General features: G+C 69.0%; 90 protein-coding genes, 1 tRNA gene and 2 pseudogenes (1 of these 93 cut by a window edge). 44 read left to right on the plus strand and 49 right to left on the minus strand.

The window, feature by feature from the left end:
- From NKG98_RS18505 to NKG98_RS18515, 3 genes and pseudogenes are all read left to right on the plus strand, one after another.
- Positions 1–597, plus strand: a pseudogene (locus NKG98_RS18505) (RNA-guided endonuclease InsQ/TnpB family protein) (it extends 701 nt beyond the left edge of the window).
- Positions 598–679: 82 nt separating this feature from the next.
- Positions 680–1,237, plus strand: coding sequence for an NAD(P)/FAD-dependent oxidoreductase (locus NKG98_RS18510; RefSeq protein ID WP_254767603.1), 558 nt, complete (start codon positions 680–682; stop codon positions 1,235–1,237).
- Positions 1,238–1,299: 62 nt separating this feature from the next.
- Complete coding sequence (locus NKG98_RS18515; protein ID WP_254767604.1) at positions 1,300–2,247, plus strand: DMT family transporter; 948 nt, start codon at positions 1,300–1,302, stop codon at positions 2,245–2,247.
- 4 nt (positions 2,248–2,251) lie between these two features.
- Here the strand turns inward: NKG98_RS18515 and queC are convergent, their stop codons facing one another.
- The 4 genes from queC to NKG98_RS18535 are packed head-to-tail and all read right to left on the minus strand — an operon-like array spanning position 2,252 to position 4,635.
- Complete coding sequence (gene queC, locus NKG98_RS18520) at positions 2,252–2,983, minus strand: 7-cyano-7-deazaguanine synthase QueC (protein ID WP_254767605.1); 732 nt, start codon at positions 2,981–2,983, stop codon at positions 2,252–2,254.
- A gap of 9 nt (positions 2,984–2,992) precedes the next feature.
- The gene (locus NKG98_RS18525) at positions 2,993–3,778 is read right to left on the minus strand and encodes a 7-carboxy-7-deazaguanine synthase QueE (RefSeq protein ID WP_254767606.1); all 786 of its coding nucleotides are present in this window, start codon (positions 3,776–3,778) and stop codon (positions 2,993–2,995) included.
- A 1-nt stretch (position 3,779) separates the two neighbouring features.
- Positions 3,780–4,232 carry a 6-pyruvoyl trahydropterin synthase family protein gene (locus NKG98_RS18530; RefSeq protein ID WP_254767607.1) on the minus strand — a complete coding sequence of 151 codons (453 nt, stop codon included), beginning with the start codon at positions 4,230–4,232 and terminating at the stop codon, positions 3,780–3,782.
- Between the two features lie 49 nt (positions 4,233–4,281).
- Positions 4,282–4,635 (minus strand): winged helix-turn-helix domain-containing protein, encoded by a 354-nt coding sequence (locus tag NKG98_RS18535; protein WP_254767608.1) that lies wholly within the window; start codon positions 4,633–4,635, stop codon positions 4,282–4,284.
- A 118-nt stretch (positions 4,636–4,753) separates the two neighbouring features.
- Between NKG98_RS18535 and NKG98_RS18540 the strand changes: the two genes are divergently transcribed.
- Positions 4,754–5,449 (plus strand): competence/damage-inducible protein A, encoded by a 696-nt coding sequence (locus NKG98_RS18540; protein ID WP_254767609.1) that lies wholly within the window; start codon positions 4,754–4,756, stop codon positions 5,447–5,449.
- On the opposite strand, the gene NKG98_RS19040 is transcribed toward NKG98_RS18540, so the two are convergent.
- The gene (locus NKG98_RS19040) at positions 5,440–5,562 is read right to left on the minus strand and encodes a hypothetical protein (RefSeq protein ID WP_256558443.1); all 123 of its coding nucleotides are present in this window, start codon (positions 5,560–5,562) and stop codon (positions 5,440–5,442) included. The genes NKG98_RS18540 and NKG98_RS19040 overlap by 10 nt on opposite strands.
- A 99-nt stretch (positions 5,563–5,661) precedes the next feature.
- Here NKG98_RS19040 and NKG98_RS18545 point away from each other — a divergent pair, with 99 nt between their 5' ends.
- Both NKG98_RS18545 and NKG98_RS18550 read left to right on the plus strand, forming a co-directional pair.
- Positions 5,662–6,741 carry an ATP-NAD kinase family protein gene (locus NKG98_RS18545; protein ID WP_254767610.1) on the plus strand — a complete coding sequence of 360 codons (1,080 nt, stop codon included), beginning with the start codon at positions 5,662–5,664 and terminating at the stop codon, positions 6,739–6,741.
- A gap of 84 nt (positions 6,742–6,825) precedes the next feature.
- Positions 6,826–7,857, plus strand: a complete 1,032-nt coding sequence (locus NKG98_RS18550; RefSeq protein ID WP_254767611.1) for a phosphate signaling complex PhoU family protein — start codon at positions 6,826–6,828, stop codon at positions 7,855–7,857.
- A 12-nt stretch (positions 7,858–7,869) separates the two neighbouring features.
- On the opposite strand, the gene NKG98_RS19155 is transcribed toward NKG98_RS18550, so the two are convergent.
- On the minus strand, positions 7,870–8,214 hold the full coding sequence (locus tag NKG98_RS19155) for a DUF7528 family protein (protein ID WP_425504419.1): 345 nt from the start codon (positions 8,212–8,214) through the stop codon (positions 7,870–7,872).
- A gap of 101 nt (positions 8,215–8,315) precedes the next feature.
- The gene (locus tag NKG98_RS18560) at positions 8,316–9,332 is read right to left on the minus strand and encodes an LEA/WHy family protein (RefSeq protein ID WP_254767613.1); all 1,017 of its coding nucleotides are present in this window, start codon (positions 9,330–9,332) and stop codon (positions 8,316–8,318) included.
- 95 nt (positions 9,333–9,427) lie between these two features.
- Here NKG98_RS18560 and NKG98_RS18565 point away from each other — a divergent pair, with 95 nt between their 5' ends.
- The 4 genes from NKG98_RS18565 (at position 9,428) to NKG98_RS18580 (ending at position 11,186) form a co-directional block, all read left to right on the plus strand.
- Positions 9,428–9,616, plus strand: a complete 189-nt coding sequence (locus NKG98_RS18565; protein WP_254767614.1) for a DUF7525 family protein — start codon at positions 9,428–9,430, stop codon at positions 9,614–9,616.
- 63 nt (positions 9,617–9,679) lie between these two features.
- Positions 9,680–9,904 (plus strand): DUF7123 family protein, encoded by a 225-nt coding sequence (locus tag NKG98_RS18570; RefSeq protein ID WP_254767615.1) that lies wholly within the window; start codon positions 9,680–9,682, stop codon positions 9,902–9,904.
- A 50-nt stretch (positions 9,905–9,954) separates the two neighbouring features.
- Positions 9,955–10,380 carry an SRPBCC family protein gene (locus NKG98_RS18575; RefSeq protein ID WP_254767616.1) on the plus strand — a complete coding sequence of 142 codons (426 nt, stop codon included), beginning with the start codon at positions 9,955–9,957 and terminating at the stop codon, positions 10,378–10,380.
- Positions 10,377–11,186 (plus strand): nitrilase-related carbon-nitrogen hydrolase, encoded by an 810-nt coding sequence (locus tag NKG98_RS18580; RefSeq protein ID WP_254767617.1) that lies wholly within the window; start codon positions 10,377–10,379, stop codon positions 11,184–11,186. Before NKG98_RS18575 ends, NKG98_RS18580 begins: the two co-directional genes overlap by 4 nt.
- Before the next feature lie 254 nt (positions 11,187–11,440).
- Here NKG98_RS18580 and NKG98_RS18585 read toward each other — a convergent pair whose 3' ends face one another.
- Both NKG98_RS18585 and NKG98_RS18590 read right to left on the minus strand, forming a co-directional pair.
- The gene (locus NKG98_RS18585; RefSeq protein ID WP_254767618.1) at positions 11,441–12,976 is read right to left on the minus strand and encodes an aldehyde dehydrogenase family protein; all 1,536 of its coding nucleotides are present in this window, start codon (positions 12,974–12,976) and stop codon (positions 11,441–11,443) included.
- A 68-nt stretch (positions 12,977–13,044) separates the two neighbouring features.
- Positions 13,045–13,854: an RIO1 family regulatory kinase/ATPase domain-containing protein gene (locus NKG98_RS18590; RefSeq protein WP_254767619.1), complete on the minus strand. Its 810-nt coding sequence runs from the start codon at positions 13,852–13,854 to the stop codon at positions 13,045–13,047.
- 149 nt (positions 13,855–14,003) lie between these two features.
- On the opposite strand from NKG98_RS18590, the gene NKG98_RS18595 reads away from it, so the two are divergent.
- Positions 14,004–15,137, plus strand: a complete 1,134-nt coding sequence (locus NKG98_RS18595) for a DUF7544 domain-containing protein (RefSeq protein WP_254767620.1) — start codon at positions 14,004–14,006, stop codon at positions 15,135–15,137.
- 72 nt (positions 15,138–15,209) lie between these two features.
- On the plus strand, positions 15,210–16,352 hold the full coding sequence (locus tag NKG98_RS18600; protein ID WP_254767621.1) for an acyl-CoA dehydrogenase family protein: 1,143 nt from the start codon (positions 15,210–15,212) through the stop codon (positions 16,350–16,352).
- A gap of 45 nt (positions 16,353–16,397) precedes the next feature.
- Here the strand turns inward: NKG98_RS18600 and NKG98_RS18605 are convergent, their stop codons facing one another.
- The 3 genes from NKG98_RS18605 to NKG98_RS18615 all read right to left on the minus strand — a co-directional run bounded on the left by NKG98_RS18605 (position 16,398) and on the right by NKG98_RS18615 (position 19,221).
- Positions 16,398–16,910 (minus strand): DUF2062 domain-containing protein, encoded by a 513-nt coding sequence (locus NKG98_RS18605; RefSeq protein ID WP_254767622.1) that lies wholly within the window; start codon positions 16,908–16,910, stop codon positions 16,398–16,400.
- Between the two features lie 92 nt (positions 16,911–17,002).
- Positions 17,003–18,259, minus strand: coding sequence for a Glu/Leu/Phe/Val family dehydrogenase (locus tag NKG98_RS18610; RefSeq protein ID WP_254767623.1), 1,257 nt, complete (start codon positions 18,257–18,259; stop codon positions 17,003–17,005).
- Between the two features lie 104 nt (positions 18,260–18,363).
- Entirely contained in the window at positions 18,364–19,221 is an 858-nt protein-coding gene (locus NKG98_RS18615) for an HpcH/HpaI aldolase/citrate lyase family protein (protein WP_254767624.1), read from the minus strand.
- 117 nt (positions 19,222–19,338) lie between these two features.
- Here NKG98_RS18615 and NKG98_RS18620 point away from each other — a divergent pair, with 117 nt between their 5' ends.
- The gene (locus NKG98_RS18620) at positions 19,339–20,334 is read left to right on the plus strand and encodes an E3 ubiquitin ligase family protein (protein ID WP_254767625.1); all 996 of its coding nucleotides are present in this window, start codon (positions 19,339–19,341) and stop codon (positions 20,332–20,334) included.
- A gap of 76 nt (positions 20,335–20,410) precedes the next feature.
- Here the strand turns inward: NKG98_RS18620 and gdhB are convergent, their stop codons facing one another.
- Positions 20,411–21,685 (minus strand): glutamate dehydrogenase GdhB, encoded by a 1,275-nt coding sequence (gdhB, locus tag NKG98_RS18625; protein ID WP_254767626.1) that lies wholly within the window; start codon positions 21,683–21,685, stop codon positions 20,411–20,413.
- A 220-nt stretch (positions 21,686–21,905) separates the two neighbouring features.
- Between gdhB and NKG98_RS18630 the strand changes: the two genes are divergently transcribed.
- The 5 genes from NKG98_RS18630 (at position 21,906) to NKG98_RS18650 (ending at position 25,914) form a co-directional block, all read left to right on the plus strand.
- Positions 21,906–23,306 carry an NAD-dependent succinate-semialdehyde dehydrogenase gene (locus tag NKG98_RS18630; protein ID WP_254767627.1) on the plus strand — a complete coding sequence of 467 codons (1,401 nt, stop codon included), beginning with the start codon at positions 21,906–21,908 and terminating at the stop codon, positions 23,304–23,306.
- Between the two features lie 249 nt (positions 23,307–23,555).
- The gene (locus NKG98_RS18635) at positions 23,556–24,029 is read left to right on the plus strand and encodes a MaoC family dehydratase (protein WP_254767628.1); all 474 of its coding nucleotides are present in this window, start codon (positions 23,556–23,558) and stop codon (positions 24,027–24,029) included.
- Positions 24,026–24,625 (plus strand): PH domain-containing protein, encoded by a 600-nt coding sequence (locus NKG98_RS18640; RefSeq protein WP_254767629.1) that lies wholly within the window; start codon positions 24,026–24,028, stop codon positions 24,623–24,625. Before NKG98_RS18635 ends, NKG98_RS18640 begins: the two co-directional genes overlap by 4 nt.
- Positions 24,622–25,215 carry a PH domain-containing protein gene (locus NKG98_RS18645; RefSeq protein WP_254767630.1) on the plus strand — a complete coding sequence of 198 codons (594 nt, stop codon included), beginning with the start codon at positions 24,622–24,624 and terminating at the stop codon, positions 25,213–25,215. Before NKG98_RS18640 ends, NKG98_RS18645 begins: the two co-directional genes overlap by 4 nt.
- Positions 25,216–25,281: 66 nt before the next feature.
- Positions 25,282–25,914 carry a GNAT family N-acetyltransferase gene (locus tag NKG98_RS18650; protein WP_254767631.1) on the plus strand — a complete coding sequence of 211 codons (633 nt, stop codon included), beginning with the start codon at positions 25,282–25,284 and terminating at the stop codon, positions 25,912–25,914.
- Positions 25,915–25,997: 83 nt separating this feature from the next.
- Here the strand turns inward: NKG98_RS18650 and NKG98_RS18655 are convergent, their stop codons facing one another.
- Together NKG98_RS18655 and NKG98_RS18660 are read right to left on the minus strand one after the other, a co-directional pair.
- Complete coding sequence (locus NKG98_RS18655) at positions 25,998–26,297, minus strand: DUF5658 family protein (protein ID WP_254769502.1); 300 nt, start codon at positions 26,295–26,297, stop codon at positions 25,998–26,000.
- Positions 26,298–26,593: 296 nt separating this feature from the next.
- Complete coding sequence (locus tag NKG98_RS18660; RefSeq protein WP_254767632.1) at positions 26,594–28,348, minus strand: acyl-CoA carboxylase subunit beta; 1,755 nt, start codon at positions 28,346–28,348, stop codon at positions 26,594–26,596.
- 209 nt (positions 28,349–28,557) lie between these two features.
- Between NKG98_RS18660 and NKG98_RS18665 the strand changes: the two genes are divergently transcribed.
- Together NKG98_RS18665 and NKG98_RS18670 are read left to right on the plus strand one after the other, a co-directional pair.
- A complete protein-coding gene (locus NKG98_RS18665; protein ID WP_254767633.1) occupies positions 28,558–29,739 on the plus strand; it encodes a hypothetical protein in 1,182 nt (393 codons plus the stop codon).
- A 2-nt stretch (positions 29,740–29,741) separates the two neighbouring features.
- Complete coding sequence (locus NKG98_RS18670) at positions 29,742–29,957, plus strand: DUF8119 family protein (RefSeq protein ID WP_254767634.1); 216 nt, start codon at positions 29,742–29,744, stop codon at positions 29,955–29,957.
- 1 nt (position 29,958) lies between these two features.
- On the opposite strand, the gene NKG98_RS18675 is transcribed toward NKG98_RS18670, so the two are convergent.
- From NKG98_RS18675 to NKG98_RS18685, 3 genes and pseudogenes are all read right to left on the minus strand, one after another.
- Positions 29,959–30,840, minus strand: coding sequence for a class 1 fructose-bisphosphatase (locus NKG98_RS18675; protein ID WP_254767635.1), 882 nt, complete (start codon positions 30,838–30,840; stop codon positions 29,959–29,961).
- 2 nt (positions 30,841–30,842) lie between these two features.
- Entirely contained in the window at positions 30,843–31,631 is a 789-nt protein-coding gene (locus NKG98_RS18680) for a class I fructose-bisphosphate aldolase (protein ID WP_254767636.1), read from the minus strand.
- A 169-nt stretch (positions 31,632–31,800) separates the two neighbouring features.
- Positions 31,801–32,310: pseudogene (locus NKG98_RS18685) on the minus strand (DUF7409 domain-containing protein); the annotation flags it as partial.
- A gap of 208 nt (positions 32,311–32,518) precedes the next feature.
- Here NKG98_RS18685 and NKG98_RS18690 point away from each other — a divergent pair.
- Entirely contained in the window at positions 32,519–33,370 is an 852-nt protein-coding gene (locus NKG98_RS18690; protein WP_254767637.1) for a 3-hydroxyacyl-CoA dehydrogenase family protein, read from the plus strand.
- Between the two features lie 34 nt (positions 33,371–33,404).
- Here the strand turns inward: NKG98_RS18690 and NKG98_RS18695 are convergent, their stop codons facing one another.
- Entirely contained in the window at positions 33,405–34,457 is a 1,053-nt protein-coding gene (locus NKG98_RS18695) for a phytoene/squalene synthase family protein (protein WP_254767638.1), read from the minus strand.
- A gap of 117 nt (positions 34,458–34,574) precedes the next feature.
- Here NKG98_RS18695 and NKG98_RS18700 point away from each other — a divergent pair, with 117 nt between their 5' ends.
- The 4 genes from NKG98_RS18700 to NKG98_RS18715 all read left to right on the plus strand — a co-directional run bounded on the left by NKG98_RS18700 (position 34,575) and on the right by NKG98_RS18715 (position 38,728).
- Positions 34,575–35,717, plus strand: coding sequence for an acyl-CoA dehydrogenase (locus tag NKG98_RS18700; protein WP_254767639.1), 1,143 nt, complete (start codon positions 34,575–34,577; stop codon positions 35,715–35,717).
- A 10-nt stretch (positions 35,718–35,727) separates the two neighbouring features.
- Positions 35,728–36,090, plus strand: a complete 363-nt coding sequence (locus NKG98_RS18705) for a hypothetical protein (RefSeq protein ID WP_254767640.1) — start codon at positions 35,728–35,730, stop codon at positions 36,088–36,090.
- A 3-nt stretch (positions 36,091–36,093) separates the two neighbouring features.
- Positions 36,094–37,818, plus strand: coding sequence for a hypothetical protein (locus NKG98_RS18710; RefSeq protein WP_254767641.1), 1,725 nt, complete (start codon positions 36,094–36,096; stop codon positions 37,816–37,818).
- An 85-nt stretch (positions 37,819–37,903) separates the two neighbouring features.
- Positions 37,904–38,728: a hypothetical protein gene (locus NKG98_RS18715; protein WP_254767642.1), complete on the plus strand. Its 825-nt coding sequence runs from the start codon at positions 37,904–37,906 to the stop codon at positions 38,726–38,728.
- A gap of 15 nt (positions 38,729–38,743) precedes the next feature.
- Here NKG98_RS18715 and NKG98_RS18720 read toward each other — a convergent pair whose 3' ends face one another.
- A complete protein-coding gene (locus NKG98_RS18720; protein ID WP_254767643.1) occupies positions 38,744–39,025 on the minus strand; it encodes a PadR family transcriptional regulator in 282 nt (93 codons plus the stop codon).
- Between the two features lie 33 nt (positions 39,026–39,058).
- Complete coding sequence (locus NKG98_RS18725) at positions 39,059–39,967, minus strand: DUF3267 domain-containing protein (RefSeq protein ID WP_254767644.1); 909 nt, start codon at positions 39,965–39,967, stop codon at positions 39,059–39,061.
- Positions 39,968–40,070: 103 nt separating this feature from the next.
- Here NKG98_RS18725 and NKG98_RS18730 point away from each other — a divergent pair, with 103 nt between their 5' ends.
- Positions 40,071–40,631, plus strand: coding sequence for a uracil-DNA glycosylase (locus NKG98_RS18730; protein ID WP_254767645.1), 561 nt, complete (start codon positions 40,071–40,073; stop codon positions 40,629–40,631).
- A gap of 50 nt (positions 40,632–40,681) precedes the next feature.
- Positions 40,682–40,960 carry a DUF7111 family protein gene (locus NKG98_RS18735; RefSeq protein ID WP_254767646.1) on the plus strand — a complete coding sequence of 93 codons (279 nt, stop codon included), beginning with the start codon at positions 40,682–40,684 and terminating at the stop codon, positions 40,958–40,960.
- Position 40,961: 1 nt separating this feature from the next.
- On the opposite strand, the gene NKG98_RS18740 is transcribed toward NKG98_RS18735, so the two are convergent.
- The gene (locus tag NKG98_RS18740; RefSeq protein WP_254767647.1) at positions 40,962–41,255 is read right to left on the minus strand and encodes a DUF7410 domain-containing protein; all 294 of its coding nucleotides are present in this window, start codon (positions 41,253–41,255) and stop codon (positions 40,962–40,964) included.
- A 129-nt stretch (positions 41,256–41,384) separates the two neighbouring features.
- Here NKG98_RS18740 and NKG98_RS18745 point away from each other — a divergent pair, with 129 nt between their 5' ends.
- A complete protein-coding gene (locus tag NKG98_RS18745) occupies positions 41,385–42,824 on the plus strand; it encodes a heme o synthase (protein WP_254767648.1) in 1,440 nt (479 codons plus the stop codon).
- Positions 42,825–42,976: 152 nt separating this feature from the next.
- Positions 42,977–43,456 carry an SPW repeat domain-containing protein gene (locus tag NKG98_RS18750; protein ID WP_254767649.1) on the plus strand — a complete coding sequence of 160 codons (480 nt, stop codon included), beginning with the start codon at positions 42,977–42,979 and terminating at the stop codon, positions 43,454–43,456.
- Between the two features lie 17 nt (positions 43,457–43,473).
- On the opposite strand, the gene NKG98_RS18755 is transcribed toward NKG98_RS18750, so the two are convergent.
- A complete protein-coding gene (locus tag NKG98_RS18755) occupies positions 43,474–44,478 on the minus strand; it encodes an aldo/keto reductase (RefSeq protein WP_254767650.1) in 1,005 nt (334 codons plus the stop codon).
- Positions 44,479–44,585: 107 nt separating this feature from the next.
- On the opposite strand from NKG98_RS18755, the gene NKG98_RS18760 reads away from it, so the two are divergent.
- Positions 44,586–45,647, plus strand: coding sequence for a phosphotransferase family protein (locus tag NKG98_RS18760; RefSeq protein ID WP_254767651.1), 1,062 nt, complete (start codon positions 44,586–44,588; stop codon positions 45,645–45,647).
- Positions 45,648–45,660: 13 nt separating this feature from the next.
- Here the strand turns inward: NKG98_RS18760 and NKG98_RS18765 are convergent, their stop codons facing one another.
- From NKG98_RS18765 to NKG98_RS18780, 4 genes are all read right to left on the minus strand, one after another.
- Positions 45,661–46,617 carry a TIGR03557 family F420-dependent LLM class oxidoreductase gene (locus tag NKG98_RS18765; protein WP_254767652.1) on the minus strand — a complete coding sequence of 319 codons (957 nt, stop codon included), beginning with the start codon at positions 46,615–46,617 and terminating at the stop codon, positions 45,661–45,663.
- 65 nt (positions 46,618–46,682) lie between these two features.
- Complete coding sequence (locus NKG98_RS18770) at positions 46,683–47,765, minus strand: sugar ABC transporter permease (RefSeq protein WP_254767653.1); 1,083 nt, start codon at positions 47,763–47,765, stop codon at positions 46,683–46,685.
- Entirely contained in the window at positions 47,762–48,811 is a 1,050-nt protein-coding gene (locus NKG98_RS18775) for a carbohydrate ABC transporter permease (RefSeq protein ID WP_254767654.1), read from the minus strand. The genes NKG98_RS18770 and NKG98_RS18775 overlap by 4 nt, the downstream gene beginning before the upstream one ends.
- Before the next feature lie 9 nt (positions 48,812–48,820).
- Positions 48,821–50,125 carry an extracellular solute-binding protein gene (locus NKG98_RS18780; RefSeq protein ID WP_254767655.1) on the minus strand — a complete coding sequence of 435 codons (1,305 nt, stop codon included), beginning with the start codon at positions 50,123–50,125 and terminating at the stop codon, positions 48,821–48,823.
- Between the two features lie 159 nt (positions 50,126–50,284).
- Here NKG98_RS18780 and NKG98_RS18785 point away from each other — a divergent pair, with 159 nt between their 5' ends.
- On the plus strand, positions 50,285–51,415 hold the full coding sequence (locus NKG98_RS18785; RefSeq protein WP_254767656.1) for an ABC transporter ATP-binding protein: 1,131 nt from the start codon (positions 50,285–50,287) through the stop codon (positions 51,413–51,415).
- Between the two features lie 28 nt (positions 51,416–51,443).
- Here NKG98_RS18785 and NKG98_RS18790 read toward each other — a convergent pair whose 3' ends face one another.
- The gene (locus NKG98_RS18790; protein WP_254767657.1) at positions 51,444–53,435 is read right to left on the minus strand and encodes a DUF7997 domain-containing protein; all 1,992 of its coding nucleotides are present in this window, start codon (positions 53,433–53,435) and stop codon (positions 51,444–51,446) included.
- A 91-nt stretch (positions 53,436–53,526) separates the two neighbouring features.
- Between NKG98_RS18790 and NKG98_RS18795 the strand changes: the two genes are divergently transcribed.
- The 5 genes from NKG98_RS18795 (at position 53,527) to NKG98_RS18815 (ending at position 59,924) form a co-directional block, all read left to right on the plus strand.
- A complete protein-coding gene (locus NKG98_RS18795; RefSeq protein ID WP_254767658.1) occupies positions 53,527–55,629 on the plus strand; it encodes an alpha-amylase family glycosyl hydrolase in 2,103 nt (700 codons plus the stop codon).
- A gap of 43 nt (positions 55,630–55,672) precedes the next feature.
- Positions 55,673–56,740 carry a TrmB family transcriptional regulator gene (locus NKG98_RS18800; RefSeq protein ID WP_254767659.1) on the plus strand — a complete coding sequence of 356 codons (1,068 nt, stop codon included), beginning with the start codon at positions 55,673–55,675 and terminating at the stop codon, positions 56,738–56,740.
- A gap of 39 nt (positions 56,741–56,779) precedes the next feature.
- The gene (locus tag NKG98_RS18805; protein ID WP_254767660.1) at positions 56,780–57,742 is read left to right on the plus strand and encodes an ABC transporter ATP-binding protein; all 963 of its coding nucleotides are present in this window, start codon (positions 56,780–56,782) and stop codon (positions 57,740–57,742) included.
- Positions 57,739–58,512, plus strand: a complete 774-nt coding sequence (locus tag NKG98_RS18810; protein WP_254767661.1) for an ABC transporter permease — start codon at positions 57,739–57,741, stop codon at positions 58,510–58,512. Before NKG98_RS18805 ends, NKG98_RS18810 begins: the two co-directional genes overlap by 4 nt.
- Positions 58,513–58,679: 167 nt before the next feature.
- Positions 58,680–59,924 carry an LVIVD repeat-containing protein gene (locus NKG98_RS18815; RefSeq protein ID WP_254767662.1) on the plus strand — a complete coding sequence of 415 codons (1,245 nt, stop codon included), beginning with the start codon at positions 58,680–58,682 and terminating at the stop codon, positions 59,922–59,924.
- 101 nt (positions 59,925–60,025) lie between these two features.
- Here NKG98_RS18815 and NKG98_RS18820 read toward each other — a convergent pair whose 3' ends face one another.
- Both NKG98_RS18820 and NKG98_RS18825 read right to left on the minus strand, forming a co-directional pair.
- Positions 60,026–60,472 carry a pyridoxamine 5'-phosphate oxidase family protein gene (locus tag NKG98_RS18820; protein WP_254767663.1) on the minus strand — a complete coding sequence of 149 codons (447 nt, stop codon included), beginning with the start codon at positions 60,470–60,472 and terminating at the stop codon, positions 60,026–60,028.
- 50 nt (positions 60,473–60,522) lie between these two features.
- Positions 60,523–61,545: a Gfo/Idh/MocA family protein gene (locus NKG98_RS18825; RefSeq protein WP_254767664.1), complete on the minus strand. Its 1,023-nt coding sequence runs from the start codon at positions 61,543–61,545 to the stop codon at positions 60,523–60,525.
- A gap of 147 nt (positions 61,546–61,692) precedes the next feature.
- Here NKG98_RS18825 and NKG98_RS18830 point away from each other — a divergent pair, with 147 nt between their 5' ends.
- Positions 61,693–61,848 carry a hypothetical protein gene (locus NKG98_RS18830; RefSeq protein WP_254767665.1) on the plus strand — a complete coding sequence of 52 codons (156 nt, stop codon included), beginning with the start codon at positions 61,693–61,695 and terminating at the stop codon, positions 61,846–61,848.
- Positions 61,849–61,864: 16 nt separating this feature from the next.
- Here NKG98_RS18830 and NKG98_RS18835 read toward each other — a convergent pair whose 3' ends face one another.
- From NKG98_RS18835 to NKG98_RS18860, 6 genes are all read right to left on the minus strand, one after another.
- Positions 61,865–62,476 (minus strand): DUF420 domain-containing protein, encoded by a 612-nt coding sequence (locus NKG98_RS18835; RefSeq protein WP_254767666.1) that lies wholly within the window; start codon positions 62,474–62,476, stop codon positions 61,865–61,867.
- Between the two features lie 54 nt (positions 62,477–62,530).
- Complete coding sequence (gene ddfA / locus NKG98_RS18840; protein WP_254767667.1) at positions 62,531–62,809, minus strand: DdfA family disk-determining factor; 279 nt, start codon at positions 62,807–62,809, stop codon at positions 62,531–62,533.
- Between the two features lie 485 nt (positions 62,810–63,294).
- Positions 63,295–64,173, minus strand: coding sequence for a hypothetical protein (locus tag NKG98_RS18845; RefSeq protein WP_254767668.1), 879 nt, complete (start codon positions 64,171–64,173; stop codon positions 63,295–63,297).
- 213 nt (positions 64,174–64,386) lie between these two features.
- Positions 64,387–64,608, minus strand: coding sequence for a hypothetical protein (locus NKG98_RS18850; protein ID WP_254767669.1), 222 nt, complete (start codon positions 64,606–64,608; stop codon positions 64,387–64,389).
- A 429-nt stretch (positions 64,609–65,037) separates the two neighbouring features.
- Entirely contained in the window at positions 65,038–65,946 is a 909-nt protein-coding gene (locus NKG98_RS18855) for a universal stress protein (RefSeq protein WP_254767670.1), read from the minus strand.
- A gap of 99 nt (positions 65,947–66,045) precedes the next feature.
- Complete coding sequence (locus NKG98_RS18860; protein WP_254767671.1) at positions 66,046–67,122, minus strand: CNNM domain-containing protein; 1,077 nt, start codon at positions 67,120–67,122, stop codon at positions 66,046–66,048.
- A 140-nt stretch (positions 67,123–67,262) separates the two neighbouring features.
- Here NKG98_RS18860 and NKG98_RS18865 point away from each other — a divergent pair, with 140 nt between their 5' ends.
- The gene (locus NKG98_RS18865) at positions 67,263–67,823 is read left to right on the plus strand and encodes a YqaA family protein (RefSeq protein ID WP_425504368.1); all 561 of its coding nucleotides are present in this window, start codon (positions 67,263–67,265) and stop codon (positions 67,821–67,823) included.
- A 353-nt stretch (positions 67,824–68,176) separates the two neighbouring features.
- Here the strand turns inward: NKG98_RS18865 and NKG98_RS18870 are convergent.
- Positions 68,177–68,249, minus strand: a tRNA-Gln gene (locus tag NKG98_RS18870).
- Positions 68,250–68,439: 190 nt separating this feature from the next.
- On the opposite strand from NKG98_RS18870, the gene NKG98_RS18875 reads away from it, so the two are divergent.
- The gene (locus NKG98_RS18875) at positions 68,440–68,706 is read left to right on the plus strand and encodes a hypothetical protein (protein ID WP_254767672.1); all 267 of its coding nucleotides are present in this window, start codon (positions 68,440–68,442) and stop codon (positions 68,704–68,706) included.
- A 155-nt stretch (positions 68,707–68,861) separates the two neighbouring features.
- Positions 68,862–69,032 (plus strand): FmdB family zinc ribbon protein, encoded by a 171-nt coding sequence (locus NKG98_RS18880; protein WP_254767673.1) that lies wholly within the window; start codon positions 68,862–68,864, stop codon positions 69,030–69,032.
- 27 nt (positions 69,033–69,059) lie between these two features.
- Here the strand turns inward: NKG98_RS18880 and NKG98_RS18885 are convergent, their stop codons facing one another.
- From NKG98_RS18885 to NKG98_RS18920, 8 genes are all read right to left on the minus strand, one after another.
- Entirely contained in the window at positions 69,060–69,491 is a 432-nt protein-coding gene (locus NKG98_RS18885) for a metal-dependent transcriptional regulator (protein ID WP_254767674.1), read from the minus strand.
- Between the two features lie 82 nt (positions 69,492–69,573).
- A complete protein-coding gene (locus NKG98_RS18890; protein WP_254767675.1) occupies positions 69,574–70,068 on the minus strand; it encodes a ferritin-like domain-containing protein in 495 nt (164 codons plus the stop codon).
- 145 nt (positions 70,069–70,213) lie between these two features.
- Positions 70,214–71,497, minus strand: coding sequence for an outer membrane protein assembly factor BamB family protein (locus NKG98_RS18895; RefSeq protein ID WP_254767676.1), 1,284 nt, complete (start codon positions 71,495–71,497; stop codon positions 70,214–70,216).
- A 173-nt stretch (positions 71,498–71,670) separates the two neighbouring features.
- Positions 71,671–72,654 carry a hypothetical protein gene (locus NKG98_RS18900; protein ID WP_254767677.1) on the minus strand — a complete coding sequence of 328 codons (984 nt, stop codon included), beginning with the start codon at positions 72,652–72,654 and terminating at the stop codon, positions 71,671–71,673.
- Between the two features lie 108 nt (positions 72,655–72,762).
- The gene (sufD, locus tag NKG98_RS18905) at positions 72,763–73,974 is read right to left on the minus strand and encodes a Fe-S cluster assembly protein SufD (protein ID WP_254767678.1); all 1,212 of its coding nucleotides are present in this window, start codon (positions 73,972–73,974) and stop codon (positions 72,763–72,765) included.
- Between the two features lie 16 nt (positions 73,975–73,990).
- Positions 73,991–75,421 carry a Fe-S cluster assembly protein SufB gene (gene sufB, locus NKG98_RS18910; protein ID WP_254767679.1) on the minus strand — a complete coding sequence of 477 codons (1,431 nt, stop codon included), beginning with the start codon at positions 75,419–75,421 and terminating at the stop codon, positions 73,991–73,993.
- Between the two features lie 73 nt (positions 75,422–75,494).
- Positions 75,495–76,406, minus strand: a complete 912-nt coding sequence (locus NKG98_RS18915) for an ABC transporter ATP-binding protein (RefSeq protein WP_254767680.1) — start codon at positions 76,404–76,406, stop codon at positions 75,495–75,497.
- 212 nt (positions 76,407–76,618) lie between these two features.
- A complete protein-coding gene (locus NKG98_RS18920) occupies positions 76,619–79,339 on the minus strand; it encodes a DNA-directed DNA polymerase (protein WP_254767681.1) in 2,721 nt (906 codons plus the stop codon).
- Between the two features lie 151 nt (positions 79,340–79,490).
- On the opposite strand from NKG98_RS18920, the gene NKG98_RS18925 reads away from it, so the two are divergent.
- From NKG98_RS18925 to NKG98_RS18935, 3 genes are read left to right on the plus strand one after another with little or no spacing between them, the layout of a single operon-like run.
- Positions 79,491–79,673, plus strand: coding sequence for a DUF7331 family protein (locus tag NKG98_RS18925; RefSeq protein ID WP_254767682.1), 183 nt, complete (start codon positions 79,491–79,493; stop codon positions 79,671–79,673).
- A gap of 58 nt (positions 79,674–79,731) precedes the next feature.
- Positions 79,732–80,139: a DUF7322 domain-containing protein gene (locus NKG98_RS18930; protein ID WP_254767683.1), complete on the plus strand. Its 408-nt coding sequence runs from the start codon at positions 79,732–79,734 to the stop codon at positions 80,137–80,139.
- Positions 80,136–80,570: a DUF7346 family protein gene (locus NKG98_RS18935; protein WP_254767684.1), complete on the plus strand. Its 435-nt coding sequence runs from the start codon at positions 80,136–80,138 to the stop codon at positions 80,568–80,570. The genes NKG98_RS18930 and NKG98_RS18935 overlap by 4 nt, the downstream gene beginning before the upstream one ends.
- 6 nt (positions 80,571–80,576) lie before the next feature.
- Here NKG98_RS18935 and NKG98_RS18940 read toward each other — a convergent pair whose 3' ends face one another.
- The 3 genes from NKG98_RS18940 to mre11 are packed head-to-tail and all read right to left on the minus strand — an operon-like array spanning position 80,577 to position 84,840.
- On the minus strand, positions 80,577–80,765 hold the full coding sequence (locus NKG98_RS18940; RefSeq protein ID WP_254767685.1) for a hypothetical protein: 189 nt from the start codon (positions 80,763–80,765) through the stop codon (positions 80,577–80,579).
- A 41-nt stretch (positions 80,766–80,806) separates the two neighbouring features.
- Entirely contained in the window at positions 80,807–83,494 is a 2,688-nt protein-coding gene (rad50, locus tag NKG98_RS18945; RefSeq protein ID WP_254767686.1) for a DNA double-strand break repair ATPase Rad50, read from the minus strand.
- A complete protein-coding gene (gene mre11, locus NKG98_RS18950; protein ID WP_254767687.1) occupies positions 83,491–84,840 on the minus strand; it encodes a DNA double-strand break repair protein Mre11 in 1,350 nt (449 codons plus the stop codon). Before mre11 ends, rad50 begins: the two co-directional genes overlap by 4 nt.
- A 132-nt stretch (positions 84,841–84,972) precedes the next feature.
- On the opposite strand from mre11, the gene NKG98_RS18955 reads away from it, so the two are divergent.
- Positions 84,973–85,827, plus strand: a complete 855-nt coding sequence (locus NKG98_RS18955) for a coenzyme F420-0:L-glutamate ligase (protein WP_254767688.1) — start codon at positions 84,973–84,975, stop codon at positions 85,825–85,827.
- A gap of 84 nt (positions 85,828–85,911) precedes the next feature.
- Here NKG98_RS18955 and NKG98_RS18960 read toward each other — a convergent pair whose 3' ends face one another.
- Positions 85,912–86,181 carry a MarR family transcriptional regulator gene (locus tag NKG98_RS18960; RefSeq protein WP_254767689.1) on the minus strand — a complete coding sequence of 90 codons (270 nt, stop codon included), beginning with the start codon at positions 86,179–86,181 and terminating at the stop codon, positions 85,912–85,914.
- Positions 86,182–86,244 lie beyond the last annotated feature (63 nt).

Here is an 86,244-nt window from a genome sequence, read left to right on the forward strand (position 1 = left end):
CCGCTTGCAGTCGAAACTCCGCGAGGGCCGGTACAGCAGTCGCCGGATTCGACGGTTGTACCGCAAACGGACGCGACGGCGCGACCACGCACAGGACGCACGTCCGGGACTTGATGGAACGACTGTACGACGAGGGCGTTGCCACCGTGTATGTGAGCGACCTCGCCGATGTGCTGTCGGAACATTGGTCACCGCGAGTGAACGAGAAAACGCACCAGTTCTGGGCGTATCGCTCGTTCATCGACCGTCTCGCCACGACCGCCGAGGAGTACGGCATCACGGTCGAAGTTGAGTCAGAAGCATACACGACGGCGGAGTGCCGTGTGTGGCGAGCGCGACGATACAGAGCGGGACGGCGACTTGTTCCGGTGTTCGTGTGGCTACGAGGGACACGCCGACCTCGATGCTTCGCGGACGTTCCTCGAACGACAGGCTGGCGAATCCGAAGTCGGGTCGATGGCACGGCCCGTGCGCCTCAAGTGGGACGACCACAACTGGTCGGAGATACCACACTCTCCCGAGAGGGCAAGTCCCAACGAGGAGCGCACAAACCAGAGTACCGGCGACGGGAAACTTGCCTCCGTGGGTACGGCATAGCCAACATCCCCACCGGAGGAATCCCACCCCTTTAGGGGTGGGAGGATGTCAATTTATCAGTCGGGCCGTTGGAGCCGTCGACATGACGCACGTGGCAATCGTCGGCGGCGGCCCCGCCGGCCTGAGCGCGGCGCTGTTCGCCGCGAAGAACGGCCTCGAGGCGACCGTCTTCGACACCGACGACACCTGGATGCACAGGGCGCACCTGTACAACTACCTCGGCATCGAGAGCGAGGACGGGACGGCGTTCGTGGCGGACGCCCGCGAGCAGGTCGAGGCGTTCGGCGCCGAGCGGCGACAGGGCGAGGCGGTGACGGACATCGAGCGGGCCAGGGACGGTTTCCTCCTCGAAACCGACGACGGCGAGTACGAGGCCGACTACGTCGTCGTCGCGACGGGGACGGACCGGGACCTCCTCGAAGGGCTCGGCTGCGATACGACCGCGGAGGGAACGATCGCCGTCGACATCGACATGGAGACGAGCGTCGACGGCGTCTACGCCGTGGGAGCGGTCGCCCGCGCCCAGAAGTGGCAGGCGGTCATCTCCGCGGGCGACGGCGCCGCGGCCGCCCTCGACGTGCTGAGCAAGGAGAAAGGCGAGCGGTTCCACGACTTCGATACGCCCGACGCCGCGGAGTGAGCCGCGGGTCACGGCTGCCGGTTCCGTCACCCCTTTAGGGCGGCTGGAACGTGGTGACCGACGTGCACGCGCGCTCGCGATCGGACTCGGACCTCGAAGTGACGCCCGCGGTGGCGCTCGCGTTCGCCGTCTTCGCCGCGAGCACGAGCGCCGTCCTCGTCCGCTGGAGCGAGGCGCCGAGTTCCGTCGCCGCCTTCTACCGGGTGCTGTTCACGACGGCCATCGTCGCGCCGGTCGCGTTCGTCCGCCACCCCGGCGAGTTCGCCCGCCTCGAACGCCGCGACCTCGGCGTCGCCGTCGTCGCGGGCGTCGCGCTCGCGGTCCACTTCGCCGCGTGGTTCGAGAGCCTCAACCACACGAGCGTCGCCGCGAGCGTGACCATCGTCCAGACCCAGCCCATCTTCGTCGCGCTGGGGGCGGCGCTCGTGCTCGGCGAGCGCGTGAGCCGCGAGACCGTCGTCGGACTGGTCGTCGCCATCGCGGGCGCCGCCGCGATGTCGCTCGGCGACGCCGGCGAGGCGCCGCTCTCGGACGCGACGCCGTACGGCAACTCGCTCGCGCTTTTGGGCGCGATCACCGTCGCGGGCTACGTCCTCGCGGGGCGGTCGATCCGCCAGCGGGTCTCGCTGTTCCCGTACGTGACCGTCGTCTACTCGGCCTGTGCGCTCGCGCTGTTCGTCCTCGTCGGCGCGGGGGACCACGCCTACCTCGCCTACCCGCCGCGGGAGTGGGTGCTCTTCCTCGCGATGGCCGTCGGCCCCGGCGTCTTCGGTCACACCGTCGTCAACTGGACGCTGAAGTACCTCGAATCGGTGGTCGTGAGCGTCGCGTGGCTGGGCGAACCCGTCGGCGCGACGCTGCTCGCGCTCGTCCTGCTGGCGGAGGTCCCGGACGCGATCACGGTCGTCGGCGGGGTCGTCGTCCTCGCGGGCATCTACGTGACGACGGTCGAGCGCGAGCGCCGGCAGCCGGACGTCGAGGTCGAGGCGGACCCGCCGGAGGACGCCTGAGCCGCTACTCGCGTCCCCCGTACGACGGCCGCTCGGCGTACGCGATCGGGTCCCGGACGCCGATATTCTGGAACGCCTCCAGCCGGAACGCACAGGAGTCGCAGGTGCCGCAGGCGGGTTCCTCGGCGCGGTAGCACGACCAGGTGTGCTCGAACGGCACGCCGAGGTCGACGCCGCGGGCGGCGATGTCGGTCTTCGAGGCCTCGACGAACGGCGCCTCGATCGAAATCCCGGTCTCGGGGCGCGTCCCCACCTCGACGACGCGCTCGAAGGCCTCGAAGAACGCCGGGCGGCAGTCGGGGTAGCCCGCGAAGTCCTCGCTGTGGGCGCCGACGAAGACGGCCGAACAGCCGCTGGCCTCGGCGTAGGAGACCGCCATCGACAGCAGGTTCGCGTTCCTGAACGGGACGTACGTGTCTGGAATCCCCTCGCCGTCGGGGTCGGCGTCGGCGACCGGCGTCCCCTCGTCGGTGAGGCTGGAACCGCCGACGGCGGCGAGGTGGCCGGTCTCGATGCGGAGGAAGTCGGCGGCGTCGAGGTCGTCGGCGAGCAGGCGGGCACACTCGCGTTCGCGGTCCTCGGTGCGCTGGCCGTAGGAGGTGTGCAGGGCGTGGATCTCGTAGCCCCGCTCGCGGGCCTCGTAGGCGGTCGTCGCGCTGTCCATGCCGCCGGAGAGGAGGACGACGGCGCTGCGGTCGTCGGTCGGTACGTCGGATGCGAAGTTTGCGTCGGTCATGATCGCTCGTCAGGTTTCGGGTGCGTCGTTCCAGAGGTCGACGTGCAGGCGGGGCGTGTACCGGAAGCCGTGCTCCAGGGCGAGGTCTGCGACCCGGCCGCGCGTTTCGGCCAGTCGCTCGCGGGTCGCCCCCTCGGGCATCAGGAGGACGTCCTCGTCGCGGATCGGGGCCGTGGCGGCCTCCCGGAGGCGCGCGAGCAGGTCGCGGATCTCCGGCACATCGTCGGCGTCGGTCACGACGAACTTCAGCTGGAACGGGTAGTCCTCGATTAGCGCGGCGAGGGCGTCGAGGTCGATCCGCGCCGCCTCGTGGCGCCGCTGCCACCGCCGCGCCGCGTCCTCGTGCTCGCCGCCGGGGACGCGCTCGGGCGTCGGCGTCGAACTCGCGAGCTTCGGGCTGATCGAGGCGAGGTCGATCGGCGCCTCGCGGTGGATCGTGCCGTTGGTCTCGACGGTGACGTGGTAGCCGCGGGCGTCGAGGCGTTCGAGGAGGGCGACGCTGGCCTCGTGGACCAGCGGCTCGCCGCCCGTGAGGACGACGTGGTCGGGGTCGCGCGAGCGGACCTCGTCGACGACGTCGTCGACGGCGAGCCACGCGTGGGTCGGTTCCCACGAGGTGTGAGCGGAGTCGCAGAACCAACACCGGAGGTTACAGCCGCTCGTGCGGACGAACGTCGAGGGGACGCCCGCGAGTTTCCCCTCGCCTTGCAGCGAGGCGAACAGTTCGTTGATCGGCAGGGCGTCGCCCTCGGGGCTATCCGTGCCCGCCACGCCGGGGGTCTCGGAGGCCGGCATCTCAGAGCCGGCCGCCCCCGCAGAGTTCGCTCGTCTCGCGTACCTGCACGGCGACCGCGGCGACGTTCTCGCCGAGGGCGTCGGCGAGCTTTCGTTCGAGGACGGCGCTCATCACCTCCGCCGTCGGCGGGGCGTCGAGGACGACCACGGCGTCGTCGTCGCCGCTGGCCTCGAAGGCGTCGATCAGCGGGTCGCCGGCCTCGAGCAGGAACCGGTGGTCCCACTCGGCGATCACGTCGGTAATATCTCCCTTGTCGACGACCCACCCCTTCTCGGAGAGGGTGCCCTCGACGGCGACGCTGATCTCGTAGTTGTGGCCGTGGGGACGGGCGCACTTGCCGTCGTGGTGTCGGATACGGTGGCCGGCGCTGATCCGGATCGGACGGTCGCGGCCGACGTGGAGGACGCGTCGGGCCCCGACGAACGCGTCGCCGCCGGTTGTTCGCTGAACCATACTCGGGTATTACTGGGAGAATACTTAACGCCCCCGGCCCGCCGCGCGCTCAGCTCTCGAGTTTGTCCTCGAGGCGGTTTTTCGCCTCGGTGCGCGGCTTGCGGGAGAACTCGGGCGTCTCCGCGGAGAAGTCGACCTCGATCTCGTCGACCGTTCGCCGGTAGATGTTGGTGCGGCGTCCTTCCTCCGAGAGCCGTCGCCCCTCACACTCGAGCAGGCCGGCGTCGACGAGTTCCTCGATCCGCCGATAGCAGGTCGCGATCGGGATCTCGATGTCCTCGCTCAACGCCTGCGCGGACTTCGGCGTTCCGGCGGCACAGAGGATCTCGGCGCTGTACTTGCTCCCGAGCGCCGAGAGGACCGCACTCGAATCGGGTTCGTGCTTCCAACCACCACGTGACATCGATACGGTGTTTCCAATTATCAAAATTGAATCTTCCGGTTACCCCGAGTGTCAGCCTGCACGACCTGTCGGGCAGCGACGACGAGACGCATTTGGGGCGTCGGTCCGAACGGGGGGTATGGACGTAGCGGTCGTGACAGTCGGGGACGAACTGCTCGCCGGGCGGACGACGAACACGAACGCCACGTGGCTCTGCGAGCGACTGGCCGAGCGCGGCGTGGGCGTCGAGCGCGTGACGACGGTGCCCGACCGGGTCGCCGACATCGCCCGCGTCGTCAACGAGTACCGCGCGGAGTACGACGCGGTGGTCGTCACCGGGGGCGTCGGCCCGACCCACGACGACGTCACCATGGACGGCGTCGCGGCCGCGCTCGGTCGCTCGCTCGAACGCCACGAGGGGGCTCTGGAGTGGCTCGAAGAGGAAGGCGGCTACGCCCGCGAGGACCTGACCGAGGGGACCGCGGACCTCCCGCGGGGCGCGCGGGCGCTGCACAACGAGGTCGGGGTGGCACCGGGCGCCGCCCTCGACGGCGTCTACGTCCTCCCGGGCGTCCCGACGGAGATGCGGGCGATGTTCGAGTCGATCGCCGACGAGTTCGCGGGGACGCGGACCTACCGCGAGGAGGTCGTCGCCGACGAACCGGAGAGCGCGCTGCTCGCGCGGATCGCGGAACTGCGCGAGCGCTTCGACGTGCGCGTCGGCAGCTACCCCGGGGAGTTCGTCCGCGTCTCGATCGAGAGCGACGACGAGGCGACGACCGAGGCGGCCGCCGCGTGGCTCAGGGAACGGGTCGACGCGCCGGCTCAGCGGTAGAGGTACAGCAGCCAGGCGACGGTGATCAGCAGGCTCACGATCAGGACCACCCAGCCAGTACCGGTCGGGAGCGCCGGCTCCGACGCGAGCACGACGTACGCGAGTTCGCTCATGTTCGAGGCTCCGTACCCGCCCCTCTTAACGTTTCAGAAGTCGTGGCGAACTCCGGCCGAAGCCACACGGCTTTTGCACCGCCGCCCCAACGGGCGGACATGGAGTCGATCGGCGTCGTCGTCAACCCGATCGCCGGGATGGGGGGCCGGGTTGGCCTGAAGGGGACCGACGGGGTGTTCGAGGAGGCGCGCCGCCGCGGGGCCGAACCGCGGGCACCCGACCGCGCGCGGGAGGCGCTCGGCGCGTTGCACCGCCGGGCGCCGGAGGTGGCGGTCTACACGGCTGCCGGCGAGATGGGCGCGGCCGCGGCCCGCGAGGCGGGCTACGAGCCGACGGTCGTCTCCGACCCCGGCGACGCGGCCGTCGGCGAGACGACCGCGGCGGACACGAGGGCGGCCGTCCGCGAGTTCCTCGACCGCGGCGTCGACCTCGTGTTGTTCGTCGGCGGCGACGGGACGGCCGTCGACGTCGCCGAGGTCCTCGAGGAGAGCGAGGGCGAGACGCCGATGCTCGGCGTTCCGGCGGGAGTCAAGATCTACTCGTCGGTCTTCGGGGTCACCCCCGCCGACGCCGGCCGGATCGCCGCCGAGTTCGACCGCGTCGAGTCCCGCGAGGTCAACGACATCGACGAGGAGGCCTACCGCGAGGGCGAGGTCCGCGCCGAACTGCGGGCCGTCGTCCCCGTCCCGGTCGCGAGCGACGTCCAGTCGGGCAAACAGCTGTCCAGCGGCAGCGTCGACACGCTCGCCGAAGGGTTCGCCCGCGACGTCGACCCGGAGACGACGTACGTCTTCGGCCCGGGGAGCACCGTCGGCGCGATCGAGGCGGAGTTGGGGATCGACCCCTCGCCGCTGGGCGTCGACGTCTGGCGCGACGGCGAGGTGCTCGCCCGCGACGCCTCCGAGGAGGAGATTCTATCGGTCGTGAGAGACCCTGCGGTGATCGTCGTCTCGCCCATCGGCGGCCAGGGGTTCGTCTTCGGCCGGGGCAACCACCAGATCTCCCCGGACGTGATCCGGCGGGCCGCGGACGTCGAGGTCGTCGCCTCGGGGCAGAAACTCGACGGGATCGGCGCGTTGCGCGTCGACACGGACGACGCGGACCTCGACGAGCGATTGCGCGGCTGGATGCACGTGCGGACGGGACGGTTCACGACGCGGCTCGTGAAGGTCGTCTGATGCGTCTCTAGACATATTACGACGCGCCGCGTGTATAATGAGCATATAGTCAGGATTAAGGTCGAGAGCGACGTACGGCGGTCCATGGAGACGCGGAAAGTGCAGCGACTGGGGCCGTCGACGCTGGCGATGACCCTCCCCGCGGAGTGGGCGTCGGAACACGGCGTCGAGAAGGGCGACGAGGTTACCCTCCGGATGGGGGGGAAGGGAACGCTGACGGTGATGCCCGAGTCGGCGAGTTCGGAGGAGACCGAGGCGATCATCCGCGCGGACGACCTCGACGCCGACGCCGTCGAGCGCGCCATCGTCGCCCAGTACGTCCTCGGCCGGCGCGTCATCCGCGTCGAGTGCGACGACGGCGCCCTCGACTCGGCGCACATCAACGCCGTCTACCGTGCCGAGACCCAGTTGATGGGTCTGGGCGTCATCGAGGAGACCCCCGAGAGCATCTCCATTCGCTGTTCGGTCGACCCCGAGGACTTCACGCTCGACAACCTCCTCGAACGGCTGGAGCGGACGGGCCGGACGATGCGCGGCGAGGCCGTCAAGGCGCTCGCCCACGGCAACCCCGACCTCGCCCAGCGGGCGCTCAACCGCGAGCGTCAGGCGAACAAGATATTCGTCCTCCTGTTGCGGCTGATCTTCACCGCCTACCAGAACCCCAACCTCGCGCGGGCGGTCGGCCTCGACTCGGGCTTCCCGCTGATCGGCTACCGCTCGATCGCGAAGAACCTCGAACTGACGGCCGACAACGCCGAGGACGTCGCGGACATCGTGATGGAGGCCGACGGCCACACCCTCAACGTCGACAGCAGCGTCACCCGCGAGATCCGCGAGTTCACCGAGCAGGTCGACGAGATCACGTCGCTGGCCGTCGAGTCGGCGGTCGAACGCGACTACGACAAGACGATCGAGGTCCGCAAGCGGTTCCACGAGGTCTCCGACCGCGAGCGCGAGATCCTCGCCGACCTCCCGGAGATGCAAAACGAGGACCTGCTGCAGGTGCGCGAGGTGCTCGTCAGCCTCCAGCAGACCGCCCAGTTTGCCATGCGAAACGCCGAGATCGCCGCCAACCTCGCGCTCAACGAGGAGTCCGAGCACACGACGATCAAGTGATCGCCGCCCCGGCTACTCCTCGCCTTTCTCGACGGTCAGCGGACTGCGACTCGCCAGCCGACAGTCGAACGCCGGGTGTTCGGCGAAGTGGCGGACGATCAGGTGGCGCCGCGACCCGGTGATGCCGGTCCGGCAGACTTCCTCCGCGCCGAAGCGGTCGGGGAGGCGGTCGAACAGCCGTCGGGCGGCCGCGAACGACTCGAACACCTTGGCGTTGCCCGCCGAGTCGGCGCCGCGCCGGGAGACGACGTAGGAGCCGTCCTCGCGGTGGGTGCCGGCGGTGTGCAGGAACTCGCGGCGGTCGGTCAGGGCGGCGTCGATGGCGTCCTGGAGGGCGACGGCGTCGCCGCGGGACAGTTCGCGTTCGGCGCCGTCGATCGTCAGTCGGATGGTGCCGTCGGGATCGGTCTCGACCGTGGGGCCGTCGGCCCGGTCGTCACTGCTCGAGAAGAACGCGATCAGGAGACGGTTCGCTCCGTTGCATGGACGGTCGTACGGAGTCGGGGGTCAAAAGTGCTGTCGTTCCCGACCCCCTCGCCGAAGACGTCCGTCTCGACGGTCCCCTCCTGTGCGAGCGCGTCCAGCGGCACGGTGATCGTCACTCCGCCGAGTGGAACCCGGGCCTCGAAACTGACCCGGAGCGTCGAGACCTCGTCGTTCTCGACGTGGGTGACCCACCACTCGTCGAGGCGCTCGTTCTCGATCCGGGTCGTCGCCTCGACGGTCGTGACCTCGCCGGCACGGAGCCGGTACTCGTCGCCGGTCGTCCCCTCGCCGACGACGACGCCGTTCAGGTCCGCCTCGTACCCCAGTTCCGTCACCGGCACGTCGAACGGCTGCGGGTTGTAGACGTCGGCCCGCAGTTCGAGTTCCGTCCCCTCGGCGTCGACGTCGCCCCACTCGGCCTCCGTGCGGTTCACGTAGAGGACGGGGTCGTCGATGCCGGGCTGGTCCGCGTTCACCGGCCGCGTCTCCGTCGATTCGAGCGTCGCGAGGACGTCCGTCTCGACGGTTCGCGCCTCGGTGTGACTCGTCGACAGGCCGAGCGCGTCGCTCTCGATCGTCGCGTCGATCGTCACCTCGGTCTCCTCGCCGTTCTCGACGTGGGTCGCCCACCACTCCGGAATGCGGTCGTTGCGCAGCGGAACCGTGACGTGCTCGGTCGACCGGCCGGCCGGGAGGGCGACGTCGTCCTCGCCGGCTGCCACCTCGACGTCGTTCATCGCGACGGCGTAGCGCACGGAGACGTCCGCGCCGACCGGATTCGGGTTCTCCACCGCGACGGCGGTGTGGACCTCGGTGTGGGTCTCGTTTACGTCGCCGAACTCGGCGTCGACGGCCTCGATCGACGGGACGCCGACGACCCCGGCGGCGTACGCGACCGCGAGGGCGACGAGCGTCACGACGAGCGTCGCGAGCAGGAGGACGCCGGCGATCCGGAGCGCGCCGGACGACCCCCGTCTGTCGTCGGTCATCGTCGTCCGGTGACGGTCGCGAGGGGCCGCCTTGAGCCTCCCGACCGTTCCCCGGAATGGGTGCAGTTAAGGGACCGGCCTCCCAACGCCGCGACATGGCAGGAATCACGGAGACGACGACGGACAAGGGACCGGGGCTGACGCTCGCGTTCGCCGTGCTGGCCGCCCTCGGCGCGCTCGCGATGTTCGCCGGCGCCCCGACGGTGCTCGCGGCCTGGGGGTTCGCGGCCGCGGTCGTGTTCGGTTCGCTCGCGGTCGTCGCCGCCCACGCCTACTGGGACTGATTTCGCGGCCCAACCGGCCGTTAACAGTTAAGGCGACGGCGACCGTACGTTCTGTACGGAACGATGACCGACTACTCCGACGAAGAGCAGCGGATTCTCTCGTACCTCCGCGAGAGCGCAGCCCGGGGTGAGCAGTACTTCCGGGCGAAGAACATCGCCGAGGCGATCGGTCTCTCTTCGAAGCAGGTCGGCGCGCGCCTCCCACACCTCGCGGAGAAATCGGACGACGTGGACATCGAGAAGTGGGGCCGGGCGCGCTCGACGACGTGGAGAGTCACGATCAGTTGAGCGGCGGGCCTTTCACCGTCTTTTTACGCGAGAGCCACCGAGGTAGGGGCATGACCGTGCGGGTCGAGCGTTCGTTCGAACTGGCGGCCCCGCCGGATCGGGTCTGGGCGTTCATCTCCGATCCCGAGAAGCGCGCACGATCGATCAGCGTCGTCGCCGACTACACCGCCGACGATCCGGACGGCCGGGCGGCGACGTGGCACGTCGAGTTGCCGATCCCGTTCGTCAGGCGGACGGTCACCGTCGAGACCGAGGACGTCGAGCGGCGCCCGCCGGAGTACGTCGAGTTCGTCGGCCGCTCGCGGGTGATGACCGTACGGGGCGAACACGAGATCGTCGAGACCGCGGACGGCTGTCGCCTGAAGAACCGGTTCGTCGTCGACGGGAAGGTCCCGGGCGTCGAGACGTTCTTCCGGCACAACCTCGACGAGGAACTGGAGAACCTGCGCCGGGCGCTCGTGAGGGATCTGTCGTGACCGCGACCGTCGCGCTCGCGCAGATCCACGTCGAGGCCGGCGACGTCGACGACAACGTCGACCGCGCCGTCGACGCCGTCGCGGCCGCCGCCGACCGCGGGGCCGACCTCGTCGCGTTGCCCGAACTGTTCAACGTCGGCTACTTCGCGTTCGACCTGTACGAGCGGCTCGCGGAACCGCTCGAAGGGAAGTCGACCACGCGCCTGCGCGAGGCCGCCGCCGAACACGGGGTCGCCGTCCTCGCGGGCAGCGTCGTCGAGGACCTCGCGGCCACCGAGTCCGTCGAGACGCCGGCCGAGGAGGGGTACGCCAACGCGGCGACGCTGTTCGACGCGAACGGCGACCTGCGGCTGGTCTACCGCAAACACCACCTCTTCGGCTACGACTCCGCCGAGAACGACCTGCTCGTCCCGGGCGAGCGCGTCGAGACCGCCGACGTCTGCGGGCTCACCGTCGGCGTGACGACCTGTTACGACCTCCGATTCCCCGCGCTCTACCGGCGACTGATCGACGCCGGCGCCGAGTTGATCCTCGTGCCGAGTGCGTGGCCCTACCCCCGCCTCGAACACTGGGAGACGCTCTCGCGGGCGCGGGCCATCGAGAACCAGTGTTACGTCGCGACGGTAAACGGCTCCGGCGAGTTCGAGGACGCGACGCTGCTGGGGCGCTCGACCGTCCACGACCCGTGGGGCGTGACGCTGGCCGCGAGCGGCGACGACCCGGCGCTCGTCACGGCCGAGGTCGATCCCGGGACCGTCGCCGACGTCCGCGAGGAGTTTCCCGCGTTGCGCGACCGTCGGCTGTAACGCTGGACCGGACATCCGTCGGACGGCCGTCGGACGCCGACCGGGGCCTTTTTACCCGAGCCGACTAATGGTCCGTTGCCGGTCGATGGCGCTTTTCACGTCGAGACCGGCACTGCGCGTCGCTCCGGCCCGTCGCCGCTCGTTCCCGGGGACGAGCACCCGCCGCACGCCTCGTCTCGCCTTTCGTCACTTCCGGCTCCGCTTTCGTCCTCGAACGGCGAGCGACGAGTCGAGAAGGAAAGTCCGGCCGGGGATCAGTCGTCCTGAGTCTTGATGTCCGCGGACAGCCCCTGGGCCATCTCGATCTCCTTCGAGTTGTTCATCGTCCACGCGGTGCGCTCGGTGACGGCCTCGATGGCCTCGCGGGCCGAGGGGTAGCCGTTGCCGGACTTCTTGACGCCGCCGAAGGGCAACTGGACCTCCGCGCCGATACACGGCAGGTTCGCGTACGCGAGGCCGACGTCGGCGCGGTCGCGGTAGTAGTTGATCTGGCGGTAGTCCTCGGAGATGACCGCGCCAGCGAGCCCGTAAGGCGTGTCGTTGTGGATCTCGACGGCCTCCTCGACGTCACCGGAGTACTTCACCAGCGCGACGTGGGGGCCGAAACACTCCTCTTTCAGGCAGCGCAGTTCGGGGTCGTAGTCGATCTCGTAGACGAACGGGCCGACCCAGTGGCCGTCCTCGTGGCCCTCGGGGACCTCGTCGTCGTCGAGTTCGAAGCGGTCGACCAGCACCTCGGCGCCTTCCTTCTCGGCGAGTTCGTTGTGCCGGCGGATCTTCTCGACGTGGTCGGCCTCGATGGCCGGCCCCATGAACGTGTCCTCGTCGAGCGGGTCGCCGACGGCGACGCTTTCGGCGACCTCGACGAACCGTTCCTTGAACTCGTCGTAGACGTCCTCGTGGACGATCAGCCGCTCGCTGGAGACACAGCGCTGGCCGGTCGTCTTGAACGAGGACATGACCGCCGAGTGGACGGCGATGTCGAGGTCCGCCTCCTCGGTGACGACGATGCCGTTCTTGCCGCCCATCTCGCAGGCGGCGAGTTTGCCGGGTTCGCCGCCGACCTTGCCCGAAATCTCGTGGCCGACCTCGGCGGAGCCGGTGAACAACACGGTGTCGACGCGGGAGTCGTCGACGATGGCGGCGCCGGCGTCGCCAAAGCCCTGAACCATGTTGAACACGCCCTCGGGGACGCCGGCGTCGTCCATCATCTCGGCGATGATCTGGCCGCACCACGGCGTCTGCTCGGCCGGCTTCCAGACGACGACGTTGCCCTCGACGAGGGCGATGGCCATGTGCCAGAACGGGATGGCGACCGGGAAGTTCCACGGCGTGATACAGCCGACGACGCCCCGCGGTTTGCGCCGCATGTAGGCGTCCTTGTTCGGGATCTCGGAGGGGACCACGTCGCCGTGGGGGTGGCGGGCGTTGCCCGCGGCCCACTCGACCATGTGCCAGGCCTCGGTGACGTCGGCTTTCCCCTCGCTGATCTCCTTGCCACACTCCTTGGTGACGATCTCGCCCAGTTCCTCGTGTCGCTCGCGCAGTTCGTGGTAGATGTCCCAGAGGTACTCCGCCCGATCGATGTACGAGAGCGAGCGCCACTCGTCGAACGCCTCCGCGGCCGCTTCGAGAGCGGCGTCGACGTCGGCCTCGGTGGCACGTCGGAAGCGTGCGAGTTCCTCGCCGGTCGCGGGGTTTACGCTTTCGAACGTGTCGCTGCCGTCACCGTCGATCCACTCCCCGCCGACGTAGTGGCCGTACACCTGTTCCGTGGCTTGGTGGCTCATAGTCGGCAATACTTTCACCGACCGGTGTAAAAAACCCTGCTACTCGGTTACGGACGCCGCTCCCCGCCTCAGCCGCCGCTCAGGTCGGCGGCCTTCTCGACCTCGCTTCGCAGTTGCGTCGAGTCGAACTCGTGGTCCGGGCGGAGCCTGACGAAGTCGAGGAACGTCCGCGCGGACAGCAGCGTCTCGGGGTCGTAGACCGCCGCGGCGGCGCCGACGGCCTCCCGGGCGCCGATCCGCGGTTCGAGGACGGCCAGCGCGCACGCGAGGTCGTAGGCGGTCGTCTCGTCGACGCGGTCCTCGTGGACGCTGGTGGCGTCGATGACGTACAGTTCGCCGTCGCAGACGAGGATGTTCTCCGCGCGCAGGTCGCCGTGGGCGAGGCCGTGGGCGTGCATCGTCGCGAGCATCTCGAACAGATCGGGGGCGCGCGCTCGCACCTCCCGGTCGGCGAGGTCGTCGAACGTCCGGAACGCCGGGAGGTACTCGAGGACGAGCACGCCCAGCCCGTTGACCTCGAACGCCTCGATCGGTCGCGGGGCGTTCACGCCGATTTCGCGCATCCGCCGCGTGGCCTCGTACTCGTGTTCGACCATCTCGCGGGGCGTCGCGAACCGGTCGAAGAAGCCCTCGGTTCCCGAGGAGAAGGCGCCGACGTTGCGCCCGGTCGTCAGCAGGGCGTGGACGAGGGCGTTCTGCCGGGAGACGATCTTGACGAACCACTCCTCGTCGACGACGCAGGGCGTCGACAGCCAGTTGTCCGCCTCGAGGAACTCGACGCGCACCTCCTCGCGGCCGTACCGATCCGCCAGCGTCCGGACGACACGCTCGATCCGGGGCCACTCGACGGTCCCCCGAGCGAACTGGCGGATGTCCATACCCGAACAAGGATTCCCCGGAATAAATGCGTCCCGGACCGCCCCGACAGATCCGGCGACTGACGTGTCGGTCGTGCCGGTCGGTCAGCCGGCGAACCGGCCGGGAGAGCGGTACCCTTTTCATCACTGCGTCTAGATTATCGGCAACCATGTACGCCGTAGACGATCTGGGGGACGCGATCGACGCGACGCGGGAGTTCCTGACTCCGGTTCGCGCCGGGATGTGGCTCAGGCTCGCGCTCGTCGTCTTCTTCGTCGGCGGTGCCAGCGGCGGCTTTCCGTCGGTTCCCGGCGGGACCGGAACGTCGCCGGACACCGGACCGACCGACCCCGGCCCGGCGCCCGGGCCGGAGCCGACGCTGACCGACGGGGAGATACTCGCCACGATTCTCGTGATAGTCGGCATCGTCGTCGCCATCGCGCTCGTGTTCGCGCTGATCGGTTCGATCATGGAGTTCGTCTTCTTCGAGTCGCTGCGCAACGGCGAGGTCCACCTCCGCCGGTACTCGAACCGGAACGTCGGTAAGGGCCTCAGACTGTTCGGTTTCCGGGTCGTCGTCGGCCTGCTGACGGCCGCGCTCGTCCTCGGCCCGTTCGCCGCGCTCTTCCTGCTCGGCGGGTTCGGCGACGGGACGTTCGTCGCCGCGCTCTTCCTGCTGATCCCGGTCGTCATCCTCGTCGCGCTCGTCTCCGCGGTCGTCGGCCGGTTCACGACGGTGTTCGTCGCGCCGATCATGCTGCTCGAAGAGCGGGGCGTCCTCTCGGCGTGGCGGCGGTTCTGGCCCACGTTCCGGGGGAACTGGACGGAGTACGTCGTCTACCTGCTGCTGGTCTGGGTCCTCCGGATCGCCGTCGGCATCGGCGTCGGCCTCGTCGCGGCGTTCGTCGCCGTCGTCGCGGCCATCCCGTTTCTGGTGGTCGGGGCCGCGCTCGTCTTCGGCCTCGGGGACGTCGGCTTCCTCCTCGCGGTGCCGGTCGGACTCCTCGGCCTGCTGGTGGTCCTCGTGCTCGTCTTGCTCGTCTCCGTCCCCATCGAGACCTACTTCCGGTACTACGCGCTGTTGCTCCTCGGCGACACGAACCCCGACCTCGACCTCGTCCCCGAGCAGCGGGCGGCCATCCGCGGCGACGGCGGTGAAGACGACGGCGACCGCGGCTGGGACGCCGGTCCCGAAGACGGCGGCGACACGCCGGGGGCGGGCGACGAACCGGCGGGCCGGGACGACTCCCGCGACCGGGACGACCGCTCGTCGACGGACGACGAGGACGACTGGCACTGGTAGCCACGCGCCCGCGTCCGGGAAACCGTCATCATCGTTCGGTGCGTTTATTTCGACCGTCGGCGACTATCGCGTATGGACTTCGACCTGCCCGACGAGCACCGGATGATCCGGGACACCGTACGGGAGTTCTGCGAGGCGGAGATCGAGCCCATCGCCCAGGAGATCGAGGAGGAACACCGCTTCCCGGACGAGATTTTCGATCAGCTGGCGGAGCTGGACATGATGGGCGTGCCGATCACCGAGGAGTACGGCGGCCTCGGCGGCGACCAGCTCATGTACGCGCTGGTCACCGAGGAGATCGGTCGGGTGTCGGGCTCGGTCGGCCTCTCCTACGCCGCCCACGTCTCGCTGGCGACGAAGCCCATCGAACTGTTCGGCACGCCGGAACAGAAGGAACGCTGGCTGCGCCCGCTCGCCGAGGGCGAGTACGTCGGCGGCTGGGCGCTGACCGAACCCGGTAGCGGCTCCGACGCCTCGAACATGGACACGACCGCCGTCAAGGACGGCGACGAGTGGGTGCTCGACGGGACGAAGCAGTTCATCACCAACGCCTCGGAGGCGGGTTCGGTACTCGTGAAGGCGGTCACGGACCCCGACGCGGGTTACGACGGCATCTCGACGTTCATCGTCGACCCCCGCGAGGACGACGGCTTCGAGGTGACGACGATCTGGGACAAGATGGGGCTGAACGCCTCGCCGACCTGCGAGATCACGCTGGACGACGTGCGCCTCCCCGAGGACCGCCTGCTCGGCGAGGAGGGCGAGGGCTGGACCCAGACGATGAAGACTCTGGACGGCGGCCGGATCTCGATCGCCGCGCTCTCGACGGGGCTCGCCCAGGGTGCCTACGAGCACGCCAGACGCTACAGCACGGAGCGCGAGCAGTTCGGCAAACGGATCTCGGAGTTCGACGCCGTCCGCGACACGGTCGTCGACATGTACCGCAAGACCGAGCGCGCGCGGCTGCTGACCTACCGGGCGGCCCGCCGGTACGACGAGGGCCAGCCCGTCACGAAGGAGTCGGCGCTGGCGAAACTCGACGCCAGCGAGGCCGCCCGCGAGGTCGCGGAGGACGCCGTCCAGGTGCTCGGCGGCTACGGCTACACCACCGACTTCGCGCCCCAGCGGTTCTACCGCGACGCGAAGCTGATGGAGATCGGCGAGGGAACGAGCGAGATTCAGCACCTCGTCATCGGGCGCGAACTCGGGCTCTGAGTCGGGCGCGAGACGGGTGAACGTTCGGGGTCGGAGTTCGGCCGGTCAGTCGCCCACCCGGTCGTCGTCCTCGCCCTCGGCGAGCGGGCCGGGCAGGCGCGCCGTCGCGGTGCCGTCCGACCGCCGGTACGAGCGAGCGAGGTAGAGGACGGCGGTGTAGCCGACGGCCGCGAGCGCGAGCGCGAGCAGGACGTTCCCGATCACGACCCGCTGGACGACGGCGAGCAGGGCGTCGAGCAACGGCCAGTCGAATTGTATCAGCGGGTCGGTGCCGAGCAGCCCCGCGCCGACCCGGTAGCTCGCGACGTAGACCGCGGGCTTCACGAACGGGTTCAACACCAGCAGCGAGGCGAACATCGCCGTCTTGTTCACCCACGACCACCAGTAGGCCAGCACGACGAACAGGCCGACGCCGGCGCCGCCGCTGGGCAGGGTCGTGATGAAGACCCCGATGGCGAAACTGGCGGCGACCCTCCGGGCGGCCTCTTCGGCCTCGAACGCGGCCGTCAGTTCGCGGCGGAACTGGCGGCGGTAGCGGGACACGCGCTGGCGGAGCATCGAACCCTCGTCAGTACGGAAATCCGCCGGCACTATCAAAAACGTATCGACACTGGTGACGTCGGCCGCGAACGCCGGCCGAGCGCGACCGGTCAGGGCCAGCTTCCGCCCTGTTCGAAGGCGTCGACGACGCGCCGGATCGCGACGACGTACGCGGCCGTCCGGAGGGTGTCGAGGCCGTGTTCCTCGTAGGTGTCGATCAGCGCGTCGAAGGCGTCGACGACGATGGCCTCGAGTTCCTCGTTGACGCGCTCTTCGGTCCAGTAAAAGCGCTGGCGGTTCTGCACCCACTCGAAGTAGGAGACGGTGACGCCGCCGGCGTTCGCGAGGATGTCCGGGATCACGAGGACGTCCTTCCCGGCGAGGACCTCGTCGGCGGCGGGCGTGATCGGACCGTTGGCGGCCTCGGAGATCACGTCCGCGCGCACGTCGCCGGCGATTCCCTCGTCGATGGCGTTCTCCAGCGCGGCGGGGATCAGGAGGTCGACGTCGAGAGTGAGCAACTCCTCGTTCGTGATCTCCTCGTCTGCGCCCTCGAAGCCGACGACGCTGCCCGTCTCGTTCTTGTGGTCCTTGGCCGCGACGGGGTCGAAGCCGTCGTCGCTGTAGATGCCGCCCGAGGAGTCGCTGGCGGCGACGACGGTCGCCCCCATCTCGTCGATCAGTTTCGCGGCGATCCAGCCGGCGTTGCCGTACCCCTGGACGGCGACGGTCGCGCCCTCCAGGTCCGTGTCGAGGTAGTCGAACGCCTCGCGGGCGGCGATGACGGTCGAGCGGCCGGTCGCCTCGACCCGGCCCGCGCTCCCGCCGGAGTCGGGCGCCTTGCCGGTGACGACGCCCGGCGCGGTCGTGTTCTCGAGGGTCTCGTAGGTGTCCTTGATCCAGTTCATCTCCCGCTGGCCCGTGTTCACGTCGGGCGCGGGGATGTCGCGGTCCTCGCCGATGAGCGGCCGGAGTTCCTTCGCGAACGCGCGCGTGATCCGCTCCAGTTCCGCCTCGGAGTAGTCGTCGGGGTCGATGACGATGCCGCCTTTCCCGCCGCCGTAGGGGATGCCGACGGTCGCGCACTTGTAGACCATCCAGCCCGACAGCGCCTTCACCTCGTCGCGGGTGACGTCGGGGTGGTACCGGATACCACCCTTGTACGGCCCGCGGTCGCCGTTGAACTGCGAGCGGAACGCCCGGAATCGGTCCAGCGAGCCGTCGTCCATCTCCACGGTGAGGTTCGTCTCAAGGACGCGCTCGGGGTGTTTCAGGCGTTCGAGGACGTCCTCGCCGACGTCCATGTGCGCAGCCGCCCCGTCGATCTGCGACTGCAGACTTTCGAACGGATTTACTTCCTCGGACATTACGCGCGTGTTTCGGAGTCGGGGAGATAAGCGTGGCGAATAACGTCCATGAGTCAACTATTAATTCGTATTATAATCCTTCAATGTGGTTAATGTGGTATCGATCAGTCGCGCTCGCCGGCCGCCTTCGCCCGGGCGACGATCCGCTCGGCCTGGGCGATCAGCGGCGCGTCGATCATCTCGCCGTCGACTTCGAAGACGCCCCGGCCCGCCGCGTCGGCCTCGCGTTTCGCTTCGAGGACGGCCTCGGCCCACTCGACGTCGTCGGGGTCGGGGGTGAACGCCTCGTTGATGGGGTCGACCTGCGCGGGGTGGATCGCCAGTTTGCCGTCGTAGCCCAACTGGACGGCGAAGGCGGTCTCGGCGCGGAGGCCGTCGACGTCGTCGAAGTCGGTGTAGACGGTGTCGATCGCGTCACGGCCGTGGGCCGCCGCGGCGACCACGACGCGCTCGCGGGCGTAGAGCACCTCCGTCCCCTCCCGCGTTCGGGTCGCGCCGACGTCCGCCGCGAGGTCCTCCGCGCCGAAGATCAGGGCGTCCGTCGCGGGGACGGCGGCGATCGCGTCGGCCGCGAGCACCCCGCGGGCGCTCTCGATCAGCGCGAGGACGGGGACCGCCGCGCCGCGCTCGCGCAGGGCCGCGGCCAGTCGCTCGACGTCGCCCGCGGCCTCGGCTTTCGGCAGCATGACGGCGTCGAGACGGACGTCGTCGTCGTCGCCGAGGACGACCGCGAGGTCCTCCGCGGCGGCGTCGGCGGCGGTGACGCGCACGCAGACCTCGGCGTCGGGGTCGAATTCGGGGTCGGCGAGCACGTCGCGGACGGCCTCGCGGGCCTCGGCCTTGCGCCGCGGCGCGACGGCGTCTTCGAGGTCGAAGACCACGACGTCGGCGCCCGCACGTGGCGCCTTGCGCATCATCTCGGGGCGGTCGCCGGGCGTGAACAACACGCTTCTGCGAACCATACGGGGGTGTGTGCGGACCGGCGAGTTGAAGATACGGGCTCCCGGACGGCCGGCCGACGTATCACGATCGTGTACAGTACAGAACAGTTAAGTGTTGGCCGTACGAGCGTCGGGTCCATGGGACTGTGGTCGGCGCTGGGGGTGATCGCGCTCGTCGTCGGACTCACCGTCGCGGTCGCACGGATGGACCCGGACAGGATCGAACGGGTTACGAGCGAGGTCGACCTCCCGGCGCCGCTCGGGCGGGTGGCCTACGGCCTCTGGGTGGTCGGGCTCGCGGTCCCGTTCGCGTTCGGGGCGTCGGTCGAGGACACGGCCTCCGGGATCGGCCTGGCGCTGTACTCCGTCGGGGCGTTCTTCCTCCTCGTCTCCGTCTCGACCCGCGACGAGTACGCGCGCTTCCGGGCGGCGACGAAGACGACGCCGGACGCGGTGCGCCCGTCGGCCGACCCGGACGCGTCGCCGGTCGCTCTCTCCGGGGTGCCGGTCCCCGTCGAGGCGCCGCCGACCGGGCCGGCCTCCGGCGAGGCGGCCGTCTCCGTCGAGTGGACGCTCCAGAAGCGGGGTCGGCTCGCTCACCGAACCGTGTGGGACACCGTCGCGGCCGGCGCCGAGGCCGTCCCGTTCGCGTTCGAGACCGACGCCGTCGACCTCCGGATCGAACCACGCCCGGAACGGAGCTTCGAGACCGAGACGGCCGCGGCGAGCGCGGACCCCGACGAGCCGTTGCCGCCCGCGTTCGAGACGCTGCTCGACCGGCGGGCCGACCTCCCCGACCCGAACGCCCGGGACGAACGGCTGCGCGTGATCGAGGAACGACTCCCGGCCGACCGCCCCGTCACCGTCGTCGGGACGCCGCGGCGCGCGGCGGACGGGACGGTCGTGATCGACGGCGGGCCGCCCGCGGGGGCGCCCTCGCGGGCCGCTCCGGGCGCGGAGGCGGCGACCGACGGCGCGGGGGCGCCGGCGCCGGTGGTCGTCCCCGGGACCGTCGACCGAGCGGAACGGCACCTCCGCCGTCGAGTCCGGTGGCTCGGCGCCGCGAGCGTCGCGCTCGTGATCGGCGGACAGGCCGCCGCGTTCGCGTGGTCGAGCGCCTCCCTCCCGGTGTGAGGGCGCGCAGCGGTGGACGTCCGCGACGGGCGGTGATGGCCCGAAGACGGGAACGGAGTCGACTACGCCGCCGCGGTCAGGGCCAGAGGCCGCGGGTCTCGTGGGCCTCGGCGATCCGCGAGAGCGCGACGATGTAGGCGGCGTCGCGCCAGGTGACGTCGCGGGCCTCGTACTCCTCGCGGACGGCGTCCCACGCGCGGAGCATCTCCGCCTCGAGTTCCTCGTTGACGCGTTCGAGCGACCACGACCGGCGGTTGATGTCCTGGAGCCACTCGAAGTAGGAGACGGTGACGCCGCCGGCGTTCGCGAGGAAGTCCGGGATGACGGGGACGCCACGCTCCTCGAAGATGCTGTCGGCCGTCGAGGTCGTGGGGCCGTTTGCCCCCTCGACGACCATCGCCGCGCGCACGTCGCGGGCGTTCTCGGCGGTGAGCACGTTGCCGACCGCGCTCGGGACGAGCACGTCGACGTCGAGGGTGAGCAACTCCTCGTTGGTGAGCGTCTCGGGGGCGTCGTACCCCGAGACCATCCCCGGCGTCTCGTCGTGGTCCTCGACGTCGTTCGTGTCGAGGCCGTCGGGGTCGTAGATGGCCCCGTCGACGTCCGAGACCGCGACGACCGACGCGCCGGCCTCGTCGAGGTAGCGCGCGGCGTTGGCGCCGACGCTGCCGAACCCCTGGACCGCGACGGTCGTCTCCGCTACGTCCCAGTCGTAGTACTCGATCGCCTTCTCGGCGATGATGCCGACCGACCGGCCGGGGGCCTCCTCGCGGCCCGCGCTCCCGCCGACGACCGGCGGCTTGCCGGTGACGACGCCGGGTTCGGTCTCGCCTTCCTGCATCGAGTAGGCGTCCATGAACCACGCCATCGTCTCCGGGTCCGTGCCCATGTCCGGCGCCGGGATGTCCGTCATCGGGCCGATCACCGGCCGGAGCTCCTCGGCGAACCGGCGGGTGAGCCGCTCCTTCTCGGCGGCGCTGAGGTCCTTGGGGTCGACGACGACGCCGCCTTTGCCCCCGCCGAACGGGATGTCCATCACGGCACACTTCCAGGTCATCCACATCGAGAGGCCCACGCACTCGTCTTCCGTGACGTCGGGGTGGTAGCGCAGGCCGCCCTTGTACGGGCCGCGGACGTCGTCGTGGTGGGCGCGGTAGCCCGTGAGGACCTCCGTCGACCCGTCGTCGCGTTCGAGCGGGATGGCGACTCGGTAGACGGAGTCCGGGTGGCGGAGCCGTTCGAGGACCCCCTCGTCGACGTCGAGGTGCGCGGCGGCGCGTTCGAGCTGGCGGCGGGCGGTCTCGACGGCTGTCTCTTCCGTGGGTTCGGACGTGGGTTCAGCGGTTGCCATAGTAGAGTGGTGAGCGTCGCCCGTGCGAACGAGTGACACGGTCGGCGGCGAAACCCGGCCGACGGCTCGGCCCGCGAAATTCGGGGTGCCGTCGGCGCATTCGATCGGAGTTGTTCACAACAGTTCATAACCCTTGCTACTCGGCGGCGGTTCGTGCAATACTTGCACGGCCGGCGAGGGCGACCCCGGGTTTAAGCGGTCGTTCGTGGTCCGTTCCCGCGTGACCATCGAGAGCGTGAATCCGGCGACGGGCGAGGTCATCGAGACGTACGAGCGCGAGTCGACGGCCGAACTCGACGAGAGCCTCGACCGGGCGAGCGAGGCGTTCGCCGAGTGGAAGGCGGTGCCGGTCGCCGAGCGAGTGCGCCCGCTCCGGCGGGCCGCCGACGTCCTCCGGGAGAACGCCGCCGAGTACGCCGACCTGATGACCCGCGAGATGGGGAAACCGATCGACCAGAGCCGATCGGAGGTCGAGAAGTGCGCGTGGGTCTGCGAGTACTACGCCGAGTACGCCCCCGCGTTCCTCGCCGACGAGGTGGTCGCCGGCGAACCCGACGCGCGGACGCTGGTGACCTACCAGCCCCTCGGGCCGGTGCTGGCGATCATGCCGTGGAACTTCCCGTTCTGGCAGGTGTTCCGGTTTGCCGCGCCCAACCTCGCGGCGGGCAACGTCGGCCTCCTGAAACACGCCTCGAACGTCCCCGGCTGTGCGCGGGCCATCGAGGAGGTGTTCGCGGCGGCCGGCTTCCCCGAGGGGACGTTCACCTCGCTGCTGGTCTCCTCCGACGAGGTCGACGACGTGATCGCGGACGACCGCGTCGCGGGCGTCACCCTCACGGGCAGCAGCGGTGCCGGCCGATCGGTCGCCGAGACCGCCGGGCGCGAGTTGAAAAAGACCGTCCTCGAACTCGGCGGGAGCGACCCGTTCGTCGTCCTCGCCGACGCGCCGCTGGAGCGGACCGTCGAGAAGGCCGTACGGGCGCGCCTGCTCAACTCGGGGCAGTCCTGCATCGCCGCCAAGCGGTTCGTCGTCGTCGACGACGTCTACGACGAGTTCAAAGAGCGGTTCGTCGCCGCGATGGACGCCCAGCGCGTCGGCGACCCGACCGACGAGGACACCGACGTCGGGCCGCAGGCCCGGGAGGGCCTGCTGGCGTCCCTCGCCGAGCAGGTCGAGGAGACCGTCGAGCAGGGGGCGACGGTCGAACTCGGCGGCGAGCCGCTGGACCGCGAGGGGGCGTTCTACCCGCCGACGGTGCTGACCGGGATTCCCGAGGGGTCGCCCGCCGACACCGAGGAACTGTTCGGCCCCGTCGCGACCGTCTTCCGCGTCGACGACGAGGAAGACGCCCTCGAGACGGCCAACGACACCCGGTTCGGCCTCGGCGCGAGCGTCTGGACCGGGGACCTCGAACGCGGCGAGGACTTCGCCCGCGAGTTCGAGGCGGGCTGTTGCTTCGTCAACGAACTCGTCAAGTCCGACCCGCGGCTCCCGTTCGGCGGCGTCAAGGACTCGGGGTACGGCCGCGAACTCGCCCGCCACGGCATCCGCGAGTTCGTCAACGCGAAGACCATCTGGGTCCAGCGCGGCGTCGGCGCGGACGACGGGCTGGTGGAGTGAGGCCGACGGACGACACTCCCACGGGTACGTCTCCGGCGGCGTCTCCCCGCCCTCGATCCCGACGGGTGCAGCGCCTCGGCCTCGTCGAGGCGGCCGAACGCGTCGTCGCGGTCGGGACGTCGTTGCCGCCCTCGGACTCGGGACGGGGGACGACGCCGGTGGCGCGGTGCCCGCGCGGCTCGCAACGTTCCGCGGGCGACCCCGACCCGAACCGCCGGGATTATTCCCGATGGGATCGAGGTCCGACACATGACCGGACGCTACTACGAGGAGTTCGAGGTCGGCGAGACCATCGAACACGAGCGTCGGCGGACGATCTCCGAGAGCGACAACCAGCGCTTCTGTGACATGACGATGAACCAGCAGCCGCTGCACATAGACGGCGAGTTCGCCGCCGACACCCAGTTCGGCGAGCGCCTCGTCAACGGCCTCTACACGATGTCGCTGGCCGTCGGCATCTCGATCCCCGAGACGACCGACGGGACCATCGTCGCCAACCTCTCGTACGACGACGTCGAGCACCCGTCGCCGGTGTTCCACGGCGACACCATCCGCGTCCAGTCGACGGTGACCGACAAGCGCGAGACCAGCGACGGCGAGCGCGGGGTCGTCACGATGCACGTCGAGGTCTTCAACCAGGACGACGACCTCGTCTGCGAGTTCGACCGGACGGTGCTCTCGCTGAAACGCGAGTACGCGACGCCGGAGGACGCCGAGGAATGACGGCGTCCGAGATCGATTCCGCGAACCTGGAGTGGCTCTCCCTCGAAGACGACGAGGAGATCGTCTGGGCGAGCGGTCCCGACCGCCGAACGCTCGTTCCCGCGTTCCTGATCGGCATCCCGCTCTCGATCGTCCTGATCGGCATCTTCATCGTCCTCGGGGAGTACCTCCGCGTGACGAACACCCACTACGTCGTCACGACCCACGCGCTGTACAGGAAGACCGGCGTCTTCTCCCGCGGCGTCAAACGGATCGAGCACGGGAAGATACAGGACATCTCCTACTCCCAGAGCGCGCTCGGAACCCGCTTTGGCTACGGGACCGTCGACGTCAGCACCGCCGGCGGGGCCGGCGTCGAGTTGTCGTTCGACGCCGTTCCCGACCCGCGGGCGGTCCAGCGGCAGATCAGCGACCTCGTCGATCGGCCGCGGGGCGGGCGCGGCGACGAGCGGCCGACCGACGACGTCCTCGCGGAGATCCTCACCGAACTCCGCGCCATCCGCGAGGCGGTCGAGGAGTCGGAGACCGGGCCGGCGCGTGCCGCGAACGGCGGGCGGCCCGCCGGCGAGGAGAGCGATCGCCGGCCGAACCGATGAGAGACGACGGCCGGATCGACCCGCGGGACCCGACGACCGGCCGGGACCTCGGGTGGCTCGCGCTCGAAGCGGACGAGGAGATCCGCTGGCGCGGCGGGCCGCGGATCCAGACCGTCTACCCCTGGGTCGCCGTCGCGCTCCTGGGGACGGTCGCGGTCCTCGGTGCCGTCGCGGCGGGCGGCCTCCCCTCGTGGGGCGTGATCTGGCTTCCCGTCCTCTGGCTCCCGGCGGGGTGGCGGTACGCCCGGGTGTCGCGAACGACGTTCCTGATCACGGACCGGCGAATCGCCGTCAAAACCGGCGTCCTCGGTCTCTCGGTTCGAGTCCTCGGGATCGATCGGATCCAGAACACCACGTTCGAGCAGGACGCGACCGGCCGGCTGTTCGACTACGGAACCGTCGAGATCGACCCCGCGGGCGGGGCGGCGCTGACCTTCTGGAACGTCGACGATCCGGCGCGCGTGCGGGCGAGACTCGACGCCCAGCGCGACCGCGGTTCGTCGGCGACGGTGCCCGGGAGCCGGGACCAGTGGCTCGCCGTCCTCGAGCACGTCCGGGGCTGGCGGCGCGCCCTCGAACGGGGCCGCTGAGTCGGCCCTGTCGGGGCCCCACACGGCACCGGCACAGTTTTCCTCCCTCCCTTCGTCGACGGGATCATGGCGGATCTCTTCCCCGAGACGATCGAGACCGACCGGTTGCGCCTCGAAGCCCTCCGTCCCGGGACCGTCGACGTCTTCGAACTGTACGAGGTCTGCTCGTCCGATCCCGCCATCGACGAGATCACGCGGTACCTGGCGTGGGACCCCCACGAGACGCCGCGGGACACCCTCGAATTCGTCGAGGGCGTCGCCGAGCAGCGCGAGTCCCACGAGGGCGGGTCGTACCTGATCCGGCCCCGCGAGGGCGACCCGGGCGCGGGCGAGATCGCCGGCATCGCCGGCTTCGGCGTCGACTGGGAGACGCGGACGATGACCCTCGGCGTCTGGCTCCGCAAGCGCTTCTGGGGGCGGGGCTACTCCGGCGAGCGCGCGGCGGCGTTCATGGGACTCGCCTTCGGGCGTCTCGACCTCGAACTGGTCGCGATCACCGCACACGTCGACAACGAGAAGTCCAACCGGGCGATCGAGACGTACACCGAAGCCCACGGCGGCGGCCGCGACGGCCTGCTGCGCAACTGGCGGCTTCAGGACGGCGACCCGGTCGACGTCTACCGCTACAGCGTCTCACACGAGGAGTGGCGCGAGAGCGCGACCGACGAGGACGTCGAGGTCACCTTCCACGACCGCTGACCGACCTCGTTCCCGACCGACGGACCGACTGGCTCGAACGGCGTCTGTGCCGTGGGCGTCCGCCGGACGTCCCGTTCGCGGAGTCAGAGGGCCGCCGAGATCGAGTAGACGTTGACGAGGGCGGCGAACAGCCATGGGAGCGCGAGCGCGGCGGGGACGATCGGCCGGTACTCCCGGTCGAGGATCGGCCGGCAGGCGACCGCGACGGCCACCGCGAGTCCCTTCAGTGCGAACATCCCGGCCATCCCCCAGCCGTCGATCGCGCCTCTGGCGATCGGGTTCGACTCGGCCAGTCCGAGCCGAAGCCCGAGAAACGTCGTCACGACGTCGCCGGCGAGCGCGACGGCGACGAGCAGCCACAGGCCACGCTCGCGGGCGTCCATCCGGCCGCTCCCGAACCGAGGCCGGAGCCGGGCCTGCGAGCGCGTACCGTCGGAACCCGTACCCATAGCCGCCCCACCGGAGTCGAACCGGTTCGCGGCGCCGACCCGCGACGCCGCGCCCGAGAGAGCGTGTGACAGGCCGCGCTCGGCGCTTCACGCGAAGTGGGTATTGTTATGCCACGGGTAGCGGCTCCGGGGGCGGTCGGCGCGGGCGGTAAGACGGTCGTACTCCGACGGAGGCGGCGCTTACCGCGAGAAGAGGGGAGTTACAGCGTGGTTACGGCCCGCCGACCGGTTCAGAGGACCGTCCCGTGTTTCTTCCGCGGGAGGTCCTTCTCGACGTCCTCGTAGAAGGCAAACCGGTTCGTCAGTTCCTCGCGGAGGGTACTCGGCGGGACGATCTCGTCGATGACGACCTCGCTGGCCATCCGGTGGACGTCGATGTCCTCGCGGTACTCCTCGCGTAACTGCTGTTCCATCGCCGCGCGTTCGTCCTCGTCGTCGATCTCCGAGAGCTTGCGGGCGTAGACGGCGTTGATCGCCGCCTCGGGGCCCATGATACCGATCTCGCCGGAGGGGAGCCCGATCACGCTCTCGGGGTCGTAGGCGGGCCCGCCCATCGCGTAGATGCCCGCGCCGTAGGCCTTCCGGACGATCACCGTCTGTTTGGGCACCGTCGCCGACGACGTCGCGTAGATGAACTTCTTGCCCTTCTCCAGAATGGCGTCCTGCTCGACCTGCGAACCGGCCATGAAGCCGGGGGTGTCACAGAGGTACAGCAGCGGGACGTTGAACGCGTCGGACTTCCAGATGAACTCGGCGGCCTTCTCGGCGGCGTCGGGGAAGATCGCGCCCGCGCGGTGGGCCGGCTGGTTGGCGACGATGCCCACCGGTCGGCCGTCGATGCGCGCGTAGGCCGTGACGATCTCCTCGCCGTAGTCGGGTTTGAGTTCGAAGTACGAACCCTCGTCGACGACCCGGCGGATCACGTCGACCATGTCGTAGCCGCGGTTCGGGTGCTGTGGGATCACCGCGTCGATGCCCTCGGGCGACTTCGCGGGCGGGGTCGGCTCGGCGCGGGGCGGTTTCTCGTCGGCGCTGTCCGGCAGGAAGCCGATCAGGTCCGCGACGAGTTCGCGGGCGTGCTCTTCGTCCTCGGCGACGAGGTCGGCCGATCCGGACTCGCTGGCGTGGACGTGTGCGCCGCCGAGGTCCTGCATGCTAATCTCCTCGCCGGTGACCATCTCGACCATCCGCGGGGAGGCGATGGCCATCGCGGACATCCCCTCGACCATGATGGTGAAATCGGCGAATACGGGCGTGTAAGCCGCGCCTGCGATACAGGGCCCGTAGAGGACGCAGATCTGGGGGACCCGGCCGGAGAGCATCGAGTGGTTGTAGTAGTACTTGCCGATCCCCTCGCGGTTGGCGAAAAAGCCCGTCTGCTGGTCGATCCGCCCGCCGGAGGAGTCCATCAGGTAGAGGACGGGCTTTCCCGACTTCAGCGCCCGCTGTTGCATCCGGAGGAACTTCTCGACGCCCTTCGCGGCCATGCTCCCCCGCTTGACGGTGTAGTCGTTGGCCATGAAGTGCAGGTCCCGCCCCTCGAAGGTGGCGGCGCCCGTGATGAGGCCGTCGGCGGGGAGGCGGTCGTCGGCGTCGAACTCGGCGAACTTGCCGTCCTCGAACCGGAGCGCGCCGTCCTCGCCGTCGAACCAGAGGTCCAGTCGGTCCCGGACGAACAGTTTGCCCTCCTCGGGGAGTTGCTCTTTGTACTTCTCGGGGCCGCCCTCGAGGATCTCCTCGATCTCCTCCCACAGGCGCCGCTCGCGGTCGGTCGGCCCGCGGTCCCCGTCGGCCTCGCTCCCGGCGCCGGCACCCGCGCCGGCCGGGGCGCTCGCGCCCGACTCGCCCTCGTGGGCGCGGATGGCGACCGGTTCGTCGCCGTCGCCGACGTACACCTCGACCTCGGCGCCGACGTGTTCGGCCAGCGCCGCCGCGATCGCCGACGCCTCGTCGTCGGAGGCGCCCGACGCGATACGAACCTTCATGGCAAATTCTGCGAGACCGGATCAAAAACCGTTTTCCCTTTTCGCCGCGGCCGCGACCCGGAGAAGGCTCGGGTTACAGTTCGTAAGGAGTCCATCACGATCGCCGCCCGGACGGCGTCGACCCGTCGACTGCCAGCCCGCAATTCAGGTGTCGACGGAACGATGGCTTACAGTACTCGTTCGACGCCCGCCGAGACGCCACCCGATCCATGTCCCGTGACAGCGACCCGCCCCGGACCGACGACCGGGGTGTAGCGACGGTTCGCGACCGCCTCGCGGAGGGCCCCGACCGCCGGGAGTTCCTCCGGGCGGCGGCAGGCACGGGCTACGCGCTCGGGGTGGCGCGACTGCTCGGCGTCGAGGACGTCCTGCGCGCCGACGGCGAGGTGGAGGTCGTGACGGCGCTCGTCCACGACGAGGACGACCCGTGGTCGGTGACGCGGCGGACGAAGAGCGTCCCTGCGAGGTGGTACGCGGCCGTTTCGAAGGCCTTCGAGGTGAACGAGGCGCTGGCCGACCGGGGGCTCGCCGGCTACCTCGGTAGCGCGGTCGTCCCGGGCGACTACGACCGGGGCGGCGCCCGACTCACCGTCGAAGTCTCCGCGGACGTCAACGACGTCAGGGAGGCCCTCGAAGAGATCGTCGGCGGCGTCGCGCTCGACGTGGAGGCGATCGACGACGTCGGAGACGTCGAGGACATGGAGAACGACCCGAAACTCTCCGAGCCCCGCTATCTCGACGCCGCCGACGACGGGCGGGTCCCCGGCGGGGTCAGTTGCGAGACGAGGACCAGCATGGCGACGCTCGCGCCCGCGCTCTTCCACCCGGACCACGGGAAGCCGTTCTTCGTCACCGCCCGCCACGCGTTCGGCGACGGCTCGGACGTCCGCGGCGACCCGATCACGGTGCCGCTGGCCGACGGCGACACCCTCGACGCCGGCGAGGTCCGGTTCGACCACCCCGTCGAGGACTTCGTCGCCGCCGAGGCGACCGGCCCCTACCGGGCGGCCGCGGCGATTCGGGCCGGCCGCCCGGTTCGCGTCCGCGGCCAACTCACCCGGTGGGGGCTGGCCGACGTCGCCGCCCGCGGCGACCACCTCGAGAAGGTCGCCGCGCGGACCGGCCACACCACTGGTCGGATCAGCGGCATCGACGCGGTGACGTGTTTCACCGACGAGGTCTGCCGGCGCGGCCAACTCCGCTGGGGCGAGGAGTCCGACCTGACCGACGGCGACAGCGGCTCCGTCAGCTACTACCCCGATCCCGAGGCGCCGGACGGCGGCGTCCTCGTCGCCAGTTTCAACAACGCCCGGACGTGGTGGCCCGGGCAGAGCTACATCTGGGGGACCGCCGCCTACCGGCTGGCCGAGACGTACGGCTACCACTTCTGACCATGTCCCGGGAATCCACGCTCCGCTCGCTGCGCGCCGCCGCGGTCGCCGTCGGTCGCGTCCTCACCGACGCGCTCGTCCTCGCGCTGTGGGTGGTCCTCCTCGCGTTGCTGTTCCTCGCGACCGGCTGGCCCCGCTGGGGGTTCTACGCGCTGCTGGTCCTCGGAATCGCGGCCTACGTGCTGGTGACGGCGCCGTGGAGCGGACGCGGCGCGTGAGCTACCCGAGGGTCCCCTCGAGCAGGTCGATCAGGGACTCGTTGCCGACGTGCAGCGGCGTCCGCTGGTGGAGTTCCGTCGGTTCGACGTCGAGCAGCGACCGCTCGCCGTTCGAGGAGCGCCCGCCCGCCTGCTCGATCACGTACCCGATGGGGTTGCCCTCGAACTGCAGGCGGAGCTTTCCGTTCGGTGCCGATTCGAGGCCGGGGTAGGCGAACGTGCCGCCGTAGGTGAGCACCTGGTTGACGTCGGCGATCATCGCGCCGCCGTAGCGGAGTTTCATCTCGGGGTCGGACTCGACCTCGCGGGCGTACCGGCGGAAGTCCTCGGGCCAGTCCGGGACGCGCCCGCCGAAGCCGTACACGAGCGGGTCGTCGGGGAGGGTGACGTCCGCCTCGACGAGCGACGCCCCCTCGTCGGTGAGTTCGTACTTGCGAACGCCGTCGTCGTCGGCGACGGCCATCGTCGTGATCGGCCCGTAGAGGACGTAGCCGCCGGCGACGAGGTCGCGCCCGCTCGCGGGCAGCGGCGCGTCGTAGACGCCGAAGATCGTCCCCATCGTGTTGTTCGACTTGAGGTTCGACGAGCCGTCGAGCGGGTCGACGGCGACGCCGAAGCGACCGTTGCCGGCGTCGACGACCTCGGGTCGCTCCTCGCTTGCGTACTCGGCGACGCCGTCGATCGCCGTGAGTCGCTCGGCGAGCAGGTCGTCGGCCCAGAGGTCGGCCTCGGCCTGGGTCTCGCCGCTCGGGTTCTCCTCGTCGACGTCGCCGCGACGGCCGACGAGGCCGCGCCTGATCTCGGTGGCCGAGCGGGCGACCGTCGAGACGACGGCGTCGACGGTGGAGTCGGCCGCTGCGGTCGCGGTTGCGGTGTCGGACACGGTCACCCCTCGAGGGCCGTGTCGGCGGTTTCGCCCCCGTATATCACCTTCTCGAGGCCGTCGAGGATCCGCGTCGGGTCCTCGCGCTGCCAGACGTTGCGCCCGACGGCGAGCCCCTCGCAGCCGGCGTCGACGGCGGACTCGACGGTCGAGAGGAACTCGTAGTCCGACGTCTTCGATCCGCCGCTCATGACGACCTTCGTGTCGCCGGCGGCCTCGCAGGCGTGGGCCATCGCCTCGCGGCTGCCGGGGTACTTCACCTTCGCGACGTCGGCGCCGAGTTCGAGGGCGATCCGGGCCGCATAGGAGATCGTCGAGGGCTTCGTGTCGTTTTTCAGCCCCTGTCCGCGCGGGTACGACCACATGACGACCGGCAGGTCGTACTCGCGGGCGGCCTCGTGGATCTCGCGGAACTCCTCGAACATCTCGACCTCGTGGTTCGAGCCGCTGTAGACGGTGAAGCCGACGGCGTCGGCGCCGAGTTCGACCGCGTAGTCGACCGAGCAGTTGATCGCCGAGTCCGGCTCGCCCATCCACATGTTCGAGGTGCCGTTGAGCTTGACGAGGAGGTTGACGTCGTCCTCGTAGCTCGGATAGTAGCCCTCGGCGACGCCCTTCTGGACCGCCATCGCGGTCACCGCGTCGTGGGTCGCCGTCTCGAAGACGGTCGCCGGATCGAGCTTCTCCGGGACCGCTTCGAAGTCGACGGGCCCGTGTTCGAGCCCGTGGTCCATCGCCAGGATCAACACGTTGCCGTCGCGGACGATCGGGGAATCGTCGATCGGGATCATCTGGTCGTAGGTCCAACGGCGCGCTATATATTTTTGGCGCTCCGGGCCCATGAAAAATACTTCTTAGAGTAGTAAATCCCTCCGGTTACCGGTCGCTCGGGGGCGAAAGATAGTTCGTTCGACCGACCGCGGCGAGAAACGAACGGCGTTCGAGGCCTCGATGTCCGGTTCAATCGACGAGTTCGCGGGCGTTGTGCCGCCACGTGCGCACGTGCAGGACGTTCAGGTCGAGCGCATCGGCCACCTCCGCGGCGGGGGCGGTCGCCAGCCGCTCGGCCGAGTTGATCCCGGCCTCCGCCAGCCGCTCGGCGTTCTCGGGGCCGACGCCCGTGACGGCCGTCACCGGGGTCGGCCGGGGCCACGGCCGCTCCTCGCTCGCGTCGTCGTCGCGGTCCGACGTCCGGGGCGGCTCGAACGCCTGCCAGTCCTCGTCGGCGCTGCGCTCGACCCACTCGCGCTCGGCCTCGCCGAGGCCGCGGACCTCCTCCGACCGGCGGTCGAGGTCGCCGTCGGTCTCGAACGACCACGGCAGCGAGAAGCGCCGGCGCAGCGAGTCGGCGACCGCCTCGTCGACGCCCGCGTCCAGCAGCGTCCGGTACGAACAGTCCTTGCTCGAAACGACCGCGGGCTCGACGCCCGCCGCCTCGAGCGCCGCGCGCTCGTCCGGCTCGAGCGCCGCGACGATGTCCCCCGAATCTTCGACCACGTTGTTCTTGCTCACGCGACTCACCGGATCGTCTGTAACTCAAACCCGCTGCCCTTGAAAGTTGCCCTCGGAAATCGCCGGACGCCGCGACGTCTGACGCGCCCGCGGTGGCGACGCCCGCGGCCGATTCGCCCCGCACCTCACCGGCAGGCTTACGACCCGGTCCCAAGAAGTGCCCCGCATGGTACGCGAGACGATCGACCGCGTCGGCGTCGTCGGCGCGGGCACGATGGGCAGCGGCATCGCGCAGGTCGCCGCGACGAACGGCTACGACGTCGTGATGCGCGACGTCGAGGCGGAGTTCGTCGAGAACGGGTTCGACTCCATCGAGGACAGTCTGGGCCGACTCGACGCCAAGGACGCCCTCGAAGCGGACCCGGAGACGGTCCTCGGGCGCGTCGAGGGGACGACGACGCTCGCGGACCTGGCCGACTGCGACGTGGTCGTCGAGGCCGCCGTCGAGGACATGGACGTCAAGAAGGAGATTTTCCGGGACCTCGAGGCAGTCTGCGACGAGGACGTGCTGCTGGCGACGAACACGAGCACGCTCTCGATCACGTCCATCGCCTCGCCGCTCTCGAACCCCGAGCGCGTGATCGGCCTGCACTTCATGAACCCCGTCCCGATCATGGAGGGTGTCGAGGTCGTCGTCGGCGAGAAGACGAGCGACGAGGTGACGGCCCTCGCCCACGACCTCGCCGCGGACCTCGGGAAGACCACCTGGGAGTCCGACGACAAGCCCGGCTTCGTCACGAACCGCATCCTGATGCCCTGGATCAACGAGGGCATCCGCGCCTACGACGAGGACGTCGCCTCGAAGGAGGACATCGACCGCGGGATGACCCTCGGGACGAACGTCCCGATGGGGCCGCTGACGCTCGCCGACCATATCGGGCTAGACGTCTGCCTGCACGCCTCCGAGACGCTCTACGAGGAACTCGGCGACCGCTACAAGCCGGCGTACCTGCTCAAGCGCAAGGTCGAGGCGGGCGACCTCGGGAAGAAGACGGGGCGGGGCTTCTACGAGTACTGAGGCCAGCACGGCCTCGCGTTCGTCCGACGCCCCCTCACTGGTGCAGCGGCTTCTCGGCCATCTCGCGGCGCAACTCCTCGAGGTTCGACCGGGAGACGCCGTGCTCGAACTGCTGGAGCAGCGCGTACACCTCCGCGCGGGAGACCTTGACGTTGCCCTCGCGGACGACGTCCTCGGGGCGCTCGCGCAGTTCCCGCAGGGTGCCGACCGCGAGCAGGTACGGAATCGCCCACGCCGAGAGGGTGTTGCCGCGGTGTTCGGGGACGACTTCGAGGTAGCGCTGGGCGTCGTCGAGGTAGCCCTCGGCGCGGCCGATCACCCGGCGGATCACGTTCGTCACGCCGCCGTGGTTGTCGGCGTCGGTGACGCGCTCGACGTCGACGTCCTCCTCGGCGAGCCACTCGGCGGGGAGGTAGACGTTGTTCTCCTCGTGGTAGTCACGCTGGACGTCCTTGGCGATGTTGACCAACTGGAGCAGCAGGGCGAACGCGCGGGCGTTGTCGCGCAGTTCCGCGGCGCGCTCGCCGGAGGCCCCGCGCGCGACGAGGCCGGTGATGAGCGTCCCGACGGTGCCGGCGGCGTACCAGCAGTACTCCTCGAGTTCCTCGAGGGTCTGCAGTCGGAGGCCGCCCTCGTCGGCGTAGCGGTCGGTGAACATCGCCATCCCGCCGACGAGTTCGCGCACCGGGTCGCGCATGATCTCGCGGGGTTCGTCCGCGAGGGCCTCGAAGGTCCGCAGCACGCGGGGCGTCTCCGCGACGACCGTCCAGTCGTCGTCGCGGTCCTCGGGAGCCGGCAGCCACGGCTCGACGTCCGCCATGAACCGGTCGACGTCGTAGCCGTCGGTCGGATCCAGTAGTCGGTTGTAGTTGGTGAGCAGTTCCGTCTGCGTCGCCGGCGGGATGTGTCCCGCGTCCTCGATCGTGTCGGCGACCCTACAGAGGAGATACCCCAGACAGATGTGCCTCGCCATCGGCTCTTCGAGTCGGTCGACTGTGATCGAAAACGTCCGCGAGACGCCATGGACCGCCTCGTAGCACCACTCGAGGTCGGCTTCGATCGTGACGTCGTGCTGGCCCGTAGTCATCTACTCGTTGCCGTTTCGACCGCATCCCGCAAAAACACCCCGGTCGCGGAACTCGTCTCGCCGGCCGCCGAACCCGGTACAAAAACAGTAAAGGATCGACCCCCCCATTGATCGCCCATGGACTTCGCGCTCACGCCGGAGCAACGACAGATCAGGGAGATGGTCGCCGAATTCGTCGACGAGGAGGTCGTCCCCGTCGCCGACGAGATCGACCACGACGACGAGTTCCCCCGCGAGTTGGTGAGCGAGATGGCCGACCTCGGCCTCATGGGAATGCCCTTCCCCGAGGAGTACGGCGGCGCCGGTCTCGATTACCACTCCTACGCGATCGGCATCGAGGAGATCTCGCGCGGGTCGGGCGGCCTCGGGACGATCGTCGCCGCCCACATCTCGCTGGCGGGCAACATGATCTACGAGTTCGGCGACGAGGCCCAGAAGGAGGAGTACCTGACCCCCCTCGCCGAGGGCCGGGACATCGGGGCGTTCGCGCTCTCGGAGGCCGGCGCGGGCAGCGACGTCCCGTCGATGGAGACGACCGCCGAACGCGACGGCGACGAGTACGTCCTGAACGGCGGCAAACTCTGGATCTCGAACGGTTCGGTCGCCGACACGATCACCGTCTTCGCGAAGACCGACCCCGAGGCGGGCAACCGCGGCATCTCCTCGTTCGTCGTCCGCCCCGACGAGGACGACGGCTTCCACGTCGAGGGCACCGAGGAGAAACTCGGCGACAAGGGCTGTCCGACCGCCGAACTCCGCTTCGACGACCTCCGGGTCCCCGAAGACCGCCTCATCGGCGAGGAGGGCGACGGCTTCGTGCAGGCGCTCAAGACGCTGAACGGCGGCCGGATCACCATCGCCGCCCGCGGGGTCGGCATCGCCCGCGCCGCGTTCGACGAGGCCCGCCGGTACGCGAAAGAGCGCGAGCAGTTCGGCCAGCCCATCGGCGAGTTCCAGTCGATCAAGCACAAACTGGCGGACATGGACACGAAGATCCAGGCCGCCAAACTGCTGATGCACAAGGCCGCCGACAACAAGATCCGCGGCGAGGACTACATCAAGGAGGCCGCCCAGGCGAAACTCTACGCGAGCGAGGTCTCCCGCGAGGTGGCAAACGAGGGCATCCAGATCCACGGCGGCTACGGCTACACGAAGGACTTCGCCGCCGAACGGTTCTACCGCGACGCCAAACTCAACGAGATCTACGAGGGGACGAGCGAGATCCTGCGGAACACGATCGGCGATCGGTTGCTAAAGTGAGGGCGGTACGATGGGACTTCCGAGTATCAGGTTCCACCTCCCGCCCTCGCGGTTCGTGACGGTCGAAATGGACGAACCCAACGCACGGGCCGCGGACCGGACGTGGGACGACGAGGAGACGACGCTCCTCACCGGCGAAACGCACTGGGCCAAACTGCGGTTCGTCGCCGGAGAGTCCGGCCACGGGTTTCCGCCGCCGGAGGTCTCGAACGAGGGGCTCCGGGAGATAGCCGCTGCGCTGGGCAAACTCGAGTACGAACCCCGGATGGCCGAGGAGTACCCCATGATCGACGACCGGGACGAGTTCGAGTTCTGGGTGACGCTGTTCGAGGCGTACGCCGCCGCCGGCGCGACCGTGACCACCAGCTACTGACCGATGCAGTTCGACGACGCCGACATCCGGACGACCGTCGAGGCGTGGGCCGAGTCGTGTGCCGACTGCCGCGTCGTGACCCACGAGTTGACCCACGCCACCGCCACCGAGTACGACCTCTGTGAGGAACACCACCGAGAGGCGATCGAACGACGCCACGAGCGCGAAACCGCCGAGACCGGGGAGGGGCTCTCGATCCGCCAGCGGGACCAGGAGGCGCTCGCGTCGTTCGGCGTCGAGGCCGCCGACACGGTCACCGACGCGATTCTCTCCGCGGTCGACCCGGCGAGCGTCGCCGCGGCCGTCGCCGACGACCCGACCGACGGCGACGCCGTGCGAACCCTGGGCGTCCTCGCCAGACTCGACCCCGAGCGGATCAGCGACGCGTCCGCGGCCGTCGACGCGTGTCTGTCGGTCGTCGTCGACAGCGAGTGGGACGGGCGGGCCGTCGGAGCGAGGACGGTCCTGGAGGCCGTCGCTCCCGTCGACCGTTCGGTCGCGAGACGACTGATCGACGCCGTCACCGACCCCGACCCCACGTACCGTGCCACCCGGGCCCTCGCGGCGGTCGTCGAGAACGACCCCGAGACCATCCTCGCCGTCGAGAGCGGCGTGTCCTCGCTGGCGGACGTTGTCGTCACCAGGGGACGCGCCGGTTCGAGTTCGAGTTCGGTGTTCCGGATCGCGCTTCAGGTGGCCCGCGCCGATCCGACCGCCTTCCGTGGCTCGGTCGACGCGTTCGCTCCCCTGCTCGACGGGGCCGACGGAGGGTCCGACTCGGCGTTCCTCGCGGCCGCGACGCTCGGTCGAGTCGCGAGCGCCGACGCCAACGCGGTCGACGAGTACCGCGGGATACTACTCGACTGGGCCCACACGGAGGCGGTCGCCCCGCGACGCGAGATGCGCCACCGCACCGCGGCCGCGGTGGCGTTCGCCCACTCGCCGGCACTGGCCGCCGGGGCCGGGGTCGACCGGGACTGGCTCCGGGAGCGACTCCGCCCGGCGCTGCAGCGCAAACCGGTCGTCGACGAGCGACGAGCGGAGGTCGTGCGGGCGCTCGGCCGGTTCGTCCCGGTCGAGGACGACCCCGACCCGGCCGGCGACCGGGCGTTCCTGGAGTGGATCGCCCGCGTCCACGACGGCCGCGTCGAGACGGCCGCCCGACGAGCGCTCGACGGGGCGTTCCGCGTCGGGTGGCCTACGGGGTCTACGTCCACCGGCCCGGGTGCCACGGCGGACGCCGACGGTCGGACCGGTAGCGTGTACGGCCGCCTCGCGGCGCGCCTCGCCGACCGGGACGTCCCGTTATCGTTCGTCGTGGCGACAGGAACGCTGGAAGAACTGGGAGTCGACGTCGAGGACGACGCCGTCGAGTGGGACGCGGACGAACTCCGGCCGTTCGCGCACCTGACCGCCCACCACGAGGTGGGCGTGGCCGATCTCCACGAAGCGCTCTCTCTCAACGCGGTCGTTATCTGCATCGGACTCCAGCACTTCCGCTACGAACCCGAACGCTATCCGTTCCCGGTGTACGGCTTCGACTCCGATCGGCCGACGCTCTACGCCACGCCGGAGGGACTGCTCGTCGCACCCCGGGTGGACGACCGCGAGGCGGTCGAGGAGACGTTCCGGGAGATAGTCGAGGAGTTAGCCGCCGCCGACGTCGTCGAGGGCGCCGACGCGACGGTCGAGGTCTCGCGCGTCGGTGACCTGTTCGAGGGCGAGTAGCCGTCCGGACGTCCGTAGTCTCGGTTCGCGTTCGTCAACCGGCGAGTCAGTACACATATATCACACGAAACGCGACCTCCGGGCGATGTCGCCCCGCGCCCGCGCCGCCCTCCTGCTCGCCCTCGGCGTCGGTCTGCTCGTCAACCCGTTCTACTGCTGGCCGTACCACGCCGAGGACGCGCACGAACTCCGTGCGAGCGAGGTCCGGCTCGTCTCCGGCGCGGAGTCGACGCCGATCGTGGACCTCCCGCCCGAGACGGCGGCGGCCGTCGAGGCGGCGGTCGAGGTATCCGACGACCCCTCGGAGGACGACTGGCCGCGCTACGAGAGCCGCGAGGCGGTTCCTGTGGACGGTCTGTACGAGACGGGCCTCGGCGTCGTCACGGTGGACGGCGTCGAGTACCGCGTCACGATCGAGTCGGTCGATCGCTCCCCGCCCGTCCTCCCCGAATCGTTCCGCGTCCCGGTCGGCTTCGCCGGCGCGCTCTCGCTCGCGCTCGGCGCGCTGACGGCGACCCGCGGGCGAGCGCGGCCGACGACCCGGGAGTCGTCGGTCGTCGTCGGCGTCTGGGCCGGCGTCCTCCTCGCGACGGTCGCCTACGACGGCGACCCGACGGGCGTGGCGCTCACCACCGTGACCGAACTGGCGCCGTTCGGGATCCGCCTGCCGCCGCTCGCCGGCGCGCTCCTCGGGGTCGTCCTCCCGCTCCTGCTGCCGGCGGTCGGGATCGTCGTCGGCGTCGGCGTCCGTCGCGGCCGGTGGCTGCCCCCGGACGTCGACCCGGCGAAGTTCGTCTCGCTGCTCGCGTTCGTCGCCGTGACGCTGCCGTTCACGCTCCCCGGCGCGGCGGTCGGATTCCTGCTCGGCCGTCCGTCGCGACCGACGGGCGAACCGACGCCGGCGCGGTGATGGTGCGCCGGACGGTCACTCGCCCGCGAGACACTTCCGGACCCACTCGCCGTGTTCGCGCGTCCGGCGTTCGCCCGCCTCGGTCAGCGAGTAGACGTCGTGCAGTCCCTCGGTGCGCTTCTCGACGAACCCCGCGTCGACGAGCGCCGACAGCGACCCGTAGAACGCCGTCGGTTCGACGCGCTCGTCGTAGTGGGATTCGAGGGCGGATTTCAGCTGCTGGCCGCGCATCTCGCCGCCGGCCGCGAGCAGGAGACAGAGGTCCCGCCGTCGGCCGCTCCGGAGCCACTTCGCCATGCGCGGGAGGTTCGCGGGGGAGGCGTTCGAGGGTTACGGTTCGCCGCCGAGACGGTCGCGGACCGCCGAGAACGCGACCCGCGCCAGTCCGCCGGCGGCCGACAGCGCGAGGACCGCCGGGACGCCGACCTCGACGACGGCCTCGCGGTTCCCGCGGTGGAGTTCGTGCCGGAAGAGGAACCAGCGGCCGTCGGGGTCGCCGAGGACGACGTCGCCGGTGGCGAACGCGAGCGAGGCGAACACCAGCGCGAACAGCCCCGCGACGACCGCGGCGAGCGCGTAGACGGCGCCGAGAGAGAAGGCGGCCAGCCGGGGCGAATCGAACGCGCTCCCGGCCGCGTCGGCCGGGCCGTAGATCCCCATCCCGTCCGCGCCGTCGGGGCGTTCGCCGACGCGGACCGACGAGGGGTACCGCAGCAGGACGGCAGCCATCCAGAGGTCGCCGATCGACCCCGCGGCGTTGGCCGCGAGCGCGAGGGCGATCGGCTGGACGGGCAGGACCGGCAACAGCGCGAGGCCGGCGAGCGTGATGACCACGAACGGTGCGAGCAGGACGGCGAGCATCTCGTCGCGCGCGTAGGTCGTCCCCTCGGTCCGCGCGTAGGCGTACGGCAGCAGGAACCCCGAGACGCCGACGCCGTACTCGGGGCGGCCCCCGTAGCGGGCCATGAACAGCCCGTGGAGCAGTTCGTGCGGGACGACGACCAGCGCGACCAGCGCCAGCAGCGTCGCGACCAGCGGGAGGAGGTCCGGCCGCGAGGAGGCCGAGACGACGATCGGTTCGAGCGGGCGGCCCTCGACGGCGGCGACGACGGCCCCGAAGAGGTACGCGAACGCGAAGAAGCCGGTCGTGGAGACGACGACCCAGCGCGCCGCGACGGCGCGGGCCGGCCGGAACTCCGCGAGCAGCGTCTCGCCTTCGACGTCGGTCTCGCGGCTCACGCCACCGACTCCCGAGGGGACGCCCAAAGCGATGTCGGTTCCGCCCCCGCGGGCTGAATACGTAGGGCCAAGCGTGTTTCCCGGGTCGGCCGTACCGCACGCCATGGCAGACCGGATCCCCGCCGACCGGGCGTTCGACGACGTCTTCGCGGACGCGCTCGCGAGCGTCCCGGAGGAGCACCGCGACCCCGAGCGGTTCGTCCCCGGCGTCGGGCCGCTCTCGGCGGCCGTGATGCTCGTCGGCGAGGCCCCGGGCGGTCAGGAGGTCGCGCAGGGCGAGCCGTTCGTCGGACGGGCCGGCGAGCAACTCGATCGAGCGCTCGCGGCGATCGGCCGCGACCGCGGGGACCTCTACGTCACCAACCTCGTGAAGGTGCGCCCGCCGGAGAACCGCGACCCCCACGTCGCCGAAATCGCGGCCTGGCGGCCGGTACTCGACGCCGAGATCGAGCGCGTCGACCCGGCCGTCCTCGTCCCGCTCGGGAGCTTCGCGACGGACGCGATCCTCGACGTCGACGGGACGATCACCGACCTCCACGGCCGCGAGGTCGAGCGCGAGGGACGGCTCGTCGTCCCGTCGTTTCACCCGGCGGCGGCGCTGTACGACCGGAGCAAGGTCGAGGCGATCGAGTCGGCCCTCGCGGCGGCGTTCGAGGCGGCGTAGCGTCGGGTCGAACCGACACGTTTCCGTCCGTCCCGTCCCGACCACCCGCCATGGCAGACGAGCGAACGGCCGAGGCCGCCGGCGTGACCGCGACCTACCGCGAGACGGAGACCGAACGGCTCCTCGTGTTCGACCGCGACGGCCGGACCGCGGCGGTCGCCCAGAACCGCGACGGGTACGCCATGCTCGCGGTCAGGCGGGCGGCCGACGGCGACGAACTCGAACGGTACTACGGCTTCGAGATGGCCCTCGACCACGCCGCGGAGTTGCTGGGCGTCCCGCCACAGGACCTGCCGGTGCCGGCGGCGGCCGCGGACATGGGCATGTGAGTCAGGTCACGACCGCGTAGACGAACAGCAGGCCGAAGTACGTCGCGACCACCGCGGCGAGCGCGAGCAACCGGAACCGGCGCAACTCGGCGCCCTCGGCGTCGTATGCCGCCTCGAACGCCGCGCGCTCGCTCGCGTCGATCCGGTCGGGGTGGGAGTGCCCGAGGTGGAGCGTCCGCAGGCGCTCCTCGGGGAACGGCCGGTCGCAGTAGGGGCAGGCGACGGCGGCCGCGTCCGCCGGGACGGCGGTCTCGGGGTCGTCGCGGTCGGCGGCGCGAGGCTCCGGCCGGCTCACGGGTCCGACGACGCGCCCCACGGTGATGGCTCTTGGCCCGCGTCGCGTCGCGCGAGGGTCCCGTCGGAGGCCGCGCCCGCAAAAGCGAGGTTCCTATATACGCGGAGTCGTACGGTTCCGTACGTAGCCGTGGATACCGAGGCCTTCCCCCGACCGATCGGGACGCGACCCCGTTTCTCGGCGCTGCTCGCAGCCACTGCGCTCGGCGTCTACCTCCTGCTGGTCGTCGGCGCGACGACGTCGCTCACCGACGCCGCCGCGGCGTGTACGACGTGGCCGACCTGCCACGCGCCGACCGACCCGCTGAGCCAGACCGAACTCGCGATCGCGTGGGGCCACCGCCTCGCCGCCGCCGTCGTCGGCCTGCTCGTCGTCGCCTCGACGGCGGTCGGCGTCCTCGGCGACGCCCCGCGGCGCGTCCGTGCCGCGCTGGTCGCCGCGTTCGTCCTCTACGTCGTTCAGGTGGGCGTCGGCGCGCTGACGGCTGTCGACGGCCCCGGCGCGATCGCTCCCGGCCTGCACCTCGCGCTCGGCGTCGTCATCCTCTCGGCGGTCGTCGTCGCGCTCGCGTGGGACCTCGAAGCCGCCACCGGGACCGACGACGAGGCGACCGACCCCGCACCCGAGCCGGCCCCGGACCCCCTCGCGGACGAGGAGGCGACCCCGCGGCGACTCCCCGAGGGCGGCCTCGCCCGCGCCCGACTGACCGCGGTCGCCTACGTCAGGATGATGAAACCGCGGCTGATGTGGCTGCTCTGTCTCGTCGCCGCGGCCGGGATGGCGCTGGCGGCCGGCCCCGACCTCGACGCCCACACCATCGTCGCGACCCTCGGCGGCGGCGTCCTCGCGATCGGCGCGAGCGGCACTTTCAACCACGTCCTCGAACGCGACGTCGACCGCCGGATGTCGCGGACCGCCGACCGGCCGCTCGCGACCGACCTGATCCCCGCGCGGAACGCGGTGCTGTTCGGGCTGTTCCTCGCGGCCGCGTCGACGACCGTCTTCCTCTCGATCAACGCGCTGGCCGCGGGGCTTGGCCTCGCCGCGATCCTCTTTTACAGCGTCGTCTACACGCTGGTTCTCAAGCCCAACACCGTCCAGAATACCGTCATCGGCGGCGTCGCGGGGGCGTTGCCCGCGCTGATCGGCTGGGCGGCGGTCACGAACGAGATCGGCGTCCCCGCGCTCGCGCTCGCCGGCGTCATCTTCCTCTGGACGCCCGCGCACTTCTACAACCTCGCGCTCGCCTACCGCGACGACTACGCCCGCGGTGGCTTCCCGATGATGCCGGTCGTCCGCGGCGAGACCGAGACCCGAAAGCACATCCTCTACTACATCGCAGCGACGTTCGTCGCCACGGTCGCGCTCGCCTGGCTTACCGACCTCGGGGCCGTCTACGCCGTCACGGTCGTCGTCTTCGGCGGGGTCTTCCTCCGGTACGCCGTCTCGCTGCACTTCGAGCAGACCGACTCGGCGGCGTTCCGCGCGTTCCACGCCTCGAACGCCTTCCTCGGCGCCGTGCTGGTGGCGATCCTCGTCGACGCACTCGTCGCGCTGCCGGCGTTCTGACGGCGCCGATCGGGTAATTTCCGTTTACCGCTCCAACCGAGCGTTAGCTTCGCGACGACGGCGGGGCAAGCGGGTCGCCGTCGTCCGATCCACGGCGCGCGGCCAAAACGATCGCGCTCCTTTTTGCCGCTACTCGTGCCAGCGACGGCCGCATGAGCCAGCCATCCGACGACCCCACGACGGACGCGGACGCGACGACCGCCGAGGACGAGCGCGCGAGTGCCGGCCGTCGAGGCCGGGACGACGGCGACCTCCGGGGCAAGCGGCTGCTCAGCGGCTTCGTCTCCGTGATCGGCCTGTGGATCGCGCTCTCGCCGACCGTCTACGAGACGACGCAGGCCGGCCTCTGGAACAACGCGGTCGTGGGCGCGGCGATCTTCCTCGTCGCCGGCTACAACTTCTACCGGATCGGGACGCTGCGCGCGTCGAGTACGGCCGCGATGGCGCTGGTCGCCCTGCTGGGGCTGTGGTCGGCGGTCGCCCCGTTCGCGATCGAGATGATAGACCAGGGGATCTTCTGGAGCACCGTCGTCTCCGGGGCGGCGATCGCGCTGCTTTCGGCGTACGTCGCGTACGCCTCCGGCGAGAGGCGCGCGGAGCGGGCCGCCGAACCCGCCGAAGGCGTCAGGTGACCGGCCGAGAAGGAGGCTCAGTCGCCCCCGGCGCCGTTCCGGGCGGCGTCGATCCGCTCGAACTGTTCGTCGCTGAGCGAGAGGTCGACGGCGCCGACGTTCTCGTCTAGCTGGTCGACGGTGCGCGCGCCGACGATGGGGACGCAGGTGAACCGATCCTGATCCATCAGCCAGCGCAGCGAGACCTGCGAGGGCGTCGCGTCGACCTCGTCGGCGACCGACTCGACCGCCTCCAGTACGTCCCACGCGGTGTCGGTGGCGTAGTACTCGCCGAAGCGCTCGGTGAGGCTGCCCCGGGAGCCGTCGGGCGCCTCGACCGAGCCGTCCGCGGCGCGCTCGTACTTGCCGGTGAGGAAGCCGCCGGCCAGCGGCGAGTACGGGCAGACCGCGAGGTCCCGGTCGGCACAGACGTCGAGGTAGTCGCCGACCTCGTCGTAGTGGGCGGCGTTGACCATCGGCTGGGTCACCTCGAACCGTTCGAGGCCGTCGACGTCGGCGGTCCAGAGGGCCTTCGTGAGTTGCCAGGCGGCCATCGTCGAGGCGCCGAGATAGTGGACTTTCCCCTCGCGGACGAGTTCGGTGAGCGTCCGGAGCGTCTCGCGGATCGGCGTGTTTTCGTCCCAGCGGTGGATGTAGTAGAGGTCGAGGTAGTCGGTGCCGAGGCGGTCGAGCGTCCCCTCGATCTGCGCCCGGACGTGTTTGCGCCCGAGTCCCGAATCGTTCGGGCCGGGGTCGCCCCAGCCGTCGAACGGGAAGTAGACCTTCGAGGCGAGCACGAAGTCCTCCCGGTCGTGGTCTTCGAGCCACTCGCCGATGTACTCCTCGCTGGTCCCGTGTGGCGTCCCGTAGACGTTGGCGGTGTCGACGAAGTTGATGCCGCGTTCCCACGCCGCGTCGAGCAACTCGTGGGCCTCCTCGCGGTCCGTCTCGACCACGCCGTCGGACTCCTTGGCGAACCGCCAGGTTCCGAAACACAGTCGCGAGACGGTCGTACCCGTGTTACCGAGCGTGACGTACTCCATGGCAGCGGGTTCACGTGCGAGTGTGAAAACCGATGGGGAAGCGGCGATCGGGCGACCGCATGTCACACCACCGAAAGGATTCTAAGCCACACCGCGGTAGTCGGCGTATGGACGTCCCCGAACCGCGGGAGATTTCGGACGCGACCCTCGCGGAGATGGTCCGGACGGTCGAACCGACGTGGGACCTCCGGGAGGCGGTCCCGGTCGAACGCGGCTTCTGTTCCGTCTCCCGCGTCGTCGTCGACGACGGCGGCGCGAGCCGTACGCTGTACCTGAAGGCGTCGCCCGACGGGGACCCCCGGTCGATCCCGACCGAGGCCCGGCTTCAGGCGGTCCTCGACGCCCGCACGTCGATTCCCGTCCCCGAGGTGCTCGGCGTCGTCGACGACGGCGACGCCCTCCCGACCCCGTACTACCTCATGACCGCCCTCCCCGGCGAGGCGGTCGCCTACGAGCGCGTCTGTCGGCTCGACGACGACGCGCTCCGGCGACTCGCCCGGGAGACGGGGCGGTACCTCGCCGAGTTGCACTCGGTTCCGGCGGTCGATCGGTTCGGCCTGGTTCGCCACGACGGCCCCGAACTGACCGGCGAACGGCCGAGCGGCGATCCGAGGCCCCTGACCGTCGCGGGGTCCCGGGAGGAGTGGCCGTCCTACCTGCGCGAGTACGCCGCCCGCGAACTCGACCGGCTCGCTGACTCCCGGTTTTCGGACCTGGCGTCCGACCTGAACCGGTGGGTCGAGAAGCGACTCGACGCCCTCCACGGACCGTTCGAGCCGGTTCTGGGGCGCAACGACCACGGACTGCACAACCTCCTTGTCGACCCCGAAACCGGCGAGATCACCGCGGTGCTCGACTGGGGGTACACGCTCGCCGCGCCCGCGGCCTTCGATTTCGAGTTCGCGGTCTACATCTACGGCGGGGCCTTTCTGGCGGGTCTCCCCGACGTCCCGGACCGGCGTCCGCTGGTCCGCGAGGCGATGCTGTCGGGCTACCGGACGGCCGCGCCGGACCGCGCCGAGGCGGTCTCGACCCCGGTCCCGCTCTACGGAGCGCTGGCGGCGGCCCGCATCATGAACGACTTCCGCCACCTCGACGTGCCCGACGGGTGCGAAGCGGCGGTGATGGATCGTATCAGGGCGGACGTCCGCAGTCTCGTCGACGGCTGACCCGCCGGCCCGCTCAGCGGACCGCCGGCAGCACCTCCTCCTCGTAGAACTCGATCGCCGCCTCCTGGTCGTCGCCGATCTGGTGGACGTAGACGTGGTCGAAGCCGGCGTCGATCGCCTGCCGGATCGACTCGACGTGCGCGTCCGGATCGGGACTCGTGACCGTCGATCCCTCGGCGACGTCCTCGGGTTCGACCATCGCGGCCGCCTGCTCGAAGTGTGCCGGCGTCGGCAGTTCCTGGCTCAACTCGCCGGAGAGCGCCGTGTTCGGCCACCGCTCGTACACCGTCTCGACGGCTTCCTCCTCGGTCTCGGCGTAGCAGACGTCGAGTTGTGTGTACGTCGGCCCCTCGCCGCCGGCGTCGGCGTAGGCCTCGCGGACCGCCTCCTGCGGGCCGACCGTCCAGAGGCCGTCGCCCGCCTCGGCGGCCATCCGGGCGGCCTTCGGACCGAACGCCGAGACGACGATTTCGGGGATCTCGTCGGGTGTCGTGTAGAGTCTGGCGTTCTCGACGGTGTAGTGCTCGCCACGGTGGCTCGTGTTCCGCCCGGTCCAGAGTTTCCGCATGACGTCCATCGCCTCCTCTAGCATCTCGAGGCGGACCTCGTGTTCGGGCCAGCGCGCACCCGTCACGTGCTCGTTCAGGTTCTCGCCGGTGCCGACGCCGAACGTGAATCGGCCGTCGGCCATCACCTGGACCGTCGCGACGGCGTGGGCGACGTTGACGGGGTGGATGCGGATCGTCGGACAGGTGACGCCGACGCCGATCTCGATCTCGTCGGTCGCGCGGGCGATCGCGCCGAGCGTCGACCAGACGAACGGCGCGTTCCCCTGTGCCGAAATCCACGGGTGGAAGTGATCCGAGATCGAGACGAAGTCGAAGCCGGCCGCCTCGGCCCGGACGGCGACGTCGACGAGGCGATCCGGGCCGTGTTCCTCGCTCGAAAGAGTGTAACCGAGACTCGTCATGGGCGGCCCGCTACCACGAACGGGCGCCTAACGGTTGAGCCTGCGAGGGCAAGAAGGCGGGCGGGTCAGCCTTCCATCCCGCCGAACGAGAGGCCGCTCTCGATGTACCGCTGGGCGAAGAGGTAGATGAAGACGATCGGCGAGGCGTACAGCAGCGCGAACGCCGAGAACCGCCCCCACGGCACCGAGTAGGTGTCGATGAGCATGAACAGCCCGACCGGGAGCGTGTAGTTTTCCGGCTGCAGGACGGTCTGGGCGACGATGAACTCCATCCACGGGGTGAGAAAGATGAAGATGAAGATCGTCGCCAGGCCGGGTTTCGCCAGCGGGAGGACGACCTCCCAGGCGACCCGGAACGGCGAGGCGCCGTCCATGATCGCCGCCTCCTCGTAGGAGACGGGGATCGAGTCCATGTAGGTCTTGAGCAGCCAGGTGTTGAACGGCACCGCCAGCGCGGCGTAGTAGATCGACATCGCGAGGCGGCTGTTCGCCGCGCCGACGCCGACGAAGATCGTATAGAGCGCGATGAGCGCGGCGATGCCGAGGCCGCCGCCGATCTGCGTGAACAGGACGTAGCCGTAGAGGATCTTCATCCGGCCGACGAACTGCCGCCGGGAGAAGGCGTACGCCCCCGGAACGATCAGCGCCAGCGCGATGAGCACGGTCGGGATCGCGATCGCGAGGCTGTTTTTGAGGTAGCGCCAGAAGTCCGAGGTCTCCTCGACGCCGTAGGCGCTCGCTTCGAGGAAGACGACCCGCGGGGTCGTGACGTAGAACGTGACGTCCGTCAGCGGGATCGAGATGGCGACCGTCACCGACGGGATGGCGATGTCGCCGATCACCCAGAGGAACGCCTCCGGGCTGATCTCTCCCGGCAACAGGCCGGCGCTCTCGGTCGAGTACAGGGTCCCGCCCTCGCCCTGGAGGGCGAGGCCGAGGATCCACACGACCGGGAACAGCAACGCCACGACGAACGCCAGCGTCGCGACCGTCGAGAGGGCGGTCTTGGCCACGTCGAGCGGGTCGACGGTTCCCTCGCGGATCCCCTCGACCGTGTACGCGACCTCGTCGCGGAGGTCCGCGGGCTTGTTCAGCGCGCTCTCGACGTCGGTCCGAATCTTGCGGGCGATCCAGCCGAGGAGCGTCATTCTCCGTCCACCCCCTCGGCGAGTCGCCCTTTCTTGACGGCTACGATCATGAACATCGCGACGAAGGCGACGGCGGTGAGCATGATCGCCGCGCCGGCGCCGTACTTGTCGAACGCGAACGCTTCGCGGTACCCGTACAGGATGAGGAGTTCGTTCTGTCTGGACGGACCGCCCCGGTTGAACACGTACGGGATGAGGAACTGCTGGAACGACGCGGCGGCCGTGAGGATCGACGCGAACAGGACCGGCCGTTTGATCGATGGGACGGTCACGTGCCAGAACCGGTGGAGGTAGCCGGCGCCGTCGACCTTAGCGGCGTCGACGAGTTCGTCGGGGACGGCCTGTAGCGCGCTCACCGTGATGAGCACCATAAACGGGTACGCGAGCCACATCTCGGTGACGTTGTAGGTGAGAAACGCGATCCACCGGTCCTGGAGCCACGCCTGCTGGCCGAACCCGAGCGACATGAAAAACTGGTTTGCGAGCCCGAAACGGGCGGAACTGAACACGCCGCGCCAGACCGTGATCGTGAAGATGGTCGGCAGCCCCATCGGGACGATGATGACCGCGCGCATGTAGCGCTTGCCGCGGACGCGGTCGCTCGTGAGCACCATCGCGATGAAGACCCCGAACGCGACCTTCAGCGCCACGCTCGTGGCGACGAACAGCATCGTGATGCCGATCGAGTTCCAGAACAGCGGGCTCGCGGCCTCGACGCCGACGAAGGGGAACTCGGAGGTGACCGACGCGGAGACGGACAGCAGGTCGGCGTAGTTCTCGAGGCCGACGAACGTCTCGTCGCCGCGGAGGCCGAAGAAGCCGGTGAGCCCGCCGGGGCCGTCCGCGAAGACGGTCGCGGGTTCGGCGTCGGTCAGCGAGAGGTAGGCCGTGTAGAGAAGCGGGAAGAACATGAACGCCGCGAACGCGAACAGCCCCGGCAACACGAGCAGCAACGACCCGTTCTCGTCGATCCAGCGGCGCACGCCGTATGGAACGGCCTCTTCGTACCGCTGGCGGGTCTGTCGTCCAACTGAAGAAAGGCTCATCTGTACCCGTCAGTCCCAGGCGTCGAGGATCTGGCTCTCCGCGTCGCCCATCGCCTCCTCGACGGTCTTGTTGTCCTGCAGCACCTCCTCGAACTCCGTCTCGATCGGCTCCCAGACGTCCTGCATCCGCGGGTCGGTCGGCATCGGGATGCCCTGCTCGACCGCCCGAGTGAAGCCCTGGACCGACTCGGGGAGTTCGTCGGCCTCCTCGTCGTCCTCGACGAACGCCTCGTGGACCGGGATGTAGCCCTGCTCGGCGGCCATCTGGGCGGCGATCGAGGTGTTCGTCGCGTACCACTCGGCGAACGAGCGCGCCGCGGCGGCGCGATCCTCGTCGTCGTCCATCGCGGCGGCGAAGTAGAGCAACTGGATCCCGGTGTACGGGCTGGGTTCGTTACCGTCGACGGTCGGGAACGGCGCGACGCTCGCCTCGAAGTCCTCGACGTCGCCGAGGAACCACGGCCCGTTGATCGCGAACGGGGCGTTCCCGTCGACGAAGATGGCCGCCTGCGTCTCGTACTCCCAGTCCTGGGGCATGTAGGGGTAGAGTTCGTCGCGGACGAACTCGAGGCCCTCGATGGTCTCGTCGTTCGTGATGCCGAGTTCCCCGGTCTCGTCGTCGAAGTAGTAGCCGCCGAAGCAGTGGGCCCACGCGCTGTAGAAGTACGCGTCGAAGTTGTGCGAGAGCCCGTAGACCCCGTTTTCGGGGTCGTGGTACTCCTCCATGATCTCGCGCATCTCCTCGAACGTCTCCGGCGGTTCGTCGACGTAGTCCTCGTTGTAGATCAACGCGACGGTCTCGGCGGCGTAGGGGAGACCGTACAGGCCGCCGTCGAACTGCGCGGCGTCGGCGGCCTCGCCGAAGAGGTCGAGGTCGACGCGGACCTCGTCGCTCTGGTCGCTGAGGAAGCCGTTCTGCTGGTAGTCGCCCACGAGGTCGTGCGCCCAGAGGAACAGCTCCGGCCCCTCGCCCGCGGGGATCGACGTCGTCGTCGCGTCGACGAACTCGGCGACGGCGTCCGCGCGGATCGTCGGCGCGTACTCGCTGTTGAACGAGTCGACGTTCCCGTCGAACAGCGCCGTCGCGCTCTCGGTGAGGTCGTGCCAGAGGGTCGCCTCCCCGTCGACGCCTTCTTCAGGTTCGAGCGCCTCGTACTCGTCGTCCCTGTCGTACTCGTCGGCGCCCCCGTCGCCGCCGTCGCCGCCGTCTTCGTCGCCCGATCCCGGATCCTCGGTGCTGATACAGCCCGCGAAGGCGCCGGCCGCGGATGCCCCCGCCACGTACTTCACCAGCGTCCGTCTATCGAGTGCCATGGTGAATACCTGATGAATTATGACTTCATCTATTTATTAGTTTGGGTACGATGATGAAGGATCGGTTCGACACGGCTGGTAGAAGTTGTACGAAATAGTGCATCATAGATTCGCAGATCACGAAAAGAGTTATATGTGTTATCCCCCCACGTGACACAAATGGCAAGTCTGCGAGTCGAGAACCTCCGTAAGGAGTACGACAGGGGGTCGATCGTCGCGGTCGACGACCTCGACCTGGAGGTCGACGACGGCCAGTTCGTCACCGTCGTCGGCCCCTCGGGGTGTGGCAAGACGACGACCCTGCGGATGATCGCGGGGCTCGAAAAGCCCACCGCGGGGTCGATCTACCTCGACGGCGAGGAGGTCACCGACCGGAGCGCGCGGACGCGGGACATCGCGATGGTGTTCCAGAACTACGCGCTGTACCCGCACAAGACCGTCTTCCAGAACATGGCCTTCGGCCTGCGGATGAGCACCGACCTCTCGACGGACGAACGCCGCGAGAAAGTCGAGTGGGCCGCCGAGATGCTCGACATCGGCGAACTCCTCGAGAAGACGCCCGACGAACTCTCCGGCGGGCAGAAACAGCGGGTGGCGCTCGGGCGTGCGATCGTCCGCGAGCCCAAACTGTTCCTGTTCGACGAACCGCTCTCGAACCTCGACGCCAAACTCCGGACGACGATGCGCGCGGAGATCCAGCGCCTGCAGGACGAACTCGGCATCACGTCGGTGTACGTCACCCACGATCAGGAGGAGGCGATGACGATGGGCGACGAGATCGTCATCCTCAAAGACGGCGAACTCCAGCAGACCGGCGCGCCGAAGGACGTCTACGAGCGGCCGGCAAACCGGTTCGTCGGCGGCTTCATCGGCTCGCCGTCGATGAACTTCGTCGACGTCACCGTTCGGACGGCCGGCGGCGACCTCGTCCTCGCCAGCGAGGCGTTCCGGTACGCGCCGTCGGCGTCGCTGGCCGCCGACCTCGACGTCGCGGACGGCGACTCGGTGACCTTCGGGATCCGGCCCGAGGACGTCCGCCCCGCGGGGCCCGGCGAGGACGGGATCGACGCCACCGTCGAGGTCGTCGAACCGATCGGCAGCGACAACTACCTCTACCTCGACGTCGGCGCCGCGGACGACTTCATCGCGCGCGTCGACGCCGACGTCGAACCGGCGGTCGGCGAGGTCCTCCCGATCGCCTTCGACGACGACAAGATTCGTCTGTTCGACGGCGAGACCGGCGAGTCGCTGCTGCATTCGAGCGAGGCCGTCCCGACGCCCGAGGCCTGAGTCCCGCCCCCGTCGTTCGCGACCGGCGTCAGTTCCCGACGGCGCCCGCGTCCACGCGCTCGGCGACCGGCGTCAGTTCGTCCGCCGCGTCGAGTTCGGCGACGGTCGCCAGCCGGAGCGCGTGGGGCCACCCCAGCGGCGTCGCGCTGTCGGGCGTGCCGTCGTCGAACACCTGCTCGGGGAGGTACCCCGACGCCAGACAGAGGCTCCCGCCGGGGAGCAACTCGGCGAGCAACTCGCGCGAGCGCCGGTAGTAGCCGTCGTCGTCCGCGAGCGCGGCGAACGCGGCGGCCGCGTTGGCCCCCCACGCGGTCGAGACCGTCCAGACCTTCTCGTCGTCCTGCGTGCGGGTCCGCCAGTCGTCGCCCTCGAAGCGGACCAGGCCGCGGACGGCGTCGGTCTCGCGCCACAGCCCCGCCAGCGTGGCGTCGACGTGCGAGCGCAGGCGGTCGAGGCGCTCGTCGTCGACCTCGCCGATCGCCCCGTAGGCGCGGTGGGCGTCGACGAGCGCGAACGTGCTCGAATCGAGGCGGTCGTCGAGGTCGCCGTCGCGTGCGCGGAGGGCGTAGACGCCGCGGTCGTCGACCCACAGGTCGTCGAGCGCCCGGTAGACCTCGCGGGCGCGCTCGGCCGCCCGGTCGCGGCGGTCGGCGTCGAAGGGAGCCGCGGCGACCGCGGCGTAGGCGTGGAGGTACGTCGCCGCGGTGTGGGTGAACCGGCCGGCCATGTTCTCCCAGGCGTTCTGGCAGGGCTCCGGGAGGCCGTCGTCGGCGAGCGTCGCGTCGAGGCCGTCGAGGCCGCGCTCGACGACCGGTTCGACGGCGTCGCGGCGCTCGTCGGCCGTCTCGGCGTACGCCGCGAGAAACGAGAGGACGCTCGCGGTCTGGTCGGCCTGATAGTCGACGCCCTCGCCGCGGACGCGGTCGTTCGCCCAGCCGGGGGCCAGCGAGCCGTCGACCGGCCAGACGCGGTGGGGCCAGGTGCCGTCGTCGAGTTGCGTCGCCTCGTAGACCGCCGCGCTGGCGTCGTGGGTCGCCCCGAGGTCGAGGTCGAGGGTCGCCTCGCTCTCCAGCAGGAACCGGGCGATCTCGGCGTCGTCACGGAACCACGTGTAGCCGTACCCCCCCGAGTAGAGGTAGTGGGGGTCGAAGTCGGGGCCGGCGATCCGGCTCCCCGACGGCGCGGAGAGCAGGTCGACGACGCGGAGGTCGGCGACGACGCTCTCGCGGTCGGCGGCCGGGCGCCCGGACGCGGCCTCGACGAGCGCGTCGGCGTCGGCGAAGCCGGCGGCGGTCTCGGCCACGTCCGCGACGGCCGCGGCGCCGGGCGACTCGCGGACGGACGTGAGAAGCGCCGCGCTCCCGTCCTCGACCGGGAGCCGCGTGACCACGTACCCGCCGAGGCGGCCGTCCTCGTACTGGCTCGCCTCCTCGCCGGTCGGGTGGTCCGTCGGCTCCTCGGCGAGCACGTCGGCGAGGCCCTCGGGGAGCTGGCCGGCGACCGCCTCGAAGCCGGTCGCGCTCGCGACGTAGTCGCGCTCGGTCCGGTGGTAGACCTCGACGACGTCCTCGTCGTGGACGAGCTGGCCGACCCGGTCCTCGCGGCCGTCGGGGGCGAAAGCGAGGAACGCCACGAGCGCCTCGACCGGCCCCGACTCGACCGCGACGTGGGTGACGTGCTCGCCGTCGACGGCGAGGTCGAGCCGGTCGAGGGCGAACGCGTCGGTCTCGTAGGTCGTCCGCACGAGCGTCGTGTCGTCGACGTACCGCTGGTCGGTCGGTTCGAGGGCGTCGAGCCAGACGGTCTCGCCGTCGACGCACACGCCGAGCCGGGAGCGGTCGATGCCGTACAGCCCCGACAGCGGGTACGAGAAGTCCCGCAGCGCACCGTCACGGCCCACGTGAACGAGCCGGCGGTCGCTGCCCGCGAAGAGTCCCGCCGTCGTCCGCCGCTCGCCCGGGAACGCGGTTCGCGCTCCCCTGTTGCGCTTGAAATCGTCCAGCGTCGCGCGCAAGGTCATGCGGCTACCGACGGGCGGCGGGTACAAAAGTATGTTGTAATTGTAGTTCACATCCCAAAGCGATAAAGCGGTGCCGCCCCACCTGCCGCGTATGGACCATCCAGGCCCGCCGCGGTTCTGCGCCGTCGGCGAGACGGTCGAACTCGCGCCGCGAGCGCCAGATACCGAGGCGACCTACGAGTGGACGGTACGCGACCGCCCCGACGGGAGCGACGTCTCGGCGCCGGAGGCACCCGTCTGGCACCTCGAACCGGACGTCCCGGGCACCTACCGGCTCGAACTCCGGACGCCCGAGGACCGGTTCGAACAGCGCGTCCGCGCGTTCCCCGACCCGCGCGAGTCCGTGGCGTTCGAACGCGACCGCGACGCCCTCCCCGAGCACGACCCCGAGGAAGTCTCCGTGCTCGGCCCGTTCAACGAACACCTCGCGGGCCGCGACCGGCCGACCCTCGAGGACGGCACTTACGTCTACGAGGTCGACCTGCCGCCGGGGCGTCACCGTCACGCGTTCATCGTCGGCGAGGACTTCGAGAACGCCGTCTGGGACGAACTGGAGGTGCCCGGTCCCGGACGGCCGCGGGTCCGCCTCGACGGCGAGCGCGACGGCGACGAGGTCGTCGTGACCGCCGACGCGGTCCCGGGGACCGACAGCGAGTCCGACGCCGACGACCTCGCGGTGGAGTTCCTCGTCGACGACCGCGACCCGCTCGCCGACGACGACCTCGTCGTCGAGGGACACGAGGCCCGCGTTCCGCTCGCGGCCCTCGACGACTCGGTTCGCGTCCACGCGGTCGCCGTCGGCGAGCGCCACGGCGTGGCCGACCGCCTCGCGGTCGCCCCCGACGGGAGCGTCGACCGCGTCAACGACCCGCCTGAGTGGGCCCGCGACGCCGTCGTCTACGAGATTTTCGTTCGCTCGTTCACCGACGCCGGCACCTTCGAGGCGCTCGAACGCCGGGTGCCGTACCTCGAATCGCTGGGCGTCGACTGCGTCTGGCTGACGCCGATCCTCGAGAGTCCGACCGACCACGGCTACCACACGACCGACTACTTCGAGACGGCCGCCGACCTCGGAACGCGTGCGGAGTTCGAGTCGTTCGTCGAGCGCTGCCACGAGGCGGGCGTCCGGGTCGTCTTCGACCTCGTGATCAACCACACCGGCCGCGAGCACGCCGCCTTCGACATGAGCGCGGCGCTCGTCGACGGCTACGAGGACTGGTACGTCTGGGAGCCCCTCTCGGAGTCCGGCGTCGACCCCGCGGCCCTCGCGGACGGCCGCGAGGACGGCGGCCCGCCGGCGCGGACCCGCGAGGACGGCCGGGTCGAGGTGGCACAGCACTACTTCAACTGGCGGGGCATCCCGAACGTCGACTACGACTCGCTGGCCGTCCGCGAGTTCTTCCTCTCGGTGATCGACGAGTGGGCCGACGTCGTCGACGGCTTCCGCTGTGACGTCGCGTGGGGAGTCCCTCACGGCTTCTGGAAGGAGGTCTCCGACCGCGTCACGTCCCGCGACCCGGAGTTCCTGCTGCTCGACGAGACCATCCCCCGCGACCCCGACTACGCCGAGTCGGAGTTCGACGTCCACTACGACACCACCCTCTACGGCGCGCTCCGGGACGTCGGCAACGGCGAGCGCCCCGCCGCCGACCTGCTCGAGGCCGCGACCGCCCCCGAGCGCGAGGGGTTCCCCGACTGGTCGCTGCACATGCGCTACGTCGAGAACCACGACGAGTCGCGCTACCTCGACGAGTGTGGCGCCGACGCCCAGCGGGCGGCCGTCGCCGCCGTGTTGACGCTGCCGGGCGTCCCGATGATCTACTACGGTCAGGAGCGGGGCGCGACCGAGTACCGCGGGACGATGCCGTGGGAGGGCGACGCCGCGTCGACGGCGTTCCACCGCCGGCTGGTCGCCGCCCGCCGCGACTCGCGGGCGCTCTCGCGGGGTGATCTCGTCCCCGTGGCCCACGAGTCCGACGCCGAGGGGGCCGTCGCCTTCGCCCGCGAGGCCGACGGCGAGGCGGTCGTCGTCGCGCTGAACTTCGGGGCGGAACCGGCGCGCGTGCGCGTCGACCGCCCGCTCGCGGCGACCGACCTCGTCTCGGGCGACCCGCTCGACGCCGAGCGCGACGGGGACGCGACCGTCCTGTCGGTCGCCGACGTCGTCGTCGCGCGGGTCGACGACGGCCGCTGAACGGAGGGAAGCCTTCTTACCGGCCGGCGGGCCAACGAGTGGCATGGACGACACGACGCTTTCGGACCGGCTCCGACAGCTTGGGTTGTCGGAGAAGGAGATCGCCACCTACCTGACGATCCTCGAACACGGGGAGGCGAAAGCGAGCACCGTCGCCGACGACGCCGGCGTCTCGAAACGCTACGTCTACAGCGTAAGCGAGAAACTCGACGACCGCGGGTTCGTCGAGGTGCTCGACCACGCCGTGCCGACGACGATCCGGGCGAACCCGCCCGAGGAGGTCGTCGCCGACCTGACGAGCGACCTGCAGGCGCTCGAACCGGCGCTGGTCGACCGCTACGGCGACGCCCCCGAGCAGGAACGGGAGTTCGAGGTGATCAAGACCCGGACGACGATCCTCAAACGGATCAAGGAACTGCTCGCGCGGGCCGAAGACGAGGTGACGGTGTCGATTCCCGCGCCGCTGCTCGGGGAGGTCGAGGATCGGCTGCGCGAGACGGTCGACCGGGGCGTGCTGGTGATCCTGCTGGTCACCGGCGACGGCGACGGCACCCTCGGGCCCGAGCGGTTCGACGGCGTCGCCAGCGTCGTCCGCGTCTGGGAGGAGAACGCCCCCGTGATCGTCACGGCCGACCGGCAGTTCGGGCTGTTCGCGCCGAACGAGATGCTCGTCCGGACGAACGCCGGCAAGCAGGGGATCGCCATCGCACAGGCGCAACTCGTCCCGATCATCGTCGGCTCGTTCTTCGGCAACTACTGGCCGATGGCGACCCAGGCGTACGTCACCGACCCCGTGGACCTCCCCCGGACGTTCACCGGCTTCAGACACGCCGTCCTGCAGGCGACGCTGCACCTGGAGGTCGGCGACGAGGTCCGCGTGAGCGCCGAGGCGCGGCCGGTCGGCACCGACGACGAGTACGGCGCCGTCGAGGGGACGCTCGTCGGCGTCCGACAGGGGCTGATCGAGCCGACGCGGGACGTCTTCGCCGTCGAGAACGCCCTGATCGTCGAGACCGACGACGGCGAGCGGGTGAGCGTCGGCGGCGAGGGCGCGTTCGTCGAGGACTACGAGGCGCGGACGGCGACGCTCGAACCCGCCGTCCCCGAGTAAACCGAACGGCTTACCCCGAACCGGCCGATAGCCGCTCGCATGGAAGCCGTGGTCGCCGCCGAGGAGCTACGAAAGACGTACGGCGAGACGGTCGCGCTGGCGGGGGTGTCGCTGTCGGTCGGACGCGGCGAGGTGTTCGGCCTCATCGGCCCCAACGGCGCCGGCAAGACGACGCTCGTGCGCGCGCTGACGGGGACGACGACGCCGGACGCGGGCGCCGCGCGGATTCTGGGCGAGTCGCCGGCGGCCGTCGACCGCGACCGACTGGGCGTCCTGCCGCAGTCGTTCGCGCCACCCGAGCGACTCACTGCCCGCGAACTGCTCGCCTACTACGCCGGGCTCTACGAGGACGCCCGCGACCCCGACGACGTCCTCGCGGACGTCGGCCTCGCCGACGCCGACGACACCTGGTACGAGAAGCTCTCGGGCGGCCAGCGCCGGCGCGTCTGCGTCGGCACCGCGCTCGTCAACGACCCCGACGTGCTCTTCCTCGACGAGCCGACCACCGGCATCGACCCCGCCGGGCGGCGCACCGTCTGGCGGCTGATCGAGGACCTCGCCGACGCCGGGACGACCGTCTTTCTCACCACCCACGACATGGCCGAGGCCGAACGGCTGGCCGACCGCGTCGGCCTGCTCGCCGACGGCGACCTCGTCGCGGTCGGCGCGCCGGCGGCCCTCGTCGCCGAACACGGCGGCGCGAGCCGGCTCGTCGTCGAGACCGCGGCCGATCCCGACGAACTCGCCGCGCTCGGCCACCCCGTCGAGCCGCGAAACGACGGGCTCGTCGTCCGCGAGGTCGAACCGGCCGAGATCGGCCGCGTCGTCGACGCGCTCGACGACCGCGGGATCGAGTACACCGGTCTCTCGTGGACCGAGCCGGATCTTGAGGACGTCTACCTCGCGCTGGCGGGCGAGACGGAGCGCCTGCGGACCGCCCGGGCGACGGCGCCGTCGGCGGCGGCGCCGGCGGACGCCGCGGCCGGAGGTGAGCGGCGATGACCCGGACCGGGCGCGTCCGTGCGGCGGCGGGCGCCGAGTGGCGGTCGTTCGTCCGCCGGCGGACGGCCGTCTTCTTCACGTTCTTCTTCCCCGTCATCCTGATCGTCATCTTCGGGGCGCTCGTGCGCACGGACCCCACCGGCGGCGGCCTCTTCGCCGAGCCGCCGGCGTACTACGTGCCGGGCTATCTCGCCACCGTCGTCCTCTTCACGCCGCTGTCGCGGCTGGGCAGCGAGGTCGCCCGCCACCGCGAGGACAACCGCTTCGAGAAGCTGGCGACGACGCCGCTCTCCCGGGGGGAGTGGCTGCTCGCCCAGACGGCCGTCAACGCGGCCATCATCGGCATCGCGAGCCTGCTCATCCTCGCGCTGGTCGTCGCGCTGACCGGCGCCGAGATCGCGTTCTCGGCGCTGCTCGTTCCGTACGTGCTGGTCGGCGTCGTCTGCTTCTGTGGCGTCGGCGCGTTGCTGGGCAGTTACACCGACTCCCGCGACGGCGCCGTCGCCGCCAGCAACGCCCTCGGGCTGCCGTTGCTGTTCCTCTCGGAGACGTTCGTCCCGCTCTCGCAGCTCCCGGGCTGGTTCGGGCCCGTCGTGAACCTCTCGCCGCTGACCTACTTCGCCCGCGGGGTTCGGGCGGCGACGTACCCCGCGGCCGGAACGCCCGCCGTGGCCGGCGTCGACCCGGTTCTCGCCAACCTCGCCGTCCTGTCGGCCCTCGCCGTCATCGCGTTCGCGCTGGGCGCGCGGTCGATCCCCCGGACGGACTGAGCCGGCGGCGATCGGTCGGGAGTCGGGTGGCCGGGCGCCACGCTCGCGTAACGCCGCCGTTAGATGCGTAGTCTACCACGTACCGGTTAATATAACCAGTGAATAGTTGCATCCATCGCGTTTCGGGGACGAATTCACGTGTGCCGACGAAGTATACGCTCTCCGAAATGTTCCGAACCCGTGACTGTACGACCCGTCGAACGGTGCTGAAAGGACTCGGCGCGACCGCGGTCGGCCTCGGTGCCGTGGGTTCCACGGCGAGCGCGAATCGGGGAGGTGGCGACCGGAGCCCGCGGCTGGAACTGGTCGGCCACACCACGCTCGGCGCGTGCGACGGCGCGAACACCCACGGCGCCGTAAACGAGGACCTCGATCTCGCCGCGGTCGGATCGTTCGTCTTCGGTAACAACGAATTGCGCATCATCGACATCTCTGACCCCTCCGACCCGGAGATGGTTTCGACGATCGGCACGGACCCCGAAGGCCACTCCAGCGACATCCGTAACTCGGACATCCATCCCACGAAACCGTGGGTGTTCACCGCCAACGAAGGCGGAGAAGATGCCGGTTGGGCCATCGTCGATGCGAGCGATCGTACGGATCCCACTCGCTTCGGCCCGTATACGGTCGAAGACTCCGAAAGTGGCGCCCACAACGTCCAGACCTTCGGCGAAGACTACCTCATCACGGCGGGCCACGGGCGCGGGATCGTCGTCTACGACATCTCCGATCCCGGGGACCCCGTGGAAGTGTCGAGCTTCGAGGAGGTCCACGTCCACGCCGCGCACGTCCGCGGTGACTACGTGTACCTCGCCGCCTCGGGCAATGGACTGTACATCCTCGACATGAGCGACCCCGAGAGCCCCGCGGTCGCTGCATCGTTCGACTTCGAGGAGGAGGAAGGCCAGGACGCCCCCCTCCGATGGGCCCATCATTCGGTCCCGCATCCTTCAGAAGACATCGTTCTGGTCGGCGAGGAGATCGGTACGGGCGAACCGGGGTACAAGCACGTTATCGACTTCGACCTCGACACCGGCGAGACGAACCTCCGATCCTCGTTCCAGTTCCCACAGCACGCCACCATGCCGACCGGCAAACAGGGCTTCTGGTGGACCGGACACTTCTCGGACTGGGGTGTCGGCGATCAGGAGGACGTGCTGTTCAGCGGCGATTACAAGGCCGGTGTCCAGGTGTTCGACCTCTCGGACCCCGACGACCCCGTACGGATCGACCAGTACCTGCCGACCGAGGGGATCGGCGAGGTTCGCCGCGAGGACCCCGCACGGCTGGGTCTGGTGGACCACGTCCCGTTCACGTGGGGCGCGGAGAGCCAACTCGCGGGAGACAGCGGCCGCGTCTACGTGTCCGACGCCACCACCGGCTTCTACGTCCTCACCCTCGAAGGGTACTGAGACCCCGCGGTCCCTCCGCTACCGACGACTCGCCACCGCGGACGGACCGACGCCTGCCCCCGACGGCGGGACGACGCCGACGGGTCGCCGGCGACCGGCCGCTACTCGGACGCTCGCATCCGCCCGGAGTAGTCCCAGCCGTACACCGCGTCGGGATCGATCGCGATCCGCACCTCCTCCCTGCCCTCGGCGAGCAGTCGGTCGGCCAGCGGCGAGTCCGTCCCGCCGAGGTAGCGTTCGAGCAACGCCCGCAGCAGTTCCTTCCCCTCGTCCGGCGCGACCGCCGCGGTGCCGCGGCCCCTGACGCCGCGGTAGGGCGGCTCGTTCGTCGACACCTCGAACGCGACGCCGGGGTCCGACTCGACGTACTCGACCACGTCGGCGCTCGCCGACGTCGCACAGTGCAGTCGGCCGTCGCGGTACAGGAACCACAGCGAGAGCATCCAGAGGTGGCCCGACGGCGTCCGGCAGGCGACCCTGACGGGGACCGCGGTCGCTTCGAGGAACGCCTCGACCTCCTCGCGGGCGAGACCGCCGCGTACGCGCATGGGCGTCCCAACGTGCCGTCGGGACAAAAATCGGTGTCCCCTGCGGACCGTCAGGCCGCCTCGTCGATCAGTTCGCGCACGTCGACGCGCCTGCCCTCCCGGTCGGCGGCGTAGGCGGCCTCGGTCAGCGCCGTCACCTGCAGGCCGACGTCGGCGGGGACGGCCGGCTCGGTGCCGCCGGCGACCGAACTGAGGAAGTTCTCGAGTTTCGCCGTCGTCAGCGTCGTGAAGTCCGTCCGGGCGTCGACCACGCTCTCGTAGACCGCGGCGCCGCGTTCCGCGAGGCGGATCGTCTCGCCGTCGAAGGTGACCCGGCCGTTGGTCCCCCAGATGGCGTACCCCTCCGAGGGGACGAGGTCGACGCCGTCGCCGCTCACCGTCACCCCCGCGATCACCGGGTCGCCCTCCCGGTCGAGTTCCACCGAGAGCGCGCTGTTGACGTCGATCCCGGGCTCGTCGTACTGCATTCGGGCGGAGACCGACAGCGGCTCCGTCCCGGTGATCCACAGCAGCGCGTCGAGGAGGTGCGAGCCGGTGTCGTACAGCTGTCCGCCGCCCGACAGCGCGGGGTCGACCCGCCAGGTCCCCTCGTGGAGGCCGACCCAGTTCTGTCCGAGGTAGGCGTTCGCGGCGTGGATCCGCCCGAGGCGTCCGCTGTCGACGAGGCGCTTTACCTCGGTGAACCCCGGGTGGAAGTGGCGCTGGTAGCCGACCTCCAGGGTCAGCTCCCGATCGCGGGCCAGTTCGACCAGTTCCACCGCCTGATCGACCTCGGTCACCATCGGCTTCTCGAGGTAGACGTGGACGCCGGCTTCGAGACACGCCCGCGCCTGCTCGTAGTGGAACGCGTGGGGCGTGACGATCAGGGCGACGTCGACGTCCGCGCCGTGGTCCTCCAGCATCGACTCGTGGTCCTCGTAGGCCGGCGCGTCGAACTGTCGTTCGAACACGCGGCGGGCGTCGGGCGAGACGTCGGTGCCGGCGACGACCTCGACGCCATCGAGGCTCGCCAGCACCTCCAGTTCGAGCTGTCCGAGCCCGCCGAGACCGATCGCCGCCGCGCGGAAATCCATACGCCTACTCGGGTATCCGGCGAGAAAAGCCCTTCCCGGCCCGTCAGTCCGCGAAACGGTCGATCACCGACGACCGTCTTTGTTCGTAACCGGTCGATGGTGAGCCCTACCGGAAGCTACTCGCGTCACGGCGTCGTCGGTCACCGCATGCCCACGTGCCCCGGGTGCAAGCGACGGCTGACCCACGAGGAGGTGCTCGACCACCTCCGCTACTGCAAGTGGGTCTGGAGCGACCGTCCACAGGAGGAGTCCCAGTGGTGCGAACGGCTCGTCGTGGAGATTCGCGAACGGGACCGGGAGTGAGTCGACACCACCCGCGCTACGGCCACAGTGCGGGCAGGATCGTCGACATGAACTCGTACTCGTAGACGTGGTTGAGCAGCAGGTAGGTGACGGTCCCGAGCACGAGGCTCAGGATCCACGCGCCGGCGGCGATCCGGCCGACCCGGGCGTGGCTGGTCCGGCGCAGTTCCGCCGGGGTGTGGGTCAGCCCGAGGATGAGCGCGTACAGCACCACGGGGACCGCGAGGATCGACAGCAGGATGTGGATCGCGAGCATCGAGATGTAGGCGTACCAGACCGCCGTCGAGACGCCGACGATCTCCTTCTCGCCGCCGCCGCCGACGCGCACGAGGTAGACGACGAGAAACAGCAGGATCAGCGTGAACGCGCCGATCATCGCCGCGCGGTGTTTCGCCACCTCGCCCTGTCGGATCCAGTACCAGCCCGCGACGAGCAAGACCGTGGTCAGGGCGTTGATGACCGCGGTCGCGTGGGTCAGCGCGTTCACTTGCGCGTTCGTCAGGTCCGGATAGATCGGCACGTCGAGGACGAACGTCCCGACGACGAGGGCGTAGCCGACGACCGTCAGGAACACGGTCACCCCGAGCGGGTTCTCCCGAAGCCGTCGCCTCGCGTTCGCGGTAGCCATCGTCCCCCGGTTAGGAACACCGCCGTATGTCTCTTGCTCTTTCCGACCCCGGGCTCACTCGGCTTCGAGTTCGACGGCCCCGCCGTCGGTGACCGTCACGCGGTAGCCACAGAAGGTGAACGTCACCCGGCCGTTCGCCCGCGGCGTGCCGTCGTGGCGGTCCGCGAACAGCGCGTCAAGCGCTTGCGGGTCGACGACCTCGTGGAGGGCCTGATACTCGGGCGGACACAGTTCCTTCGGCGGCACGCCTTCGGCGTCCGCCACCGCCTCCACGACCGCGTAGCTCGGCGTCCCGAGGTACGTCGCGTCGGCTCCGTCCCCCCCGTTTTTCATCGTTGTAGGTGGGTTCCGAGGCGGGTGGAATAAAGCTGTCCTTCTCCGTCCGCTCGCGCCGGTCTCGCGGGCGTCTGGCCTTCGATTTCGAAGTTCGCCGCCACTCCGCGACGAGTCGCTCGCCCGGGTAGACGGTGGCCTCGCCGTCGACCGACACCCTCGCCATCGCCCGACCGCCGACGCCGAGGTCGCCCAGCGGCAGTTCGACCGTCTGACCCGTCGAGAGCGTCAGTTTCGTCCCCGATCGCGTCGATCGGGCCGTTCGGGTTCGAGCCGTGCGTGGCGCCACGTGCCGCGAGACGTTAGTGTATCACTGACTCCGGACGGCCGCGGCGGCGCGGGTCGCCGGAGCGACGGACGTATCGGTCGGTTCCGTTACCGTCCGCGGGGCGGTCCCGCGACCTGGAACCGGAACGACCGAAGCGAAGTTCGCGGAAGAGCCTCCGGCCGTCGTGTCACCGATCCGAACGCACTTCCGCGGGCCGTCAGTTGCCGCTGGCCTCCACCGAGGCTGGTTCGATCGGCAGCGTTGGCGCCTCTTCGAGGTCAAATTCGAACCAGAACGGATCGGTCTTTATCGTGTCCGTGAGTATTCCCCCTACCGTCGCCCGGTTTCGTAGCGCGCCGTGAACGGTCGCCATCCCGCTCGGGACTTCGAGGACGAAACTCACCCACTTGTTGCCGGTCGTCGCGGCGCCCTTCCGAAACGTCCACCGGGGATTGTTCGTCCCGTGGCCTGAGGGGGTGATGACGGGACTGACGTACTCGAACGGGATCATAAACGACACCTCGAACCCCGCCAGTTCGACCGACGTGAATTTGAGCGTCGGGGAGATCGTCACCTCGGTTTCGATCGTCCGTTCTTCCTCGACTTCTCGGGGGTACATGTCACGGACGACGGCGTTTTGCGTCCAGATGGTGAAGTCCACATCGAGCGATCGGTACCGGTTGTACCGCAGCGGTTTCTCGACCGTAAACGGGAACAACACCCCGTAGTAGTCTTTTTGCGGGTACAGGCGATTGGGAAGTTGCCCGATCATCGGTTCGCCGACCGTGATCACTCCCTGCGGGATCACTTCGACCGGCATCGGAGTGAACCGGCCAACGGGCCCGCTGAACTCGTAGGACCGCCTGTCGTCGACCGGCCGAACGGTCGTGCTTCTGACGTTCCGTTGGCCGTTCACTCCGTCTTCGGTGCTCAACAGCGTCTGCAGGTCGGCGACGTCGGGGTCGTCGACCCCGACTTCGTCGAGCGCAGCGGAAACTTCGCTCAAACTGGGCTCCTCGCTGTAGAGCGTGAGTTCGCCCATCCGTCTCTCCTCCGGAATCGGTTCCTCCGCTTCGAACGGTCTCCAGATCTCCATCGTCTCTCACCTCCGAGGGTGGAGGAGTGGCTACCAGAATCGAGGGTAAATATGTTGCTTGAACGTCACGATTGGACGGATTTCGGCCGAGAGCGAGGGGACGCTACTCGCCCCGCGCCCGTTCGTCGGAGACGCGGTCCGGACGAGGCCCCGGCGGGTCTCTTTCCCCAGAACGTCCAGACGGGTAACGTTTCGCACCGGACTTTTACAGTTTCACCGCTCGGCGGAATACGATGCGTCGTACCGCCGGTACAGCGCGGTGCAGACGGCGAACACGACGACCGCGCCGACCGCTACTCCCAGCCACGCTCCGTACGGAACGTCGAGCGCGGTGAATACCTCGGCGACCGCTCTCCCACCGATTCCCATAGCGAAGATGACGGCGAAACCGAGGGCGAACCGCGTAACGAAATTCTCTTCGACGGGGTTTGTCACGCGAGAGGAGACGAGAGGCCGACGTATAACCGTTTGGACACGAGAGGAAGTTAGTGAGACGGCGTTTCACTTCACGTGAGGAGGCTTCTGTGTGCACAGCGGATGGCCTCACTCCTCTCGAAAAGTAGCCTCGATAAACGACTGCTGTCCTGCGGTTGTTCGGTTAGCTAAAGACGGATGGTCGTCGAGGTAAGGAGTCGAGGGGAACCGAATTTCGCCAGTGGGTCCACGAAAGAGAGATCGACGATCCAGCGATCGACTGAGCAGGAGTAGGGACCTGCTCGTTTGGGTCAACTCGACTTCACACCGTCGTCTGACCGGTGTTTCGCTCCCTTCCTTCAACAGCGAGAGAGTCCCGCCTGTGGAATGGCCCCGATCGGAAGAGTTCGACCGACTGCAGGTGTAGGAAAAGTCGTGCCGACAAGCCAATCACCCGTCTGAACGATGTGGGCTTCGATTCTCCGTCTCAGGCATCGACTCCGGAATCGTCAGCACCGGAACTGGCGCCGTGCGGATGAGCTTTTCGGTGACGCTTCCGAGCAGATATCGCTCAACGCCAGTTCGTCCGTGTGTTCCCACGACCACGAGATCGATCTCGTGGTCGTCGATATACGACAAAATACCGCGAGAGATGGCCGAATCAAACTCGAGTGCCTCAACAACGGATTCGACGGACTCCGCCTCAGCGAGCCCAGCAGATTCGGCCACTATCTGCTTCGCTCGTTCTTCGATCGCGTCGACTTGGTGTTCGGAGTAGACGTCGGCACCGGGACTCGTTACGTCAACCACAGAAAGAAGATGGAGCGTTGCCTGTGTTGCAGTGACGAGGTCGATTGCGTGTTCGAGCGCTGCAGTTGCACAGTCGCTCCCGTCAGTTGGAACAAGTACGTTCTGATACGGATACCGAACGGCCGTGTCGTCCGGCCGAAGCGTAAGGACAGGGGTTGTCGTCTGTCGGATGACCCGGTCGGTACTACTCCCGAGGAGCAATTGCTGTAGCCCGGTTCGCCCCCGCGTCGGCATCACGATGAGGTCGATCGAGAGTTCCTCGGCGTACGTCGTGATCGTTTCCGGGACCGCCCCCTGAATAACGTCGGTCACGGTCGAGACGTGACGCGCTGTTGCGCGTTCTGCGAGTTCGGCCACGATCTGTTCGCCTTCGCGTTCGAGCACGTCGACGACCTCTCCTCCAATCCGCGTAACGCTATCGCGAGTCGTATCGGCGACGTGCAACAGATAGAGCGTTGCGTCCTGTGCCTCCGCGAGGGCGAGGGCGTAATCAAAAACTTCGTTTGCCCCCTCGCTCCCATCGGCCGGAAACAGAATGCGGTCGTACATACCATGATCGTCGTGGGGAGTTCGTAAAAACACCCCACACTGGGGTAGTCCATAGACGACGTACCAGAACCCGTGTAGCAGGAAAGGGAGGCGGTCGTCTCATCGTGAGGCGTCCGCTCGTTCCTGGAATTCGATATCGATCGGATCTTCGATATCCCCCATCACCGCCTCGAGTAGATCCGTTACAGTCACGAGCCCGACGACGTCACCGTCCTCGATTACGAGCGCGAGTTCCTGGTTTTCCATCTGGAACTGGTCGACCGCGTCGCTGACATCGGCGTCGGGAGAGAGCGTCATCGGCGGGGCCGCCAGTTCGGCGAAATCGAGGTCACCCTCGGCCAACTCCGCACGATACCTGAGGAGGAGTGGCGTATAGATGATGCCCTGAAAGTCGGTCACCTCGTCGCCAACCAGTGGATAGCGGGTCTGCGGGTGGGTTTCCATCTTCTGGAAGTTCTCTTCGGGATCGGCTTCGGTGGACAGGGCGATGATCTCCTCGGGTGGGACCAGCACCTCGCGAATCGGCTGTTCGCCGATCTGAAACGCGTTCAGCACTTCCTCGCGCCGTTCGTCGGAAAGGTCCCCTTCGTCGAGGAGTGACCCGAGTCGGTTTCGAAGGTCGGCCCGGGACTTGATGACGTCTCGTTCGGTCTCGCGCCAGGCGCCCGTCATCTCGATGCCGAACAGCCTGAGCGTCTGCTTTGCAACCCAGTCACCGAACCAGATCGCCGGAGCGAGAACCTTAGCGAACCAGTACAGCGGTCGCGCGCCGTACTTACAGACCTGTTTCGACCGTTCGACGCCGAGGTACGTCGGTGTTTGTTCGCCGTGGGTGAGATGGACGAGATTGATGAGCAAGAACCCAAGCATCGAACCAGCACCGGCCGAGGCAAGTACCGTGTTTTCAAATATCGGCTCGAATACCGCTGCTAAGCCCGGCTCGGCGACGATTCCCAGTGCGATACTCGTCCCGGAGATCCAGATCTGACACGTCGTGAGGTAGAACTCGAGATCCTCGGTCATCTCCCAGGCGAGTTCGAGTGATGGCGTGTCGAACTCCGACTCCGGATACTGTCGGGCGCGGGTGAGGCCGAACTCGATGGCAACGAAAAACGCGTTCAATCCGATAAGAAGAACTCCGGCCACTATCCGGCCGCTAATTTCGAGAGGCTCCATCAGCATCGCGTAGTAGGGGGAGATACAAATGAGTGGGGTAAAACGGATTCCGATCGCTGGCAGTGGGAGCTACCGTTACATACTCGGTACACGAGAGACATAGGAGATACCGACGGGAAACACCGGAGTCACTCAAACCGATGGCAGCTGAACTATCGCAACTCGCACTTGAAACGCCACTCAGTATCGGCGTCGACAGCCTCGAGACAGTTGTCGAGTCGGCGACAGGCTGGCCCGGAATGGGCATCGTCTTCGCATACTCGTTTTTGATCGCGTTCGCGCTCCCCGGTCCGAGCGAACTCGTCCTCGTTGCGCCGCTTGATCTCGGGCTCCCGTCATGGGCGAGTCTCGCGAGCGTCATGCTGGTGAGCGCGACCGGAAAGGCTGCCGGAAGCATGTTCGCGTTCCACATCGGTCAGGAGGTCAAACGGTCTGGACCAATCACGCGCTGGTTACGAGAGTCGAGATGGGGCATCATGGAGTGGTCCGAAAAACGATCCGTTCAACTCGCACAGCGGTACGGATACGGCGGACTCGCACTGGCCCTCTCCGTTCCGTTTTTCCCCGATACGATCTCGATCTACGCGTTTGCCGTTCTCGAACGGAATTACGCGAGATTCGCGATCGCGACGTTTCTCGGAAGCCTCGGCCGGCTTCTCGTCACCCTCGGATTCTTCGAGGGCCTCTCGACGGTATTCTGACCGCTACCGAAGCTTCGTATACGATCGGTGTGCGGCTACGACGCTGGCGAAACAGTCCGGTCGATGGTAGACGCGGCGGCGCTGGTCCGTCGGATCTCGGTGGGAGACGAGGAGACCGCGGTCGACGAAATCGGGCCGACCGCCGTCGCCATCGTCGTCGCCGTCCGATCCTGCCACCGGGACGCCCTCAGTGCGTTCCCCACCTTGGGGTTCGGGTTCAGTCGCGTAGACGACGTCTTCGGCTTCCTCTTCGAGTTCCGGGCGTTCACCGATAATACTGCAAGGAGCGGTCGAGCGAGTCGCCCGAGACGTCACGCCTCGGCACCTCCGGAGGACTATGTGAAATTTTTGAGTAGTCCCGGGCGGATTCGAACCGCCGTCAGCGGCTCCAAAGGCCGCTATGATTGGCCCCTACACCACGGGACTTCGGTCGCTATCGCTCCCGTAGTCCCGTGAGGATCGCAGTTCCCCGGGAACTGCTCACCACCACGGGACTGCGGGCGTCGTCGCCTCCGCACTCGCGGGATAGTCGACGGTCGGACAATAGTGTTACCTTTTCGCCCGGCAGACGTCCGTCTGACTGACGTTCATTACCCTCGAGGTGGTCGTCCGGAGCATGGCGTCGGACTACTCGCGGGCGTCGCCCTCGACCGAGGGGGCGGCGTCCGTCGGCACGGCGTTGCACGTGGCGGGTGCGATCATGTTCGCGAGCGGGGCCGCGACCGGACTGCTCGCGGACGCACCCCTTGCGGCCGCCGCGGCCGTCCCGTACTACGTCTCGGCGGCGGCGGTCGTCTCGCTGGGGCTGGTCGCGAGTCTCGCGTCGCTCCGACGACGGGACGAACGGCACGGGCGGCGACCCGACGACGGTCGAGCGCGGTAACCGGTCGACGCGGCGGCGCTCGGCCGGCGGCCACGACGAACCGACCGGCGATGACGGCGCGGCTGACGCGCTATCTCGCCCCGTGAGCGGCTGAACAGGCGGTTACGCACTCGATAACTATACTTGCATCACTGTTTTGCAGTGATAGACTTCGGATGTCGATTACCCGACGGGTCAAGCGGTTCATCGGGGGTGGCAACCCCGACGGGCCGTACGAGTGTGCGAACTGCGGGCGGCGGTTCGAGTTGAACCGACAGTCCTGTACGGGGTGTCAGTCCTACCGGATCGAACGCGTCACCTACGACGACCTCCTCGGTCTCGAGTGATCGGTCCCGGTCGGGGCCCGAGCGCGGTCAGCCCGCGCCGCCGGCCTCGGGTTCGAGGTACGCACAGCAGTCCGTCTCCGGGTCGAAACAGTCCGGACACTCCCCGCGGCGGTCGATGATGGTGTCGAGGCGTTCGGCGACGGTGTCGTCGATGACGCTCTCCAGAGCGCGGGCCTCCTCGCGGAACTCCTCGACTTCGAGGACGTTCGCGAGGAACCGTTCGATGATGCAGTACGTCTGGAGGGCGTCGTGGGCGCGTTCGAGTCCCTCGTCGGTCAGCCGCGCGCCCTTGTACTTCTCGTGTTCGAGCAGCCCCCGGGATTCGAGTTTGCCGATCATCTCGTTGACGCTCGCCGGACTCACCTCGAGCATCTCCGCGAGCGTGCCCGTGGAGGCGGGGCCGTCTTCGATGCGCTGGGCGAGGTAAACCGCCTTCAGGTACTGGTCTGCCGTGTTCATCTGCTCCCTCCGTCGGTGTCGGTCGCGCGCTTCGTCCTCGCCGCGTCCGTTCGCGTCGCGGCCGCGTTGGCGTCTCGCCCAGTCATGCTCGTCGCTCCATGAGTTCGGTGACGTCCTGGACGCCCGCTTTTTCCTCCTCGCGGATCGACTCCAGCGTCTCCAGCAGCCGGTCGCGGTCGAGCGCGAACTCGGCGTCGGAGGCCTCGACGGCCTCGATCAGGTCGTCGTAGAACTTGTAGGCCGTCTCCTCGTTACATAGCTGATCGTAGAGGACGCCGTCGGTGTCCTCGGGCGGCCCGTAGCGGGCGTCGACCAGCGCGTTGATGTCCTCGTAGGAGACGGTCTCGGCGTCGAGTTCGTCGATCAGCGCCTCGAGGCGCCGGCGGTGTTCGGCGGACTCCTCGGTCGCCTCGGCGAGGAGTTCCTGTACGTCGTCGTCGACCGCCGCCCGCTCCTCGTCGGGCAGCGACTCGATGTGGTGGGCGGCGCGCGACTCGACGACCTCCTCCAGCACCACCCCGATCTGCAACAGCCGGGCGAGCTGGTGGTCGTTCGAGACGCGCTGTCCCAGACTCATAGACGTCGTTGGTCGCTGATCCTACTTAACTTCCCGCTTTCCGAGGGGGCGGTGTTTCGTTACGCGCGAGAAGCGAGGCAGGACGATTTTCTGGTGGTCTGTGCCAGAAATCGGCCGCCCCAGTGGGGGTAGCGGCTGGATCGACTTACGGGTCGTCCCGTCGATCCAGCGCGTAGATACCCTCATCCGTCGCCACGAACACGGAGTCACCGACGAGATAGTTCCCGATCTCCCCGGGGACCGACCCCTCCCACGTCCGCTCGCCGTCCGGAGCGAAACTGGCGAGTCGGTTTCCGTCGCCGTGGACGAACACGGCGTGGTCTTCCGAGACGTCCTCTTCGGCGACGGACACCGACCGGATCGAACCGCTATCGAGCGACTCGCTCCAGCGTTCGTCGCCGGTCGCGGCGTCGAGGGCCCGGAGTCGGTCGGTGCCGACGTACGCCACCTCGTCGTGGAGGGCCACCCGTGGTCTGTACTCCGGGTTCGGGTGTTCGATCGGTCCCAGCGTCCAGTCGCGGTCGCCGGTCGCGAGGTCGATCGCGTCCAGCCGAAACTCCCGCCGCCCGTCCGCGGTGCGATCGCGTTCCGCGAGCAGGAACAGTCGGCCCGAGGCGATGCCCTCGACCTCCGGCGATCCCTCCACCTCTTCGAACTCCCGTCGCCACCCCTCGTCGCCCTCGGCGACCGCGGCGACCCGATCGAAGGTCACGACGTACGCGACCCCGTCCGCGATCACCGCCCCCGTAACGACCTGGTCGCCGGCCGGTTCGTACCGCCAGCGCGTGTCCCCCGTCTCTCGGTCGAGTGCGACGAGCGCGGCGTTCGTCTCGACGGAGACGACGTCGCCGACGTCGGCGATGCGCCACGGATGGGACTCCCCCTCGCCGAGATCGCGGTCCCACCGCGTCTCGCCGGTCGCCGCGTCGAGGGCTCGCACGGGGCCGGCGTCGTTGGCGACGTAGACGACGCCGTCGACCACGAGCGGACGGTGGTGGCCGGGATCGACGTCGCGCGTCCACCGCTCCTCGCCGTCGAGTTCGAGCGCGGTCAGGTCCGTGCAGTCGTCGTCGGTGCAGTAACCGAAGTAGACGCCGTCCGAAATCGTGAGGTCCGTGTCGGAGTCCATCCCGCCCGCGCCCCCGTACGTCCATCGCTGGTCGCCGGTGTCGGCGTCCAGTGCGACGATCTCCCCGTCGGCCGCCGGCCCCGAGTCGGGGCTCTCACCGCCGGGGAGATCCCCGGCGGTCCGCTCTCGGACGAATACGGCGCCCTGCGAGACGGCGTCGATCTCCCCACCCACGTCGTATCTCCACTGGTACCCGTCACCGTCACCGGCGCTGGTGACGGTATCCAGACAGCCACTCACTATCGGACTACCGGCCAGCCCGAGCAGTCCTGCACGTTCGAGGATCGTTCGCCGTTTCATAACTATTGGTTAGAGTCGATGGAATAATGGGTCTTTGGCAAGTAAAAAATCTAGTTGTTTCATCAGCATATTCGAAGCCCTCGATCGTGATTTCCCGATCGGGGAGTGTGAGTACCTTCTCTGTTCCTGAGCGGTGACGGGGCCGACGGGCGAGCGGACGGGACGACACCGACTCAGCTCTCGAACCGCCACACGCGGGCGCCGTCGCCGCCGTCGACCGCGTCGACCTGCCGCAGCGCCTCCTTGACACAGCGCCACCAGCCGTCCGACGTCTCGTAGCCCGCGGGACACTCCTCGTACAGCGCCTCGACGAAGTCCGACTTGCGCGCCCGGCCGACGTCCCGGAGGTACGCGACCGCCCGCCCCGCCGCCTCGCGGCGGCGCTCGACGACCTCGGCCGAACGGCCGGGCACCGACAGCGATTCGAGGTCGACCACGTCCTCGCCGGGGCGGACGTCGCTCGACAGTCGCGTCGAGGAGTCGTACGTGAGCCCCGTCTGGACGTCGCGGTTCAGGCGTTTTCTGGTCTTCGCGACGGCCCGCCGCGAGAGTTCGTCGAGGCGGTCGACCTCGACGGTCCCGAGGACGCCCGCGTCCTCCGCGACGGGGTCCTCGCTGATCCGGTCGACGCGCTCGGGCGCGAGGTGCATCGAACTGACGCCGTCGGCACCGTCGCCGGTCCCGTCGGGCGCGTCGCGCCCGCCCGCCTCGTCGACGGCGTCGGCGTCGGTCGAAGTGGCGTCGGCGGGCCGCTCGCCGTCGTCGCCCGCGTCCGCGGCCTCGGGGGATTCCCCCTCCGAGGCCCGCCAGACCGTCGTCTGCGGGGAGCCGCGAACCCGGACCGTCGGGTCGCTCTTCGGCCGCGTCCACCCGCCGTCGGCGTCCGTGCGCTTCTCGGCTCCCGTCGCCGCGTCGTCGGTCGCCGCCGTCGCCCGGTCGGCGTCCTCGCGTCCGTCCTCGTCCGCGGCCGTCCCCTCCGGGTCGGCGGGCCGGTCGCGGGCCGACTGCTCGACGCGCGCGGCGTCGCCGTCGATCGCCGCGCGGTTTGCGACGATCCACCGGAGATACGCACGACGGCTCTCGAACCCGAGGAGGCGGCGCTCGACGTCGAGTGCCTCGACGGTCTCGTCGTCCAGTTCGACGGGGATGGTCCGCATCGAACGTCGGTACTCAGCCCCCGTACTAAAAACGCTGTCAGACGGCGCGGCCGCTCGCCGTCGAGGGTGCGGTCGCGTCGAAACGAACGTCCAGCGAAAGAGACGCCCTTACTCGCGAAGGCGCCGGGCGACGAGTTCCTCCAGATCCTCGCGGAGTTCGTCGACCGCGACCTCCTCGAGGACGGGCACGAAGAAGCCCTCGACGAGCATGTTCCGGGCGTCGCGCTCGGAGACGCCGCGGGAGGTCATGTAAAGCAGGTCCTCGGCGTCGATCTGGCCGACGGTGGCGCTGTGGGAGGCCTCGGTGTCGTGGTTGTTGATGATCAGCTTCGGCGAGGCGTCGGCCTCGGCCTCGTCCGAGAGCATGAGGGTGTTCTCGCGCTGGTAGGAACTGGTGTTCCAGGCCTCCTTGCCGACGTCCTGAACGCCCTCGTAGACCGAGCGGGCCTCGTCGTCGGCGACGCCGCGGGTGACGAGGTCGGCCGTGGTGTGCTCGGCGCGGTGCCAGACCTTCGCGTCGAGGTCGAAGTGCTGGTCGTCGTGGCCGAAGAACGCGCCGACGAGTTTGGTCTCGGCGCCGTCGCCGTCGAGTGTCGTCGAGGTCTCGGTCTTCGTGAGCTTCGAGCCGATGTTGCCCTCGATGAAGTCCACGGTCGCGTACGTGTCGGCGTCGCCGCGCTTGACCGTGAAGTTGTACGTCTCCTCGTCGAGGTTCTGCAGCGAACCGTACTGGACCGAACTGTTCTCGCCGGCGACGACCTCGACGATGCCGCTGTAGTAGCGCTCGCCGTCGAGGTCGTCGCCGGTCGACTGGCGCTCTAAGATCGTCACCGAACTCGACTCCTCGGTGACGACGAGCGTGTAGTTGAACAGCGACCGGGAGTTCATCTCGGTGCGGATCGTGACGTCCTCGGCGGCGACGCCCTCGGGGACGTAGACGACGGTCCCGGTGCTAAAGAGGGCCGTCGACAGCGCCGTCAGGTAGTTCTCCTGGGGGTCGACGACGGAGCCGAAGTGCTCGCGGATCAGGTCCTCGTGCTCGGCCAGCGCATCGGCCCACGGGAGGACGTCGGCCTCGTCGGGGCCGACCTGATCTTTCTCCTCGGCGTAGGCGAGCGGGTCGACCAGCGACTCGTAGTCGAGTTCGTCGAGGTTCGTCCAGTCGCGACCCGGCGTGCGGATCACGTCGGGCATGTCGAGGTCGTCGAGCGCCTCGAGCGCCTCGAGTCGGATCTCGAGGAGCCACTCGGGTTCGTCGAGGTCCCCGCTGATCTGCCGTACCTGCTCGTCCGTGAGGTTTGCGTGTACCTGCGTGCTCATGTATCGATCTCGGGGCTTACCCGAGGCTTCCCTCCATCTCGAGTTCGATGAGGCGGTTGAGTTCGACCGCGTACTCGATGGGCAGTTCCTCCGTGATCGGTTCGATGAAGCCGGCGACGATCATCTTCTTGGCGTCGTCGTCGTCCAGTCCGCGGCTCTGGAGGTAGAAGATGTCCTCGTCGCCGATCTTGCCGACGGTCGCCTCGTGGGCGACGTCGACCTTCGACTCCTCGATCTCCATGTACGGCATGGTGTCCGACGTCGACTCGTTGTCGAACATCAGGGCGTCACACTCGACGGCGGTGCTCGAATTCTCGGCGCCGTCGGCGATGTGGACGAGGCCGCGGTAGTTGGTGCGGCCGCCGTCCTTCGAGATCGACTTCGACTCGATCGTCGACTTCGTGTTCGGCGCGTTGTGGTAGACCTTCGCGCCGGTGTCGATGTCCTGACCCTCGCCCGCGAAGGCGATAGTGATGTGGGTGTCGGTCGCGCCGCGACCCTTGAGGATCGAGCACGGGTAGAGCATGGTCGCCTTCGAGCCCATGCTGCCCGAGACCCACTCCATCGTCCCGCCGGCCTCGACGATGGCGCGCTTGGTGTTGAGGTTGAAGGTGTTCTTCGACCAGTTCTGCACCGTCGAGTACTGGACGTGGGCGTCCTCGCCGACGAAGACCTCGACGCCGCCGGAGTGGAGGTTGTGGGTGCCGTACTTGGGCGCGGAACAGCCCTCGATGTAGTGGACCTCCGAGCCCTCCTCGGCGATGATGAGCGTGTGCTCGAACTGGCCCATCCCCTCGGAGTTCATCCGGAAGTACGCCTGAACGGGCATCTCGACGGTGACGCCTTCGGGGACGTAGACGAACGACCCGCCCGACCAGACGGCGCCGTGGAGCGCGGCGAACTTGTTGTCGCTCGGGGGGACGCAGGTCGTCATGAAGTGCTCTTTGACCAGGTCGGGGTGTTCTTTCACCGCCTGGTCCATGTTCATGAAGACGACGCCCTTCTCCTCCCACTGCTCTTGCATGTTCTGGTAGACGATCTCGGACTCGTACTGGGCGCCGACGCCCGAGAGCGCCTTCCGCTCGGCCTCCGGGATGCCGAGCTTCTCGAAGGTGTCCTTGATGTCGTCGGGGAGTTCGTCCCAGTCGTCGACGCCCTCGCGCTTGTCGACGTCCGGGCGGATGTACGGGACGATCTCCTCGACGTCGAGTTCGGAGAGGTCCGGCTGACCGGGCCAGCCCGTCGGCATCGGCATCTCGTGGAACTGCCGGAGCGCGCGCAGGCGGCGCTCGAGCATCCACTCGGGTTCGTCCTTGTCCTCGGAGATCATCCGGATGACCTCCTCGGTCAGCCCCTTCTCGGACCTGACCGCGGCGCGCTCCTCCTGCTTGAAGTCGAAGCGGGCCTCGGTGTCCGTGTCTTTGAGGTGATCTTGTTCGGAACTCATGATGTTTCGTGATTCTGGTTAGCGTCCGTAGGGTCTTGAGGGTTTGTCTAGGCGAATCCGGTTACGAGCGCGGTCAGGCCGCCTCGTAGACTTCCTCGCGGACCCAGTCGTACCCCTTGTCCTCGAGCTCCTCGGCGAGCGACGCGTCGCCGCTCTTGACGATCTCGCCGTCGAGCATGATGTGGACGTGGTCGGGTTTGACGTAGTCGAGGATCCGCTGGTAGTGGGTGATCTGCAGGACGCCGGTGCCCTCCTCGTCGCGCAGGGCGTTGATCCCGTTCGAGACGTCCTGCAGGCGGTCGATGTCCAGCCCGGAGTCGATCTCGTCGAGCACGGCGATCGACGGTTCGAGGATCGCGGCCTGGAGCACCTCGTTTTGCTTCTTCTCGCCGCCGGAGAAACCGGCGTTGAGGTACCGCTGGGCGAACTTCTCGTCCATGTCGAGTTGCTCCATCTTCTCCGAGAGGATCTTCTGGAACTCGGCGACGCCGATCTCGCCCTCGTCGGCGGGGCCTTCCATCGGCGACGTCTCGTAGCCGCCTTCCGCTTCTTCCTCTTCCTCCTCGTCGTCGTCCTCCTCGAAGAGCTCCTCGCGCTCCTCGATCTTGGCGTTCAGCGCCGTCCGGAGGAAGTTCGTCATCGTGACGCCCTCGATCTCGGCGGGGTACTGGAAGCCGAGGAAGATGCCGAGCGCCGCGCGCTCGTTCGGTTCGAGGTCGAGGATGTCCCAGGTACGCACGTCCTCGGAAATCTCGATCTCGTCGCCGAACTCGCCCTCTTCGAGGTGGAGCAGGATCTCGCCCTCGGTTACCTCGTAGGCCGGGTGGCCGGCGATGATCTTCGCCATCGTCGACTTGCCCGACCCGTTCGGTCCCATCAGGGCGTGGATCTCGCCGGACTCGACCTCGAGGTCGACTCCGCGCAGGATCTGTTCGTCGCCCTCCGCCACTTTCGCGTGCAGGTTTCTCAGTTCGAGACGTGCCATACGTGGTTACCTCTGTCGTTCGAACGGTGGGGCGTCTCCCCCATAATGGTTTCGTATGGGATTGGATACGGTTCCGTTTCTGGAAAATTATTTCCGAGAACGAAAAGTCGAGTACGGTGTGACGGGAATATTTCACCGGCTTCCGGGCGTTCTCCTTCGGGAATCGCCTACGTCGGTCGCCGTCTGCCCCGGCGAGCGGCCGCGGGCCGGCGTCACCAGTACTGGTCCAGTCCGGTCTGTTCCTGTCCCGACTTCACTTCCTCCCAGGAGACGTCCAGCGCCTCGAGGATGCGCTCGATCGGCCCTTTCAGCGTCTTCTCGAGCATCTTGTCGTAGTCGACCTCGAACTCCTCGGGGACCTGGTCCTCGTACTCGAAGCAGATGACGTCGGGGTCGCGCTTGAACGCGCCGTAGAGGGGGTCGGTGCGGGCGTCGAGTCCCTCTCGGTCCTCGATGCGATCGAAGAAGGACGGATCGACCCGGTCGAGGTACAGTCGCTTGGGCTTGCTGCCGCGCTGGAAGTTCGTGCCGAGGAGCAAGTTGGCGTACTTCGCGCCGCGGACCTGGGCCGTGTCGGTGTCGTAGTTGTCGAGTCGCTTGCCGATCCCGCCGGGGATGCCGATCTCGTCGAGCGAGACGTCGCCGGTGCGGACGTCCTCGATGACCTCGTTGACGTACGCCTTCGCGCCCTCGACGTCGCCCTCGCGGACGATCATCTCGATGACCTCGTGTTGGACCTCCTTGGTGATCGGCGCGATGTCCGATCGCTGGTACTCGAAGCCGACGATGTCGACGTCGTCGACGTCCTTGCCCTCCTTCCAGACGATGTGGCCCGCGTAGCGCTTCTTGGTCCCCGCCTGGAAGAACCGCCGGTAGAGCTTCTCGAACTCGATCTGGAACCGGTGTGCCTCGGCGTTCAGGTCCTCCCGCGCGAAGTCGTCGTAGCGGGAGTTGATGTACTCCTCGATCTCGAAGGACTGCTCTACCGCCTCGTCTTTCGACACCTCGGGACCGAGTTCCAGCATGACGCTGTCGGTGTCCCCGTAGGCGACCTGGTAGTCGATCTCGTTTGCGGCCGTCTCGGTGAACTCGATCACCTCGCGGCCGGTCGCGGTGATCGCGGAGGCGGCCTCCTTGTCGTAGAGGCGGAACTGTTCCCAGCCCGAGACGCCGTACAGCGAGTTCATGATGACCTTCACGGCGCCCTGCTGGCGATCGTACTGCTCGTACTCGGGCGTGCCGGGTTCGTGCTCGTCGCGCTGGGCTTTCTTCTCCTCGCGCTCCGCGAGTAGTTCGTTGACCATCTCCCGGATGATCCCGTCCGGTTCCTTCCGGAAGTGCGTCCCCGAGGGCGCGGTGTAGGTCTCGCCGTCGTACTCCTCGGGGTCGACTTTCGTCTCGGGCGAGGCGTTGATCGTCACCATACACATCGGGTACAGCGACTTCAGGTCGAGCACGGTGACGTTCTCCTTGACGCCCGTGATCGGGTCGAACACCGCGCCGCCCTCGTACTCCTCGCCGGCCTCCTGCTGGCCCTTCGAGGGGAGCGCGAACCGACCGTTCGCCTCGTGGAGGACGTACATGTCCACGACGTCGCCGGGCGTGGGGGCGTCCTCCAGTTTGCAGCCGACGAAGGTGGCCATCTCCCGCCAGAACGGGATCAGTTCCTGCTGGTCGTTGAGTTCGACGCAGAGTTCGACGTCGCGAAGGTTGTACGCCAGCAGTTGTGTCGGATCACCCTCCCAGAGGTCGCCGATGTCGCCGGCGTAGCGTTCCTTGCCGACGCCCAGTTCGGCCTCGCCGACGGCGTCGAGTCGATACGAGTCGAGTTCGGAGAACACGCGCCGCTGGTAGGCGTAGAGCAGGTCGAAGACGACTCGACCCTTGATGTCCGGTCCGCCCCAGTTGCTCCGCCAGACCTCGTCGACCCGCGAGAGCCGATCGATCGAGAGGTCGTACTCGTGGTGGGGGCCTTGGAGTTCCTCCAGCCGATCGAGGAAGTACGGCGCGTCGAAGTCCTCGAAGTTCCAGCCCGTCAGCACGTCCGGGTCGGTCTCGTCGATGTACTCGACGAAGGCGTCGAGCATCGCCTCCTCCGCCTCGAAGGTTCGGATCTCGTGGTCGATCGGTCCCTCGATCGGTTCGTAGTCGACGATCTCGGCCGGGATCTCGCCGTCCCCGATCGGCGCCTCGTAGAGCCACATCACGTACTCGTCGCGGTAGGAGTCGTGGCTGGTCAGACAGACGATCGGCTCCTCGCCGTCCTCGGGGAAGCCGGAGCGGTCGTCGACCTCGATGTCGAACGTCTGGACGCGGGGTTCGGCGTCTACGTCGACGGTTTCGATCTCCTCGTGGGGGACGACGAGCGAGTCGTCCTCGGCGCGTCGTTCCGGAACCCGGATTCCGCTGCGAACGTCCTTGTCGATCAGGAACCGGTTCGGGAAGAGGATGTCCGCCTCGTAGTGCTCGAAGTCGTCGCGCACCTGGCCGACGTCCCGCGGCGTCTGGCCGAAGATCTTCGTCAGGCGCTCCCCGCGGATGCTCTCGTAGGGGTCGCCGTTCGCGTCCTCCTCCTCGCTGCCGGTCAGCCGGTCGTAGGCCTCCGCCGGCGGTCGATCGAGCGTCGCGGTCGGCGCGTAGAAGTACGGCCGGAAGCCGACGACCTGGACGTGTTCGAGTTCGCCGTCGGGTGTGCGCCCGAAGACGTGGACGATCGGTCGCTCCTCGTCCCCGTAGCCGGCGACGGTGTAGTCGACCTGCATCACGGCGAGGTCCAGTTCGCCCTCGGGTTCCGGCAGGGTCTCCTCCAGAACGTCGATCACCTCTGCCGTTCGCCCGCCGCCGTTGCCCGCGACGTGGGCGGCTTCCTCGTCCGGCCGCTCGTCGGGGTCGGTCGAGAACTCCCCGAGTCCGGCCTGAGCCGCATCGGTCATGATACCGGTCCTTGTCGCCGCCCGATAAAAACCCCTTTCACTCTTACACCGCGGGGCCGCGGCCGGCTCCGACCTGTAGGCGGGCGGGACGGTCCGCGAACCTGCCGCGGCAACAAGACATTTAACGTGGTAACACATAGCATAGCGAGTGGTGACCGACGTGTCCACCCGCGTGAACGACGATCCGACGGACGGGGAACTGAGCGACGAACCGGCCGGAACCGCCACGATCGAAGCCTACGAGACGGAAGACGGCGTCGTCTTCTACGACGCGGAGAACCCCCTCGCCTGGGTGGAGGCGACTCGACCGCTCGTGCTCGACGACCTCGCCTGATCGGCGGGCCGAGCGCGGAACGCGAATCCTTTTTTGACGTCGCCTCGTCCGACCGTGCGTGGACTTCGAGCCGAGCGAGCACGAACCGGACGAGTACGACCCCGAGGCCGAACTGCGCGACCCGGAGTCGGACACGATCACGATTCCCGAGGTGTCGACCGACGAGACGGACGTCTCCGGCGACCTCCTGACCGAGTTCTGGGCGCTGGTCCTCGTGGTCAACGCGGCCCTGCTCGCGACCTCGCTCGGCGCGCTGTTTCTCGTCTTCGAGGCCGACCTCTACACCGGCGGCGGCCTCCTCGCCGGCGGCCTCGTCCTGTTCGGCTTCGCGATCCGGCGGTACCGCTCGTTCGAGACGCCCGACGACGGCGAGAACGACGGTGACGCCGGGGGCGACTCGACCGAAACCCACTCGAACGACGAGCGCCAACCCCCGTCACCCGACGAGACGGGCTCCGACGGATGAAGACCGTACGAGACGACGACGGCAACCGGTACCTGCTGCTCAAACGCTCCGAGAGCGCGAGTCTCGTCCGCGACCCGCGGACGGGAAACCAGTGTTACGTCCGCAACGACCGCCTCGAGGCGGTCGACGGCGAGTCGCCCCTCGAAACCGCCGCCCGCGGCGTCGACGAACCGGTCCGGACGCTCCTCCGGTACGTCCACGACGACCGGACCCTCGGCCTGCTGATCGAACTGGCCGACCGCGGTCCGGCGCCCGTCCGCGACCTCCTCGGCGAGTACGACTTCTGTGAGAGCGACCTCCACGGCCGCGTCGCGACGCTCGTCGCCGCGGGACTGCTGGAGGAGGCCGACGTCGCCGGCGAGCGCGGCTACGGCGTCACCGACGACTGCCGGCGCGCGCTCGACGTGGTGCGGCCGGCCGACGACGCCTGAGACGCGTTACGAGTCGGCGGCGATCCGCTCGACCGCGAGCACCAGCCTGTAAAAGAGGTAGAGGAAGACGACCGTCGGAATCAGCTTCAGGAGCTGTCTCGTGAGGAAACCGTACACGAAGGCCGCGAGCACCGCGAGGAGGACGGCGATCGCGGAGGGCCTCGACAGGCGGGACCGAACGCGGGCGGTGGACATGTGTCGGCGTACTGACCCCCGCGCCAAATACGTATCGACGTTCAGTCCGACGAGAGCAGCGCCGCCTCCGGCGGCTCGCCGCGTTCGAGCCGCGACCGGTTCGAGGTGGCGTCTTTCTCGACGCTGACGAGTTCGTCGGCCGCGCCGACCAGTTCCTCGTCGTGGCTGACGACGACGATCTGTTCGACGCCCAGTTTGCGCATCGACTCGATCAGCGAGACGAGCTGGGTGACGTGCCCCGAGTCGAGGAACACCGTCGGCTCGTCCAAGATCAGCGGCGGCATCGGCGCGGTCCCCTCGACGCCCTCGGCCAGCAGCCGGTAGATCGCACACCGCAGGCTGAGGTTGAACAGCGCCCGCTCGCCGCCCGAGAGCTGTTCGGGCTCCAGGGGCTCGCCGTCTTTCTGGTAGACGGTCAGCCGGTAGTCGCCGTCGAGGTCGATCGAGGCGTAGGAGTCGTTGCGGTAGACCAGCTCGAACGTCTCGTTGAGCAGCCGTTCGAGCGTCTCGACGTTGCGCTGGCGCAGCTCCGTCCGCAGGTCGCCGTAGGTCGCCTGCAGCGTCTCCGCTTCCTCGTACAGCGACGCCAGCTTCTCGCGGCGGGCCTCGACCGCCGCCAGGCGCTCGCGAAGCTGTTCTAAGTCCTCGATCTTCTCCTCGACGCGGCCGATCCGCCCCTGGACGTCGTCCCGTCGGTCTTCGAGATCCGCGAGCTTCTCGTCGACCTTCTCGATGTAGCTCTCGGCGTTGCGCTTGTCCTCCCGCGCCGCCTCGACGCGCTCCTCGTCGAACTCCGACTCCAGTTCGCGTTTGCGCTCGCGCTTCGCCGAGAGCTGGTCCCGGCGTTCGTCGTTCATCGTCTTCCAGTCCGCACGGCGGTCCCGCAACGTCTCGATCTCCTCCGCGAGGTCGGCCCGCTCGTCGGCGATCTCGGCCAGCCGTCGCAGCGTTTCGACGGTCTCCCTGATCTCCGCGCGTTCGGTGTTTATCCGCCCGAGTTCGGCCCGCGTCTCGGCGACCTCGTCTTCGAGCGTGGCCACTCGCTCGCGTTTCGTCTCCGCCTCGCGCTCGTACTCCTCGGCCGAGTCCCGCAACTGGTCGCGCTTCTCGCGGCGCTCCGCGACCGTCTCGCGCTTTTCGGCGAGCAACTGCTCGACGCTGTCGCGATTCTCCGCGAGGCGGTCGACCCGCCGCTCGGCCTCGCGGAGGGCTTCGGCCCGTTCGATGCGCTCGTCGAGGGCGTCGCGCTCGCGTTCGAGTTCGTCCCGGCGGTCTTCGAGCGCGGCCAGTTCCTCGCGTTTCTCGTCTAGCACGTCGACGTGCGGCGAGTCGTCGACCGGCTGTCCACACTCCGGGCACTTGCCCTCGTCGAGCAGCGCTTCCCCGTCCTCGATCGCGTTCGTCGCGGCCTTGATGTCCGCCGTCACGTCGCCGAGGTCGTCGGCGAGGGCCTCGCGCTCGGCTTCGAGGGAGTCGAGGTGGGCCGCCGCCTCGCCGAACGCGACCGGGGCGTCGTCGAACCGCGATCGGGCGGTTTCGATCTCCGATTCGAGGTCCGCAAGTTTCGCCTCGCGGTCGTCGATCGTCTCCGCGTCCGCGTCGAGTTGCGCTTCGAGGTCGGCCGCCTCCGAGCGCGCCCGTTCGGCGTCCGCGTCGAGGTCGGCCGCCTCCTCGCGGAGGCGCTCGATCTCGCCGTTCTTCTCGGTGATCGCGACCCGGACGTCCTCGAGGTCGTCGCGGAGCGTCTCGTCCCGGTCGTCGAGGGCCTCGATCCGGTCGTCGACCGCCTCGCGGTCGGGGTCGTCTCCCAGTTCCGCGTCGACGGCCCCGAGTAACTCGCCGCGTTCGTCCGCCAGTTCCTCCCGTCGCGCCTCGCGCTCGCGGATCTCGTCTTTCGCGTCCTCGCGCTCGCGTTCGGTCTCGGTGATCTTCTCCCGAAGCGCGTCGATCTCGGACTCCAGCGTCTCGATTTCGGCCCGTGTCTCCTCGTGTCGTTCGAGGACGGTTTCGGCGGCCTCCAGCGTCGACCGGGCCTGCTCGCGCTGGTCCTCGAAGTGGTCGATCTCCCCCGACAGTTCGCGCTGGCGCGATTTCAGGTCGTTTAGCTGCTCGTGGAGGTTCTGCGCTTCTTTCTGCTCGATCTGCGATTCGAGGTTCTTCACCTCGCCGCGGACCTCCCGGAGGACGTCGTCGACGCCGAGGCGGGCGTCGCTGGCGCGCTCGCGGTAGTCCTCCAGCGCCCCCAACTGGAGGAGGTCGTCGATCATGTCCTGGCGCTCCCCCGGCGAGGCGTGGATGAGCTTGTTCACCTCGCCTTGCCGGACGTACGCGCAGTTGACGAACGCGTCGGCGTCCATCCGCAGGAGCGTCGCCACCTCGCGGCGGACGTCGCGGGCGCCCTCGATCGTTCCGCCGGCCCCCTCGAGGACGCACTTGGTGGTCGCCGCGCGGTCGCCCCGGAGTTTGAGGCGGCGCTCGATGCGGTAGTCGGCCCCGTCGTGGGCGAACCACAGTTCGACCTCGCACTCCTCCTCGCCGGTCGTGATCACGTCGTCGAGGGTGCGGTCGTCGAGCGCCTTCGAGCCGTACAGCGCGAAGAAGACGGCCTCGAGCAGCGTCGACTTCCCGCTGCCGTTGACGCCGTGGACGACCGTGACGCCCCGGTCGAGCGAGAGGTCGGCGTCGCCGTAGCACTTGAAGTTCCGCAGGCGGACGCGCTGGACCCTCACGCGAAATCACCCAGCGAGGCGTGGTCGTCGTCCTCGTCCGCGTCCGCGAGTTCGGTCGCCGCTTCGGCGTCGTCGGGGTCGGCGGCGTCGCCGCCGCTTCCGGGGTCGTCGGGTGCGTCGGCGTCGGCTCCGGCCTCGCCTTCCGCTTCCCCGCCGTCGCCCGCGACGGCGTCCGCGACCGTCGTCGCCTCGTCCGGCCCGCGGTCGGGGGCCGGCTCGAACGCCGCGCCGTCGTCCGCGAGGAACTCCCGGACCCGGCGCTCGACGGTCTCGCGGACGTTCGCGTCGGCGAGGTCGTCGTTTCTGACCGTGCGGTCGATCTCGCGGGCGGCGTCGCTCAGTCCGAGGTCGCGGAGTCGCTCGCGGACCGCGTCGTCCGGGTCGGCGAAGCTCACGGAGACCTCCTCGTCGGCGTCCTCGATCTCGCGGCGGTCGTTGACGCGGGCGACCAGCGCGCCGCGGTCGCTGGCGAACTCCTCGACCGCCGCCGGGGTGATCGGCCGGCCCTCGCCCTCGACGGTGACGATCACGACCGCGTCCGCGAGGTCGTACTCCCCGACGCGCTCGCGGACGCGGTCGGTCCCCTCGCCGTCGGCGAGTTCCACGTCGACGAAGACGAACTCGCGGGTGTCCTCGACGGCCCGGCGACTGATCGCGACCGCGTCGCCGGCGGCCTCGTCGCCGAAGGAGACGATGTTGTAGCCGCGCTCCTCGCGCTCGTTCGCGCTCGTGCGCTCGGTCGACCCGCAGTAGGTGACCCACGTCCCGCGCACCTCGGCGGTGTCGGCGGCGTGGTTGTCGCCGAGCAACACCGCGTCGAAGTCGACGGTCGACGCCGCCAACAGCCGGTCGGTGTCCCAGTCGGCGTGGGCGAACGGCTCGAAGAGGCCGTGGCTCACGAGCGCGGCGTGGTCGGCCGCCTCGGGGACTGGGGCGAACTCGTAGGCGAGGTCCTCGCGGCGCGAGCGGGGGACGAAGTCCAGTCCGTAGAAGGCGACGTCGCCGACCACGCGCGGGTCGTCACCGAGTCGCTCGGCGAGGCCGAGGTCGGCGAAGAGGTCGAGCCACTGGGCGTCGCGTTTGCCCTCGTGGTTGCCGACGACGGCGAGGAAGGGGACGTCCGCGTCGGCGAGCGTCCGGAGCACCTCGACGGTGCCCTGCAGGTCGCGCAGGCCGGGGCGACGGTCGTGGAAGAGGTCGCCGGCGTGGACCACCGCGTCGACGTCGTCGTCGACGGCGTCCTCGGCGACCCGGCGAAACGCCTCGAGGAAGTCCCGTCGTCGCTCGGGCGCGTTGTACTGCCGGTATCCGATGTGGGTGTCGCCCGTGTGTATCACCCGCGTCATTACCCCGTCGTTGGCGAGCGGGGCCTAAATGGATTCCGTGACCGAAGTGAAAGTATTCGCAACCGTCCCGTCGCTTCCGAACGGAAGGGACTCGTCCTGAAGCTTATACGAACGGCGGAAAAAGAAGTACACATGGCCGAGTTAACGTTCCGTGGGCTGGACGTCGGCCTCGTCGAACCGGAGGACGATCTGGTGGCGAGAATCGCCGAGACGGCGGCCGACGAGTATCCGCTCCGAGACGGGGACGTCGTCGTTATCACGTCGAAAGTCGTCTCGATGGCCGAAGACCGCCTCGTCGCGGCCGACGACGTGACGGTCACAGACCGGGACGAGCGCGTCGGCGACGTGACCGGCCTCGACCCGCGGGAGGTGGCGGTCATCTACGAGGAAAGCGACGTACTCGGGGCGATTCCGGTGGCCGACATCGGAAAGGAGTTGATCCTCGAACACGCTGCCGACCGCGAGGCGGCCATGGACGCGATCGAGAGAATGCCGTCCGCACTGGTGACCGATCGCGACGGGCGACTCTGTACGAACGCGGGCGTCGACTGGTCGAACTCCCCCGAGGGGATGATGACGCTTCTCCCCGAGAATCCCGACGGGAGCGCGAGACGAATCCGCGAGGGGCTGGAAGAGCGGACGGGGGCCGATCTGGCGGTCGTGCTCGCCGACTCCGAGATCACGGGTGCGGGGACGATGGACCTCGCCGTCGGCTGTTCCGGCATCGAAGCGATCGACAGTAACTTCGGGCGGACGGACGTCTACGGGGAACCCAAGATCGGCGGCATCGACCTGATAGCCGACGAACTCACCGCGGGATCGGCGTTGTTACTGGGTCAGGCCGACGAACGCACGCCGGTCGTCGTCGTCCGCGGACTCGACTACGAGGACGGCGAAGGGGTCCCGAACTCCGGCGGATTGATCCGTCGGGGGCTTCGAAAGACGATTCAGTTGACGACCCGGCTGAAAGCCCGCGAGTGGTTCTAGGTAACCTCGCGAGCGGTTCGCGTTTTACGATCGCGCTCCCCGCGTCCCGCCGAGCAGAACGGAGCACCGCGACCCGATCGGCGGTCAGTCGTCGATCGCGAGGCTGTAGAGACGCTTGCGGGCGTCGGAAAACGAGAAGCGCGACTCGATGACGTTCTCCTCGTCGAGGCGGCTCAGGGCGTAGCGGACGGTGCGGGCGGGCAGCAGCGTCTCCTCGGCGATCTGTTGCTGGGTCATCGTGTCGTTGTACTCGAGGACCTTCGCGACGAGTTTCGCGCTCGGGGGGAGGTCCTTCACGTCGTCCCACGTCCCGCGGGCGGGGGTCTCCTGACGGAACGGCTCGGAAGTGCTCATCGTAGGATGCCCCTTTTGCATACAGGATAATAATATTTGCTGTTCAAATCTATGCTTTGCAGT

The organism is Salinilacihabitans rarus (genome assembly GCF_024296665.1).
In the GTDB taxonomy this organism is placed as follows: Archaea; Halobacteriota; Halobacteria; order Halobacteriales; family Natrialbaceae; genus Salinilacihabitans; species Salinilacihabitans rarus.

Bases quoted from the DNA above. Each gene is read 5' to 3' on its own strand.
- NKG98_RS18730 (WP_254767645.1), top strand. From the start codon at position 40,071: ATGGCAGACCGGATCCCCGCCGACCGGGCGTTCGACGACGTCTTCGCG.
- NKG98_RS18535 (WP_254767608.1), bottom strand. From the start codon at position 4,635: ATGTCACGTGGTGGTTGGAAGCACGAACCCGATTCGAGTGCGGTCCTC.
- NKG98_RS18650 (WP_254767631.1), top strand. From the start codon at position 25,282: ATGGCGGATCTCTTCCCCGAGACGATCGAGACCGACCGGTTGCGCCTC.
- NKG98_RS18895 (WP_254767676.1), bottom strand. From the start codon at position 71,497: ATGAAACGGCGAACGATCCTCGAACGTGCAGGACTGCTCGGGCTGGCC.
- NKG98_RS18670 (WP_254767634.1), top strand. From the start codon at position 29,742: ATGTCCCGGGAATCCACGCTCCGCTCGCTGCGCGCCGCCGCGGTCGCC.
- NKG98_RS18790 (WP_254767657.1), bottom strand. From the start codon at position 53,435: ATGACCTTGCGCGCGACGCTGGACGATTTCAAGCGCAACAGGGGAGCG.
- NKG98_RS18590 (WP_254767619.1), bottom strand. From the start codon at position 13,854: ATGGACATCCGCCAGTTCGCTCGGGGGACCGTCGAGTGGCCCCGGATC.
- NKG98_RS18570 (WP_254767615.1), top strand. From the start codon at position 9,680: ATGACCGACTACTCCGACGAAGAGCAGCGGATTCTCTCGTACCTCCGC.
- NKG98_RS18560 (WP_254767613.1), bottom strand. From the start codon at position 9,332: ATGACCGACGACAGACGGGGGTCGTCCGGCGCGCTCCGGATCGCCGGC.
- NKG98_RS18835 (WP_254767666.1), bottom strand. From the start codon at position 62,476: ATGGCTACCGCGAACGCGAGGCGACGGCTTCGGGAGAACCCGCTCGGG.
- NKG98_RS18710 (WP_254767641.1), top strand. From the start codon at position 36,094: ATGCAGTTCGACGACGCCGACATCCGGACGACCGTCGAGGCGTGGGCC.
- NKG98_RS18610 (WP_254767623.1), bottom strand. From the start codon at position 18,259: ATGTCCGAGGAAGTAAATCCGTTCGAAAGTCTGCAGTCGCAGATCGAC.
- NKG98_RS19040 (WP_256558443.1), bottom strand. From the start codon at position 5,562: ATGAGCGAACTCGCGTACGTCGTGCTCGCGTCGGAGCCGGCGCTCCCG.
- NKG98_RS18915 (WP_254767680.1), bottom strand. From the start codon at position 76,406: ATGGCACGTCTCGAACTGAGAAACCTGCACGCGAAAGTGGCGGAGGGC.
- sufB (WP_254767679.1), bottom strand. From the start codon at position 75,421: ATGAGTTCCGAACAAGATCACCTCAAAGACACGGACACCGAGGCCCGC.
- NKG98_RS18565 (WP_254767614.1), top strand. From the start codon at position 9,428: ATGGCAGGAATCACGGAGACGACGACGGACAAGGGACCGGGGCTGACG.
- NKG98_RS18750 (WP_254767649.1), top strand. From the start codon at position 42,977: ATGAGCCAGCCATCCGACGACCCCACGACGGACGCGGACGCGACGACC.
- NKG98_RS18720 (WP_254767643.1), bottom strand. From the start codon at position 39,025: ATGGCGAAGTGGCTCCGGAGCGGCCGACGGCGGGACCTCTGTCTCCTG.
- NKG98_RS18920 (WP_254767681.1), bottom strand. From the start codon at position 79,339: ATGACCGATGCGGCTCAGGCCGGACTCGGGGAGTTCTCGACCGACCCC.
- NKG98_RS18820 (WP_254767663.1), bottom strand. From the start codon at position 60,472: ATGCGCGTACGCGGCGGTCTCGCCCGCGAGGAGGTCGAGGCGTTCCTC.
- NKG98_RS18735 (WP_254767646.1), top strand. From the start codon at position 40,682: ATGGCAGACGAGCGAACGGCCGAGGCCGCCGGCGTGACCGCGACCTAC.
- NKG98_RS18530 (WP_254767607.1), bottom strand. From the start codon at position 4,232: ATGGTTCAGCGAACAACCGGCGGCGACGCGTTCGTCGGGGCCCGACGC.
- NKG98_RS18525 (WP_254767606.1), bottom strand. From the start codon at position 3,778: ATGCCGGCCTCCGAGACCCCCGGCGTGGCGGGCACGGATAGCCCCGAG.
- NKG98_RS18510 (WP_254767603.1), top strand. From the start codon at position 680: ATGACGCACGTGGCAATCGTCGGCGGCGGCCCCGCCGGCCTGAGCGCG.
- sufD (WP_254767678.1), bottom strand. From the start codon at position 73,974: ATGAGCACGCAGGTACACGCAAACCTCACGGACGAGCAGGTACGGCAG.
- NKG98_RS18935 (WP_254767684.1), top strand. From the start codon at position 80,136: ATGAAGACCGTACGAGACGACGACGGCAACCGGTACCTGCTGCTCAAA.
- NKG98_RS18890 (WP_254767675.1), bottom strand. From the start codon at position 70,068: ATGAGTCTGGGACAGCGCGTCTCGAACGACCACCAGCTCGCCCGGCTG.
- NKG98_RS18655 (WP_254769502.1), bottom strand. From the start codon at position 26,297: ATGGACGCCCGCGAGCGTGGCCTGTGGCTGCTCGTCGCCGTCGCGCTC.
- NKG98_RS18755 (WP_254767650.1), bottom strand. From the start codon at position 44,478: ATGGAGTACGTCACGCTCGGTAACACGGGTACGACCGTCTCGCGACTG.
- NKG98_RS18700 (WP_254767639.1), top strand. From the start codon at position 34,575: ATGGACTTCGCGCTCACGCCGGAGCAACGACAGATCAGGGAGATGGTC.
- NKG98_RS18605 (WP_254767622.1), bottom strand. From the start codon at position 16,910: ATGCTCCGCCAGCGCGTGTCCCGCTACCGCCGCCAGTTCCGCCGCGAA.
- NKG98_RS18620 (WP_254767625.1), top strand. From the start codon at position 19,339: ATGGGACTGTGGTCGGCGCTGGGGGTGATCGCGCTCGTCGTCGGACTC.
- NKG98_RS18865 (WP_425504368.1), top strand. From the start codon at position 67,263: ATGGCAGCTGAACTATCGCAACTCGCACTTGAAACGCCACTCAGTATC.
- NKG98_RS18645 (WP_254767630.1), top strand. From the start codon at position 24,622: ATGAGAGACGACGGCCGGATCGACCCGCGGGACCCGACGACCGGCCGG.
- NKG98_RS18880 (WP_254767673.1), top strand. From the start codon at position 68,862: ATGTCGATTACCCGACGGGTCAAGCGGTTCATCGGGGGTGGCAACCCC.
- NKG98_RS18705 (WP_254767640.1), top strand. From the start codon at position 35,728: ATGGGACTTCCGAGTATCAGGTTCCACCTCCCGCCCTCGCGGTTCGTG.
- NKG98_RS18800 (WP_254767659.1), top strand. From the start codon at position 55,673: ATGGACGACACGACGCTTTCGGACCGGCTCCGACAGCTTGGGTTGTCG.
- NKG98_RS18900 (WP_254767677.1), bottom strand. From the start codon at position 72,654: ATGCGGACCATCCCCGTCGAACTGGACGACGAGACCGTCGAGGCACTC.
- NKG98_RS18695 (WP_254767638.1), bottom strand. From the start codon at position 34,457: ATGACTACGGGCCAGCACGACGTCACGATCGAAGCCGACCTCGAGTGG.
- NKG98_RS18885 (WP_254767674.1), bottom strand. From the start codon at position 69,491: ATGAACACGGCAGACCAGTACCTGAAGGCGGTTTACCTCGCCCAGCGC.
- NKG98_RS18955 (WP_254767688.1), top strand. From the start codon at position 84,973: ATGGCCGAGTTAACGTTCCGTGGGCTGGACGTCGGCCTCGTCGAACCG.
- NKG98_RS18860 (WP_254767671.1), bottom strand. From the start codon at position 67,122: ATGGAGCCTCTCGAAATTAGCGGCCGGATAGTGGCCGGAGTTCTTCTT.
- NKG98_RS18845 (WP_254767668.1), bottom strand. From the start codon at position 64,173: ATGGAGATCTGGAGACCGTTCGAAGCGGAGGAACCGATTCCGGAGGAG.
- NKG98_RS18775 (WP_254767654.1), bottom strand. From the start codon at position 48,811: ATGAGCCTTTCTTCAGTTGGACGACAGACCCGCCAGCGGTACGAAGAG.
- gdhB (WP_254767626.1), bottom strand. From the start codon at position 21,685: ATGGCAACCGCTGAACCCACGTCCGAACCCACGGAAGAGACAGCCGTC.
- NKG98_RS18960 (WP_254767689.1), bottom strand. From the start codon at position 86,181: ATGAGCACTTCCGAGCCGTTCCGTCAGGAGACCCCCGCCCGCGGGACG.
- NKG98_RS18600 (WP_254767621.1), top strand. From the start codon at position 15,210: ATGGACTTCGACCTGCCCGACGAGCACCGGATGATCCGGGACACCGTA.
- NKG98_RS18665 (WP_254767633.1), top strand. From the start codon at position 28,558: ATGTCCCGTGACAGCGACCCGCCCCGGACCGACGACCGGGGTGTAGCG.
- NKG98_RS18715 (WP_254767642.1), top strand. From the start codon at position 37,904: ATGTCGCCCCGCGCCCGCGCCGCCCTCCTGCTCGCCCTCGGCGTCGGT.
- NKG98_RS18545 (WP_254767610.1), top strand. From the start codon at position 5,662: ATGGAGTCGATCGGCGTCGTCGTCAACCCGATCGCCGGGATGGGGGGC.
- NKG98_RS18785 (WP_254767656.1), top strand. From the start codon at position 50,285: ATGGCAAGTCTGCGAGTCGAGAACCTCCGTAAGGAGTACGACAGGGGG.
- NKG98_RS18595 (WP_254767620.1), top strand. From the start codon at position 14,004: ATGTACGCCGTAGACGATCTGGGGGACGCGATCGACGCGACGCGGGAG.
- ddfA (WP_254767667.1), bottom strand. From the start codon at position 62,809: ATGAAAAACGGGGGGGACGGAGCCGACGCGACGTACCTCGGGACGCCG.
- NKG98_RS18680 (WP_254767636.1), bottom strand. From the start codon at position 31,631: ATGATCCCGATCGACGATTCCCCGATCGTCCGCGACGGCAACGTGTTG.
- NKG98_RS18660 (WP_254767632.1), bottom strand. From the start codon at position 28,348: ATGAAGGTTCGTATCGCGTCGGGCGCCTCCGACGACGAGGCGTCGGCG.
- NKG98_RS18615 (WP_254767624.1), bottom strand. From the start codon at position 19,221: ATGGTTCGCAGAAGCGTGTTGTTCACGCCCGGCGACCGCCCCGAGATG.
- NKG98_RS18780 (WP_254767655.1), bottom strand. From the start codon at position 50,125: ATGGCACTCGATAGACGGACGCTGGTGAAGTACGTGGCGGGGGCATCC.
- NKG98_RS18805 (WP_254767660.1), top strand. From the start codon at position 56,780: ATGGAAGCCGTGGTCGCCGCCGAGGAGCTACGAAAGACGTACGGCGAG.
- NKG98_RS18810 (WP_254767661.1), top strand. From the start codon at position 57,739: ATGACCCGGACCGGGCGCGTCCGTGCGGCGGCGGGCGCCGAGTGGCGG.
- NKG98_RS18575 (WP_254767616.1), top strand. From the start codon at position 9,955: ATGACCGTGCGGGTCGAGCGTTCGTTCGAACTGGCGGCCCCGCCGGAT.
- NKG98_RS18815 (WP_254767662.1), top strand. From the start codon at position 58,680: ATGTTCCGAACCCGTGACTGTACGACCCGTCGAACGGTGCTGAAAGGA.
- NKG98_RS18825 (WP_254767664.1), bottom strand. From the start codon at position 61,545: ATGGATTTCCGCGCGGCGGCGATCGGTCTCGGCGGGCTCGGACAGCTC.
- NKG98_RS18760 (WP_254767651.1), top strand. From the start codon at position 44,586: ATGGACGTCCCCGAACCGCGGGAGATTTCGGACGCGACCCTCGCGGAG.
- NKG98_RS18550 (WP_254767611.1), top strand. From the start codon at position 6,826: ATGGAGACGCGGAAAGTGCAGCGACTGGGGCCGTCGACGCTGGCGATG.
- NKG98_RS18640 (WP_254767629.1), top strand. From the start codon at position 24,026: ATGACGGCGTCCGAGATCGATTCCGCGAACCTGGAGTGGCTCTCCCTC.
- NKG98_RS18830 (WP_254767665.1), top strand. From the start codon at position 61,693: ATGCCCACGTGCCCCGGGTGCAAGCGACGGCTGACCCACGAGGAGGTG.
- NKG98_RS18795 (WP_254767658.1), top strand. From the start codon at position 53,527: ATGGACCATCCAGGCCCGCCGCGGTTCTGCGCCGTCGGCGAGACGGTC.
- NKG98_RS18940 (WP_254767685.1), bottom strand. From the start codon at position 80,765: ATGTCCACCGCCCGCGTTCGGTCCCGCCTGTCGAGGCCCTCCGCGATC.
- NKG98_RS18585 (WP_254767618.1), bottom strand. From the start codon at position 12,976: ATGAGCCACCAAGCCACGGAACAGGTGTACGGCCACTACGTCGGCGGG.
- NKG98_RS18635 (WP_254767628.1), top strand. From the start codon at position 23,556: ATGACCGGACGCTACTACGAGGAGTTCGAGGTCGGCGAGACCATCGAA.
- NKG98_RS18690 (WP_254767637.1), top strand. From the start codon at position 32,519: ATGGTACGCGAGACGATCGACCGCGTCGGCGTCGTCGGCGCGGGCACG.
- NKG98_RS18765 (WP_254767652.1), bottom strand. From the start codon at position 46,617: ATGACGAGTCTCGGTTACACTCTTTCGAGCGAGGAACACGGCCCGGAT.
- NKG98_RS18770 (WP_254767653.1), bottom strand. From the start codon at position 47,765: ATGACGCTCCTCGGCTGGATCGCCCGCAAGATTCGGACCGACGTCGAG.
- NKG98_RS18855 (WP_254767670.1), bottom strand. From the start codon at position 65,946: ATGTACGACCGCATTCTGTTTCCGGCCGATGGGAGCGAGGGGGCAAAC.
- NKG98_RS18875 (WP_254767672.1), top strand. From the start codon at position 68,440: ATGGCGTCGGACTACTCGCGGGCGTCGCCCTCGACCGAGGGGGCGGCG.
- mre11 (WP_254767687.1), bottom strand. From the start codon at position 84,840: ATGACGCGGGTGATACACACGGGCGACACCCACATCGGATACCGGCAG.
- NKG98_RS18540 (WP_254767609.1), top strand. From the start codon at position 4,754: ATGGACGTAGCGGTCGTGACAGTCGGGGACGAACTGCTCGCCGGGCGG.
- queC (WP_254767605.1), bottom strand. From the start codon at position 2,983: ATGACCGACGCAAACTTCGCATCCGACGTACCGACCGACGACCGCAGC.